The organism is Soonwooa sp., assembly GCF_030151385.1.
Lineage (GTDB): Bacteria > Bacteroidota > Bacteroidia > Flavobacteriales > Weeksellaceae > Soonwooa.
The window spans coordinates 54,342-169,684 of sequence record NZ_JASLDS010000072.1 but is presented as its reverse complement, the minus strand read 5'-3'; the positions used below and the strand labels follow the sequence as shown (position 1 = coordinate 169,684).

At 33.6% G+C, this 115,343-nt stretch carries 114 protein-coding genes, 2 pseudogenes and 1 riboswitch (2 of these 117 cut by a window edge); of the genes and pseudogenes, 53 read left to right on the top strand and 63 right to left on the bottom strand.

Going from position 1 to position 115,343, the window contains the following annotated elements:
• Window positions 1-1,296 (top strand): annotated as a pseudogene (locus tag Q1V95_RS14600) (DNA polymerase III subunit alpha) (its annotated part extends 99 nt beyond the left edge of the window); the annotation flags it as partial.
• Here Q1V95_RS14600 and Q1V95_RS14595 read toward each other — a convergent pair.
• From Q1V95_RS14595 to Q1V95_RS14575, 5 genes are all read right to left on the bottom strand, one after another.
• Entirely contained in the window at window positions 1,297-2,004 is a 708-nt protein-coding gene (locus Q1V95_RS14595; protein WP_300675430.1) for a LytTR family DNA-binding domain-containing protein, read from the bottom strand.
• Window positions 2,005-2,007: 3 nt separating this feature from the next.
• On the bottom strand, window positions 2,008-3,171 hold the full coding sequence (locus Q1V95_RS14590; protein ID WP_300675425.1) for a sensor histidine kinase: 1,164 nt from the start codon (window positions 3,169-3,171) through the stop codon (window positions 2,008-2,010).
• Window positions 3,172-3,234: 63 nt separating this feature from the next.
• Window positions 3,235-3,972 (bottom strand): CPBP family glutamic-type intramembrane protease, encoded by a 738-nt coding sequence (locus Q1V95_RS14585; RefSeq protein ID WP_300675423.1) that lies wholly within the window; start codon window positions 3,970-3,972, stop codon window positions 3,235-3,237.
• A gap of 167 nt (window positions 3,973-4,139) precedes the next feature.
• Window positions 4,140-4,553, bottom strand: a complete 414-nt coding sequence (locus Q1V95_RS14580) for an SRPBCC domain-containing protein (protein WP_300675421.1) — start codon at window positions 4,551-4,553, stop codon at window positions 4,140-4,142.
• 112 nt (window positions 4,554-4,665) lie between these two features.
• Window positions 4,666-5,601: a putative sulfate exporter family transporter gene (locus tag Q1V95_RS14575; protein ID WP_300675419.1), complete on the bottom strand. Its 936-nt coding sequence runs from the start codon at window positions 5,599-5,601 to the stop codon at window positions 4,666-4,668.
• A 329-nt stretch (window positions 5,602-5,930) separates the two neighbouring features.
• Here Q1V95_RS14575 and Q1V95_RS14570 point away from each other — a divergent pair, with 329 nt between their 5' ends.
• Window positions 5,931-6,665, top strand: a complete 735-nt coding sequence (locus tag Q1V95_RS14570) for a metallophosphoesterase family protein (protein WP_300675417.1) — start codon at window positions 5,931-5,933, stop codon at window positions 6,663-6,665.
• Here the strand turns inward: Q1V95_RS14570 and Q1V95_RS14565 are convergent.
• Window positions 6,662-7,987, bottom strand: coding sequence for an ATP-binding protein (locus Q1V95_RS14565; protein WP_300675415.1), 1,326 nt, complete (start codon window positions 7,985-7,987; stop codon window positions 6,662-6,664). The genes Q1V95_RS14570 and Q1V95_RS14565 overlap by 4 nt on opposite strands.
• Window positions 7,988-7,996: 9 nt before the next feature.
• On the bottom strand, window positions 7,997-9,334 hold the full coding sequence (locus Q1V95_RS14560; protein WP_300675413.1) for a sigma-54 dependent transcriptional regulator: 1,338 nt from the start codon (window positions 9,332-9,334) through the stop codon (window positions 7,997-7,999).
• A 590-nt stretch (window positions 9,335-9,924) separates the two neighbouring features.
• Here Q1V95_RS14560 and Q1V95_RS14555 point away from each other — a divergent pair.
• The 5 genes from Q1V95_RS14555 (at window position 9,925) to Q1V95_RS14535 (ending at window position 18,571) form a co-directional block, all read left to right on the top strand.
• Window positions 9,925-11,169, top strand: a complete 1,245-nt coding sequence (locus tag Q1V95_RS14555; protein ID WP_300675411.1) for an efflux RND transporter periplasmic adaptor subunit — start codon at window positions 9,925-9,927, stop codon at window positions 11,167-11,169.
• Between the two features lie 131 nt (window positions 11,170-11,300).
• Entirely contained in the window at window positions 11,301-12,020 is a 720-nt protein-coding gene (locus Q1V95_RS14550) for an ABC transporter ATP-binding protein (RefSeq protein ID WP_300675409.1), read from the top strand.
• A gap of 69 nt (window positions 12,021-12,089) precedes the next feature.
• The gene (locus tag Q1V95_RS14545; protein WP_300675407.1) at window positions 12,090-14,504 is read left to right on the top strand and encodes an FtsX-like permease family protein; all 2,415 of its coding nucleotides are present in this window, start codon (window positions 12,090-12,092) and stop codon (window positions 14,502-14,504) included.
• 96 nt (window positions 14,505-14,600) lie between these two features.
• On the top strand, window positions 14,601-17,045 hold the full coding sequence (locus Q1V95_RS14540) for an ABC transporter permease (protein ID WP_300675405.1): 2,445 nt from the start codon (window positions 14,601-14,603) through the stop codon (window positions 17,043-17,045).
• A gap of 233 nt (window positions 17,046-17,278) precedes the next feature.
• Window positions 17,279-18,571 carry a TolC family protein gene (locus Q1V95_RS14535; RefSeq protein ID WP_300675403.1) on the top strand — a complete coding sequence of 431 codons (1,293 nt, stop codon included), beginning with the start codon at window positions 17,279-17,281 and terminating at the stop codon, window positions 18,569-18,571.
• Between the two features lie 2 nt (window positions 18,572-18,573).
• Here Q1V95_RS14535 and Q1V95_RS14530 read toward each other — a convergent pair whose 3' ends face one another.
• Window positions 18,574-19,221: a helix-turn-helix transcriptional regulator gene (locus tag Q1V95_RS14530; RefSeq protein WP_300675401.1), complete on the bottom strand. Its 648-nt coding sequence runs from the start codon at window positions 19,219-19,221 to the stop codon at window positions 18,574-18,576.
• Between the two features lie 491 nt (window positions 19,222-19,712).
• Between Q1V95_RS14530 and Q1V95_RS14525 the strand changes: the two genes are divergently transcribed.
• The 7 genes from Q1V95_RS14525 to Q1V95_RS14495 all read left to right on the top strand — a co-directional run bounded on the left by Q1V95_RS14525 (window position 19,713) and on the right by Q1V95_RS14495 (window position 26,290).
• The gene (locus tag Q1V95_RS14525) at window positions 19,713-20,384 is read left to right on the top strand and encodes a hypothetical protein (RefSeq protein ID WP_300675399.1); all 672 of its coding nucleotides are present in this window, start codon (window positions 19,713-19,715) and stop codon (window positions 20,382-20,384) included.
• Between the two features lie 2 nt (window positions 20,385-20,386).
• Window positions 20,387-21,073: a hypothetical protein gene (locus Q1V95_RS14520; protein ID WP_300675396.1), complete on the top strand. Its 687-nt coding sequence runs from the start codon at window positions 20,387-20,389 to the stop codon at window positions 21,071-21,073.
• A gap of 49 nt (window positions 21,074-21,122) precedes the next feature.
• Window positions 21,123-21,731 carry a hypothetical protein gene (locus Q1V95_RS14515; RefSeq protein WP_300675394.1) on the top strand — a complete coding sequence of 203 codons (609 nt, stop codon included), beginning with the start codon at window positions 21,123-21,125 and terminating at the stop codon, window positions 21,729-21,731.
• A 414-nt stretch (window positions 21,732-22,145) separates the two neighbouring features.
• Window positions 22,146-22,526 (top strand): GreA/GreB family elongation factor, encoded by a 381-nt coding sequence (locus Q1V95_RS14510; RefSeq protein ID WP_300675392.1) that lies wholly within the window; start codon window positions 22,146-22,148, stop codon window positions 22,524-22,526.
• 243 nt (window positions 22,527-22,769) lie between these two features.
• Window positions 22,770-25,208 (top strand): thiamine pyrophosphate-dependent enzyme, encoded by a 2,439-nt coding sequence (locus Q1V95_RS14505; RefSeq protein WP_300675390.1) that lies wholly within the window; start codon window positions 22,770-22,772, stop codon window positions 25,206-25,208.
• Window positions 25,209-25,282: 74 nt separating this feature from the next.
• Window positions 25,283-25,579 (top strand): MGMT family protein, encoded by a 297-nt coding sequence (locus Q1V95_RS14500; protein WP_300675388.1) that lies wholly within the window; start codon window positions 25,283-25,285, stop codon window positions 25,577-25,579.
• 48 nt (window positions 25,580-25,627) lie between these two features.
• Window positions 25,628-26,290: a hypothetical protein gene (locus tag Q1V95_RS14495; RefSeq protein ID WP_300675386.1), complete on the top strand. Its 663-nt coding sequence runs from the start codon at window positions 25,628-25,630 to the stop codon at window positions 26,288-26,290.
• Between the two features lie 76 nt (window positions 26,291-26,366).
• Here the strand turns inward: Q1V95_RS14495 and Q1V95_RS14490 are convergent, their stop codons facing one another.
• The 3 genes from Q1V95_RS14490 to Q1V95_RS14480 all read right to left on the bottom strand — a co-directional run bounded on the left by Q1V95_RS14490 (window position 26,367) and on the right by Q1V95_RS14480 (window position 28,284).
• On the bottom strand, window positions 26,367-26,780 hold the full coding sequence (locus Q1V95_RS14490) for a hypothetical protein (RefSeq protein ID WP_300675384.1): 414 nt from the start codon (window positions 26,778-26,780) through the stop codon (window positions 26,367-26,369).
• Between the two features lie 196 nt (window positions 26,781-26,976).
• Window positions 26,977-27,741, bottom strand: a complete 765-nt coding sequence (locus Q1V95_RS14485) for an alpha/beta hydrolase (protein WP_300675382.1) — start codon at window positions 27,739-27,741, stop codon at window positions 26,977-26,979.
• A gap of 6 nt (window positions 27,742-27,747) precedes the next feature.
• On the bottom strand, window positions 27,748-28,284 hold the full coding sequence (locus Q1V95_RS14480; protein WP_300675380.1) for a GNAT family protein: 537 nt from the start codon (window positions 28,282-28,284) through the stop codon (window positions 27,748-27,750).
• Window positions 28,285-28,504: 220 nt separating this feature from the next.
• On the opposite strand from Q1V95_RS14480, the gene Q1V95_RS14475 reads away from it, so the two are divergent.
• The 7 genes from Q1V95_RS14475 to Q1V95_RS14445 all read left to right on the top strand — a co-directional run bounded on the left by Q1V95_RS14475 (window position 28,505) and on the right by Q1V95_RS14445 (window position 36,840).
• Window positions 28,505-29,974: an ATP-binding protein gene (locus Q1V95_RS14475; protein ID WP_300675378.1), complete on the top strand. Its 1,470-nt coding sequence runs from the start codon at window positions 28,505-28,507 to the stop codon at window positions 29,972-29,974.
• A 5-nt stretch (window positions 29,975-29,979) separates the two neighbouring features.
• On the top strand, window positions 29,980-33,591 hold the full coding sequence (locus Q1V95_RS14470; RefSeq protein ID WP_300675376.1) for a response regulator: 3,612 nt from the start codon (window positions 29,980-29,982) through the stop codon (window positions 33,589-33,591).
• Window positions 33,592-33,606: 15 nt separating this feature from the next.
• A complete protein-coding gene (locus tag Q1V95_RS14465) occupies window positions 33,607-33,972 on the top strand; it encodes a response regulator (RefSeq protein WP_300675374.1) in 366 nt (121 codons plus the stop codon).
• Window positions 33,972-34,802: a protein-glutamate O-methyltransferase CheR gene (locus Q1V95_RS14460; RefSeq protein WP_300675372.1), complete on the top strand. Its 831-nt coding sequence runs from the start codon at window positions 33,972-33,974 to the stop codon at window positions 34,800-34,802. Before Q1V95_RS14465 ends, Q1V95_RS14460 begins: the two co-directional genes overlap by 1 nt.
• 408 nt (window positions 34,803-35,210) lie before the next feature.
• Window positions 35,211-35,777: a chemotaxis protein CheB gene (locus Q1V95_RS14455; protein ID WP_300675370.1), complete on the top strand. Its 567-nt coding sequence runs from the start codon at window positions 35,211-35,213 to the stop codon at window positions 35,775-35,777.
• 192 nt (window positions 35,778-35,969) lie between these two features.
• Complete coding sequence (locus Q1V95_RS14450) at window positions 35,970-36,332, top strand: response regulator (protein WP_300675368.1); 363 nt, start codon at window positions 35,970-35,972, stop codon at window positions 36,330-36,332.
• Window positions 36,333-36,336: 4 nt separating this feature from the next.
• Complete coding sequence (locus Q1V95_RS14445; protein ID WP_300675366.1) at window positions 36,337-36,840, top strand: GNAT family N-acetyltransferase; 504 nt, start codon at window positions 36,337-36,339, stop codon at window positions 36,838-36,840.
• Window positions 36,841-36,944: 104 nt separating this feature from the next.
• Here the strand turns inward: Q1V95_RS14445 and Q1V95_RS14440 are convergent, their stop codons facing one another.
• The 8 genes from Q1V95_RS14440 to Q1V95_RS14405 all read right to left on the bottom strand — a co-directional run bounded on the left by Q1V95_RS14440 (window position 36,945) and on the right by Q1V95_RS14405 (window position 45,203).
• Window positions 36,945-37,961, bottom strand: a complete 1,017-nt coding sequence (locus Q1V95_RS14440) for a hypothetical protein (RefSeq protein ID WP_300675365.1) — start codon at window positions 37,959-37,961, stop codon at window positions 36,945-36,947.
• Window positions 37,962-38,205: 244 nt separating this feature from the next.
• Complete coding sequence (locus tag Q1V95_RS14435) at window positions 38,206-39,138, bottom strand: hypothetical protein (protein WP_300675363.1); 933 nt, start codon at window positions 39,136-39,138, stop codon at window positions 38,206-38,208.
• An 86-nt stretch (window positions 39,139-39,224) separates the two neighbouring features.
• Window positions 39,225-40,232: a hypothetical protein gene (locus Q1V95_RS14430; protein WP_300675361.1), complete on the bottom strand. Its 1,008-nt coding sequence runs from the start codon at window positions 40,230-40,232 to the stop codon at window positions 39,225-39,227.
• Between the two features lie 349 nt (window positions 40,233-40,581).
• Window positions 40,582-41,340, bottom strand: coding sequence for a hypothetical protein (locus Q1V95_RS14425; protein ID WP_300675359.1), 759 nt, complete (start codon window positions 41,338-41,340; stop codon window positions 40,582-40,584).
• Window positions 41,337-42,608, bottom strand: coding sequence for a hypothetical protein (locus Q1V95_RS14420; RefSeq protein ID WP_300675357.1), 1,272 nt, complete (start codon window positions 42,606-42,608; stop codon window positions 41,337-41,339). Before Q1V95_RS14420 ends, Q1V95_RS14425 begins: the two co-directional genes overlap by 4 nt.
• A 223-nt stretch (window positions 42,609-42,831) precedes the next feature.
• Window positions 42,832-43,452: a hypothetical protein gene (locus tag Q1V95_RS14415; protein WP_300675355.1), complete on the bottom strand. Its 621-nt coding sequence runs from the start codon at window positions 43,450-43,452 to the stop codon at window positions 42,832-42,834.
• Window positions 43,453-43,490: 38 nt separating this feature from the next.
• On the bottom strand, window positions 43,491-44,612 hold the full coding sequence (locus Q1V95_RS14410) for a lactonase family protein (protein ID WP_300675353.1): 1,122 nt from the start codon (window positions 44,610-44,612) through the stop codon (window positions 43,491-43,493).
• Window positions 44,613-44,636: 24 nt separating this feature from the next.
• On the bottom strand, window positions 44,637-45,203 hold the full coding sequence (locus Q1V95_RS14405; RefSeq protein ID WP_300675340.1) for a hypothetical protein: 567 nt from the start codon (window positions 45,201-45,203) through the stop codon (window positions 44,637-44,639).
• Window positions 45,204-45,522: 319 nt separating this feature from the next.
• Between Q1V95_RS14405 and Q1V95_RS14400 the strand changes: the two genes are divergently transcribed.
• From Q1V95_RS14400 to Q1V95_RS14390, 3 genes are all read left to right on the top strand, one after another.
• The gene (locus Q1V95_RS14400) at window positions 45,523-46,077 is read left to right on the top strand and encodes an SMI1/KNR4 family protein (RefSeq protein WP_300675339.1); all 555 of its coding nucleotides are present in this window, start codon (window positions 45,523-45,525) and stop codon (window positions 46,075-46,077) included.
• A 95-nt stretch (window positions 46,078-46,172) separates the two neighbouring features.
• Window positions 46,173-46,565: a hypothetical protein gene (locus tag Q1V95_RS14395; protein WP_300675337.1), complete on the top strand. Its 393-nt coding sequence runs from the start codon at window positions 46,173-46,175 to the stop codon at window positions 46,563-46,565.
• Window positions 46,566-46,673: 108 nt separating this feature from the next.
• Window positions 46,674-47,414 carry a hypothetical protein gene (locus Q1V95_RS14390; RefSeq protein ID WP_300675335.1) on the top strand — a complete coding sequence of 247 codons (741 nt, stop codon included), beginning with the start codon at window positions 46,674-46,676 and terminating at the stop codon, window positions 47,412-47,414.
• Window positions 47,415-47,575: 161 nt separating this feature from the next.
• On the opposite strand, the gene Q1V95_RS14385 is transcribed toward Q1V95_RS14390, so the two are convergent.
• The 6 genes and pseudogenes from Q1V95_RS14385 to Q1V95_RS14360 all read right to left on the bottom strand — a co-directional run bounded on the left by Q1V95_RS14385 (window position 47,576) and on the right by Q1V95_RS14360 (window position 52,767).
• Window positions 47,576-48,394, bottom strand: coding sequence for a tetratricopeptide repeat protein (locus Q1V95_RS14385; protein ID WP_300675333.1), 819 nt, complete (start codon window positions 48,392-48,394; stop codon window positions 47,576-47,578).
• 10 nt (window positions 48,395-48,404) lie between these two features.
• Window positions 48,405-49,430: pseudogene (locus tag Q1V95_RS14380) on the bottom strand (DNA topoisomerase); the annotation flags it as partial.
• Window positions 49,431-49,433: 3 nt separating this feature from the next.
• Window positions 49,434-50,900, bottom strand: coding sequence for a DUF3945 domain-containing protein (locus Q1V95_RS14375; protein ID WP_068944926.1), 1,467 nt, complete (start codon window positions 50,898-50,900; stop codon window positions 49,434-49,436).
• A gap of 97 nt (window positions 50,901-50,997) precedes the next feature.
• On the bottom strand, window positions 50,998-51,291 hold the full coding sequence (locus Q1V95_RS14370) for a helix-turn-helix domain-containing protein (protein ID WP_002978174.1): 294 nt from the start codon (window positions 51,289-51,291) through the stop codon (window positions 50,998-51,000).
• Window positions 51,292-51,315: 24 nt separating this feature from the next.
• On the bottom strand, window positions 51,316-51,669 hold the full coding sequence (locus Q1V95_RS14365; protein ID WP_068944927.1) for a helix-turn-helix domain-containing protein: 354 nt from the start codon (window positions 51,667-51,669) through the stop codon (window positions 51,316-51,318).
• Between the two features lie 252 nt (window positions 51,670-51,921).
• The gene (locus Q1V95_RS14360) at window positions 51,922-52,767 is read right to left on the bottom strand and encodes an RteC domain-containing protein (RefSeq protein ID WP_068944928.1); all 846 of its coding nucleotides are present in this window, start codon (window positions 52,765-52,767) and stop codon (window positions 51,922-51,924) included.
• 850 nt (window positions 52,768-53,617) lie between these two features.
• Between Q1V95_RS14360 and bioD the strand changes: the two genes are divergently transcribed.
• The 3 genes from bioD to bioA are packed head-to-tail and all read left to right on the top strand — an operon-like array spanning window position 53,618 to window position 56,486.
• The gene (gene bioD / locus Q1V95_RS14355) at window positions 53,618-54,235 is read left to right on the top strand and encodes a dethiobiotin synthase (protein WP_300675325.1); all 618 of its coding nucleotides are present in this window, start codon (window positions 53,618-53,620) and stop codon (window positions 54,233-54,235) included.
• A gap of 2 nt (window positions 54,236-54,237) precedes the next feature.
• Window positions 54,238-55,230, top strand: coding sequence for a biotin synthase BioB (gene bioB / locus Q1V95_RS14350; protein WP_300675323.1), 993 nt, complete (start codon window positions 54,238-54,240; stop codon window positions 55,228-55,230).
• Complete coding sequence (gene bioA, locus Q1V95_RS14345; protein ID WP_300675321.1) at window positions 55,218-56,486, top strand: adenosylmethionine--8-amino-7-oxononanoate transaminase; 1,269 nt, start codon at window positions 55,218-55,220, stop codon at window positions 56,484-56,486. The genes bioB and bioA overlap by 13 nt, the downstream gene beginning before the upstream one ends.
• Before the next feature lie 62 nt (window positions 56,487-56,548).
• Here bioA and Q1V95_RS14340 read toward each other — a convergent pair whose 3' ends face one another.
• Window positions 56,549-58,744, bottom strand: coding sequence for a radical SAM protein (locus tag Q1V95_RS14340; RefSeq protein WP_300675319.1), 2,196 nt, complete (start codon window positions 58,742-58,744; stop codon window positions 56,549-56,551).
• A gap of 121 nt (window positions 58,745-58,865) precedes the next feature.
• On the opposite strand from Q1V95_RS14340, the gene Q1V95_RS14335 reads away from it, so the two are divergent.
• Window positions 58,866-59,996, top strand: coding sequence for a hypothetical protein (locus tag Q1V95_RS14335; protein WP_300675317.1), 1,131 nt, complete (start codon window positions 58,866-58,868; stop codon window positions 59,994-59,996).
• Between the two features lie 4 nt (window positions 59,997-60,000).
• On the opposite strand, the gene Q1V95_RS14330 is transcribed toward Q1V95_RS14335, so the two are convergent.
• The gene (locus tag Q1V95_RS14330; protein ID WP_300675315.1) at window positions 60,001-60,411 is read right to left on the bottom strand and encodes a lysozyme inhibitor LprI family protein; all 411 of its coding nucleotides are present in this window, start codon (window positions 60,409-60,411) and stop codon (window positions 60,001-60,003) included.
• A 62-nt stretch (window positions 60,412-60,473) separates the two neighbouring features.
• The gene (locus Q1V95_RS14325) at window positions 60,474-61,388 is read right to left on the bottom strand and encodes an EamA family transporter (protein WP_300675313.1); all 915 of its coding nucleotides are present in this window, start codon (window positions 61,386-61,388) and stop codon (window positions 60,474-60,476) included.
• A 114-nt stretch (window positions 61,389-61,502) separates the two neighbouring features.
• On the opposite strand from Q1V95_RS14325, the gene Q1V95_RS14320 reads away from it, so the two are divergent.
• Window positions 61,503-61,976, top strand: a complete 474-nt coding sequence (locus Q1V95_RS14320; protein ID WP_300675311.1) for an Lrp/AsnC family transcriptional regulator — start codon at window positions 61,503-61,505, stop codon at window positions 61,974-61,976.
• A 39-nt stretch (window positions 61,977-62,015) separates the two neighbouring features.
• Here the strand turns inward: Q1V95_RS14320 and Q1V95_RS14315 are convergent, their stop codons facing one another.
• The 4 genes from Q1V95_RS14315 to Q1V95_RS14300 are packed head-to-tail and all read right to left on the bottom strand — an operon-like array spanning window position 62,016 to window position 64,479.
• A complete protein-coding gene (locus tag Q1V95_RS14315) occupies window positions 62,016-62,531 on the bottom strand; it encodes a hypothetical protein (RefSeq protein WP_300675309.1) in 516 nt (171 codons plus the stop codon).
• A gap of 15 nt (window positions 62,532-62,546) precedes the next feature.
• Window positions 62,547-63,152, bottom strand: a complete 606-nt coding sequence (locus Q1V95_RS14310) for a hypothetical protein (protein ID WP_300675307.1) — start codon at window positions 63,150-63,152, stop codon at window positions 62,547-62,549.
• 12 nt (window positions 63,153-63,164) lie between these two features.
• Window positions 63,165-63,809, bottom strand: a complete 645-nt coding sequence (locus Q1V95_RS14305; protein WP_300675305.1) for a hypothetical protein — start codon at window positions 63,807-63,809, stop codon at window positions 63,165-63,167.
• Window positions 63,769-64,479 carry an SH3 domain-containing protein gene (locus Q1V95_RS14300; RefSeq protein WP_300675303.1) on the bottom strand — a complete coding sequence of 237 codons (711 nt, stop codon included), beginning with the start codon at window positions 64,477-64,479 and terminating at the stop codon, window positions 63,769-63,771. Before Q1V95_RS14300 ends, Q1V95_RS14305 begins: the two co-directional genes overlap by 41 nt.
• Window positions 64,480-64,620: 141 nt before the next feature.
• Here Q1V95_RS14300 and Q1V95_RS14295 point away from each other — a divergent pair, with 141 nt between their 5' ends.
• The gene (locus Q1V95_RS14295) at window positions 64,621-65,448 is read left to right on the top strand and encodes a hypothetical protein (protein WP_300675301.1); all 828 of its coding nucleotides are present in this window, start codon (window positions 64,621-64,623) and stop codon (window positions 65,446-65,448) included.
• On the opposite strand, the gene Q1V95_RS14290 is transcribed toward Q1V95_RS14295, so the two are convergent.
• Both Q1V95_RS14290 and Q1V95_RS14285 read right to left on the bottom strand, forming a co-directional pair.
• Entirely contained in the window at window positions 65,438-66,292 is an 855-nt protein-coding gene (locus tag Q1V95_RS14290; protein WP_300675299.1) for a hypothetical protein, read from the bottom strand. The two genes, Q1V95_RS14295 and Q1V95_RS14290, sit on opposite strands and share 11 nt — an antisense overlap.
• 164 nt (window positions 66,293-66,456) lie before the next feature.
• The gene (locus Q1V95_RS14285; protein ID WP_300675297.1) at window positions 66,457-66,627 is read right to left on the bottom strand and encodes a lmo0937 family membrane protein; all 171 of its coding nucleotides are present in this window, start codon (window positions 66,625-66,627) and stop codon (window positions 66,457-66,459) included.
• A gap of 213 nt (window positions 66,628-66,840) precedes the next feature.
• On the opposite strand from Q1V95_RS14285, the gene Q1V95_RS14280 reads away from it, so the two are divergent.
• The 3 genes from Q1V95_RS14280 to Q1V95_RS14270 are packed head-to-tail and all read left to right on the top strand — an operon-like array spanning window position 66,841 to window position 69,404.
• Window positions 66,841-67,785, top strand: coding sequence for a M20/M25/M40 family metallo-hydrolase (locus tag Q1V95_RS14280; protein ID WP_300675295.1), 945 nt, complete (start codon window positions 66,841-66,843; stop codon window positions 67,783-67,785).
• Window positions 67,786-67,797: 12 nt separating this feature from the next.
• Window positions 67,798-68,511: a hypothetical protein gene (locus Q1V95_RS14275; RefSeq protein ID WP_300675294.1), complete on the top strand. Its 714-nt coding sequence runs from the start codon at window positions 67,798-67,800 to the stop codon at window positions 68,509-68,511.
• Window positions 68,511-69,404, top strand: a complete 894-nt coding sequence (locus Q1V95_RS14270) for a helix-turn-helix domain-containing protein (protein ID WP_300675292.1) — start codon at window positions 68,511-68,513, stop codon at window positions 69,402-69,404. Before Q1V95_RS14275 ends, Q1V95_RS14270 begins: the two co-directional genes overlap by 1 nt.
• Here the strand turns inward: Q1V95_RS14270 and ccoG are convergent, their stop codons facing one another.
• Both ccoG and Q1V95_RS14260 read right to left on the bottom strand, forming a co-directional pair.
• Window positions 69,405-70,841 (bottom strand): cytochrome c oxidase accessory protein CcoG, encoded by a 1,437-nt coding sequence (gene ccoG, locus Q1V95_RS14265; protein ID WP_300675290.1) that lies wholly within the window; start codon window positions 70,839-70,841, stop codon window positions 69,405-69,407.
• Between the two features lie 232 nt (window positions 70,842-71,073).
• Window positions 71,074-71,913 (bottom strand): aldo/keto reductase, encoded by an 840-nt coding sequence (locus Q1V95_RS14260; protein WP_300675288.1) that lies wholly within the window; start codon window positions 71,911-71,913, stop codon window positions 71,074-71,076.
• A 153-nt stretch (window positions 71,914-72,066) separates the two neighbouring features.
• Here Q1V95_RS14260 and Q1V95_RS14255 point away from each other — a divergent pair, with 153 nt between their 5' ends.
• Window positions 72,067-73,146, top strand: a complete 1,080-nt coding sequence (locus Q1V95_RS14255) for an agmatinase family protein (RefSeq protein ID WP_300675286.1) — start codon at window positions 72,067-72,069, stop codon at window positions 73,144-73,146.
• Between the two features lie 113 nt (window positions 73,147-73,259).
• Window positions 73,260-74,885, top strand: a complete 1,626-nt coding sequence (locus tag Q1V95_RS14250) for an AarF/UbiB family protein (RefSeq protein ID WP_300675284.1) — start codon at window positions 73,260-73,262, stop codon at window positions 74,883-74,885.
• Between the two features lie 142 nt (window positions 74,886-75,027).
• On the opposite strand, the gene Q1V95_RS14245 is transcribed toward Q1V95_RS14250, so the two are convergent.
• The 5 genes from Q1V95_RS14245 to Q1V95_RS14225 form a co-directional block, all read right to left on the bottom strand.
• Window positions 75,028-75,756, bottom strand: a complete 729-nt coding sequence (locus Q1V95_RS14245; protein ID WP_300675282.1) for a DsbA family oxidoreductase — start codon at window positions 75,754-75,756, stop codon at window positions 75,028-75,030.
• A 98-nt stretch (window positions 75,757-75,854) separates the two neighbouring features.
• Entirely contained in the window at window positions 75,855-76,463 is a 609-nt protein-coding gene (locus tag Q1V95_RS14240; RefSeq protein WP_300675280.1) for an HAD family phosphatase, read from the bottom strand.
• A gap of 61 nt (window positions 76,464-76,524) precedes the next feature.
• On the bottom strand, window positions 76,525-76,773 hold the full coding sequence (locus Q1V95_RS14235; RefSeq protein WP_300675278.1) for a hypothetical protein: 249 nt from the start codon (window positions 76,771-76,773) through the stop codon (window positions 76,525-76,527).
• Between the two features lie 37 nt (window positions 76,774-76,810).
• Window positions 76,811-77,122: a thioredoxin family protein gene (locus Q1V95_RS14230; RefSeq protein WP_300675276.1), complete on the bottom strand. Its 312-nt coding sequence runs from the start codon at window positions 77,120-77,122 to the stop codon at window positions 76,811-76,813.
• A 100-nt stretch (window positions 77,123-77,222) separates the two neighbouring features.
• Window positions 77,223-77,855, bottom strand: a complete 633-nt coding sequence (locus Q1V95_RS14225; protein WP_300675274.1) for a peroxiredoxin — start codon at window positions 77,853-77,855, stop codon at window positions 77,223-77,225.
• An 817-nt stretch (window positions 77,856-78,672) separates the two neighbouring features.
• On the opposite strand from Q1V95_RS14225, the gene Q1V95_RS14220 reads away from it, so the two are divergent.
• Genes Q1V95_RS14220 through Q1V95_RS16325 form a run of 3 tightly spaced genes read left to right on the top strand, consistent with a single transcriptional unit; the run spans window position 78,673 to window position 83,980 of the window.
• Window positions 78,673-81,690: a virulence factor SrfB gene (locus Q1V95_RS14220; protein ID WP_300675272.1), complete on the top strand. Its 3,018-nt coding sequence runs from the start codon at window positions 78,673-78,675 to the stop codon at window positions 81,688-81,690.
• Window positions 81,691-81,692: 2 nt separating this feature from the next.
• Complete coding sequence (locus Q1V95_RS14215) at window positions 81,693-83,813, top strand: virulence factor SrfC family protein (RefSeq protein ID WP_300675270.1); 2,121 nt, start codon at window positions 81,693-81,695, stop codon at window positions 83,811-83,813.
• Between the two features lie 5 nt (window positions 83,814-83,818).
• Window positions 83,819-83,980, top strand: coding sequence for a hypothetical protein (locus Q1V95_RS16325; RefSeq protein WP_366143300.1), 162 nt, complete (start codon window positions 83,819-83,821; stop codon window positions 83,978-83,980).
• 187 nt (window positions 83,981-84,167) lie between these two features.
• Here the strand turns inward: Q1V95_RS16325 and Q1V95_RS14210 are convergent, their stop codons facing one another.
• On the bottom strand, window positions 84,168-85,358 hold the full coding sequence (locus tag Q1V95_RS14210) for a pyridoxal phosphate-dependent aminotransferase (protein ID WP_300675268.1): 1,191 nt from the start codon (window positions 85,356-85,358) through the stop codon (window positions 84,168-84,170).
• Between the two features lie 119 nt (window positions 85,359-85,477).
• On the opposite strand from Q1V95_RS14210, the gene rsmG reads away from it, so the two are divergent.
• The 3 genes from rsmG to Q1V95_RS14195 are packed head-to-tail and all read left to right on the top strand — an operon-like array spanning window position 85,478 to window position 89,277.
• Window positions 85,478-86,107, top strand: a complete 630-nt coding sequence (gene rsmG, locus Q1V95_RS14205) for a 16S rRNA (guanine(527)-N(7))-methyltransferase RsmG (RefSeq protein WP_300675266.1) — start codon at window positions 85,478-85,480, stop codon at window positions 86,105-86,107.
• Between the two features lie 15 nt (window positions 86,108-86,122).
• Window positions 86,123-86,533 carry a hypothetical protein gene (locus Q1V95_RS14200; protein ID WP_300675264.1) on the top strand — a complete coding sequence of 137 codons (411 nt, stop codon included), beginning with the start codon at window positions 86,123-86,125 and terminating at the stop codon, window positions 86,531-86,533.
• A gap of 53 nt (window positions 86,534-86,586) precedes the next feature.
• Window positions 86,587-89,277 carry a PD-(D/E)XK nuclease family protein gene (locus Q1V95_RS14195; protein WP_300675262.1) on the top strand — a complete coding sequence of 897 codons (2,691 nt, stop codon included), beginning with the start codon at window positions 86,587-86,589 and terminating at the stop codon, window positions 89,275-89,277.
• Between the two features lie 40 nt (window positions 89,278-89,317).
• Here Q1V95_RS14195 and Q1V95_RS14190 read toward each other — a convergent pair whose 3' ends face one another.
• Together Q1V95_RS14190 and Q1V95_RS14185 are read right to left on the bottom strand one after the other, a co-directional pair.
• Window positions 89,318-90,400, bottom strand: coding sequence for a T9SS type A sorting domain-containing protein (locus Q1V95_RS14190; RefSeq protein ID WP_300675260.1), 1,083 nt, complete (start codon window positions 90,398-90,400; stop codon window positions 89,318-89,320).
• 355 nt (window positions 90,401-90,755) lie between these two features.
• A complete protein-coding gene (locus tag Q1V95_RS14185) occupies window positions 90,756-91,934 on the bottom strand; it encodes an acyl-CoA dehydrogenase family protein (protein ID WP_300675258.1) in 1,179 nt (392 codons plus the stop codon).
• A 110-nt stretch (window positions 91,935-92,044) separates the two neighbouring features.
• On the opposite strand from Q1V95_RS14185, the gene Q1V95_RS14180 reads away from it, so the two are divergent.
• On the top strand, window positions 92,045-92,497 hold the full coding sequence (locus Q1V95_RS14180) for a hypothetical protein (protein ID WP_300675256.1): 453 nt from the start codon (window positions 92,045-92,047) through the stop codon (window positions 92,495-92,497).
• Window positions 92,498-92,655: 158 nt separating this feature from the next.
• On the opposite strand, the gene Q1V95_RS14175 is transcribed toward Q1V95_RS14180, so the two are convergent.
• From Q1V95_RS14175 to Q1V95_RS14165, 3 genes are all read right to left on the bottom strand, one after another.
• A complete protein-coding gene (locus Q1V95_RS14175) occupies window positions 92,656-92,931 on the bottom strand; it encodes a hypothetical protein (protein ID WP_300675254.1) in 276 nt (91 codons plus the stop codon).
• 170 nt (window positions 92,932-93,101) lie between these two features.
• Window positions 93,102-93,551 carry a hypothetical protein gene (locus Q1V95_RS14170; RefSeq protein ID WP_300675252.1) on the bottom strand — a complete coding sequence of 150 codons (450 nt, stop codon included), beginning with the start codon at window positions 93,549-93,551 and terminating at the stop codon, window positions 93,102-93,104.
• Window positions 93,552-93,602: 51 nt separating this feature from the next.
• Window positions 93,603-94,169, bottom strand: a complete 567-nt coding sequence (locus tag Q1V95_RS14165) for a Crp/Fnr family transcriptional regulator (RefSeq protein WP_300675250.1) — start codon at window positions 94,167-94,169, stop codon at window positions 93,603-93,605.
• A 127-nt stretch (window positions 94,170-94,296) separates the two neighbouring features.
• Here Q1V95_RS14165 and Q1V95_RS14160 point away from each other — a divergent pair, with 127 nt between their 5' ends.
• The 3 genes from Q1V95_RS14160 to Q1V95_RS14150 are packed head-to-tail and all read left to right on the top strand — an operon-like array spanning window position 94,297 to window position 95,803.
• Window positions 94,297-94,932, top strand: a complete 636-nt coding sequence (locus Q1V95_RS14160) for a hypothetical protein (RefSeq protein ID WP_300675248.1) — start codon at window positions 94,297-94,299, stop codon at window positions 94,930-94,932.
• Window positions 94,933-94,944: 12 nt separating this feature from the next.
• A complete protein-coding gene (locus Q1V95_RS14155; RefSeq protein WP_300675246.1) occupies window positions 94,945-95,418 on the top strand; it encodes a hypothetical protein in 474 nt (157 codons plus the stop codon).
• Window positions 95,419-95,440: 22 nt separating this feature from the next.
• Window positions 95,441-95,803 (top strand): hypothetical protein, encoded by a 363-nt coding sequence (locus tag Q1V95_RS14150; protein WP_300675244.1) that lies wholly within the window; start codon window positions 95,441-95,443, stop codon window positions 95,801-95,803.
• Window positions 95,804-95,873: 70 nt separating this feature from the next.
• Here Q1V95_RS14150 and Q1V95_RS14145 read toward each other — a convergent pair whose 3' ends face one another.
• Window positions 95,874-96,800: a Dyp-type peroxidase gene (locus Q1V95_RS14145; protein ID WP_300675242.1), complete on the bottom strand. Its 927-nt coding sequence runs from the start codon at window positions 96,798-96,800 to the stop codon at window positions 95,874-95,876.
• A 165-nt stretch (window positions 96,801-96,965) separates the two neighbouring features.
• Here Q1V95_RS14145 and Q1V95_RS14140 point away from each other — a divergent pair, with 165 nt between their 5' ends.
• On the top strand, window positions 96,966-97,340 hold the full coding sequence (locus tag Q1V95_RS14140; protein ID WP_300675241.1) for a VOC family protein: 375 nt from the start codon (window positions 96,966-96,968) through the stop codon (window positions 97,338-97,340).
• Window positions 97,341-97,411: 71 nt separating this feature from the next.
• On the opposite strand, the gene Q1V95_RS14135 is transcribed toward Q1V95_RS14140, so the two are convergent.
• Window positions 97,412-97,759 carry a GIY-YIG nuclease family protein gene (locus Q1V95_RS14135; protein WP_300675239.1) on the bottom strand — a complete coding sequence of 116 codons (348 nt, stop codon included), beginning with the start codon at window positions 97,757-97,759 and terminating at the stop codon, window positions 97,412-97,414.
• A gap of 11 nt (window positions 97,760-97,770) precedes the next feature.
• Complete coding sequence (locus Q1V95_RS14130) at window positions 97,771-98,190, bottom strand: MarR family transcriptional regulator (protein WP_300675237.1); 420 nt, start codon at window positions 98,188-98,190, stop codon at window positions 97,771-97,773.
• Window positions 98,191-98,331: 141 nt separating this feature from the next.
• Here Q1V95_RS14130 and Q1V95_RS14125 point away from each other — a divergent pair, with 141 nt between their 5' ends.
• From Q1V95_RS14125 to Q1V95_RS14110, 4 genes are all read left to right on the top strand, one after another.
• Window positions 98,332-98,664, top strand: coding sequence for a multidrug efflux SMR transporter (locus Q1V95_RS14125; protein ID WP_366143297.1), 333 nt, complete (start codon window positions 98,332-98,334; stop codon window positions 98,662-98,664).
• Window positions 98,665-98,787: 123 nt separating this feature from the next.
• On the top strand, window positions 98,788-99,375 hold the full coding sequence (locus tag Q1V95_RS14120) for a hypothetical protein (RefSeq protein ID WP_300675235.1): 588 nt from the start codon (window positions 98,788-98,790) through the stop codon (window positions 99,373-99,375).
• Between the two features lie 57 nt (window positions 99,376-99,432).
• Window positions 99,433-100,131, top strand: a complete 699-nt coding sequence (locus Q1V95_RS14115) for a hypothetical protein (RefSeq protein WP_300675233.1) — start codon at window positions 99,433-99,435, stop codon at window positions 100,129-100,131.
• 73 nt (window positions 100,132-100,204) lie between these two features.
• The gene (locus tag Q1V95_RS14110; protein WP_300675231.1) at window positions 100,205-100,834 is read left to right on the top strand and encodes a hypothetical protein; all 630 of its coding nucleotides are present in this window, start codon (window positions 100,205-100,207) and stop codon (window positions 100,832-100,834) included.
• A 71-nt stretch (window positions 100,835-100,905) separates the two neighbouring features.
• Here the strand turns inward: Q1V95_RS14110 and Q1V95_RS14105 are convergent, their stop codons facing one another.
• From Q1V95_RS14105 to Q1V95_RS14090, 4 genes are all read right to left on the bottom strand, one after another.
• Window positions 100,906-101,928: a hypothetical protein gene (locus Q1V95_RS14105; protein ID WP_300675229.1), complete on the bottom strand. Its 1,023-nt coding sequence runs from the start codon at window positions 101,926-101,928 to the stop codon at window positions 100,906-100,908.
• Window positions 101,921-102,511: a nicotinamide riboside transporter PnuC gene (gene pnuC / locus Q1V95_RS14100; protein ID WP_300675227.1), complete on the bottom strand. Its 591-nt coding sequence runs from the start codon at window positions 102,509-102,511 to the stop codon at window positions 101,921-101,923. Before pnuC ends, Q1V95_RS14105 begins: the two co-directional genes overlap by 8 nt.
• Before the next feature lie 23 nt (window positions 102,512-102,534).
• Window positions 102,535-102,640, bottom strand: a riboswitch (TPP riboswitch).
• A gap of 138 nt (window positions 102,641-102,778) precedes the next feature.
• Entirely contained in the window at window positions 102,779-103,423 is a 645-nt protein-coding gene (locus Q1V95_RS14095; protein WP_300675225.1) for an NAD-dependent epimerase/dehydratase family protein, read from the bottom strand.
• A gap of 48 nt (window positions 103,424-103,471) precedes the next feature.
• Window positions 103,472-105,070, bottom strand: coding sequence for a Na+/H+ antiporter (locus tag Q1V95_RS14090; RefSeq protein WP_300675223.1), 1,599 nt, complete (start codon window positions 105,068-105,070; stop codon window positions 103,472-103,474).
• Window positions 105,071-105,322: 252 nt separating this feature from the next.
• Here Q1V95_RS14090 and Q1V95_RS14085 point away from each other — a divergent pair, with 252 nt between their 5' ends.
• Window positions 105,323-105,751 carry a hypothetical protein gene (locus tag Q1V95_RS14085; protein ID WP_300675221.1) on the top strand — a complete coding sequence of 143 codons (429 nt, stop codon included), beginning with the start codon at window positions 105,323-105,325 and terminating at the stop codon, window positions 105,749-105,751.
• A 91-nt stretch (window positions 105,752-105,842) separates the two neighbouring features.
• Here Q1V95_RS14085 and Q1V95_RS14080 read toward each other — a convergent pair whose 3' ends face one another.
• The 5 genes from Q1V95_RS14080 to Q1V95_RS14060 form a co-directional block, all read right to left on the bottom strand.
• Complete coding sequence (locus Q1V95_RS14080) at window positions 105,843-106,505, bottom strand: hypothetical protein (RefSeq protein ID WP_300675219.1); 663 nt, start codon at window positions 106,503-106,505, stop codon at window positions 105,843-105,845.
• Window positions 106,506-106,524: 19 nt separating this feature from the next.
• Complete coding sequence (locus Q1V95_RS14075) at window positions 106,525-107,340, bottom strand: WG repeat-containing protein (RefSeq protein WP_300675217.1); 816 nt, start codon at window positions 107,338-107,340, stop codon at window positions 106,525-106,527.
• A 75-nt stretch (window positions 107,341-107,415) separates the two neighbouring features.
• Entirely contained in the window at window positions 107,416-108,045 is a 630-nt protein-coding gene (locus tag Q1V95_RS14070; RefSeq protein ID WP_300675216.1) for a chloramphenicol acetyltransferase, read from the bottom strand.
• 4 nt (window positions 108,046-108,049) lie between these two features.
• Window positions 108,050-108,736: an HAD family hydrolase gene (locus Q1V95_RS14065; RefSeq protein ID WP_300675214.1), complete on the bottom strand. Its 687-nt coding sequence runs from the start codon at window positions 108,734-108,736 to the stop codon at window positions 108,050-108,052.
• Between the two features lie 136 nt (window positions 108,737-108,872).
• The gene (locus tag Q1V95_RS14060) at window positions 108,873-111,428 is read right to left on the bottom strand and encodes a M1 family aminopeptidase (protein ID WP_300675212.1); all 2,556 of its coding nucleotides are present in this window, start codon (window positions 111,426-111,428) and stop codon (window positions 108,873-108,875) included.
• Between the two features lie 125 nt (window positions 111,429-111,553).
• Here Q1V95_RS14060 and Q1V95_RS14055 point away from each other — a divergent pair, with 125 nt between their 5' ends.
• Window positions 111,554-112,129, top strand: a complete 576-nt coding sequence (locus Q1V95_RS14055) for a Crp/Fnr family transcriptional regulator (RefSeq protein WP_300675210.1) — start codon at window positions 111,554-111,556, stop codon at window positions 112,127-112,129.
• Window positions 112,130-112,164: 35 nt separating this feature from the next.
• Here Q1V95_RS14055 and Q1V95_RS14050 read toward each other — a convergent pair whose 3' ends face one another.
• Genes Q1V95_RS14050 through Q1V95_RS14040 form a run of 3 tightly spaced genes read right to left on the bottom strand, consistent with a single transcriptional unit; the run spans window position 112,165 to window position 114,150 of the window.
• Window positions 112,165-113,109 (bottom strand): 2-dehydropantoate 2-reductase, encoded by a 945-nt coding sequence (locus tag Q1V95_RS14050; RefSeq protein ID WP_300675208.1) that lies wholly within the window; start codon window positions 113,107-113,109, stop codon window positions 112,165-112,167.
• A 6-nt stretch (window positions 113,110-113,115) separates the two neighbouring features.
• Window positions 113,116-113,532 carry a hotdog fold thioesterase gene (locus tag Q1V95_RS14045; protein WP_300675206.1) on the bottom strand — a complete coding sequence of 139 codons (417 nt, stop codon included), beginning with the start codon at window positions 113,530-113,532 and terminating at the stop codon, window positions 113,116-113,118.
• Between the two features lie 21 nt (window positions 113,533-113,553).
• Entirely contained in the window at window positions 113,554-114,150 is a 597-nt protein-coding gene (locus Q1V95_RS14040) for a LysE family transporter (RefSeq protein WP_300675204.1), read from the bottom strand.
• An 82-nt stretch (window positions 114,151-114,232) separates the two neighbouring features.
• Between Q1V95_RS14040 and Q1V95_RS14035 the strand changes: the two genes are divergently transcribed.
• Window positions 114,233-115,123: a LysR family transcriptional regulator gene (locus Q1V95_RS14035; protein ID WP_300675202.1), complete on the top strand. Its 891-nt coding sequence runs from the start codon at window positions 114,233-114,235 to the stop codon at window positions 115,121-115,123.
• A gap of 53 nt (window positions 115,124-115,176) precedes the next feature.
• Here the strand turns inward: Q1V95_RS14035 and Q1V95_RS14030 are convergent, their stop codons facing one another.
• Window positions 115,177-115,343, bottom strand: partial view of a Rid family detoxifying hydrolase gene (locus tag Q1V95_RS14030; protein WP_300675200.1) — the final stretch only. The gene runs 262 nt beyond the window's last position; only the last 167 of its 429 coding nucleotides appear in the window; its start codon lies beyond the right edge, outside the window; its stop codon occupies window positions 115,177-115,179.

Below are 115,343 nucleotides of genomic sequence, written 5' to 3'. Positions count from 1 at the left end.
CATCCCGAATTCGAAAAGCACCTAAAAGAAACCTACGGAATCATGGTCTATCAGGAAGATGTGATTAAAATTGCGCAGTATTTTGGAGGTTTAACTTTGGCGGATGGCGATATTTTGCGAAGAGCAATGAGTGGCAAAAGTCGTTCTATCCAAAAACTTCAGCAGGTTAAAGATAATTTCTTCAAATCTTGTAGAGAACAAGGACATTCCGAACAACTGACTGCAGAAGCTTATCGACAGATAGAATCTTTTGCGGGATATTCGTTTTGTAAGGCGCATTCCGCGTCGTATGCTGTGGAAAGTTACCAAAGTTTGTATCTCAAGGTTTATTATCCGCTGGAATTTATGGTTTCGGTGATTAACAATCAAGGTGGATTTTATAGAACTGAAGTTTATGTTCACGAAGCTAAAATGTCGGGCGGAATCATCAGGAATCCTTGTGTTAATACGAGTTGTTTTCAAACGGTTTTAAAGGAAAAAGAAATTTATTTGGGTTTTATGCTTTTGGACGGTTTGGAATCTAAAATTGCTCACGGAATTGCTGAAGAACGCAGTAAAAATGGAGATTTCAAATCCTTGCAAGATTTTATTCGCAGAATTCCTATTGGTTTGGAAACGATACAGATTCTCATTTTTATTGATGCTTTTAGGTTTACAGGAAAACAGAAAAATGAATTGCTCGTCGAGGCGAGATTACTTTTAGTCAATTTTAAACCAGAAAATAGAGGTTTGATGCTGATTGAAGAACCTATCCAAGAATATCGACTTCCACAACTGAAAAGAGAACCTTTTGAAGATGCTTTTGATGAGTTTGAATTGATTGGTTTTACGGTTTCTTGCACGCCTTTTGATTTGTTGCAAACCAAATTTCGAGGTGATATTTTTGTGAAAGACTTGCTTCAAAATCATAAAAAACAAGTGCGAATGTTGGCGTATCTTATTTCACGAAAACACGTTCCTACAAAGAAAGGAACGATGTATTTCGGAACTTGGATTGACGCAAATGGCGACTATTTCGATACTGCACATTTCCCTGATAGTTTAAAGGAATATCCGTTCCAAGGTGGCGGTTGCTACTTACTTTTGGGAACCGTAGAAGTGGATTTTCATTTTCCAACGATTACGATTCATAAAATGGCAAAAATGCCGATGATTCCCGACCCGCGCTATGCTTATGATAAAGAAAAACAATACGACGTCCACAAACAAATGAAAGAAGACGTTAGTATGACGCATCGAAAACCGTATCCACAAGAGCATGAAATTGGCTTGCCGAGGAGGAAGTTTGGATTTTAATTATTTTATCCCCAAAAGCTTTAGCAGTTCTTCTTTCTTATTTGGTGCTACAGTAATTGACGTTCCCGTGATAAGTTCCACCATGTTACCATGGATGCTTCGTACAGCTTCTAGATTAATAATGAAAGACCTTTGAACTCTAAAGAATGGATGTGTGATGAGCGTTTCCTCCAAAGATTTCAAAGTCGCTTGCGTGGAATAGGTTTGGTCTTTTAAAACAAATTTTAAATAATCTCCTTGTGCTTCGATATAGATAATTTCGCTAAATAGGATTTTTACCAATTTGCCTTCAGCTTTAATAAAAATACGATCATCATTAACTTGTTGAATTTCCGGTTGCATTTTCAAATCAATCAAATCTTTGGCTTTGTTTATCGCCTTTAGAAAACGATCCATTCTAACTGGTTTTACCAAATAATCCAATACACCAACATCAAAACTGTTAATAGCAAAATCTCTGTAGGCTGTAATCATGATAAAAACGGGCGGTTTTTCCAAGGTTTTAACAATGTCAAGACCATTAATTTGTGGCATTTCGATATCACAAAAGACTAAATCCACAGTGTTGTTTTGCAGAAACAAAACTGCGTCAATTGGATGTTGAAAGCTGGCTGTAATTTCCAGAAAAGGAATTTGTGATGCTAGATTTTCAATAACTTCTATTGCCAAAGGCTCGTCATCAATGATAATGCTTTTTATTTTGTTCATAATTTAGATTTCGATTTCTAGTTTGACTAAGAACTTATTTTCTTCGTTGGTAATTCTTAAATTGTGTTTCTCGGGATAGATAAGCTGTAGCCTCTTTTTCAGATTTTCCAAACCTATTCCACCAACTTTTTTAGATTCAAATTTATTGATATAATCATTTTCTATATTGAATGTAAAAGTATCATCCCGAATTTCAATTTTTAGGTTTACAAATGCCTTGTCTTTGTTCTTTAGTCCATATTTAAAAGCATTTTCAATAAGTGAAAATGTAAGCAAAGGAGCAATCATTTTTCCTAGACAATCCTCTTCGGTAGGAAATGTAACAGAAATGTTTTTTTGTGTACCATGACGCATTTTTTCGAGTTCAATATAATTCTTGATAAAGTCTATTTCCTTTGTTAACGGCACACGCTCCGCATTCGATTCGTAAAGTGTGTAGCTCATCGTATCTGATAAATTAAGGATAACATCGGGTATTTTATTGTCTTTTTTGAGGCTTAGGCTGTACAGATTATTTAAAGTATTAAAGAGGAAGTGCGGATTGAGCTGCGATTTTAAAAAATCTCTTTCGATATTGATGTTTTGAATTTGCAATTGAGAATTTTGCTTTGAAATTTTCAAAGATTTTGAATATAGTTTTGAAATTTCAAATAATATTTTAACAAAAAAGAACGGTGACAATAAGGACACGAAAATAATAGCTTGAGAAATTATTCGCGACGGCGAAACTGCTCCCCAAAATGTTTGCTCGGCACTGGCTGCAATCGCACCTTTTAATTCTCCAGATTCAATTTCGAAGTTTAGAGAATGATAAAACAAAGAAAAAATATAGGTTGTCCATAACCAAATGGCAATTAATATTGGAAATAGTAAAACAAGACCAATGATAATGGTACCTAGATTTTGCTTGAAAAGTCTAGGTGCAATTGCATAAAAAAAGAAGTAGAAAATCGTCATATTACTTACTGCCATTCGGATTGTAAGAATAATACTATTGAACGTCGTTAGATGATATGCGATTTTGTAACTCAAGAATAACATCAAAGCAAAACTTAACCACATTATACTGTGGAGATAGATTCGCTTTTTACAAGTCAGCTCCCTTTCGAAATCGAAGTCTTCGATTTTTTCTGATAGTTTGGTGGATAAAAATGATAAGTTTGACATATACTGTGATTAGAAAACTTCGATAAAGTGATTCTTCATCGAAGTTTCTTTTGGGTAAAAATATTATAAAATTCTAATAATTGCATTCATCAGATTAATACAATTGTGCCCGATAATTGGAAAAATAAGATTTCCACTGAATTTTCTCAACACGCCAACACTAAAAGACGATATCACAATAAGATATATAATGGTTATTAAATCAAATTTTACTTGATAATCTGTTGTTAGAACTACACCGTGTCCAACTCCAAATAGTATGGTAATAATGACAAAACCCCAACCAAATTCGATTCCTTTGTAATTCCATTTTGGAGGAAAAGCTTTGTCTAAAAGCCAAAAACCTATTCCACGAAATGCAATTTCTTCTGTTAATCCGGGCATTGAAGCTTGAAACAAAAAGGTTTCCAAATCGAAAGTTCCACCTTTGGGAAATAATATCATTTTGAAAATAAAATCAAAGGCAAGGAACCCAAGAAAAATAAGGACACCGAATTTTACCTGCGTATTAGAATTAGTTTTTAATGTAAATCCTATTGCTTGTTGCTCCTGCTTGCTAACGGATAGGATAATTGCTAATGATAGTAACAGACTTAAAATTTTGCCAGCCCAAGCAAAATGTAATCCTATTGCATCCAAGCTTATAAAATCTTTAGCTAATGCCTGTGTGAGACAATCAAGTAGAAAATACAAAATAAAGTAGAAAAGATACTTTAGGTTTGGTTTTTCGGTTTTAACAATTGCTGTAATAATGAAAGGTAGCATAATTGCAATCCAAAGTAGAGGAGTTAGTAATGACATAATGTTTGATTTTTAAGTTTAATTTTTGTCAAAACTAAAAGGATGGCTTACAATCTCAAATCTTTACCGATAGAACCACGTTTTTTACCGATGGAAATGTATATTTAAAATATTGTAAGTTTACAAAATATAAAAAAACGCTCCGAAATTTCGGAGCGTTTTCTATTTTAGTGATTCTCAACATATTTGTGAAAATTATTGAGGATGTTATAATATTCTTGTCGCTGACTCTCAAAAGAGTTTAGTTTGTCTGGTTCAATATTTTGCGAAACCTTTGTCGTTGTAGGATCTATAACCTCAAAATCCGTGATTACAGTACGACCATCTTTAGTTTTATAAATAATTTTTTGTCCCTGAACAATATTTTCAAAGGTTCCTGAATAATCAAAAGAATAACTGCCATCTTTTAGGCTCATCGTATTCTTGAATGTACCACCTTCACGGAAATCGATATTTGACGATCCGCATTTCCATCGGCTATCGACGACATTCCATTTTGCAATGTGCGTTGATTGTGTATACAAGTCCCAAACCTTGGAAGCAGGCGCCAAAATAGTGATGTCAATCTTTATCGTTTCCATTTTTTTTCTTTAAAGTTAATAATTTTTATTGAAAAATCGCAAAACTTAATTTATTATTGAAAATTATTCGATTTCAAATTAGCATTAATTCTAATCTATCTGGCAAAAAATATTAATTCAAAATGACGGCTAAACTTCCTATACTTATCACGACCCATAAGATTATCGCAAGTAACAAAGGCTTAAAACTGATGGATTTCAAAGCTTCTAATGATAATGTAGAACCAATTAGAAATAGGGTTAAATTTAATCCCAATTTTGAAATTTTGGTTATTGTTGGACTTACCGAATCGAAAATAGGGAAATAGGTACTCAATAAAATCGCTAAAATAAAATAACCAATAAAGTAAGGGATTTTTATTTTTGAACCTTTTGTTTTAAATAAGAACATTGTTATAATTGAAACTGGAATAATCCACAAAGCACGTGCTAACTTAACTGTTGTTGCGGTTTTCAAAGCTTCGTCGCCGAACTTGCTAGCTGCACCAACAACAGAACTAGTATCGTGAATTCCGATTGCGCACCAAAGTCCAAAATCATGTTGAGACATCATCAACCAATATCCGATACTTGGATAAACAAAAAGAGCGATGGAATTAAGAGAAAAAACAATGGCTAAAGCAAGGGAAATTTGTTTGGTATCAGCTTTTATAATTGGAGAAACTGCTGCAATCGCACTTCCACCACAAATTGCCGTTCCAGCAGAAATGAGGTAGGCGAGTGGTCTTTCAATTTTTAAGAGCTTTCCGAGAAAATAACCAAGAACAAATATGGTCGAAATACTTCCGATGGTTAACAAAAATCCAGATTTACCAACTGTTAAAGCTTCGTCGAGATGAAGTCCAAATCCCAATCCGACAATCGAAATTTGCAAAAGTTTGTGTATATAACTTGAGACTTTATGCTCAAATGGATTTCCAAAAAAGATGGCCATCAAAAGCCCACATAATAATGCAATTGGCGAACTTATTAATCCACTAAGACTTAGTAAAGCCAATGCGATAAATAAGAAGATTTGGATAGAGTGGTTAAGTTTAAAAACTTGCATGATTTTTTTTGACAAATTTCTAGATTAACCCATTACAAAACCAATTGTAAATATTTATAGTCTATAACTTTTAATTATAATTATTTGCGGAGATTTAATGATGTCAGGTTTTATAGATTAAACAAAAAGGTATTAATACAGCTTTTAGTTTTGAAGAGAATTCAAATATAATGATTATCACTTTTTTTTAACGATGCGAACATTATCCAAGTTTTAGTCCGAATTTTAAAAGGAAAACAGATGTTCATTTATGTAATTTTGATTTTTGAAAAACATCTTAAAGGCATTTGTAAAAATCGGCTTTTGAGATGATAAATTAATATTCAAGAATGATTAAAATTGCCATATTTAGTGACGTTCATGGGAATCTTCCAGCGTTGAAAACGGTTTTAAAAGATATAAAAGAAAAAGGAATTCAATATCAGTTTTGTCTTGGCGATTTGGTAGATTTTGCGCCTTGGTGCAATGAAGTTATTGAGATTATTCGCCAAGAAAATATTTTATGCTTACTCGGAAATCACGACGAGCGAATTGCTTTTGATCAAACATTAATTCCTTTAGAAAAACATTCGGAAGCAGAGACCAATGCACGTAATCAGGCAATAAATCACACAAGAAAAGCAATTTCAGAAGAGAACAAAAACTACCTTTCCCAACTTCCTTTTAATGCGAAATTAAATTATAAAGTCGGGAAAAAACATTGGAAAATCCAATTAGTTCATGCGAGTTTAAACTCAAATGACACTTACATTTACGAATCTGAAAACGACAACACTTTTCGAAAATTAGCCAACGAAGCTGACGCGGATATTGTAGTAATGGGACATACACATATTTCGTTCAAAAAGAAAATAGATGATTTATGGTTTGTTAATTGTGGTTCTGTTGGGCGCTCTAAAGAAGAAAATCGCCTTGCATCTTACCTCAGCATCAATCTTTTTGAAGATAAAATTATTCCAGAAATTGTACAAATTCCTTATCCTATCGAAGAGACAATTGAGGCTATCGAAAATAGTGAAATTCCTAATTTTTATTCTGAATTTTTAAGAAATAAAAAATCCTAAACAAACCACATTTCAAAAGCAGAACCTTTTTCCAATCTGCGATAAATAAGATAACCGTTATGGGCTTCCATAATGCCTTTGGAAAGTGTTAAACCAATTCCAGAGCCATTTTGGCGCGTTGTGAAAAAAGGTAAGAAAATTTTGGATTCGATTTGTGGGTCGATTCCTACACCGTTATCCTCTACAGAAAGTAAAATTCGGTTATTAACTTCAGAAACTTGAATGCTTATATTTTTGGAATCTTGAGTCTTCAAAGCCAATTGTGCATTCGTCAAAAGGTTGATTAACACACGTTCTATCATCGTTTCGTCTGCCAAAATAAAGTAATCCTGAGCAGAAATTTCCAAGTGAATGTTGTTTTGTTTAAATTCTGTTTCAAAAATTTTAATCGCTTTTTCGATGGTGTTTTTCAAATTGATTTTTTCTTTTTTGGGTTTCGGAAGTTCAGCAATTTGTCGGTAACTATCGATAAAATGAAGCAACTGCTGAGATTTCGAAGTGATAATTTTCAAAGAATCTTTGATTTCCTCTTGGTCTTCTTGCGTTAATTCTTCTTGAGCTGTCAAATATTCGAGATTATAAATCAAGCTGTTCACGGGCGTTAGCGTATTGAGAAGTTCATGAGAAATGACTTTCATTAAGTTATTCCAAGCTTGTTTTTCCTTTTTATCGATAATTCGCTGGATAGATTCCAAGGAAATCACACAAAAATCGTTGCCAAAATTTGAAATTCTGGATGTCCGAATCGAATAAGACTGTGACGTACTTTCCTGAATAGAAATATCAATAAACTCCTGCGAATCCGCGAAATTTGTATTTTCTATCAATTGAAAAAAATCGGGCGATTTATCTTTGTAAAAATTCCATTCATTGTATTTTGGAACTTTCAAAATATTGGTAAAACTAGGATTGCAGTAGAAAACTTTCCAGCTTTCTTCGTTTTGCGTTTTATTTAAAATCAAAAAACCAATTTCCATTTTGTTTAAAATAGATTCGTACAGATTTTTAAAAGAAAACAAATCCTTATGTTCATTTTTCGCCTGATAATAAAGCTTTACAGCGTTGGCCTTCAAATCATTTTTAGAATCGGTCTCTGGAAAAAGCGTAAAATCTTTGTTTTGTATGGAAGTAATGATTTTTTCGGCATCGTTCATTTTTTTTGAAAACTTAGACCAGCAAGCTATTTGCAAAGAAATCGCAATCAGAAAAAAGATAATACATCCAAAATATTTTTGTTGTGCATACGCATCAAAAGCGATGAAGCAAGCCACCAAACTCAAAATGCTTAATACAAACCAAATAAGATTGAAATTCTTAAACATAAACAGATTTTAAAGTCCAAATTTTTCCATTCGTCTGTACAACGCAGCCCTCGAAAGTCCCAATGCGTCAGCAGCCGCAGAAATATTGCCTTGGTATTTTTTGAGTGCGTTTTTGATGAGTTTCTCTTCCATTTCCTCCAAATTCAGAGACAACAAAGTTTCGTTTTCTGGTTTTGTAGAATCAAATTTAAGCTGAATTTTATTAGAATCTGATAAAATTATTTCGCGCTCGATGCTGTGCTCCAATTCTCGAATATTTCCCCTAAAAGCATAATTAAGGAGGGTTTCCATATTTTCGATTTCGAGATTTTCTTTGTTGTATTTCTTTTCAAATTTATTCAAAAAGAAAGCTGCCAAACTCGGAATATCTTCTTTTCGTTCACGAAGTGGCGGCAAATTAACCTCCACCGTATTAATCCTAAAATACAAATCCTCCCGAAAATTTCCCTCTTCTACAAGCTTTTTAAGCTCGGCATTGGTTGCGAAAATAAAACGAACATTCGGAAAACGTTCTTTGGTTTCGCCAATTCTCGATAGTTTTTTGGTCTGAATTAAAGTCAGTAATTTCTGTTGCAAAGGCAAAGACAGATTTCCAATTTCGTCCAAGAAAACCGTGCCTCCATCGGCATTTTCAATCTTTCCTGCTTTGTCGTTTTTTGCATCTGTAAATGCTCCTTTTGCATAACCAAACAATTCGGCTTCAAAAAGATTTTCGGAAATCGAACCCAAATCGATGTGCACAAAAGGTTCGTTTTTTCGCTCCGAGTGTTGATGAATATAATCTGCCATCACAAATTTACCCGTTCCATTTTCGCCTAACAGCAAAATATTAGCATCGGTTTTTGCGACTTTTTGCAAAGTATTCATCACAGAAATCATTTTGGGAGATTGACTTTCCAAACGATAATTCTGAGAACTTTCTTGCAGGTTTTCCCATTGCGAAAGTTTCTTATTTTTCCTTGAAATGTCAACCGCAAGATTTACCGAAGCATAGAGTTTTTCGTTGTTCCAAGGTTTGAGGATAAAATCGGCAGCGCCTTTTTTTAAAGCTTCTACAGCCAATTCTACTTCGCCGTAAGCAGTCATCAAAATCACGGGAATATTGGGATTAATTTCTTTAATTTCTGAAAGCCAATACAAACCCTCTTTTCCATCTTCAAAACCCCGACGGAAATTCATATCGAGCAAAATAGCATCGATTTCGTGCTCATTGATTGTCGATAAAATCTTTTGTGGCACACTAATCCCGATGACGTTGGTAAAGAATTTTTTAAGCCAAACCCTCGCCGAAAACAAAATATCTTCGTCATCATCTACAATCAAAATTCCGGCTTCTTTTTTTCTCATTTTTTTCTCTATTATTTATTCTTGATAAGTTCAGAATACGTTCTTTTTTTGTTTATTTTTTAACGCAAAGGAAGACAAAGATTCTTTTGCAATTCCTTTTTTCAAGTTAAACAATGCCGCTTCGCTCAGGTTTGAAATACAAATTTGTATTTCGTTTTTGAATGAAACGCCTTTGTTTTACTTTTATCCAAATTTCTTAAAATAAATCTTTGTTTAACCTTGTGTTTTTTTTCTAAAAGATTAAATTTTTAACACAAATGCAAACAAAGATTCTTTCACAATTCCTTTTTTTAAGGTAAACAATACCGCTTCGTTCAGGTTTGAAACACAAATTTGTATTTCGCTTTTAAGTGAAACGCCTTTGTTTTACTTTTATCCAAATTTCCTAAAATAAACCATTGTTTAACCTTGCGTTTTTTACTAAAAACTAAATTTCGTTTTTCAATGTTCGGAAATGGACAACAAGTGTTCGTTTTCGGACAGTTTTAAAAATACATATTTTCAATCAGTTTCTCATTATCAATCATTTACAAGTTTATAAATTTCGTGGCATTATCTTCGCGTAATAAACTGTGAATCAATTTGATATAATGGATACGAAAGTAGAAAAAAAACAATCAAAAATCAAAATCATTCTTTTAGGTCTTGCTGGACTTATCGGAATTGGACTTTTTGCTATGTACTTTATTCAACAAAAGAAAAGTTACAATGTAAAACTGGAAGATTTGCAGATTGGCGACGTTACGGAAGGTAAATTTGAAGATATGCTGATGATTACAGCACAAACGCAATCTTTGAATTCTAACTTGGTGAACGTTTTGGAAGGCGGAATGGTAAAAGAAATCTACACGGAAGATGGTAAAATGGTGAGCAAAGGCGAACCTTTGGCGCGCGTGTACAATCCAAATACAGAATTTAATTATCTAAATCAGGAAACTGGAATTATGCAGCAGATTAGCCAAATGCGTAGTTCACTTTTGGAACTGAAAAATCAGGAATTCAATCAAAATAAAGAATTGTTGCAAAGCCAAAATGATTATAATACCGCTTTGCAGACTTTTAATCTTCAAAAACGTTTGTATGACGCAGAAATTGGAAAAAAATCTGAATATGATTTGGCTCAACAAAACCTAAATTATCAAACGAAGCGCAAACAAATTACGGAACAAGGCATCGTCAACGAAAACCATTCGAGAGGTCAACAAATTTCCGCAATTAATTCATCGATTGGTCAAATGGAAAAAAGCTTGAATGTTTTAAAATCAAACAAAAATAATTTCCTCATTATGGCGCCTGTTTCTGGGAGATTGTCGTCTTTCAATCTATCTTTGGGACAGAATCTAACTTCTGGAGAAAGTATTGGTAAAATCGATTTGATGGACGGTTACAAACTGATTGCAAAAGTGGACGAATTCTACATCAACAAATTGCAAATCGGTATTAAAGGAACGTTGGACAATAATGGAAAAAACTACAACGTGATTGTGACAAAGGTTTTGCCAGAGGTTAAAGACGGACAGTTTTCTGTTGAACTAAACTTCTCGGATAATGAAAAACCAGACAATCTGAAAATCGGGATGACTTTCGGGGTAAAACTAAAATTGTCGGCAGACACGCAAAGTGTGATGATTCCGAAAGGAAATTTCTACAAAGACACCAACGGAAAATGGATTTTTGTACTGAATGGCGACAAAGCCGAAAAACGAAATATCAGTTTGGGACGCGAAAATCCAATTTCCTATGAAGTGACGTCTGGACTTAAAAAAGGGGAAAAAGTAATCGTTTCCGATTACAGTGATTATAAAAAATACGAAATTTTGGAGATTAAGAAATAAATTTAGAACGCAAAATTCGAACAAGAAAACTAGCGTCAGTTCGAGTAGATTTTGCAAAAATCGTATCGAGAACTTTTAAATTTTCATTTAACCTAAAACTAAAGCAATACATTTAAAAACAAAAAAATATTATGATTACAACTAACCAACTATCAAAAATATACAAGACCGAAGAAGTACAAACAACTGCATTAAACAAAGTAGATTTAACAATTGTTGCAGGCGAGTTTGTTGCGATTATGGGACCATCTGGTTGTGGAAAATCGACTTTACTAAATATCCTTGGACTTTTGGACGATGCTTCACAAGGTTCTTATAAATTCTTGGACCATGAAATTGTTGGAACCAACGAACGTGGCAGAGCGCAACTTCGCAAGAAAAATATTGGATTTATTTTCCAAAATTTTAACCTTATCGATGAGCTCAATGTTTACGAAAATATCGAACTACCGCTTATCTACAACGGCGTTTCTTCCAGCGAGCGCAAACAACGTGTGGAGGAAATTATGAAAGATATCAATATCTCGCATCGTGCAAAACATTATCCACAACAACTTTCTGGAGGTCAACAACAAAGAGTTGCGGTGGCGAGAGCTTTGGTAACCAAACCAAAATTAATTCTTGCCGATGAGCCAACAGGAAACCTCGATTCTTCCAATGGTAACGAAGTAATGAATCTTTTGGCAGAGCTTCACAGAGAAGGTTCTACCATTGTGATGGTAACGCACTCGTCTTATGACGCAGGTTTTGCCTCAAGAATTGTAAATATGAAAGACGGCGAAATCTTCAGCGAAGAACATGCATCACACAGAAAAGACCTTTTCCAAAAATCCGAAGTTATTGAGAATTAAAATTAGTTTTTACTAACAGCAAGTTGAGAAATTCAAATCTCAAATTTCGAATCTCAAATTAGAAGAATTATGTTTAAAAATTGGCTAAAAATAGCATTCATCAATTATAAAAAGAATTGGCTTTCGACCTGTATTAACTTGTTTGGTTTGACCATTGGTTTAACAGGATTTATGTTGATTCTAATGCATTGGAATGACGAGGAATCTTACGAAAAATGGAATCCCAAAAAAGATAATATTTACTTTTTCCAAGCCTACTACGATGCTAACAAAAATTATGGTAACAACATTTCGCTTCCTTTGGCTGAGAATGCCATAAAACGACTTCCTGAGATTGAAGATTATGCATTGTTGCAAGGTTCAGGATATTCTACCAAAATGATAGCCAATGGAAAATCAACGTATATTGATGAAGGTTATCGTGTTTCTCAGAATTTTTTCAACGTCTTTCCTTACAAATTAGTTGCTGGGAGTTATACCAATGCGCTAAACAACGAATCGTCGATTGCCATTTCGACTAAAGCTGCGATGAGTCTTTTTGGGCGTACCAATGTGGCGGGTTCTAATATTAATGTTGATAACAAAAACTATGTTGTGACAGCTGTTTTTGAACTTCCAAAAGAAAATTCTCAAATAAAGCCTAATTATGTTGCGTTGGCTTACGAACAATTAAAAAATGATGAAGGTCAGTGGGGGAATTTTAATTATGCTTGTTTTTTCTTGCTAAAACAAGGTTCCGATCCGCAAGTTGTACAAGAAAAATTTAAGAATCAGATTCTGAAACTTCGCAGCGACATCGGTTCTAAAGAAGATGGTATTTCACCAGAAGAATACCAAAAAAAATACGGACCAAACGATGTTTTGTTAACGCCACTTACGGATATAAAACTTCACGCCAAAGCCTCGTGGTTCGGTAATGGGGATTTTAAAAGCATTTTAATATTATTTGTTTTATCGGTTTTAATTGTGGTCTTGTCAGCCATTAATTTTATCAATCTCAAAACAGCGCAAGCTTCGCAAAGAGCCAAAGAAGTTGGCATAAGAAAAGCAATTGGTAGCACAAAATGGAGTTTGGTTTTGCAGTTTTTAACGGAGACTTTTATTGTTTGTTTAGCAGCTTTTATCCTTGCTTTAGGTTTAACCGAATTAATCTTGCCGTCTTTCAATAAGTTTCTTGGCAAAGAAATGAGCATGGCCGACCCAATGATTTATGTTTATTCTTTTGGGATGATGCTTGTGGTGAGTTTAATTTCAGGAATTATCCCAGCACTTTATTTATCGAATTTTAAAGCTATCGAAACTTTAAAAGGAAATTTTGCAAGAAGCAAACACGGCGCTTGGCTCAGAAACGGAATTTTGAGTTTACAATTAATTATTTCTTCATTCTTTATCATCGGTGGATTAATCGTTAACGAACAAGTCAAATATATGATGAATAAAGACTTGGGCTATAATGGCAAGCAAATAATGATGATTAATTTTAATGAAAGTTCACCAAAACCTTGGCTAAAATATGAACGTTTAAAAACCGAATTGGCAAAAATTAAAGGTGTAGACGCAGTTTCTTACGGAGAAGCAGTTCCCGGACTTTATCGTACATCGACTTCCAATATGGATTATCTGGACAAAAGTATTATGGGGCAGCATGGGTCTTTAGATTTTGATTATCTGCAATTTCTTGGGGTTAAACTTAAAAAAGGTCGTTGGCTAAGTCCAAATTTAGCATCCGACACCATTAACAATATTATCGTAAATGAGGCTTTTGTAAAGGAAATGGGTTGGACGGACGACCAAGCAATGAAATTATACGTTAGACCTGGTTATGATAGTATACAGTACAAAATTGTAGGAATTGTTAATGATTTTAATGTTCGAGGTTTAAAAAACAAAGTGAATCCGATTGTCTTTTTTCACTATAAAGAAACGGAGTGGAAGCGTTTTCAGGTTTATAATGTTCAGGTTAAAATCAATCCTAACGATATTGATGGCACGGTATCTCGAATTAAAAAATATTGGGATGCCAATGTAGAACCAGGTTATCCGATAGATTATTTTTTCTTGGATAAAAAATTCGCTGAAACTTACGAAAAGTATCAAAAACAACAAAGTCTATTTTCAGTGCTAAATGTTATGGTTTTAACGGTTGCTTTATTAGGATTATTTGCCTTGTCATCTTTAATGATTGAGCAAAAGCTAAAAACTGTAGTTATCAGAAAAACCCTTGGTGCAAGTGACTCTCAATTGGTGATGGGATTGACTAAACAATTTTTGATTATCACGTTTGTTGCCGTTTTAATAAGCGTTCCGATTTCGTATTATTTCATGAACGAATGGCTAAAAGATTTTGCCTACAGAATTGAAATGCCGTGGATTCCTTATGTATTGAGTTTGATTTTATTGCTGATTCTAACGTTTGGTGTAGTAAGTATTAAAGCTTATCAAGCGACAAAAGTCAACCTTGTGAAGTATCTTAAATACGAATAAGTGTAAGATATACGAATCCTGATTTTTGATTTACGATTGCTTTTTTCAAAGTTTTAAATCTCAAATTTCAAACCTCAAATTTCAAATTAAAAAACTATGTTTAAAAACTGGCTTAAAATAGCATTTACCAATTATAAAAAGAATTGGCTTTCCACGATTATCAATGTATTTGGATTAAGTCTTGGTTTGTGTATTTTTCTTTTAATATTCATCAATTGGCAAGACGAAAAATCTTACGAAGAATGGGTTCCCAATAAAGAAAATATTTATTTGGTGGAGAATACCAACCCAATATTTGGGGCAATGGTTACCTCCAGTTTTCCAGAATTGTCAGAATCTACAAAAAAATATCCCGAAATAGAAGACTTTACGATTGCAAATATGTGGTCCAGTATGAAAATAAAGCTTTCAGTCGGACAAAATTCTTCTTTCAGTAATAACGCAAGAGTTTCGGAGTCTTTTTTTAATTTTTTCCCTTTCGAAAAAGTTGCAGGAAGCTACCAAGATGCTTTAAAAGGTGGTGGTAAAATGGCGATTTCGGAAGAAACCGCAAAAAAACTTTTCGGCGATGAATACAAAAATTGCATCGGAAAAACGGTTAAAATGGATAGTAACGAAGTGGAATCCTATATTGTAACTGCTGTTTATAAATTACCGAAGGAAAACTCAGTATTCAAACCAGATTTCGTGATGCTTAATCCCAATTTTTTAAAAGAAAACAAATATGATAAAAATTGGACAAATTATAGTTATGTTGGTTATTTTAAGCTAAAACCTGGAGCAGACCCTAATATTCTTGCTCAAAAAATAACAAAAGACCTGAATGTTGAAGAAAAAATTACCGCCGAAAAATATGGTCAGCCATTCGAAGAGAAAGATAAATCGAGTGTACATTTAACAAGACTCGACAAGATGAAATTAGACGCATTAAGCGAAGGCGTTGAAAAGGGTGATAAAAAATCAATTTTAATTTTACTTGGACTTTCGATACTTATTCTGGTGCTTTCGGCCATTAATTTAATCAATCTTAAATCTGCACAATCCTCACAAAGAGCTAAAGAAGTCGGCGTAAGAAAAGCTTTAGGAAGCTCGCAATGGCGTTTAATTATACAATTTTGGTTAGAAAGTTTTATTATCTGCTTTGTCGCTTACATTATCGCTTTTGGAATGATAGAATTGATTTTGCCGTTTTACAACAAATTTCTTAACAAAGAAATTGTTACAAACAACCCAAAAATCCTCATTTACTCGGCAGTATTTCTTTTCATTTTCTCATTGTTTGCAGGTGTTTTACCAGCTGCTTATTTGTCGAATTTCAAACCTATAAATACTTTAAAAGGCAATTTTTCGAGAAGCAAAAATGGCGTCTGGTTGCGTAATTCTATTTTGACTTTTCAATTGATAATTTCTTCGTTTTTTATTATTTGTTCGGCGATTATCTATTCTCAGGTAAGCTATATGCTCAATAAAGATTTAGGTTTTAAAGGCGACCAAGTAATCCAAATTGATTTTAAAAAAATAAATTATGACGACGATTACGTTTTCAAAAAGAATAAAAGATTAAAGGCGGAATTACTAAAAATAGCTGGCGTAGAAGATATTACTTCATCTGTATTTAACATCGGAAATGGTATGATGAATATGTCTAATGTTAGCGATGCAAAAGATACTACCAAAATTGTGAATTTAGTTGGCTGTGGCGGTGTAGATTATAATTTTGTCGATTTTTATAAACTTAAAATTATCTCTGGGCGAAATCTGGATTTAAGAAAAGCTTCCGACACCATTTCTGGAACACTTGCCAACGAAGCTTTTATAAAAAAAATGGGTTGGAACAAAGATACCGCAATTGGGAAAGAAGTCTTGCCAGGTTGGGAAGATGGCGCCAAAAGAAAATATACAATTTTGGGAGTTGTTAAAGACTTTTACATCACCAGTGTTAGCAAAGAAGTCGACCCACTTTTACTTTTTAATTATGATAGAAACTGGATTAAGAATAATGTTTCTAATCTTCAAATTAAAATTTCTAAAAACGACATCGGTGGTACAATTGCAAGGATTAAAGATTTTTGGGAAAACAAAGCCGAACCTGGTTATCCTTTCGAATACAACTTTGTGGATAAAAAATTTGCTAAAACTTTTGAAAAATTCGAGCAACAAAAAACGCTCTTTAGTATTTTAAACACCGTTGTTTTAATCGTTGCTTTGTTAGGTTTATTCGCCTTATCATCACTTTTAATAGAACAAAAATTAAAAGATATTGCTATCAAAAAAACTTTGGGAGCGGACGAAAAAATCATCGTTTGGGACTTGACGAAAAAGTTTCTCATCATCACCATTATTGCGGTTTTACTGAGCTTCCCATTAGCATATTATGCGATGAATGAATGGTTAAAAGATTTCGCTTACCGAATCGAAATGCCGTGGATTCCTTATGTAATAAGTTTGATTTTATTGCTGATTCTAACCTTCGGAGTTGTAAGTATTAAAGCCTTCCAAGCAACAAAACTAAACCTTGTGAAATATCTAAAATATGAATAGAATTTCTCATAAGTGATGAGTGATAAGTGATAAGTGATAAATTACAAAATACATTTAATCATAGGTTGTAACTAAAATATCCCGTCAGTTCGAGTAGATTTCGCTGAAATCGTATTGAGAACTTTGTCATAATAAAAGACATAAAACCACATAAAAATTCTGTCAAAATTGAGCTCAAATTAATTTTGCTAAAAGCTAAAAGCCAAGTGCTATAAGCCAAAAAAAAATCTAAAATGAAAAAATATTCATTCCTACTAATATTAATTGTTAACCTGTTTTCTGCTCAAGAAAACTGGACCTTGAAGCAATGTTTGGATTATGTACAAAAACATAGTCCAGACGTGCAACAAGGGATTTTGGAAATCAACAAAAATATTAGAGAAAAAAATAAAGCAACGGGCAAACTTTTGCCGTCTGTTAACGCAAATGTTGGGCATAGCTACAGTTTTGGCTCCACGATTAATCCCAACAACAACGCCAGAGAAGCGATGAATGTACAATATGACCAATTCTCGGCACAAGCCAATGTAGATTTGTTTAATTGGAAAAACTACCTCAATATCGGACTTGCTAAACTCAATAAAGAAAGCTCTGAGTATCGTTCGCAAAGCATTTTAAATAACATCAAACTGAACGTTATCAACCTGTTTTTTCAATATCAAAAAAGCAAATCTTGGTTGGAAGTTCTCGAACCTCAAGTTGCTGGTATGCGCGAACAAATCATCAGAACGGAAAAAGAAGTCCAAATCGGGAATCGAGCGAAAAGCGATATTTATGATATTAAAGCCAATTTCGGAACCATTCAAGAGCAATGGATTTCTGCGCAAAATGACATGAATATTGCTAAAATCAATCTTCTTGCTGCTCTTAATATCAATCAGGATTCGATTAATTTTGTGATGAACGATTCCGAAGCGGTTTCTTTTCCTTTTGAATCTAAAGAATCTTTAATTGAAGATTTGGTCAAAAAAAATCCAATCTACGCCGAGACTCAAAAGAATCTTGAAATTGCTAACCAACGTTTAAAAATGACAAAATCAGATTATCTACCGACGATTTCCGGACAATATCAATGGTCAACATTTTATTCTAAAATTCTAAACTCAGGAGGAACAATTTCAAATTTCTCTGACCAGTTTGCTCAAAACAAAAATCAGCAAGTTTCTCTAGGTTTAAATATTCCAATTTTTCAGCAATTACAAGTCAAAAACAATGTTGAAATTTCAAAATTAGATAAACTCAACACGGAATACGAAAATCAAAAAAAACTAACCGAACTTTATAAAACCCTGAATATCATCGCAGAACAATACACCAACGCCACCGAAAAGAACCGACTTCTCAACGAAAATTTTGAAAATCAAAGGCTTTCCTTTGAGCGTTCCGAAGAAAAATACCGCGAAGGTTTAATTGATGCTTACAATTTTTTCGTAGTTCGAAACAATTGGTTACAAGCAAATTATAACCTTATCAATAGCAAATTTGAAGTAATGCAACAATCCGAATTGTTACGGGTTTTTGAATAGCTTCAAGATAACATAATTTCACTTTCGAAACTCATATTGGGAATATCTCTCGGGATTTTCCCAATTTCTAAATGTTGGATGTACAAAGATGGCGGAATGCCGACAATCTGTTTAAATATCGTTGCAAATTTACTATGCGACGAGTAGCCTGCTTCCTCCGCTAAAGAACTTATTTTATAGTGACGAAACTCTTTATTTTCGTTTAATTGTCTTAAGATAAAATCAATTCTCAGTTTATTGATATAGGCGTTAAAATCGCTGTTTTTATAATTTTTAATAATCTTAGAAAGATATTTCGTATTCGTTTCTAGATGCGCTGCCAGATAGGGTAGTGACAGATTTCGATTGGTAAAAAGACCACTTTCTTCAAACTTTTCCAAATTCTGAATAATTTTTACACGGGTCTCAACAGTCATTAATTCTTGATCTTCAGACTTAGGATTGAGGACTGACTGTTCTGTAGGTGTAGTCTCAATACTAACCAGTGGTTTTTGTGGTGTTTCGGAGCTTTGATGAGATTGTATTTTTGAGCCTACAAAAATTGCTTGATCTTTCCTTCTTAGTAAAAAAAAGTAGGTTGCAATGATTCCTGATAATATTCCTACTAAAATTGCAAGAACTAGGCAAGTTAAAAATAAAGTTGTTTGCATTGATTTTGTGTAAAAAATATTTAAAAAAGGAATTTTTACGACATTAAATAATATGTTTTATTTGTTTTTAAGTAAAACTGGTTTTATTTTAACTAAAATATAGTAAATAACATAAATTCAACTTAAAAACTATAATAATATTTAATTATTTAAGCGACAAATATAAAAAATAGTTTTTTAAAAAGCTTTCTTTTTTATGGAAAATTTAACATTTGTTAATTTACCGAAAATGAAAAGCTGTAAAGAAAGTTGATCTTTAATTAAAATTTGCAATAATACAAATAGTTAAAATATTGAAAATTAACCACTTAAAATTGTAGTCGTTTTGTAGTAGTCTTAATTTTATTATTTTTTGGATTGTGAGATTCCGTTTTTATGGAAACAAAATAGAAAGAAAAGCTTTCTTGGTTTTTTACTTTTGTACCAACACAATGACATAAAGAAAGTTTGTTTTTACACTTTTTTCAATAGAATAGAAAGAAAAGCAAATTATGAAGCAATTAAGTATTGTTATACTTCTTCTGACTGTAAATTGTCTTTTTGGACAAGTAGGGATAAATACCAAAACGCCAACAAGAACTTTACATGTAGAAGGTAACCTTAAAATTTCTGACATCCACAATGCATCTGAAGATGCTATATATAGTCGAATTTTGGTTGCTAACACTGGAGGAGATGTAGATTATGCATCCAAATCTAGTTTTTTGCCTGATGTTGGAGCAGGAGCCTCTGATAAGGAGAGTTACAGCGAAATCTATAACAACACCAATGGAGGAGGGATTCCTACACGAAAGTTAAAGTGCGGCAAATTCTTTTTTACTTTCGATGATAATGTTAATGATAGTAATATTATGTTTGGTCTTAATGACAAGCCTGCAGCCAATGTGGATGTTTATATGAATATGGAGCAGAATTGGAATGGCAATGGCTTCCAATTCTACCAAGGTACTAATTCTACAAATGGTCCTAATGCACCTTTCACTTTTACAACAACCAATTATATGAATGCTCAAATGTTCAAAAGTGCAAGATTAGATCCTTATGAGCAAAATGTGATGATTTTCCAATATCCTGGTGATGCAGATCTTTATCGATTGACAATCTATAAAGTAAAGCATGCGTCTAATAGTTTTGATTTTGTTTCAGCCTGCGAAAAGTTTTAAAAATGAAAAAGAAATTTCTAACAATAAGTTTTGCGGCTCTTTCAATCCTAAGTTTAGCGCAGAATGTTGGTATTAATACCAATACACCACAACGAAGATTAGATATTAATGGTAATTTGAAAGTAACGAGGCTTGCTGACAAGTCCAAAGATATGAACTCTGGATTTCTATTGGCAGCTGACAGAAATACTGGTAATGTTGATTTTATTGACATTAATGCACTTCAGCAAACAAGTAGAAATAATATGGAGGTAGGTCGTTCTATTTATAATGCCGCAGCACCAGATATTAACAAAGAATGCTCTTGTGGTGAGATTGTACTTCGTTTCAATGGAACTAATGCTGAGTTTAAGTTAAAATCTGAGGAGGTTTTTACGAGTAATAACAATGCTAGTGATTTTAAAATCTCTTATGGTATTAAACGCTTTACAGGAAGTGCATATACTTACGAAAATAAAACTGATGTTAGTTTTACGAGAAATAATCCAGCTTTAACATCGCATTATGATAAATTTCGTGCAATAGATGATACAAGTTTTAGCGCTGATAATTCGATAAGGATTTATACACTTGTGTTGCCTAAACAAGCTAATCTTTATAGAATTACGCTTAGTCGTTTTAATAATACGGCTACCCAAAAAACATATTCTTTAATCTGTGAAAAATTCTATTTACAAAATGCGCAATAAAACTATTTTAATGTTATGCTGTCTCTCAGTATTTTGTTTTAAAGCTCAAGTGGGGATCAATACAAAAACCCCAACAAGAACTTTAGATGTTAATGGGAATTTGCGTGTTAGATCACTCGAAAACAAATCGACTGACACAACTTACGATAAAGTACTTGTAACCAACGCTAATGGCGAAATAGACTATTGGACAAAGCAGGATGTTAAAGATAAAATTGAAGCACTTTATGTGGTCAATAAGAAATTTACAGCTTCCAAAACAGGACCAGATCCAACCACGATTGTGCCTTGCGGGAGGTTTGAGTTTAGATATAACTCCTCAACTATGCCGCAGATTCGTTTGGCAGTTAGGAGTACAAGTGCAACTAGAGTATATTATAATAGAATAAGAAAGAAAGACGCAGAAACTAGCTCATTCGATGCTGCAAATAGAAGCTTTTTTTCGAATCAATATGTGACAATCTCTAATGATACCAATAATAACAATAATTGGGCAAATATTGGATCTGCCACATCAGGGCCTGGTTTTGATAATAATACCCTGGATGAGTATTATATAACCTATCCAGGCGACGCCAATCTGTATCGGGTTTCTTTTGTTACACGTAATTCGGGTAGTGGTACTTACAATTATACCATGGTCTGTGAAAAATTTTAAGTTTATTTAAATAAAAAATATCATTTGTGTTTTTAATGAGGTCCCACGAAGCAATAGTTTCTGGGGCCTTGCTTTTTGTGTTGAAAATCAGATATTTGCTTTTGATAGAATATAGTTGTATCTTCGTAAAGTTCTCACGAATAAGATATGACGAATTATAGATTTCAATATGAAGTTATCCATTGCCAAAGACTTATTGCTTCTTTGTCCTATCTTCGTGATGACGTATTTCTACAAAGTTCTAAAGAGTTTATCAATTAGGCCCTGTCGTTAATCGGGACAGGGGTATTTGATGACCGTTTTTAATCAATTATTCATTTCAATGTATTTTACGTATGCAGATTCTTGTAAGAATTTCGCATACCCGATTTTGTTATGCATACATTGAGAATTTCAATTTTAAATTTAAAGAAAATGTTAGAACCTATCGTAGTTACAACCGGAATATATGACGCAATCAAAGATCATCTAAGAAGAAAAAGAACAACTATCCAAGAAGAAGTCTTGTTGTTAGACCAACTTAAAAATGCTAAGCAAGTTCTTAGAAGAGAACTTCCAGAAGATATTGTAACCGTTAATAGAATCGTAAAAATTAAGGAGCATAATGACAATTCCGAGACAGAATATATTTTTGTGCCGTCTACTAAAGCTAAAGAGAAAAAGAATAAGTATTCAATTTTATCAGAAATGGCTTTAGCAACTGTTGGTTACAAAGTAGGGGATGTTATTGATTATCCTTTTGCTTCTGGTGAAAGAAAAATCGAAATTCTTAGCGTTGAAAACTTTGAGGCTTAATTTAGATTAAAATAAAAAGAGCAAAAATCCTAGGTCTTGACTTGGGATTTTTTGTTTTTACAAATTGTTAATGAATTTGTAATGATTTTTAAATATTTGAGAATATTGTATTTTTTTGCTTTTTAAATTATCAATAAATATGCAAAATATTTGTTTTATGTTTTAATTCGTAAAAATTTAAGATGTAAAAATATTGTTTTCGCATTTAATTTAAAATGTTATATTTGTAGAAAATGTATAAAAATGCAAGAGACTTTCATAGATACAGAAGAACTTTCTTTCCAAGATTTTAAAAACGAAATCTTAGCAAATTACAAATTGGCGAGAATTTCTCGTGAAATGAGTTATTTGGGAAGAAGAGAAGTGTTAACAGGAAAAGCCAAATTTGGAATTTTCGGTGATGGAAAAGAATTACCTCAATTGGCAATGGCTCACGTTTTCCGTGATGGTGATTTCCGTTCGGGATATTACAGAGATCAGACCTTTGCTTTGGCGGTTAATGCACTAACTGTAGAAAGTTTTTTTGCGCAACTTTATGCAGATACCAATGTTGATAGAGAGCCAGCTTCTGGTGGTCGCCAGATGAATGGTCACTATGCAACAAGAACTATTAATGAAGACGGAAGCTGGAAAGATTTAACAAAGATTAAAAATATTTCTTCGGACATTTCGCCTACGGCAGGACAAATGCCGAGATTGTTAGGTTTGGCTCAAGCTTCTAATTTTTATAAAGAAATAAAATTCGATGGCGCTGAAAAATTCTCTAATTCTGGGAAGGAAGTTGCTTTCGGAACAATTGGTGATGCATCAACAGCTGAAGGTCATTTCTGGGAGACACTTAATGCAGCTTGTGCATTACAAGTTCCGATGATTGTTTCGATTTGGGATGATGGATACGGGATTTCTGTACCAACAAAAAACCAAAGAGCTAAAGCGAATATCACAGAAATGCTTTCTGGTTTCCAAAGACAAGAAGGCGAAAACCAAGGTTGCGAAATTATCCAAGTTAAAGCTTGGGATTATCCAGCTTTGATGGATGCTTACGCCAAAGCAGAGCATTTTGCAAGAGAAGAAAGTGTGCCTGTTGTTGTTCATGTTATCGAAGTGACGCAACCGCAAGGTCACTCAACTTCGGGTTCGCACGAGCGTTACAAAAACGAAGAGCGTCTTGCATTTGAAACGGAATTTGATTGTTTAAATAAATTCCGTGAGTGGATCGAGACTTATTCGTTCCAGTTTGAAGAAGGTGGCGATGTACAAATTATTGCAACCAAAGAAGAGCTTGATCAAATTGAAGCTGATGCTAAAAAAGCAGTAAAAGATGGTCAAAAACAAGCTTGGGAAAACTATCAAAATACAATTACAGAATTAAAAAATAAAGCTTTGCCTTTGGTTGAAGCGATGACTTCTCAAAACTCAGAAATTACAGACTTTGTAACTAAATTCAAAGCCTTGATTTCTGTTGGTAAAAAAGATATTTTCCACTTGATTCGTCAAACTTTACTTTCAACAAGAGGAACAAACTCTGCAGAAAGACAAGCTTTAAAGCAAGCTTATGAAAGCCTTTTCGCAGTTGAAAAAGATAATTATTCTTCGCATCTTTATTCTCAAAGCGAGTGGAAAGCGACCAATATTGCAGAAGTAAAACCAGTATATTCTGAAACTTCAGAAATGGTTGATGGTAGAATGGTGGTTAGAAATAACTTTGATAAAATTTTTGAAAAATATCCTCAAGCCATGATTTTTGGTGAAGATTCTGGAAATATTGGTGACGTTAACCAAGGTCTAGAAGGTCTTCAGGAAAAATATGGTGCATTGAGAATCGCTGATACTGGTATTCGTGAGGCAACAATTCTAGGTCAAGGAATTGGTCTTGCAATGCGTGGTCTTCGTCCAATCGCCGAAATCCAATATTTAGATTATATTTTATATTGTTTGCAAGGTATGAGCGACGATTTGGCGACGGTACAATATCGTACGAAAGGTGGTCAAAAAGCGCCAGTTATTATCAGAACGCGTGGTCACAGACTAGAAGGTATTTGGCATTCTGGTTCGCCAATGGCAGGTATTATCAACTTGGTGAAAGGTATCAATGTTTTGGTGCCAAGAGATTTGACAAAGGCTGCTGGATTCTATAATACAATGTTACAAGCGGATGAGCCTGCTCTTATTGTGGAATGTCTTAACGGATATCGTTTGAAGGAAAAACAACCTGATAACTTAGGTGAATTCACTGTTCCAGTTGGTAAAATTGAAGTGACAAAAGAGGGTAGCGATGTGACTTTGGTGACTTACGGATCGACTTGGAGAATTGTAATAGAAGCAGCCAAAGAACTTGAAAAGCTAGGCATCAATGCAGAGGTTATCGACATTCAATCTTTGATTCCTTTTGACTTGTCAAGTGAAATTGCAGAAAGTGTTAAGAAAACCAATCGTCTTGTTGTTATCGACGAAGATGTAGAAGGTGGAACATCAGCATTCATTCTGCAACAGATTGTTGAAAAACAAAACGCATTTAGATATTTAGATTCTGCACCTATTTGTATTTCGGCGGAGGATCACCGTCCAGCTTATGCTACGGATGGAGATTATTTCTCTAAGCCATCTACGGATGATATGGTAGAAAAAATCTACGCGATGTTCCATGAAGTAAATCCGGCAAAATATCCAGCGATTTATTAATATTTGAAACTGAAAATATATTGAAAGACCTAAGCAATTAGGTCTTTTTTATTTAAATTTAAACAAAAAAACAAGTGGACGAGCTTTTTAAAAATCAGGTTTACGAAATCACAAGACTCATCCCGAAAGGTCGGGTAACAACTTATGGTTCGATTGCGAAAGCGGTTGGTTTTCCCAATCATTCGCGTCATGTTGGTCGTGCGATGGGCGGTTGTCCAGCGGATGTTCCCGCACATCGCGTTGTAGGAAGTTGTGGTGTATTGTCAGTGCCAGAATTTAAAGTTAAACTTGAAAAGGAGGGTTTAGAATTTAATAACCAAAGAATCAAGGGTTTTAAAAATCTATTTTGGGATCCTTTAGCTGAATTGTAATATTTTCTTTTCTAAAAATTATTTCGAAATTAAATACTAAACATAAATATGAAATTACTATTAAATGCACTTGTATTGACAAGCATTGTTTCATGCAACGGAAAAGCAGAAAAAATAAAAGAAGAGCCTAAAACGGAAGTAGCAGCGCAAAAAAAAGTGGTGTCGTACAAAGGTTTTGATATTGCCAACATTAATTTTGATGAGACCTTAAAGCAGTTTTTTGATGCATCTGGTTTAAGTCTTAATGGGGATCAAAGCCAAACAACAAATCTCAATATGGACTATGAAGAATTTGTTGTTCCAGATGCGCAAGAAGTAGCTTTTTTTGGTGTTGATTTAAGTAAGAAGTTTAAAGAGTTTTCGATATTCTATCCAAAGAGTGATCAAAAAATATTTTGTTATGAATTGTCTATTACGGATCAAGAAGCGACAAAATCTGTTATTAAAAAATTTGAAGAACAATATGGAAAGCCATTGTTTTCAAAGCAGGAATCTAGCAAAACGGGAACAATTTTTCTAGACGAAAATGGAAATCCAAAGAAAGATGCTTTTCAAAATGTCTACCAATGGAGTGATACGAAGTCCCACGCCATGTATTTTTTAATTCATTCTGGGGCTGGTCTCAATGTCATTGCATTAAACAAGAATTCTCCAATGTATAAACAATGGATTGACCTGCGAAGTCTAAATATGGTATTTGATGTTAAATAAATTAACATTCGAAATATAGAGCAAAGAAAAACCTACTTCTTGGGGAAGTAGGTTTTCTTTTAAAAATTCGTTTAAATTATTGACCCATTGCAGATTTAGCAATTTTTTGTGACCAGTCTGTCCATTTTTGGATATCTTCTGGTGTCATTTTTTGAGTAAAACCTTGAGCTTTTTGTGCCCAATCCATAGTTTTCTTTTGCATCTCTTGGATCTTTGTTGCATCACCTGATTTAGCTGCCTCTGCTACTTCTTTGTAGAATGCTGCATAATCATCAGCAAATTTTTGAACCTCAGGACTGCTAAACTTAGGAACATCAGAAGCAACATCAGCAGATTTGTTTACGTTGTCCATAACATCACCAGCAGTTTCTGCTTTATCTGTTACTTTTTCCGTAGCATTTTCTGTTGAGTTTTCAACTTTGTTGTCTTTTTTACAAGCTGTCATAGATAATAATCCCATTGCAGCTGCCGCTAAAAATAGTTTTTTCATTTCGTAATTTTATGTAAGTGTTGAATCAAATCTAGTAATAAATTTTTAAATATTATCAAAAATCACTTAAAATTATTATGAATTCATTTTGTTAAAAACACAAATATTCTCAAATCTATTGTTTTCATAGGAGTTTACACGATTTTTAAATTTTGTTAATTTTTTCAGCAATGCCTAATTTTAGATAAATTAATACTTAATTTTTAATATAATCCAAGATTTTTTGCGTCATGTATTCTCGCTCTTTTGGACTTGCATCATCATCCATATTAGAATGATTGACATTCGTCCAATCTATGGTGATGTGGAATTTTTTCAATTCTTCATCTGTTGGTAGAACACCTGGATCTGCGGGATAATCATTGGATCGTAAACTGTAGATTTTCGGTTTTGACGTTCTTGGAAGTTCCATTCGACGATTGTCCATGGATATCAGCTTGTTAACCAAATCAGGATGTTCGTGAGCGAATAAAACGGACATGTCGCCACCATTAGAATGGCCAATGACAATCAATTTTATATAATCATAATTAGGATATTCTTTTTTAATTTGATTAAGAACATACAGGATATTGTCTGCGCCACGTTGCCAATTTGGAAGTCGAGTTTCGCGCAAGTTACCATCCATAGCCAACATTTCGTCTGTTGGCAACTCATGTTGAATACTGAAAACAGTATAATTCTTTGATGCTAAAAACTCTGTTAAATACGAATATACTTTATTGTCGCCACCTTTGTTTTCTCCCCAACCATGGCTGAAGATAATTGGCGTTTTGTTTGACTTTTCAATGTTTTTTGGATGATAAATAGCAAGCGGAATAATTCTGTTCCGTACCATATCGTGGTATTCTATTTCATCGATTTTAATATCGGACTTTGCGTTGTCATGTTGCGTTTTACAAGAAAGAAGGAGCGTCATTACAAAACATAACACGCTTATTTTTTCTAAATACTTTTGCATCTTATTCTATTTATCAGATTTTAACTTAGAGTAAATGTCGATATCTATATATTCAGCATTTTTAATTTCAGCTTGACGTGATCGACCTTCGTAGGTGAAGTTTAACTTTTCTAATAATCGTTTAGAGCCAGTATTTTCAACTTCGACAATACATTCAATTCTATTAATTTCAGGATTTTCAAAAACATAATTAAAGACTTCAGAGTAAGCTTCTGCCAAAATACCTTGTCCCCAATTTTCTGGAAGTAACCAATATCCGCCTTCGATTTTATGATGTTCTTGTTGATAACCGCTAAAACCACAAGCTCCCAAAAACTGATTCGTTTTTTTATCACAAATTGCCCACCAAAATCCTTTTCCAGTGCTGGCTAAGATTTGGTACCATTCCATTTGCACCTTTGTTGCTTCCAAAGTGTCATACCTTATTGTTAGAAATTCATACACTAAAGGATCAGACAAGCCTTTGAAAACATACTCAATATCAGAATCTTCTATTGGCCTTATTATTAAACGATCAGTGTATAATATTTTGGGTTCAATCATCTTTTTTTATTTCAAAAATATCAATTTTGTTTATGTTGATAACTATTATTTTAATAATATTTTAACATAAAATTTATTTATGCTAACTCTAAAAGTCTTTATGATAAATTATGTGCAATAAATAAAGTTTAAAAAGTTAAAATATTAAAATATTAAAAATTTGTGATTAATTTTGAGTCTTTAATGATAAGCCTTGTAATAATAGAGTACTTTTACATTTATGATTTTAATTGTTGACGACAATCAGTCCAATATTTTTTCGCTGAAAAGACTTTTGGAGTCTCAGGATTTTCCTGTTGATACGGCGAGTTCTGGTGAAGAAGCCCTTGCAAAGGGACTTCGCAATAATTATCAATTAATTATTCTGGATGTTCAGATGCCAGATATGGACGGCTTCGAGGTTGCCGAGACTTTTGCGGGTTATAGCAAAACCAAAGAAATTCCTATTATTTTTCTTTCGGCGGTTAATACCGACAAACGCTTTATCACAAAGGGTTACGCGTCTGGTGGAATCGATTATGTGACGAAGCCTATCGATCCAGACATTTTGATGCTCAAGGTGAAAGCGCATTACAATATGCAGGAGCAAAACCAAGAGCTCAAGAAAAATCAACAAAGCTTGGAACTCGAGGTGCAAGGTCGTCGCGAAACGCAGGTGGCGATGAAGTCGCAGTTGGATCATTTTCAGCAGATGTTGGAGGCTTTGCCACAGATTGCATTTACCTTAAATAAAGAAGGCGAAATCGAATTCGTCAACGGAAGATGGTTTTTGTATTCTAAGTCGGATAAGGAGTTTCCGCAGGTTCATCCAGACGATAAAGATTTGGTGAAGGACTTTAGTCAGCAACGGGAAAATTTGGAAGCCATTGCTTTGGAGGCTCGAATCAAAAATGTGGAAACAGGTGAGTACCGTTATCATCTTTTGAGAATGTCACCAATTATGTTGGATAACGAGGTCAAAAATTGGGTCGGAACTTTTACCGACATCAACGACCAAAAGCGTGTTGAAAAGGAGAAAGACGAATTCTTAAGTATCGCCAGTCATGAGCTGAAAACGCCTTTGACGAGCATTAAAGCTTATGTTCAACTTTTGGAACGCAAACTGAAATTGGAGAAAACAAGTCCCGAATCCAATTATTTGTCCAAAGTTCAGGATCAAATTGATAAACTAAATAATTTGATTACCGATTTATTGGACGTTTCCAAGATTGAAAATGGCAAACTCAAAATGAATCTTCAGCCGACCAATTTGGAGGAAGTGATTCAGAATGCGATTGATACGATTATTCAGACGCATGATGAAAACAGCGTTTCTATCGAAAGACATGGTCAACAACCCGATTTTTTAATGCCTTTTGATGCCATTCGTGTGGAGCAAGTTTTAATTAATTTCTTGACGAATGCAATTAAATATTCACCAAAAAATAACAAAGTCATCGTGACCACTTCGGTGGACGAGGACAATGTGAAAATCGCTGTAACAGACTTTGGAATCGGTATTCCCGAGTACAAACAAGAAGCGGTTTTCAATAAATTTTATCGTGTAGAAGAATCTTCCCTGCAGTTTCAAGGTATGGGAATCGGACTATATATTTGTGCAGAAATCATCAATCAACATGGCGGAAATATCGGTCTTTCCAGTATTATTGATGAAGGATCAACCTTTTATTTCACCTTACCAATAAAGTAATTTTTATGGCAAGAAAAATTATCAAGAATCTACAATTCGGCGTCGGAATGTCGCTTTTGATGCTTTTAGCAAGTTCTTTGGCTTCCTATTTCAGCATTAAAAAACAAATGGAAAACCGTGAAAGTTTGTCAGTTTCTCGACGTTCCATTACGGCGGTTAAAGATGTTTTAATTTCGCTTTTGGACGTGGAGACGGGGAATCGTGGTTATCAGTTGACTGGCGAAGAATCCTTTTTAGAGCCTTATAATCATGGAATTGCAGAATTTCCAAAGGCGATTAAACGTGCTAAAAGTTTAGATATAGCCGAGAAAGATCAGTTGGCTCGTTTGGATGAATTGGACAAACAAGTCAACATGAGGGTTTCTGTAATTCAGAAATTTGTCGAAAATAAGCGCAAGGGAATCACGGTGAGTGCGGCAGAAATGAATATGAGCAAAAAGTACATGGACGAATGCCGGATGATTGTTGCTGATTTTGTGAAGCACGAAGAAGAAATGGTTGCCATCAAAAACGCAGACCTTAAAGAATCTGCTGATATAACGATGATGTTTCTACTTTTTTCGGGCTTGGCAGCGATGGTTATTACGGGGTATTTATACTTTAAACTAAAAAATGACATCGTAAGACGCGACAAGTTAGAGAAAGATTTAATAGCAAAAGACGAGTTGATGGCTTCGCGTGTGACGGCGATTCAACTGGTTGCAAAGAATATTGCAGACGGCGATTATAGCCAAAAAGTATTGGACGATTCGTCGGACGATTTGGGCGTTTTGGTTGGATCTCTTAATCACATGACCGATTCTTTGAAAACCTCTTTTGATAGAATTAATAGAAGCGATTGGCGCCAAAAAGGATTGGCGGTTCTCAACGAATCTTTGGTTGGTAATAAAACCGTGAAAGAGCTTTCTGGAAAGGCTTTAACGCATTTGGTAGAATATGGCGGTTGCATCAGTGGTGCGATGTATTTGTTGGAAGATGATGTGTTAAAATTGGCGAGTTCTTACGGTTTAGAAAGCAGTATGAAACCCGTTTTTGCTCCTGGTGAAGGCATGGTTGGACAAGCATTTTTGCAAAAGAAATTCCGAGTTTACAATAATATTCAGGAGAAAGATGTGGTGGCGAGTTTTGCGAGTTCCAAGCTTCATATCAACGGGATTTTAATGATTCCGATTATGTTGGGAAGACAGCCAATCGGTGTTGTAGAGCTTAATTCTGGAAATAATTTTGATGAAGAACATACTGATTTTTACATCGAAAGTTGCCGAATTTTTGCCATTGCATTAAGTGCTTCGAGAAGTCGTGAAAAAGAGCAACGTTTGTTGGAGGAAACTCAAGCGCAGTCGGAAGAATTGCAAGTTCAGCATTCCGAATTGGAAAACATGAACACCGAGTTGGAAGCGCAAACGCAAAAACTGCAAGCTTCGGAAGAGGAATTGCGCGTTCAGCAGGAGGAATTAATGCAAACAAATGCCGAGTTAGAGGAACGTTCGAAGTTATTAGAGGAGAAAAATCATTTGATTGCAGAACGAAATATCGAAATTCAGAAAAAGGCAGAAGAACTGGCTTTAAGCACGAAATACAAGTCAGAATTCTTGGCAAATATGTCGCATGAATTGCGCACACCATTGAATTCAATTTTGCTACTTTCTCGTTTAATGGCGGAAGATCCAGACGATAATTTAACCGAAGATCAAATCGAATCGGCAAAAGTTATTCAAAGTTCGGGAAGCAGTTTGTTGACTTTGATTGATGAGATTTTAGATTTAGCAAAAATCGAATCTGGTAAAATGAATCTCGAATACCAATCGGTTGCAATCGACGATGTAGTGAAGGATTTACGCAATTTGTTCAATCCTTTGATGCAAGAAAAAGGTGTTGAATTTATTGTAAATGTCGATTCGGAATTGCAGAAAAACTTCGAAACCGATAGATTGAGACTCGACCAAGTCTTGAGAAATCTAATGTCTAACGCTTTGAAATTCACTTCTAAAGGCAGCATTAGTTTAAATATTAAGAAAGATCCAAGGCAAAATAATTTCGTTATTTTCTCGGTAAAAGATACAGGAATTGGGATTCCAGAGGACAAACAACGTATTATTTTCGAAGCTTTCCAGCAAGCAGATGGTTCTACAAGAAGGAAATTTGGTGGTACTGGTCTTGGACTTTCGATTAGTAGGGAAATTGCCAAACTTTTGGGAGGCGAATTAAGCTTAAAATCTAAGGTTGATGAAGGTTCTGAGTTTAGTTTAATTATTCCTTTAAATTCAAAATCGAAAACCGAATACGTTAATAAAGAACAAGATTTAATTGAAACAATTCAGGAAGATGTTCAAGAAATCAAAGATATCATCGAGTACGACGAGCAAGATTCGGCGGCGCCTGTTGAGATTTTAAGAATTCCAGAAGATGTTCCCGACGATCGCGATAATATCGGAAAAGACGATAAAGTTATTTTAATTGTAGAAGACGATGTTAATTTCGCAAAAGCTTTGGTAAAATATGCCCATACCCAAAACTACAAAGCTGTGGTGATGGTTCGTGGCGATTACGCTTTGCCAGGCGCTTTGGAGTATCATCCTGCGGCAATTTTGTTGGATGTTCAGCTTCCGATGAAGGACGGTTGGCAAGTGATGGACGATTTAAAAGGAAATCTCCTAACCAAGCATATTCCGGTGCACATGATGTCGTCTTTGCACGTTAAACAGGAAAGTTTGATGAAAGGCGCGATTGATTTCATCAACAAACCGATGGCTTTGGAGCAGATGGCGGATGTTTTCAAAAAGATTGAAGAAGCGCTTAGCAAATCATTGCAGAAGGTTTTAATTATTGAAGAAAATGCCAAACACGCTCGCGCTTTGTCGTATTTCTTGAGTAATTTTAATATTTCGTCTTCTGTTGAAGAAACTGCCGAAAGTACTGTAACTGCTTTCACAACACAAAATGTAGATTGTGTAATTCTGAATATCGAAGCTTCTCGCGGCGGCGAATACACGATTATCGAAAATATTAAAGCCCAAGAAGGTTTAGAAAATCTTCCGATTATTATTTTCATCGACCGAAATTTATCCAAATCTGAAGAGTTGAAAATTAAGCAATATGCAGACTCTATCGTGGTTAAAACCGCACATTCTTACCAAAGAATTTTAGATGAAGTAGGATTGTTTTTACATTTAGTAGAAGAAAAGAAAAATACGGAGGAAAGTCGTAAAAACTCTACTTTAGGCTCGCTGACAGAGGTTTTGAGTGGTAAAAAAATCTTGATTACTGATGATGATGTTCGCAATATTTTCTCCTTGACCAAAGTTTTGGAAAAATATAAAGTGGAAGTTGTGTTGGCGATGGACGGAAAACAAGCTTTGGAACAAATGGCTGCAAATCCTGATATAGACGTAGTTTTGATGGATATGATGATGCCAGAATTGGACGGTTACGAAACCATTCGCGAAATCCGAAAACAACCCAAATATATGCGACTTCCGATAATTGCTATCACTGCAAAATCCATGATTGGCGAGCGCGAAAAGTGTATTGAAGCTGGTGCTTCCGACTATATTTCGAAACCTGTGGATACCGACCAATTGCTGTCGTTGTTGCGCGTTTGGATGTACGAAAGTTAATTTGCCTGTAATTTTATGAAGAAGAAAGTTCTTATCGTGGACGACGATCCACGCAATATATTTGCCCTAAAACTCACTTTGAAATCTCGCGGTTTTCAGCTGGAAAGTTCGACCTCGGCGCGCGAAGCCATCGACCTTTTGAGGGAGCACGACGATTTTGATGTGGTGTTAATGGACATGATGATGCCCGAAATGGACGGTTACGAGGCAACAAAAATCATTAGAAATTCGGAAGATATCAAGCAAATTCCTATTATTGCAGTAACGGCACAAGCGATGCCGGAAGACAAGCAAAAATGTTTGGACGCTGGCGCGCAAGATTACGTGTCGAAGCCGATAAACGTTGATGTTTTGATAAACGCAATGGAAAAATTATTTTGATGTTAGAACCCAGTATTGTTAAAGATGAAGAGGTAGAATTTCTGATTAAAGACGTCCACGAGTTGTATGGCTACGACTTTTCGCAGTACAGCCGTGCATCGTTCAAACGGCGTATTAATCGGATCTGTGTGATTGATAAATTCACCAGTTACGCCGAGTTGCGTTACACGGTGCTCAACGACCCCGAATATTTGAAACGTTTTGTTGAAGAAATTACGGTAAACGTTACAGAAATGTTTCGCGATCCATCATTTTTCAAGGCTTTGCGTGAGAAGATTTTGCCGCAATTAGGCACTTATCCGCTGATTCGTGTTTGGGTAGCAGGTTGCTCGACAGGCGAGGAAGCATACTCGATCGCAATATTGTTGAAGGAAGCCAATTTGTATCACAAATCTTTGATTTATGGAACTGATATCAATCCATCGGTTTTAGAAAAGGCGAGGGCTGGGGTTTTCCCGCTTCAACAAATGAAATCTTATACCGAAAACTATATTCTTTCGGGTGGAAAAAATGATTTTTCAGATTATTACACTGCGAATTACGACAGCGTAAAATTTGACAGAAGTCTGCAGGAAAAGCTGATTTTATCGACGCATAATTTGGTTTCGGATTCGTCTTTTAATAGTTTTCAGTTGATTATTTGTCGCAATGTTTTAATTTATTTTGACAAAGGATTACAAGAGCGAGTTTTCCATTTGTTTGATGAAAGTTTGGAGAATTTGGGCTATTTGGCTTTAGGTTCGAAAGAATCTTTGCGCTTTACAGGAATCGATGAAAACTACCACCAATTCGAAGATCAAAAAATTTGGAAAAAAGTGGAACATCATTAAGTTTTTTTTAACACGAAGTCGCAAGTGTCTTTAAAATAATACGTTTTTAAGACGCAAGAATATTTCGACTTCGCTCAATACAAACGTTAAAGAATTACGATTTGGCTTAATTAAACTTAATTAAAATCAGTTTACAGATTTCTTAATTTTGAGGATGAATTTTACTTAAAATCTTAATGTTTAAATTTAGAATTGTTTTTAAAACTTGGAAGGTTTGCATATTGGTTTAAAGAAAATTGTATTTCGAAAGTAAGTGAAACGCCTTTGCTTATCTTTTAAAAAACGAATTGTTAAAGTAACTTTGTTTTGCCTTGCGTTTAGAAATTTGATAACGCACAAAGGTTTACACAAAAAAGTTTAAAGCTAAAATAGAAATAACGCCATTGCGTTAAGAATACAAACACATAAATGAACAAAAACAAAACGGAAATCGTGGTTATTGGTGGCTCTGCGGGAAGTTTGCAGGTCATCATGGACATGATTAAAAATCTGGACACAGATTTGGATTTTCCTATCGTTTTGGTTGTTCATAGAAAGGCGCAATCGATGAGCGTTTTGCCATATTTGTTACAGCAATTCACTGATAAAGAAGTATTGGAAATCGAGGATAAAACCGAAATCGAAGATGATAAAATTTATATCGTTCCAGGCGATTATCATTTGCTTTTTGAATCGAAAAACAAAGTATCTTTGGATGCTTCGGAAAAAGTGAATTATTCGCGACCGTCGATAGATGTAACTTTCAAATCAACAGCAGAAATTTTCGGTGATAAAGCCGTTGCAGTTTTGCTTTCTGGTGCCAATGCTGATGGCGTCGAAGGTTTGGAATATGTAAAGAAAAACAATGGACAAGTATGGATTCAGAATCCCGAAAGTGCCGAGGTAGATTATATGCCCAAACATGCGATGGACCAAGTGCCTTATGATTGCATTTTTGAACCTAAAGATTTGGCAAAGAAAATTAAGGAATTGTAGATTTAAGTCAATATCTTTTGTCATTCAGAATGAAGCGAAGCGGAACGAAGAATCTCCTTGTTAGTAGAGATTCCTCCTACGTCGGAATGACAAAAAGTGTGTTGAAATTTTGAGTTATGACTAAGAACGGAAATTCAAATTAAACTTAATTGACAAACTGTTTAAAAAGAATTATTTTTGAGAAAATAAACTATGAGCAAGAAAAGAATATTAATATTTGATGATGACGCCATTATTTTGGAAGTGGTGAGCATTATTTTTGAGGATGCTGGTTACGAAGTGAAAATCTCCGAAACTTCGCATGATATCATCGAAAAAGTGGCAGATTTCCAACCAGATGTTATTTTGATGGACAATTGGATTCCGAATATCGGTGGAGTAGAAGCAACAAAATTGTTAAAGTCGAATGCAGATTTTAAGGCAATTCCTGTTATTTATGTGACTGCTAATAATGATATTTCGGCTTTGGCAAAAGAAGCTCAGGCAGATGCTTTCATTGCGAAACCTTTTAATTTAGAAGATTTAGAAAACAAAGTTGCAAGTTATTTAAAATAAAAATATGGATTTTAGAAAAGCCAAAAACGAAGAAGTTGACGAGATTTGGGAAATTTTGCAATTTGCGATTCAGAGTCGTAAAAATGATGGAAGTAGACAATGGCAGGACGGTTACCCAAACCGAAATTCCATTTTAGAAGATATTGAAAACGGTGCCGCTTATATTTTGGCAGACGATAAAGGTATTTTGGCTTATGGCGCTGCAATTTTTGATGTGGAGCCAGCGTATAATGATATTCAGAAAGGAGAATGGCTAACGAATGGCGATTACGTTGTTGTCCATCGTGTTGCTGCCGCCGAACGTTCCAAAGGAATGAGTATTGCAACGAAGTTTTTCGACGCCGTGGAAAATCTTGCTAAATCCAAAAATGTTTTCAGTGTAAAAGTCGACACCAATTTTGACAATCTTGCCATGCTTCGTATTATGGACAAATTAGGCTATCAATATTGCGGCGAAGTCTTCGTTGCAGGTGGTGTTAGAAAGGCTTTTGAGAAGGTGTTGAGTTAGAATTATTCTTTTTTAATATAAAATCCGTTTACCAAAGTGACACGAACTACTATTTCAAGAATCTGTATTAGTCAACACTTAATCTCGCAATGCTTTTGTTTTTATTAGTTTGTGGTATTTTTTCTTTTTAACAATATCGCATTAAAATCCTTTATAAATTTTTCTTCTCCGTAAATATTTTTTTCATAAGTATTTAGGTCAATCAAGATATTTCCGTTTGTATCATCGATTAAGAGCATCACAGGTTCATATTCTTTAACACCACGTGGGTCGATTCTTGTTTGTATAAGCCATGTTCTGCCTGCATATTTTTTTATATTAATCGCTGTTTCATTAATATCGTTTTTTCTTAAAATTTCTGCAATCTGGTTTTCATTAAAAACAAACCCATCATTTTTAGGATATAGAATAAAGTATTTTACTTCACCATACTTTGTTGTCATTTCGTTAGTTGCATCTTTTGGCGTCATATCATAACTTTTAGCTACAACTTTACCTGTAGCATCTGAAATAAGTATTGAAATAAATGGTTGCACACCTTCAAACATTAACTGATACTCCCAAAAACGTCCAGCTGGCGTAATATGTTTATTAATAAATATTTTGCCTTCACTTCCTGTTCTCATTTTTGTAGTTCTTGGTGTGATATTATTTTGCTCAAGTATTTTCACAAAATCTTCAATTTTCATTTTAAATAAAACATCGCCCATTCCTTCGCTTCGAATCGCTTTTTTTTGTTTATTAAATGTGTAAGTCTCTCCTGATCTGACGCTATGATAAAAGACAGATGCTCTATTTACTAAGTTTCCTTTTTTTGTATAATATTCAACTGTGTGCCAATCATTGTAAATATAATCAACACACTGATTTATTCGTTTGATGTAACTATTAGAAGATCGTATAATTAAATAATTATCCTTACTAAATTGTTTTGCAATACCCTCATAATAACCATATAGTGTATCTTCTGGTTTAATTGTTATTTTTTCAAATTTTTTAGATAATACAAGTTTTTTTTCAAAGAAAGGAGCGTTTAAGGAATCTGTAAAACGTTTGCATTTATCTTCCTGAGAAAAGCAGAAAATACCTATATGTACCAAAATAAATAAAATTACTTTCATTTTCAAAAATTTTTGTAAGAGTTTTGCCTCGCTATTGTCAATTGAAAGTCGTTTTTCGCGCAGTATTATAATCCATTAAAATGTTTGTAGGTTGTAACTATAAGTATACAAAATTTCTTGAGATTTCTTATCTCCTCGCTTGCGAAAACGTTCACGCTTGTGCGTGTAATCAATACGAGCAAGATGCTCACACTAACTGGTGAATTTAATGTTTTAGCTTGCTTTTGCTATGTTTCTTGATATTCTAATCTCTAAGAACTACATACTTAATAAATAGCACTTTGTTCGTAACCGCATCAATATTTATCCTCCAATTTTGAAACCTCAAAACATATATTGGTTTATTTTCTTGATTATAATCTCTGTCGATTATTATTTCTTTATAAAAATCATCTTTTATTTCTATCGCTGTTTTTAATTCTTTTTGTACCTCTTTAATTTTTTCTTTTATCCGTTCTTCTATTTCAGTATTTTGAGGCTCCTCCAAAGTCTTGACTCCTAAACTTTGCATATATTTCAGTTTTTGTTCTTGCAATATATTTTTTACAGCTTCATTATAAAAATTCTCTGACATTTTTTTTAACATGTGCTCTTTGCTTATCTTAAAATCTTTTTTGTAGTTTCTTTCTTCGATAAGTTTATTGTTCAAGTATTTTTGCTTCAACACTATTTCTCGTTCCTTATCTTTATTGATTTCAAAATTATATATAAGTGTGCTAGTATCATTATTGTAATTAACATAAGTGTTATCAACAAAATCGTCAATAAAACCCATAGTATGGTCTATAAATGATAGAAGTGTTTTTTCAATTAATTTCCCATCTTTGTATGCATACATATATAGATAATTATACCCAGTATTACTAAAAAAAATGTCTGTATTTCCCTGTTTTAGAAATAACCTTGATTTTGATGTTTGAGGATTATTCTTTTTGTCTTTTTCATATATAGAATTTTTGTAATAGCCTTTCTCACTATATACTATACGTCCATCATCACTCCTATCTGTGTAAATAAGACTATCTCTATACTTTTCTACTAAAGAATCATATTTGGTTTTTATATCACTGTATTTTTGGAAGATAGCATCTCTATCCAAATATTTTTGGTTATTTATTCTTTTTTGGCCATTGCAGTTGATAAATAATAACAAGAGCAGAACAGTTAGATTTTTCATTAGTCATATTTTGTAAAAAGTGTAGCATTACGGCCTGTATTGTATGTTCTCTTCATCTGTCATTTCCAAATGAGTTTTCTTTGACCTTAGTTAGTCAATTGAAAATCCTGACGGATAAAAAACAAAGCTTTTTTTTCATTTTCTATTTTCGGAAATATTTCTTCATTTGTAGAATTCAAAAAAATAATTTTTATTTTCTTCGTTTCACCTTCTTCCCAATATTTTACAATTTCATCTGCATTTTCTAACTTTTCATTTGCCAAAATTTTTCCTGTTTTATCCTCTATGATGATAATATGATATATTAAATCATCTTTATTTGAGTTTTTCCATTCCGAAAATTCTATTTTCCATAAAGCTCCATAATTAGTTTTTAAATATCTATTAATAGCTGTTTTTATTTTAATATAAGTTGCTTCACCAGTTTGCATCTGATCATTATTGAAAGGCAAAACAATCTTATGTTTTTTTAATATTCTTAAGACATTTTCTATTTTTAAGCGATACTGATTATCTGCATTTATCATTTTCTTTACAGAACCATCTTCATTATAAAAGTACCAATTTCCAACTGGAAATTCTAAATATTTTCGCATTGTAACTCCTTTTGATTTTACAATTCCGTTTTTGTAATAGGACATTTCTAAAAGCGTATTATTTATATTATCTTTTTGTATTTCAACAATTCGATCTTTAAAGTCAGAAGCTTTATTGTAAATATAACTCTCCATCATTATTTCATTTCCATCATCACAGTTTACAATTAATCGATTAAATTTGTAGCCACTAGATTCTACATATGAATTCTCTTTAGAAAAAGAGGTACATTTATATTTTTGATAATTTAGTTCGTTGAAAAATTTTGAAAATACCGAATCCTCTTTCAACATAATGTCAATAGAGTTTCTTTCTGCTTTTATATTATCGGGAAGCGCTGTAATCGCGTAAAAGTTTGCTAAAAAGTTTTTATCCCTTTGATTTTCTTTTTTTAACAAAGGAATTTTTATTTCGTGGTCATATAAATTTATTGTTGATCTTTCTATGTTTTGAGCACAAAGATTAAATGATACTAGAATCAATATAATGATTTTCATATTTTAAATTTATTTTAGAATATCAGTCTCAGACCTCTTTAAAATAATTTTGCTATTTTTTCTAAAAAAAGTGCTTCCTTACAATCCAGAATTACTCTCCAAACAGGGATGTGATAGTTTATAATTAGGTAAATCCAATACAGTTGCGTTACTATTTGCATTTTTAACAAACTCTAAAAAATCATCTCCTCGCTCCCGCAACCACCGCACTTGTGCGTGTAATCAATACGAGCAAGATGCTCGCATTAGCTAGGGAAAAATAAATAAAAATGGAATGCAAAATTGTATTTTTTTATGCCAATTTCTCATACGATTCTTATTAAAATTGTTAAAATAATAAGTAAAAATGTTAAACTTCTTTTTTTAATTCAATCCATTCTTTATTAATGTATTGATATTTCTTTTGAATGCTTCTACGATAAAAGGATAGGCGACCTGTATTTCCATACTCAAACTCCACAATAACAATATTTCCCAATTCGTTTAAAAAAGAAAGTGTTAACTCATCATAATTTTCATCCCTTCCATTCAAAATCAGTTTTTCTTTTTTGTTATAGGGGAAGTAGTAAAATTTTCTATTATCCCAAGAATCTTTGTATACGCCTTCTTTTTGTCTTTTTATTTGCTTAATATAACTCTTATAGCCAATTATATTAGAAAATGTTCTTTCATCGTCAATGAAACTACTTATTACTCTTGGAATAACATTCTTTTTATATTTTTTTATTATAAAATTAATGTTATTTTTACTCCAAAATATTGTGTCATTATAATTAGGTTTATCTGTTTTATAATAAAAATCGCAAACTTGGCTTGGTTCATAATCCATTGGAGATGGAGCTGTCTGTGGTATAAATGTAAAAATTAAATTTGGCTTTTTTAAACTATCCCATTGTATATCATTAATAATCTTTTCGGTTAGTTTTTTGTAATTGACATGTCTTGCTTCTTTTCTAAATTTCAGGTACAAAATAGAATCTTTTTTATAAGCATCCTCACAAAAAGATGCATCATATTCTATTTTTTTTTGCCCAAAACCAAACAAGCATAAAAATAAAAACAGAAAGCTCAATTTGCTTTTTATTACTTTATGATGCCAGTTTCTCATTGTTTAGTATTTGTGTTTTTATTGTAGTAATATTCATATTTGTCGATAATACCTAATCCCAAACCCATCTCGTCAATTTTCATTTTTGGATATTTTTTTTCTTCTTGTTGTATTTTTTCAAATACTTTTAATCTGCTAACTCCTTGTTCATCCGCTTCATTAAATAATTTATTATAAATGCCTTCATTTGAATAAAAAATATTTTGGTAATTTTTGTCGATAAGTTGGTATGATTCTTTGCAAGTTGGAAGATTATTAGGCTCATCAATAACATAAAAGTCTGATTTTCTTGGAGGACGTATTTTTTTTCTTGGAAGATTTCGGTTGTATAAATATACTTTTGATGAATCTAGCTTAGCATTAAAAATTGAATTCTGCTGGTCTCTGTATCTAAAGTAATTCTTTGGACTTTTATTATTTTTTTCATCATACATTATTCCCTTAGAATAAATAATTAATGTAACATTCAAGTTAATATCCTTCTCTATTTCCGCAATGATGGGATCATTATATCTTTTGAATTTTTTTCCATCCTTTTTCCGAAAAAAGAAAACAATTGCCTCAGGCGGTGTTTTGTAGTCTCTACATCCTGCTATTTGATCATTACTACCATTAGTTGTTAATGGAAAAATATTTATTTTACCATCATCACGTTTATCATGACTTTCAATGCAACGATCGTTATATCTATTAATACACGGAGAATAAAGAATAGGATAAGGCTCCATATTTTCTAAAGTTTCACCATTATATGCAGGATTTATAGGTTCTATTTCAAGATTGTTATTTTTTATATATTGATAAATATAATTTCTAAAATCGTTGTAGGATATATTTATTTTTGGCCTTATCACAATTTTATAGGGATCTTCTACATAGTAACTATATCGTGGCTTATTAAGATTTATTGATTCAAAAAAAACAAAATCATAATAATTCTGCAGAGGTTCGTGCAGTTTGATCTTTAGCTCTTTAGGCAAAGCATTCCCATCCTGAAATCCCTTTTCATTATATTTTTTGTGATATACCATTACGGTGTTATAGTTTGCAGGAATCTCATTTACATAGTAATACTTTTCTTTTTTGTTATACTGCATTATAATGGCAGGAATTTCAAAACCTTCTAAACATACTTTTGCATTGGGAATATTTTTTCCTGTTTCAGCATCAGAAACGAAAATTTTTATCGCTTGCGCATTTAGTTTTATGACAAAAACCAAAATGCAAACAGTAACAAGTTTTATTATCTTATGACACAAGTTTCTCATTGTTTAGTATTTGTGTTTTTATTGTAGTAATATTCATATTTGTCGATAATACCTAATCCTAAACCCATCTCATCTATTTTCATTTCCGGATATTTCTTTTCTTGGTCTTTTTCTTTCAGTATCTCAAGCTGACTTACCCCTTTTTGAGTGATTTCAAAATTTTGGTACAAGTAGAAATGCTTCCGTAAGCCAGTGTTAGAAAGGCTTTTGAGAAGGTGTTGAGTTAATTCTTATTAGGGATTGTTAGTGTTAAATTAAAATCCTTAATTGATTTTAACTCATAATTTAGAATTTGCTTACCCGTTGTAATTTTTGCATTTTCTACTAAGATATTTTGATGTGGATCTAGCTCAGTAATAGATTCGAACGGATGTAATGCGATTGCACGAAAAGCGAAAAATAAATTACTATCGTAAGCTTTATCTTTAAAGGTGATTTTTTTGCTTATTTTTTTCCTGCTTTCATTGTTGTAAAAGCTTATTTGCGATGATTCAATTTCAAAAATTGGTTTTCTAAAGCTTTGATTTGATTTAGGGATAATACTTCGGTCGAATTTGAATTCATAATAATTGTCCGACCTTTCAGCGTTTTTTATCAAGTCAAAATCATGTCTAACATTATTTGGTGCGTCATATAGAAGAGCAAGTTTTTGATTTCCACTCCCAAAAATTCTTAAGTAATAGGAATGATCTTCTGAATTTATAAAAATAGATTCTTCGCTTACATTTTTTTTCTGATCACCTTTATAAAATGAATAGACAAGCTCTTTATCAAAATTGTACTTTTTTTGACTGAAACTAAAAATTGACACCAAGAAAAAAAGAATTTGTAAAGTTTTGTTCATAATTCTGTTTTTCTAAAGTTACTAAATTTTTAAAATCCTTATTGATAAGTTTTTATCTTGACACAAGACACATTTTTCAGACCTCTTAGCTTTGATAATTTACTCAAAAGTCCAGTTTCTTTATCTCTTTTAAAAACAATAGCATCGCTGGTTTGCACATTTGTTGCAATCAAGAAATCGCCAGATTCATCAAGTGCAAATATTCTTGGGTGTTTGCCCAAAGTCGATTGATAGCCGATATTTTTTAAGCTTCCATTTTCGTTAATAGAAAAAATCGCAATATTGTTTTCTTGTCCGCGGTTTGAAGCATACAAAAAACGTCCATCAGGTGAAACATGAATATCCGAACCCTCAAATTCGCCTTCTTGGTTTTCGGGATGTGTAAAGATTCTCTGTATACTTTTCAACTGCCCATTTTGATAATCGTAAACGCTTATGGCGCCACCCATTTCTTCGATGCAGTATGCATATTTTCCATTTGGATGAAATGTTAGATGCCTTGGACCACTTCCCAAAACAGATTGACTAAAACTTGGTTCCGCTTCTGAAAGCGGCTTTGGATTATTTTTATCAAACTTGTATGCTCTAATTTTATCAGCACCTAAATCGGGCATAAAAACATATTCGAAATCAGGTGAAAAAACCGTCGAATGAATATGCGCGCGGTCTTGTCGCTTTGGATTGATACTTCCTTCTGCAAATTGGAAATTCTGAGCAAATGGACTAATAAAACCTTTCTCGGAAATAGCATAAATCGACGCACTTCCTTCTGTGTAATTTCCATTTACAAGCCATTTTCCGCTTTGATCAACACTTAGATAAACAGGATTCTCGCCACCACTTTTTTGAGAATTAATGAAGCTTAATGACTTTTGTTCTGGATTAAAAGCGAAACTACTTATCGAACCATCCTTCTCCGTTTTTGTATCTGTGCAAGCAAAAACAAATTTTCCATCTTGAGACAAGGTGATATAAGACGGATTTTTAATGCCTTTTGCTGTGGTTACTTTTTTAAGTTTTCCTGTTATGGAATTGAGTTCATAGACATAGATTCCTGTTTTATTTTTGTCCCAGTTGAATGAACCAAAAAATACAAATGTCTGCTGTGCAAAAAGCGTTGAAGCAAAAAATAATGCGGCGAAAAGTGGAAGCTTTTTCAATGTTGCAAGGAGGTGTTTATTTTGTTAATCAATTTTATCAGAAGCCGTTTTTAGGATTTTAATTAAATCATTAAGTTCACTTTTCGAAAATTGAATAAGGTATTTCTGATTAAAATTTTGAGGAAAATCAATATAATTAATCCAAGCATTTAATTTATCGTTAAAAACCGCACCGAATTCTATTTTGCTTGCAGTTAAGAATTTATATTTTTTCTCAACAGAACTCGACTTTTCGCCTTCTTTTTGATAAATGTTTTGTAATGCGTCAATTAGTTTAGAAAGCTCTGCTTTGTCCATTGTCAAGGTCTTTTTCGAAATCCAATCGTAGGTTTCGAACTCCGAACAAATACCAATGAATTTTTCTGATTTTGCGGTCGTTAAATCTGTACTTGTAATTACCTGAAAAGTCAAATACTTGAATTTCGCAATGTCCGCAATTTGCTTTTCAACGAGGTTCGATTTGGGTGTATTGTTCTTTAATCCGCCTGTTGTAGTATCGATAGTTTTAAGTGGCGATGGCGGAAGTGTATTTTGCTGAGCGTTTGCAATCGCAGAAGTAATTAAAAGACCAAAGATGAAAGCTTTATTCATAGGTGTTGTTTTTAAAATGAAATTTCAATTCTACAAAACAACGCATTTCATTTTTTGAAATCAAATAAAATTTAAGATTTTCTTGACTATTTCTGAATTATTTAAAAACGTGGATGTAACTTGGTTTGTAGTTGATAGTAATCCCAATTAAACTTTGTTTTTTAAGCCTAATCTTTAAATTTATTTCAATATTAGGTTTATCTTAAAAATAGATTGGTACTAAAAAAGTTGTGTTATGAGATTAAAAGCAATAATATTGATAATCAGTATTTACACACAATATCATAAATTTTAAGCTTCGAAAATAAAAACGTAAAAAATGAAAGAAAAAATTCAAAGATTGGAAAAGTATTTATCAAAGCTACGACCAGAATATTATTCGCAGCTCAATGAACCTCTGGACGATGATCAACTCAATAAATTAGAAGAGTACTATAAAATAAAGATACCATTAGATTTGCGCACACTTTATAAATGGAAAAACGGGCAAAATTCTAACTGCTATGAGGCTTTCGTTAATAATTCCGGATTTGTGCCTTTGCACCAAGCGCTTCATGACGCGTCTGAACTTACATCGATGATCGGATTTGATTTTGAAATCGAAAATTGGTGGAATAAAAACTGGATTCCAATTTTCCAGAATGGCGGTGGTGATAGTATTTGCTATGATTTGGGAGGCGTTTTTACAGGTCAAGAAGGACAGTTAATTGAATTTTGGCATGCTGATAATGATAGAAATGTTATTTCGCCAACAATGGAAGCTTTTTTTGATAAAATAATTGAATTTTACGAGAATAAAGGAAGTAACGAATTCGATGAATATTTTAAGGTAGAAAAAATTGAAAACTATCCAAAGAAATTTATTTTGGAGTAAGCTAAGAAGATTTTACTTATAAATTTTAAATTTTAAACAAATACTTTTTCATTAACCGATTTTTTTAGGTTAGACATCAACAAAAAACACAAAAAATGAAAAACATTCACATCATCGAACATGAGAAGTATAAGGACAATTTGAAATTTGAAAAAGTTTCAAATGGCGTTTACAAATCTCTTTATGATTATAACGAAGGTCTTGTACAAAAAGGACATTATGTTACAACACTTTCCTTCACACTAGAACCAGAATTAAATGAAGTTCAGGACAAGCAATATCCGTTAGAGGATATCTTGGATAAATACTTTGCTCATGTTTCGGATTTTGTTTTATATGATGACACTTCAACAGAAATGATTTTGGAGTTGTGTACACAGGATTGGCTAAACAAAATGGAAGACCTTTTGACAATAGTCGGAAAAAGAGTTTACAATAAAGAAGTGGAAGAAGATGGGAAAAATTTCATTAAATTAGAAATCGAATAAGAAAAAATTGCAGACTTTTGTGAACTTAATAATGAAGTAGATATAATTTTATATGATTTTAAATTGATTTAACATTTGATAGATGTTAACTTTGATAAAACTTATTTGATGAAAACATTTTATGCCATATTAATTTTTTTAGTTTCGTTAAAAGGTTTTGGACAAAATTCAAAGCAAGATTACGGCATAGGGATGTTGATTTGTAATACTACATATCCACTTGTTTTCTATAAAAAATCTTTTGATAAAGTACCCGTTGATACCTTGAAATTTGTTGATAATAAAAACGGTACAACGACATTTCTTCGAAAAATTAATCTTAAACCTTATGGTATGTCATTTGGCGAAACCGATGAAGAAGCGGCTAAACATGACGATCTTGGAAGGTTTTCGGCAAGCTTAACATTTCGTGTTTTAGAAAACAAAAAAAACTTCTTTTTGGTCGTTATTAATGAAAAAACTAATGAGAAATTATATCTTAAAAAAGAAAAAGACGCTACGTATTACAATGGTGTTCCCGAGGCAACAAAACACAATTGTGGTAATTGCAACGACCCAAAATTCAATGACAAGCGTTATATATACGAGAGCTGGGACGATTATCTAAGACGCGTAGAATATATTTCGAAAATTAATCCTGAAATTTTCGACGTACCCGGTGGTGATATTATTTATGAAACTAAGGATAATGAAGCACGTCGCTTTAAGGTTTTGGAGGCGAATGGAGAATGGATAAAAGTTAAGAAATCTGACAGAGACAGTGAAAATTCTTTTAATGGTGAAGGCTGGATGAAATGGCTAGAAGATGGAAAGAAAACAATAGAAATCATTGAAATTGTATTGATCTAAAAAGCTAGTAAAAGCATCTTGCTCGTGCTCATTAATCTTTGGAACAAGCTTGCTTGATTCCTACGCCAACAATAAAGCTGCGAGCCTCTGTTAATGCGAGTATCTTGCTCGATTCCTTTAATCTTTTACACAAGGCAAGATGATAATTTTTTATTGGTAGTTTATTTTTTGAAAATCTCTAATAGTAAATTCTCAACTTCTGGTGTATACGAGTAGCCTTCTTCTTTCAGCGCTTGCAAACCATTTTTTATATCTTTTAGCTTTGGGTTTACTTTCAGTGCTTTTTTCTTGTAATTCTCCAATTCCTTGCTGTCATTTTGCTTGAATTTGACGACGGATAAACCCAAAAGGGCATCGATTTCATCATGATATTCTAGGCATTGTTTGAAGTAATGTTCTGCATTGCTATATTCTCCCAAATCCAAGTAGCAGTATCCAATATTGGATAAAACATCGTAGTTTTCAGCAAAATCTGATTTCGAAAATTTACCAACTAACTCCAAATAATCGTCAATCGCATTTCTATACTGTTGCGTTAACATGCGAGAGTTGGCGCGGATTGATAAAGCTGTTGTCTTTGGTTTTCCAGGAACTAAATTAGCAATCGCTTTTGACGCAAAGTATTCCGCATCCTTGTAGTTTTTGTCTTTTGAAAAGAGTATTTCGGCTAGAATAAGATTGAGTTCAAAATCATTGGGATGATGTTCTATAGCTTGATAAAGCAATTTTTTCGCCTCTTGGTTTTTATCTTGAAGCATCAAAATCAAAGCATAATTACCCATTACACTACCGTGGTTGGGTTCCAATTTATTTGCTATAGCATATTGTTTTTCTGCTTCAGCATATTTTTTGGAATCTTTCAATAGATTTCCATAATTGTAATACAATTCAAATGATTTTTTGTCTAGATCAATCGCTTTTTTATAATAATATACTGCCGAATCCATCGTGAGCTTGTTATTGGAATAGATATTGGCCATGTTACTATAAAGTTTTGAAGAGGATTCTCCACCATTTTTCAATGCTTTTCGATACAACGCTATCCTCAGGAATATATTTGCTTCCGGTACGTGGATAAGTGATAAACTTCTTTTCGTAAAGGTTTTGGGCAATATTTAGGGTTTCGTCAGCAGAAAGGTTCAGTTTTTTGTTCGCTTCCTTTTGCAATCCTGTCAAGTCAAACAACAAAGGCGGTTGTTCCGTAACGCTTTTGGTTTCTACTGATGTAATTGTTGTAGTTCCGCTTCGTTGAATGGCTTTCAGCGTATCAACGGCAAGTTTTTGGTCTTCCCATTTTGTTTTGGAAATACTTTTAAAATCTATCAACTCTTTATTATGCGATAGCTGTATCTGCCAATAATTCTTAACCTTGAAATTCCTGTTTTCCAAATAACGTTTGCATATCAAAGCTAAGGTAGGCGTTTGAACTCTTCCGAGGGAATAGATACCATTTCCTGCGGCAATGCTCAATGCTTGTGTAGCATTGATACCTACCAGCCAATCGGCACGGCTTCTACCTTGTGCTGCTTGGTATAATCCGTCAAATTCTTTTCCTTGTTTTAGGTTTTCAAATCCTTGCTTGATGGCTTTTTCGGTCAACGAACTTATCCAAAGGCGTTCAAACGGTTTGTTGCATTTCAGGTATTCGTAGATGTAACGAAATATCAATTCGCCTTCACGGCCTGCATCGGTTGCCACAATTATGCTCTCGCTTTTATTGAAAAGCTGTTCAATAATTTTTAGTTGCTTTAACGCTCCTGTATCGGCTGTATAGCCTTTATCTTTTTTTACTTTCCGAACAGTTAATAAAAAAGGATTGGGTAAAATTGGTAACGCTGTTTTATCAAATCCTGAAATTCCATAATCTTCGGGCATTCCCAACCCTATTAAATGACCGAATGCCCAGGTAACAAAATAGCCGTTGCCTGTAAGGTAGCCATCCTTTTTATCAGATGCTCCCACAAGTCCTGCTATTTCCCTTGCTACGCTTGGTTTTTCTGCAATGATTGTTTTCATACTTTAAGATATTTTTTTGCCTCTGGTTTTTGCTGGAGCTTTGGGCTTTTCCTGTTGTTCCTGCTGTTGTTTGTTTTTCGGTGTTTGTTGACCAGACTTCAAAGGCTCTTTGATGTTCTTGGTGGCCTCATTGGTTTTGCCTTCAGAATTGACGGCAGTTTGCGTTTTATGGGCTTCGGTTGGTTTTACTCTTTCCTTGTATTGATTTGGAAATTCAAAATTGGTTTTTCCATTTTCTTTATTGAAAGTGATATAACCTTGATATGGTTGCCCTTTTTTATCTTTCAATCCATCAATGTAGATGGTTTGACCGGCTTTGAAATCCTTATGTTGATCATCGGTCAATTCTTTACCTCTGAATGTTTTTGGAACTTCCTGAGATTGGTTTTGCTTATTTTCTTGAGTTTGTCCGTTGCTGTGGGTTTGCCTGTTAGAATTGTTTCGGTCGAACAAAAACTCCACATATCGCTTATCTGCATTGAACTGTACCGTTGCCGAAAATTCAGTTCCTTTCGTAGAAACCATACCTTCTAAATAAAGTGGTTTGCCTTCCAGTAGAGTTTGCTTTTGCTCTTCATTCAGTTTTACACCTTTAATTTCATCGGGAATTTTTATAAAATCCGTCCTCAATGCAATTACATCATTCGTTAGTCTGTCTATACTTATAATGGACGGCATCAGTTCTCCAGTTTTGGAATTTTTCAAATCTACCACACGCCCCATATTACCAGTTTCGAGCAGGTTCTTTTTGTCTTCATCCGTAAACTTGTGCCCGAAAAATTCAAAATGCAAATTGGGTTCTTTTTTGATGCCGTGTATTCCTACCACAACTTTTCCGTCTTCGGCTTGTTGTAAAGACAAGCGGGCATCTGTACGAAGAATTGTACCACCGAGGTTGACACCAATCGGTAAGAGTTCATTTGTTTTGTAACCTTTCAATAAAGGTTCAAGTAGGTTTCTCTTTTCAAGGTATTCCTTGCTTAATCCGAGATTGGTCATAGTATCCCAATCAATCTGCTCCGGTTTGTAGCGGTATTCGCTTGCTTCCTGTGTTGTTTGTGTTGTTGCCATATTATTTTGATTTACTTGTTTCTTATCCTGTTGCTGTTCTATTTTTACTTCGTGCTCTTTCATTATTTTTTCGCCTTCAGGAGTTGGCTTGTCAACCTGCTTTTGCATTTCCTGTGCTTTTTCAACAGCGATAGGTGCAGGCACTTTGAAGAATGAAAAATTGGTAGGGTTCTTTAGCTGACTGAAAAAATTGGAGAAGAAATTGGAAAAGAAATCACCGCTTTTGTCCACACGCATAAACTGGTTTTGGTTTTTCTTCGTGGGGTCAACAGTTTCCATTTTCCCGTTTTCGTCTATACTCTTTACGGCTTGGATTTTCATTTTTTCTTTGTCCAGCACCAGCAATATGTCCGATAACTGTTCGGGCATTTCCTGTTTATTTATGGTTTCTTCACTCATAGTCTGAAAATTTTAAAATTCAATGCCGAATGTAAAGGAAGCCTTCACTGAATTGCATTACTTGGCATTCAGAGGAAGTCTTTGTCTTTCATTGGCGTTATCTGGTTGAAGGTGGGTTAAAGCTATCTCTGATGAATTGATGAACATCAGACAATTTGTAATAAAGTTTGCCACTAATAGTGTAATAGGGCAGTTTGCCGATGGAGCGATACCGTTGCAGGGAACGGTTGCTGATTTTCAGCATCTGAAGTAAATCCTGGTTATCGAGCAGTTCCTCGCCATCTATGCTATTACGTTTCTTCTGTAATTCATCTATATTATCGCCCAGCATATCAAGACGTCCCATTAAGCGTTCCATCCACGCCAAAAATTCCATTCTGTCAATATTCATAATGATATTTTTAAGGGTTCATATCTATTTTTTATCTGTCTTTAGCTTTCTGCCTTTTTCGATGTAGCTTTTACCTTTTGCTATAAGTTCCTCTACAAATTTCTCACTGCTCTGTATGGCATTTGCGTTGAGCATATCTTTGATAGCTCCAATCGTATAGAAATACTGACCGTAGATTTTTGAATATGCTATTTCGCCTTTAGTACGCATACGCCAAAGTGTTTTCTCACTGAGGTGCAGGTGTTGGCATACCTCGTGGTTATTGAGCCACAGGTCATCATAGCTTTTATCTTCCTGTTTTTTCAGATAATCAGCAATGGCATTAATACGGCTGTTGAGCTGTTGCCAGGCTTCTTCTTCAATGGTTATTATTTTCATTGCATAGCTTTTTTAAAGTTCACTATGCAAAATTGTGAAAGGTGGCAGTGTTTGTCTGCCAAGCCTTGCCAATTGGTTTGGCTGTTTTTTTAAAATTTTTACAATTATGGAAAACCCTTGTTTAATAAGGGTTTTATGGAATTTTGGGTATTTTGTAATGAAGTTTTGAGAGCATTTGCCAATTGGCAGATATGGGCAAAGAAAAAAGCAGTACGTTTTGGTACTGCTTTCAAATGGTTATTTTTGATATAGTTAAAGGTCTTTATCCATATATTCTTCAAGGGATATTTTGAGCTGGTCTAAAAATGCAGTTCTTGAACCAGCCCTTGTCTTCATTCGGTGGAATGAATGATGAATGTCGTTTAAAGGAGTTCGAAAAAGCACCTGAAAAATCAAAGCTAATTTTCTTATACCTATTTTTCCATATGCAATGGAATTTGAAGCATATAGAGCATATATCAGTTCGATAAGTGCATTTTGAGAATTGGTCCACGAAATATCCTTGTTTGCATCTAAATTTTGTAATATTGTATCGGGATTTTCTTCAGGATTTATTTTGGTAAGAGTGTAAGTATAAAGTAGTTCATTGGCAATAATATGTGCTATTTTGTTGTCGTAATATGTGGAGAAGCTAAGGTCAATTTCAAATACGCCACTCTTTAATCCATCGTGATAGTTAATCTTTCCGAGCCTGAAATAAGTGTGATCACGGTCGGTTCTGCCAGCACGGTAATATCTGTAGAAATCTTCATTGCAAATACTTTCTTTATATTCTAACTTGAGATTTTTTAAAACATTTTCATAATAACTTTGATGTATTTTACCATTACTCACGGGACAGGTAGTTTCTATCCGAAATACTTTATTGTAATAAATAAGTTTTCCAAGGATTTGCGGTTTAACATTCTTAAAGAAATCAACCTCTTGATCTTCATTTAAAAATCCAACTTGCAATATTTCAGTTTTAATAGCACACAACATTTCATTTAGAAACAAAATCATTTGATATGCTTCATCAGATGACCGTATCATTTGAGAAGAAATTTTGTCCTCCTTATGCCGAATTTCTGATAATATTTTACTCAATATAATTTCCATAGCATAGATGTTTTTAAAGTTTGCAGAATTTTATTCAGAACTCATCTAGTTCTTGGTATGTCAAAATTTGGAAATAATATTGAAACCAACACCACAGGTTTACCACAGTGGGGGAATTTTCTTAAAAGTTTTTCTGGTTTGATAACAAACAAAAAGGGCAAAGACACAATGCATTTTACCCTTTTATTTTTATATTTGCAGTAATGATTTACAAGGTAATTAAGTGAAAGCAAGTGCAGTAAGCACCATTACTAAATCGTTACCGATAAGGTTTTAACTCTTGTAAACTGCTCTTTATTAGCCACTTTTGGCTCTATTAATCTTTTTTTAGAAAAAAATAAAAATTTAAAACAAAATCTTCAAAATAATATTCAATTGCTTCGAAACTCCAATTTGCCATGGTTTTCCGAAGATAAAAGTCCGATTCAGATTTTAAAATTTAAAGATTGTCAACATTTGCAGAATGCTCATCAGATTTTGCTTGACAACGGGATTTTAAGTTCAGCAATTCGTTCTCCAACGGTTAAAGAAGGCGAAGAAAGAATGAGGATCTGTGTTCATGCATTTAATTCGAGACAAGAAATTGATTTTTTAAAAGACCTATTAACAACAAACTGATTATCCGCTTTGAATAATAATGAAAAAAGCCAACGCAAAGGCGCTAAATTTTTAAATACAAGAATGCAAATTAAGGCGCAAGAAAATCAAAGATTTTCAAGTCATGCACTGTCGATTTATCGAAGATAAATTTTGCGTCTTAAAAACGTCTTTATTGCAGATACAATTGCGCTTTCGCGTTAAAAATCACAACATTATTCACTGCGGCTCATCATTAACAACAAATTTTTAAATGAATAATCAAAAATTATTTATCACAGGAATCGGAACTGGAATTGGCAAAACGATAGTTTCAGCGATTTTCACGGATAACCTAAAAGCCGATTACTGGAAACCCGTTCAATCAGGAGATTTGGATGAAACTGACTCCATGAAAGTCAAGGAATTGGTTTCGCACGAAGTTGCAATTCATCCTGAAAAATACCAATTGCAATTGGCAGCATCGCCCGATAAATCTGCAAAAGCAGAAAATATTGAAATCAAATTAGAAGATTTTAAGCTTCCAAAAACAACTAAAAATCTCATCGTAGAAGGCGCAGGTGGACTTTTTGTTCCATTAAATAAAAATCAATACATCATCGACCTTATTCAGAAACTCAATTTTCCTATAGTATTGGTCACTTCCGATTATTTAGGTTGCATTAATCATACTTTACTAAGCCTCGAAGCCTTAAAAAACAGAAATATTGAACTAAAATATTTTGTCTTTAACGGAGATTTTGACAGCGATACCGAGAATTCAATACTTCAATATTTAGATGATTCGGTTGCAATAATTAGAATTCCGAGTATTAAAAATTTAGACAAATCCAGTATAAAATTAATTTCAAATAGCATTAAACTTTACTAAAAATGAAATCGAAAATAGAAATTCGCCACGATTGGACGAAGCAAGAAATTCAGGAAATTTATAACAAACCACTTTTGGACTTGGTTTACGAAGCCGCGAGTATTCATCGCGAGTTTCATCAATCGGATGAAGTTCAAGTCTGCACTTTGCTGTCTGTGAAAACAGGTGGCTGCCCAGAAGATTGTTCGTATTGCGGGCAAGCGGCGCGTTATCATACGGACGTAAAAGTTCATGCTTTACTTCCTACGGAAACGGTTTTGCAACATGCTCGAAACGCCAAAGAAACAGGTTCGACAAGGTTTTGCATGGCAGCGGCATGGCGCGAAGTACGTGATAATCGAGATTTTGACCGTGTTATCGACATGGTAAAAGGTGTCAACGAAATGGGATTGGAAGTTTGTTGTACCTTAGGGATGCTCACCGAAGAGCAAGCAAAAAGGTTACAGGAAGCAGGTTTGCACGCTTACAACCACAATTTGGATACCAGCGAAGATTATTATGATGAAATTATTTCTACCCGAAAATTCGACAATAGAATTAACACGATTAATAATGTCCGAAAAGCAGGAATTACCGTTTGTTCGGGTGGAATTATTGGTCTTGGCGAAACGCATACCGACAGAATTTCTATGCTTTTGACTTTAGCAACGATGCCAAAACATCCAGAATCCGTTCCCGTAAACGCTTTGGCTCGTGTTAAAGGAACACCGCTTGAAAACAATCCGAAAGTTGAAATTTGGGACATGGTAAGAATGATTGCAACTGCCCGAATTATTATGCCGCAATCGGTTGTCCGACTGAGTGCCGGACGCATCGAAATGACCGAAGTAGAGCAAGCTTGGTGCTTTATGGCGGGCGCAAATTCCATCTTTACAGGAGAAAGGGAAACGCTTTTGGTAACGCCGAATCCTGGAGTATCGGAGGATATGATGATGTTTCAAAATTTAGGTTTAAAACCAATGCCCAACAAAAAAGAATCAACATGCAGTCATTAAGAGAGCGGGATTCTGCGGTCAATTGGCATCCATACACGCAGATGAAAAATTGTGCGCCTATCGTCCCAATCGTGAAAGGCGAGGGAACTTATTTGTATGACGAAAACGGAAAAAGGTACATTGACGCGGTTTCTTCGTGGTGGGTGACTTTGCACGGACATGCCAATCCATATATTGCCAAAAAAGTTTCAGAACAACTACAAACTTTGGAACAGGTAATCTTTGCAGGATTTACTCATCCGCCAGCAATCGAACTTTCCGAAAGATTACTGGCATTATTACCCGAAAATCAAAGTAAAGTTTTCTATACCGACAACGGTTCTACAGCGATTGAAGTTGCCTTGAAAATGTGTATTCAGTATCATTTTAATTCAGGTTCAAAGCGAAAGAAAATTTTAGCTTTTAAAAATGCGTATCACGGCGACACTTTTGGAGCAATGTCTGTTAGCGGAAGAGGAATTTGGACAAATCCCTTTGCAGAACAGCTTTTCGAAGTGATTTTCATTGACGTTCCTACCGAAGAAAATTTACCAAATATAAAAAAGCAGATTTCGGAAATAGCTGATAACATCGTTTGTTTTGTGTACGAACCTTTAGTACAAGGCGCTGCAGGAATGTTAATGCACATGGCTGATGATTTGGATAAGCTTCTAAGTTTCTGTCGTCAAGAGAAAATCTTACTGATTCAGGACGAAATATTTGTTGGATTTGGAAGAACTGGAAAACTATTCGCCGCCAATCATTTATCCGAAAGTCCTGATATTATATGCTTTTCAAAAGGTTTAACAGGCGGAACTATGCCTTTGGGATTAACGACTTGCAGACAAGAAATCTACGATATGTTTTATTCTGATGATAAAGACAAGGCTCTTTTTCATGGACATTCTTTCACGGCGAGTCCGTTGGCGTGCACAGCAGCATTAGCAAGTTTGGACCTTTTGCTAAATCCTGAAACCACAGAGAATATTGCCCGAATTTGCAAACAACATCTTGATTTCAAAGCACAACTGTCTACACATCCAAAAGTAAAAACCGCTCGCATTTGTGGAACGATCTTCGCTATGGAATGGAAAACCAACGAAGAAACTTCCTATTTTAGCGATATGCACGAACGTCTGTATCCTTACTTTTTAGAAAAAGGAATCCTAATGCGTCCGCTTGGTAATATTATTTATTTGGTTCCTCCTTACTGCATTTCAGCAGAAGATTTGCAATATATTTATGATTGTATTTTGCTGGCTTTGGAGGAAGTTTGAGAAGATAGTGATTTGAATAAAAAGGGGCGACAGGTCCCTTTTATGACATTTAAAAATTTTATTTAAACCACCAACAATGCCACTTCTTTCAGCTTTTCAGCAGGTTTTGAATAAATGAAAATATCAAAATCCATTTCGAGTTTTTCTTCGAAATCAGATTTCATTTGTTGGAAGGTCAGCGTTTTCGGATTTTGTTTTAAATCTTTGATAAACTGAACAAACCATTCTCCGATTTCCTTTTCTACACGGACTTCTACCGCTTCATTTTTGGTATGAATCGAAAGTATCAAATTTTCGTAAGTAACACCTTTTTTGGTTTTGGTCGTCATTTTAAGGTTCGGAATTCCACCAAGCCAAACAATTTTTTGGTTGGGTTTATGCCCAGAAAACGTTTCATTATTCAGAACATCTTCGATATAAAATTTCCGAACAGTCGTTCTCGGAACTTTAAAATCAAACCATTCTTGAAGCGACAAATCAAAGCCGACGCCGTGCATATAATTGAACAAAGATTTCTTCAATCCATACGAAAACTGCTGATGATCCATTCCCGTTTTTTCCTCGTGAACCATATCATTATTCGCAAAAGCACCAACTTCTACACTGTGATTGATAACATTATATTTTTCAGGATTAATTCCAACTGGACTGTGCGCCGTCATCGCAAATTGATGCCAAAATCCAGATTGCAGAATTCCGATTTCAAAAAGTTGACGTACCATTTCTAAGCTGTCAATCGTCTCTTGCGTGGTTTGAGTAGGAAATCCGTACATCAAATACGCATGAATCATAATTCCAGCTTCCGTGAAGTTTCGGTTAACAATTGCCACTTGGTCCACGGTTACGCCTTTGTCAATCAATTTTAATAATCTGTCCGAAGCCACTTCCAAACCACCAGAAACTGCGATGCAACCAGAAGCCTTTAGTAATCGGCATAAATCGAAGGTGAAACTCTTTTCAAATCGGATATTCGTCCACCAAGTGACACTTAGTTTTCGTTTCAAAATTTCTAAAGCGACTTCACGCATCAATGCTGGTGGCGCTGCTTCATCTACAAAATGAAAGCCTGTATTTTGAGTCGATTCTATCAATTCTTCCATTCTATCCACGATTTGCTTCGCCGCTATTGGCTCGTAAACCTTGATGTAATCGAGAGAAATATCGCAAAAAGTACATTTACCCCAATAGCAACCGTGCGCCATTGTTAATTTATTCCAACGACCATCGCTCCAAAGTCTGTGCATTGGATTTACAACTTCGATTACAGAAATGTATTGATTTAATCTTAAATCCGAATAATCAGGCGTCCCAACTTCCGAAAATTTGTAATCTCGAATTTTTGGATTGTTGATGTAAACAACTTTATCGTTTTGAAGAACAAAAGTTCGTTTCAAATCCGAAACTTCAATTTCGTTAATAACGTACTTTAAAACTTGTTCAGTTGGTGCTTCTCCATCATCCAAAAGGATAAAATCGAAAAATTCAAACACGCGGACATCGCTTAAAGAACGTAATTCTGTATTTGGGAAACCGCCGCCCATACTGATTTTTATGTTCGGATAATTTTGTTTGATATATTGCGCAGATCTAAAAGCCGAATACAAATTCCCCGGAAAAGGCACAGAAAATCCGACCATTTTCGGATTGGTTTTCTGAATTAAATCTTCCAATTCCGACAGTGTAATCTGGTCAATGTAAGTTGGCTCTTTTTGAAGTTCGGCATACATTTCGTCGAACGAATTTGCAGAACGTCCCAATCTTTCGGCGTATCGACTAAAACCAAAGTTTTCGTCCACCGCTTCAATGATTAAATCCGACAAATCTTCCAAATACAATGTCGCCAAATGCTTGGCTTTATCCTGAAAAGACATTGCTCCAAAAGCCCATTCCAAGTCGTCCAATTGCGAAAAACGTGACGCTTCGGGCAAATAACCATCTTGAACAATAGAATCCGCCAAAGTCGAATTTTTGCCTTGTAGAAAACGAATGACAGCATCGATGCTCGAAATATAATCATCTCTCAACATCAACATTCGTTGTGCGTTTTCACTTAATTCGACCTCTTGAAATTCAACATAATTAAATAAATCTGTCAAACCTTTTTTGGAAAATAATTTTAGTATCACATCCAACCCCAAATCCGCCTGAAACACTTTGTAGGAACGCGTATTAAGGAAACCTTTTAGATAAACAGTCCCAGGATAAGGCGTGTTAAGTTGTGTAAAAGGCGGCGTGATTAAAAGTAAATCGGTTTGCAATGTGAAATATTTGCTGCAAAAATACGGAGGTTTTGGCAAAGTAAAAATTAATCACGAAAAGCTTTAACCTAAAATTCCAATTTGTCCAAAACTATGTTATCTTTAGTAGATGAAAAAGTTTATGATAATTCTAGGTATTTTGGTCGCCATTTTTATTATTGCATTGATTAATGCCAATATGATGAATATCGAAGTTTATTTTACTAATCTCACAAACAAGGATGTTTTACCAAAGGAATACGAGAATTTTTATGATGTTGATTCAAAAAAGGAGGCAACTTTCGGTGTTAATAAAAAGTATAAAATCAGTTTACTTTACGAAAGCTTTGATCCAATAAAGCATTTTATTTCGTCCAATTTTAATTTAATTGTGGTTACGAGCGCAATCCCGACAGATCATGATAAAAAAGAATTAGAGAATGACTTTCTCAGTGGAGGAGAGAGGCTTATCCAGAATTTCACCTATCATAAAATAGACAGCAACGGAAATGAAATCGACCAATTGGTTTTTAAACAAAATTTAAATAATCTTAGCGAGAAATTATTTGGTGATTACATTGTCAATATTTATCAAAAGTATTACAGGACTTGGATTATTGATGGTGATAAAACGCAAAAACCTATGATTTTGCAAAACGAAGATTATACATGGTCCGACGAGCAACAAATTAGTCTTTTCAAGAAAATAATAGAGGACGCCGACTTTCTGGATATTGATGGATATAATTACGGTTCCGAGGGGGATCGACCTAAGCAAAAATTCACTTATTTCATGGATGGCAAATGTTATCAATTCTACACCAATTGCATTTTACCTCGCAAAGGTTCTAGTGATGGTTTTGGCAATACCAATTATGCGAGTCTTTTTGGTCGTTACGAAGAAAATCTAGTTGGATCGGATCCCGATTGGACACCTTTTACAATTCTCTATTATCAGAGATTAAAGCAAGTCATTACAACACACAATACAGGCGGCGGAGCTGGTGGTTTTGAATCCAAAACTTGGGAAGGAGAGTTGTACTGCAAATTAAAAGTTGACGGTGAATATCTATATTTCAAAAAGCCTTTGTCCATTAATGAAGGTGGGAGCAATAGCATATATTTCGAAACAAAAGGAAGTGATTTTAGAAAACTACAACGCGATTTTCAAAATGCTTATTATCCGTATTTCTATTATTCCTATTCTCAATTCAATTTTAAACTTTTTACCACAAATCCTAAGCAACTTTATATTATAAAACCAGTGTTGTAATTGTCTAATATTCTAAAACTTCGTAATAAACTTGTAATTGTTTTGCCCGAGTTTTAACAACATTCACTTTTTCGCCAGCAGCCATAATTTGGAACATTGTGCCTTGTTTTACATTGTAATAATAATTATCAATTAATGTGAATTCGGCATCCCGAAATTTAAGCCAAGCTTTTTGCGCAGTTATCAACTCCGATTGTTGCGCTTTGGGAAGTTTTTTCAAAGTCATTTGATAATATTTGTTCATTTCAGCATCCCAAGCATCACGCGCCGAATCGCTGCAATTAACCTGTCCAGCGGTAGAATAATCCTTATCTAGACATTTTTTTAGTTGAGAATCAATATCATTTTTCTGAGCATTTATTTGCAATGAAAGCAAAATACTAATTCCGAAAATACTGCGAAAAGAAGTTTTCATTTGCATTTTTTTGATTTAAATTTAATCATTCTCAAACACAAATAATCGAATATCAATATTTTTTAAACAACTAACTTTTCTCGCTTCGACTTTTTCTCATAGCTCAAAAGAAAAATGGTCGAAATAATCATAATACTTCCAATCCAATCGATTGTACCAAAAGGAACGTTCAACCACAAAATAGCGATTATCGTTGCCGAAAGAGGTTCGGCAGATGCAAGAAGACTACTTTTTTGACCACCAATCATTTGGACAGCGGTAAGGTATAAATAGAACGGAATCAATGTGCCAAAAACCAAGATAAATGCAGTGTACAAATAGGTTTTCTGATCCCAAACACCATCAATTGACCAAGGCGCTTTCACAAACGAAAATGCGAGTCCACCGATAAGCATTCCCCAACCGATAACGACCGCCGAATCATATTTCTGCAATAATGGAACCGGTTGTAACGTATAAATCGCCAAAGCAACTGCTGAGCCCAAACCTAAGATTAATGCCGTTGCCGAGATATTAAGAGAATCTAATTTGCCGTGAGTCACCAAAAGAAAAGTCCCTAACACAGCGAATGAAATTGCGATAAAATCAACAAATCGAGGCATTTTTTTATTTTTAAATGCTAAATAAATGGCAATAATAACAGGTCCTGCATATTGCAAAACTGTTGCTGTTGCAGCATTGGAATGTTTTATCGCAGCAAAATAAGTGTATTGTACCATCAGCATTCCCGTTATTGAAAAAAGCAACAAGCGAACTGAATCCTTTTTGTGATGCCAGATTTCAAAGATTTTATTCTCTTTTTTCGTAGAAGCATAAATCAGCAAAATGAAACCCGAAAACAACATCCTCACGGTAATCATCCATTCGACATTGATGTTACGTTGTTGAAACAAAAACTGTCCAAACGTTCCCGAAACTCCCCATAATGATGCTGCAATAATGGCGAACAAAAATCCTTTTAATGCTGTACTTTTCATCGTTATAAAAACTGATTATCAAATTAAATTGCAAAAATAATTGAAATACCAAGGTGAAAATCCTTATTTTTATAGGCGGATTTGCAATTTTGTTTCATTTATACCTCATTTTTCATGGAATTAGATAGATTTGATATTGAAATACTCGATATTTTACAAAACGACAATATGACTTCACAGCGTGATATCGGTGATAAAATCGGACTTTCGGCGGCGGCAGTGCAACGTCGAATCAAAAAAATGCGTGAAGAAAAAGTGATTACTGCAGATATTTCCGTGGTGAATCCTGAAGAAGTTGCTTCGCAGATTTTACTCTTTGTAGAAATAGAATTGGATACGGATAAAATTGAATTTATAGACGAAGTAAAAACAACGTTTAGTAAAATTCCGCAAATCCAGCAATGTTATTACGTGACTGGCGAGGTTGATTTTGTGTTGGTAATGGTCGTTAACAGCATGCAAGAATATGAATCTCTCACTCGAAAACTGTTTTTTAGCAATTCGAATATTCGACGTTTCAAAACTTTTGTGAATATGCACACCGTGAAATCTGGACTTCAGATTCCGCTTCCGAAAAAGGAATTTTAGGTTTAAATATTAAGCCTACTTTTCATTTTTTTTAAACCTCTAGTCAAATTCTATCCACTTTTTTTCAAAATACACATCGTGCTTTTGATTCAAACTATCTGTTAAAACAGCTTGTACAAAATCTTTTGTTTTGTTCTTAAATTTCAAACTAAAGTTATTGTCATTTGTAATTTGATAATAAGAGCCAAATTTACAGTGAAAAGGATTTTTCTCCACTTCATTTGTGAAAATCGAAAACAATACCAACTTTTCTGAATTTAAATCTGGTTTAGCATAACCAAAAATTCTATGATCAGCACGCATATTTGCAGTCAACCACAAACTGCTGTCTTGTCTAGAAAGTGGAATCGTAATTCTGTTAAGATTCGTTTCATTTAGTTCTTCCAATTTGACAGGCGTTGCAGCAGCTTTTTGCTCAACATCAATCATAGTATCTTCAACTTTTTGAATCCTAATACTATCATTTTTAGTTTTACTTTCAGTTAAATTTTGTGTTTCTTTTTTACATGAAATTAAAACAGCAACACAGAAAATTGAAAGGTATTTACACTTCATTTTTAAAATTTAAAATTAAGGCAAAAACGTTTGATAATCGGAGGTATCCAACGACCAACTCGAAAATGGATAAACGGATTTGGGAGTATCTTCATTATAATTTTCAATCAAAGTTTTAAGATTCTTTTCTGTAATTTGATTTTTAGAAACATCGGTAAAATAAAATGCCGTAGAACCAAAATCTTTGTAATTTCTAAACAATATCAACGACTTTTTTAGTTTAGCAGAATGATACAAAACAAAATCTTTGCTTTCTTCAACCAAGACAAACGTATCTTTATATTGATTTTTCTTTTCGACACAACCATTTTCTTGCTCAGAAACTTCCAGCGTTTTTGGAAATTTAAAAGGATTTGTCAATTTCATTTTAAAACTAACATCATTCGAAAAACAATCTGGTGCGCCACAATCTGGACCATGCAAATTGAAAACAATGTTTCCAACAATTTCATTATTCTTGACATCGACCGCATTTCGGATGTACAATTCTTGCAGAAAACTTTCTTTAAGAATTTTGTTGGTTTTAGATTTTAAAATGACATTCCGCAACGAATCTTGATTAGCTTGAGCGCTAATATTTAGACTAAAAATTAAGACTAAAAAAGAAAGTAAGCTTTTCATGATATTAATATTTTAATCCTTAGCTTTTATAACGTCGTAATTATCAAAACTCTTATAAACCCTGGTTTCCTCTAACTTTCCATCGTCGTAGATTTCCACTTTTTGTTTATTCCCAGATTTTTTATCGAAGTAAATTATCTCATCAATTTTACCCTTTCGATCATAGATTTCAGTTTTGTAACTTCGTCCATCTCGTATTTCGTGCATTGATCTTACACGTCCATTATTACGATAAGAATAAGATTTAGAATTATAAAAATAGGGCGTAGGATAGATATAATTACCATTAGCATATCTCATTTCACGTTTGCCTTCCATATCCAATTGCCCATATTCATTATAAATATAATAGTAAGCATCTGTTTTTGGCGCAATCATCACATAATCTATCCGTTCTTTAGGCAATTGACCTGGGCCACCTGCAAGAACTGTATCTTTTTCGAAGACCTTCGGATCATTTTGCGAAACCCAAAGTGTGTCACATTCTTTATCATTGGTTTTTAGCTTTATTTTAGAAATAATTACTGTTTTTTTTGAAGAATTTCCATCGCAACTCACTGCTAAAAAAAACATACTCCCAAGAAAAAGATAACATATTTTTTTCATTTCTAAAGCTTTAACAACCTCTGGTGTAATTCCAAAGATTTGGTTGTCCATTGTCATCTAGTACCTTTATCCAACCTTCCATTTTGGATTCTATATTTTTAGTATCCTCCAATTCTGTTTGGCAAGGATGTTCTTTGTATTTTATGATTTTCACATAACACCAATTTCCGCTGGTTTTATTGGTCAATTTTATTTCGAATAATTCGCCACGAACCGAACCAACAATTTCTCCGTTGACATCGGGTGTTTTTCTAACTTTTAATCCAGGTTCGTTGGCATAATATCCAAGAACATCTTGGCTACTGCGAATCATAAAAGACATCCAATCAATAGTCATAAAATTGCCTTTCTTAATCTCGTCTTCACTCAGCCAATAATTGTTTTTACCTGATAATTTAACAAAGTTATTTTCGCGTTTAACGAACTTTAGAACAGAAATCTCATTACCGATTTCCTGATAATCTTCGAATTTAGTTTTTTTACTTGTCGTCGAAAAATACATCGAGTAGGTGTCTTTTCCTTTTTTTAGGTTGCCGATAACTGTTCCATTTGGATTGTCAAAAACCCGAAAACCAGTTGCTGGAGAAAGCACGCAACAATATTTTGAACTAAACATATCGTCTTTATTTTTAGGAACGATAAGTCCAGTATTGCCAGTTTGGGCATTTACTAAACTTACAGCAAAGCAAAGAACTAAAAGCTTAAAAAAGGATGTTGTCATTATTTGTGTTGTTTTTGTCTTTCTAAAAATAAGAAAATTCGGCTTTTGATGAAATTAAATATGACCTCAAAACTTATTTTCATTGAAATATTTTCTAAAAATTCAATAGATTGCAATAAATATGAAATTTCAGTTTTACAAATGCGAAAAAAGAAAGAAGAAAACGAGAACATAACCGCCGATTACACGATTAATGGAATCGACTATAAAACCGAAATCCGACTTGGATTAACACTAGGAATTATTTTGTTAACATTAATGGGGATTGCTTTTTTTCTGATGAGTCGCCAAGAGAGAATTCCTAACCTTAACATTGGGATATTTGTCGGATTAGTGATGGCGATAACTGTGATTTACCTAAAAATTTCGATGAAATTCATTAAATGCAAAGTTTGGGAAGTCCATGTCGCTGACGAGCATATCAGCTTTAATTATGGAAATAAAATAACAACATTTCCTCTGGCAGATATTACAATGATTAAGAATCTTGGAAATTCTACTGTTTTTCGGTATTTGAGTTTTATAACTAAAAATGAAAGTGTTAAAATGAGAGTAGGAGACGGCGATTTAACACCTTTTTCAGGAAAAGATGATGTTGCCAAAATTGACGAACTCATCCAAAAACTTATGCCTTACATTGATAAAAATTTTAACATCAAAGGAGAAAAAAAAATAATGCTGACTCAATTTAGCTTTAAAAATATGGGAGTCTATGTTAACAAAAACGAAAAAATACATTACAACCTTATTGAGAAAATGGGCTTTGCCTATTATGCTGTGGGAATGTTTATTTGTTTATTTTTGTTCGTAGCGGGAATGGCTTTTTCGCTTGAAATTTTCACCTATTATTCGGATCACGATAAATTCCCAGAGGAGCTGATTTTTGATAAGTTCTTCTATATATTGACAGCCTTGTTTTGTCTATATTGTTTTGCCGTTTATATCAAAGTCCGAAACTTTAAGGATTAAGAAGCTGCATTCGCTCATTTTTTTCGATGATAAAAGCTGTGTAGATCATTGGTGTTCGGCGGACATCTTTATTTTGCTTATTAATCAACCTTGAATATTCACGCTCTTGAATAAATTTTATCTTTAACGCATTTGGTAGATTTTTTAACGTGTAATAAAATACCGTTTCGCCTTCTTTACCTCGTTTTTCTCGATAAGTCTCGCTAATCTTAGTTTGATTTAATTTTTCAAAATCTGCAACAAATTCTTCTCTTGTTGGTGAATTATCCCACTGTGGATCTTTTGGACAACAAGTAGAACCATAACTTTCGCTATAGAAAATCTTTCTCTCATTTGAGGTCAATGTCTTGGGGACTGCATTTTTCATCTCTGGAAATTTCCCCATCAGTTCTAGACTGTCTTTTTGTAGCCTTCCATCTTGGCGGTTGAATTCATAAATAATTGAGCTTGCCATTGGTTCTGCACAAGCAATTTTTGGATCATGCGCTTTTGCAACATCATCATAGTATCCCCAATTGGGAGTTATCACAATTATTTGGGAAAATTTAGGATACAATTGTGGCAAAAGCGATGTCGGTAATTTTTGGTCGATAAATAGAACTGGCACTTTCTCCGAATTTGAAATGGCAACATCAATCAAATAATCGACGCCTGATTGGGTAATATTATTACTCGAAATCTGATAAACATTCGTGAAAATACTATCTCGAATCAAAGTCGAATGATAATTATTGGATGGCGCATTTTGTACAGTCGATTGTTGCGCTTGAGTTTTGTCATTCCCACAGCTCATCATACTTAAAAGTACAGCTATATTAAAAAACAAATTTAGTTTCGTCATCATGTTTTATTATTGAGAATAAGTTGAAAACTTTAAATTAGTTTTCAGAATAAAACTAAGCAAAAATTTATCAACATGTTAATAAAAAAGCTGCATCATTTTTGTGAAACAGCCTTTGAAATTGTTTTTGAATACTTTAGATGTCCTTTAATCTAAGTTAAAGGCTTTTAATCCAAAGGTTTCCTACCCGAAATAATGTTGAAAAGAATCACAATAACTGCGATTACCAAAAGGATGTGCACTAGATAACCTGTGCTTAATCCGGGTACAATACCCATCATTCCTAATAACCATATAATAATACAAATTACTGCTACGGTCCATAATATACTTCTCATAACAAAAGTTTTTAAGGGTTTATGTTTTCCCAAAAGCATAAATTGTGCCTTATTTTTAATTTGATTCAATAAATCACCGAAAATCATTAAATTTAATATTGAATTACTCGATTTTAATTCAAATCATTATAGATAACATAAAATTAAACAATCTCTAAAGTTTGAATTTTAAAAATTTTATTATTCCTATTTTTGTTTAAACCAAAACCCGATATGAGATTTTTATTGACGCTTGTTTTTTTAAGTTTAAGCTTACCCGTTTTTTCTCAAGAAATTGAAGTTAAAAATCTGGAAAAGCATGTTTATTACTTGGCTTCGGATAAGATGAAAGGTCGAGGTACAGGAAGTAAAGAAAATCAAAAAGCAGCGGATTATATTGTAAAACATTTCAAAAAATACAATCTGCAACCAATGGGAACGGATGGTTATTTTCAGAATTTTGAAGCGAAGGTAAAAAAAGTAAAAGTTCCTGATAGTATTCGAGCGGCACGAAATGTTATTGCTTTCTTGGATAATCAAGCTGAAAAAACAATCGTTATCGGTGCGCACTACGATCATTTGGGCGAAGGAAAACAAGGCAGTTCTTTAGCGAAAGATAGCTACGGAATTATTCACAATGGCGCAGATGATAACGCTTCTGGCGTTGCTGGACTTTTGGAATTGGCGCGATATTATTCTCAAAACAAAATAAAAGAACCTGTTAATTTTCTTTTTATTGCTTTTGGCGCCGAAGAATTGGGATTGGTTGGCTCACGTTATTTCGTAAAGAATCCAACTTACGATTTGTCAAAAGTACTTTGGATGCTGAATATGGACATGATTGGGAGATTAAATAAAGAAACTGGTGTTTCCATTATTGGTTACGGAACTTCGCCTGCTTTTGAAACTATTTTTAATGGAATTAATCGCGACAGTTTTGTAAAATTTTATACCAATTACGAAGGTAGAGGTGGTTCCGACCAAACCTCATTTTATGAAAAAGATATTCCTGTTTTGTTTTTTCATACCAATGGACATCCCGATTATCACACACCGACAGATGACGCCGAAAAAGTTGATTACGAATCTTTAAAAGGAATTTTGAACTTGGAAAAAGCAGTTATCGATGCGAGTTCTAATCTTAAAGACATGCCTTTTAACAATACAGACAAAAAATAAACACCTTATCATATGTCTAAAATTATTGCTTTATTTTTCACTATTCTTTTGTTAAATTCTTGTGATAAGCCACTGGATAAAGAAAAGGAATTTGCAGGTATTGGTACCAAAATGCAGATGACGAAGCTTGATGATGATTTTAGTTTTAGAAAAAAATGGGAATATCCGGAAGGCGTCTACCGCAACGAGTTTGGACAATTAAGTTGTGATGGAATTTGTCCTCCAGAAATTGATGATATGATGGATGAAAAAGGGAAAATATTTCCTGATTCTTTGTCAGCTTTTTATAAAGTTGTCGACACCACGCACCAGTTTTATAGTTTGGAATCCGAAGCTTGGACATACGAATGGGCAGGAAGTCATTATGCAACAGCGACGCAACCTGCAATTAATATGATTGTTTGCGAAACGGAACCAAATGTTGCGACACACAGTCGCCTGATTATGAAATTTATTTCGGGATATTGTATTCCTAAAATTGAAGTTCTAAGCATTTCTAAACCCGATGATAAGAAAACATACGATTATCAAAGTGGGAAAATCTATATCGATCAATCTCATTTCAAAAAAGGAATTTTGAAAGCCAAATTCGATTTTACATTTAAACATCCCGAAAATCCGAAACAAATAATGTATTGGAAAGGGAAAATTTTTGCGCCGATTGTTAAAGATTATATTAAAAATGGTCCTGAAGCTGAGTCTCCAAATCTTAAAACAGAAAATTAGTGAATAATTCCATCGCTGTCTTACATTTAGATTTGTTCAATCATTTGGATCCCGAAACGGAGTTCTATTGTAATACTTTACAGAATCACCTTAAAGAAAGTCACAAACATATTGAACGTCCACATCGTCACGACTTTTTTATGGCTCTTTTGGTGACGAAAGGTTCGGGGTTTCACGATATTGATTTTAATACTTACGAAGTCAGTGAGGGAAGTTTATTTTTTATGTCGCCAGGGCAAGTCCACAGTTGGCAGCTTTCTCAGGATATTGAAGGTTATATTTTCTTCTTTTCACAATCTTTTTTTGATTTATATTTTGCAGACCTCAAAGCCAAAGATTTTCCATTTTTTGGGTCAATTGGATTTTCAAGAAAATTGCAAATTTCGGACAAGGATTTTCCGTTGATGAAATCTTATTTTGTTTCAATTTGGCAGGAAAATTTGGAAGCAAAAATGCTTAAAAATCACATGATTCGAAGTTTGATTTCGAGTGTTTTAATTTCAGCTTCGCGCTTATTTTTAGAACAAGAAAATACAGAATCTGAACAAGTTTCGCCATCTTATCTTCATAGTTTTCAAGACTTTGAAAAATGTTTGGAAACTTACTTTTTAGAAAACAAATCGGTGAATTTCTACGCCGAAAAATTGAACATTTCGCCTAAGCACCTTAACAGAATTTCGCAATCGGTAGTCGGTGTAAAGGCTTCCGAAATTATTGCAAGAAGAACAATTTTGGAAGCCAAAAGGATGTTGGTATATCTCGATGAAAGTCTCGTAGATATTGCTTTTCGTTTAGGTTTTAATGAATATCCATACTTTGCAAGATTCTTCAAAAAGCAAACAGGCTATACACCATCGGAGTTTTTAAGTTTGCAACAAAAACATCAAATCTAGCTATAAACTCAATTTGAAAGGTCCCTCAAAAATGGTTTTGTAAGAGGTAATCATTTTTCCAGTTTCGTCAAAAACGCCGATTTCTATTTCTTGTTTACTAAGTTTCATTTCATTTTCCGGGAAACTTACTTGCAAATCACCTTTCTGAATCGCGTTTTTCTTCAAGACAATTGGTGTTTTTTTGTAAAGATTAAGTTGCGAATTTTTAGCATTTAAAACTTTAAAATTCACTTTTAAATCTTGCGTCGATTTATTGATGATCGTGTAGTTATAGATGTTTGTGATGTTTTTATCTTTTATCATAAAAGTCGTTCCAGGAACTTTTAAGAATTTAGCTTCCATCATACCTCGGTCGTTGAGAAGGTAAGTCATAAAACCGATTAGCAATAAAAGTGCAACTGCAGTGGCTTTCATTCTTGCTGTAAATTTGAAGCCTGATTGTGTTTCAATTTCTTGCTCTGTGGCATAACGTACAAGACCTTTTGGAAGCCCAACTTTTTCCATCACTTCGTCACAAGCATCAATACAAGCAGTACAGTTAATGCATTCTAACTGTTGCCCATTTCGGATGTCGATTCCCGTTGGACAAACCACAACACATTGTCCACAATCGATACAATCGCCTTTTCCTGCAGCTTTTCGATCTTCGCCATTTCTCCATTTTGCACGATTTTCACCACGCTTAAAATCGTAATTTACATTAATCGTTTGCTTGTCAATCAACACACCTTGCAATCTTCCGTATGGACAAATCAAGGTACAAACTTGCTCTCTCAACCAAGCGAAAACGAAATAGAAAATCGTTGTAAAGGCGATCATCACGATAAAATTAACTGGATATTCTAGTGGTCCAGCTTTCATAATTTCCCAAACGCGCGTAGGTCCAACAACATACATAAACATCGTGTGCGAAATAAGAAGCGATATCAAAACGAAGATCGACCACTTTAGAAGTCTCTTTCTAATTTTCTCAGCATTCCATTCTTGGTTGTTAAGTTTTATCTGTTTGTTACGATCGCCCTCAATCCAATATTCTACTTTTCGGAAAACCATTTCCATAAATAAAGTTTGAGGACACAGCCAACCACAGAAAATACGTCCAAATACAATGGTAAAAACCATCACAAAAACGACCGAAGTTACCGCTCCCAAACCAAAAATGAAGAAATCCTGTACATAAAATGCTTGTCCAAAAATGAAGAATTCTCGATCTAGAATATTGAATCTAAAAAATGGATTTCCATTTAGTTTTAAAAATGGAACAATAAAAAACAATGCTAAAATAAAGTAACTCGTGTAGTTTCTGTAGTTTGTAAATTTTCCTTTTGGCTTTCTAGGAAACACCCATTTTCGTTTTCCATCTTTGGCAACGGTTGCAACAGAATCGCGGAAATCTTGACTTTCTAGAACATTGATGTTTTTTGGATTTGTACTCATCTTCTAAAGTTGATAGGTTTTTAGAAGTGCAAAGTTCACAGATAAAGAGAAAATTTAATAATATAAAGAGCTTACGAATTTGGACAAATCGGACATTTCAATAAAAACAAGGTAATTTTAAGATGATATTAAACAGCTTTTTATTTGAATTAAAATTTAATCAAAAAACCAAACAAAAAAACAGCCTAATATTAAGCTGTTTTTAGTCAAGTTTAAAAGTACTTTTATTTTTCTAAAAAGGCACTGTATCTGGATTAAGTCCCGAAAAACCAGCTTCTGGCATCGAAGCAATTTTCTGCATATCTTCCTCAGAAATCACGAATGAATCAACATCCAAGTTGGCTTTTATATTGGCAGGTGTCACCGATTTTGGTAAAGCTAAAATATCATTTTGAAGACAGAATTTAATACACAATTGCGCAACGGAAACATTATAGTTTTTAGCAATTTTGATAAGTGTTTCGTCTTGCAAAATTCGTCCAGAACCAATAGGACTCCAAGCTTCAACCAAAATATTGTTGGCTTTGCAATAATCAACAACATCGGTTTGCAAATATCCAGGATGGTATTCGATTTGGTTAATCATCGGTTGGATTTTTGCCGTTTCTTTTAGCTCTTCCAAATGATGAACTAAAAAGTTACAAACGCCAATAGCTTTAACTTTTCCTTGCTTGTAAAGCTCTTCTAAAGCACGCCAAGTTTCTGCATTAAGCTCTTTGTTATCGCTAAATTGCTGTGCATTTGCTGGCCAATGGATGAGATACAAATCAAAATAATCGGTTTGTAACAACTCTGCAGATTTTTCAAATGCATCTAAAGTCGATTGGTAGCCACGACTCGTATTCCAAACTTTCGTGGTCAAGAAAATATCTTTTCTATCTATGTCACTTTCTTTTATCGCCTCACCAATTCCTTTTTCATTTTCATAGATTTTGGCAGTATCAATATGTCTGTATCCTTGCTCCAAAGCATAAGTAACAGCATTTTTCACTATTTCTCCGTCAGGTATTTGCCAAGTTCCAAAACCAATTTCAGGGATTTGTAATCCATTATTTAAAACAAAATTTTTCATTCTAATTTTAAAGTTTAATTTAACGCAAACAAATTTAGGTTAAACAAAAAAACTGTAGGAAATTTTAAGATAAATTAACTTGTAGAAAATGAGTAGTAGCCGATGTTTAAAAAAGAAAAATTATCTTTGCACCGAAAATTAAAACAACTAAAAATGTCAACAAAACAAGATAAAATAAACAATTTCGATCCATCGCAACCAGGCTTAGCAGATGGGACAATTTTCGGATTACCTTTTACTGCTGACGAGTCAGAGATTGTCGTTGTCGCTGTGCCTTGGGAAGTTACGGTAAGTTATGGCGCTGGTGCTTCGGAAGGTCCAGATGCTATTTTGGACGCTTCTTTTCAGGTAGATTTATTACATCAAGAATTTCCTGAGCTTTGGAAGCTAGGGATTTATTTTGATGCTGGAGCTGAACATTGGAAGTCGACAAGTGACGAACATAAAGCTTTGGCACAACCGATTATTGAAGCTTTAGAAAACGGCGAAATTATTGCTGAAAATGATGCTTTAAGTCAAAGTTTAAAAACGATAAATGATGCTTCAACACAACTAAATGCAGAATTGAAAGCGCGCGTTTTGGACTGGCACTCAAAAGGTAAGAAAGTAATTTTGCTAGGAGGTGACCATTCTACGCCTTATGGATATTATCAGGCTTTGGCTTCTCAATACGACAATTTTGGAATCTTGCATTTTGATGCACACATGGATTTGAGAATTGCTTATGAAGGATTTACTTTTTCTCATGCATCCATTATGTATAATACAATTCAGCTTCCGCAAGTGTCAAAATTGGTACAAGTTGGTATCCGTGATTTTAGTGAAGAAGAAGTTGGTGTGATAAAGTCTACGGATAAAGTAAAAGTCTTTACAGATACTGATCTTAAAAAAGCACAATTCGAAGGTAAAACTTGGAAACAACAAGTGGACGAAATCATCGATTTATTACCCAAAAATGTTGCTGTAAGTTTTGATATTGACGCGCTTTATCAGTGGTATTGCCCGAATACAGGAACGCCAGTTCCGGGAGGTTTGTCTTACGAGCAAGCAGTTTATGCATTAAGTCGTTTGGCAGAATCTGATAAAAACATCATCGGAATCGACCTTGTAGAAGTTGCTCCAAGCGAAAATGACGAATGGGACGGAAATGTTGGCGCAAGAATGTTGTTCCACATGTGTGGTGTTTTGGCGAAAAATAACAAACTTCATGTTGGTGAACCAGTTCGTTTTTAAAATTCATTAAATTCAAAAAAAATATAAAGCAGCTTATCGTTTGATAAGTTGCTTTTTCGTTTAAAATAAAAACGAGGAACAGTTTTTGAGGTTTAAAAAAGAGAATAAAATTTATGTTTGACAAACAGCAAAAAAAGATAAAACGTTCTGCGAAATTACTCCAAGTGATTAGCAAATATGGACTTCAAGACTTACTAAGTCGAATTTCTAATGGTTCAAATTCTGATTCCGAAAAATCGAAAGCAGGCTACGAAAGACTTCGATTAGCTTTGGAAGAGTTGGGACCAAGTTTTGTCAAGCTTGGACAAGCATTTAGCAATCGAGATGATCTGTTGCCAAGGGATTTGACTCTCGAACTTCAAAAACTACAAGATCGGGTAGAAGTTGTGGACTTGGACGTTAAGTCAATTCTAGAAAAGTCGTTGGATATTACTGTTGATGAGCATTTTAATCACATCAATCCTACACCGATTGCTGCTGCCTCAATTGCTCAAGTTTATAAAGCACAACTGAAAAATGGACAAGATGTTATCTTAAAAATAAAACGTCCCAACATCGAAAAAACGATACAGGCAGATCTTTTGCTCTTAAAGGATTTGGTCAATTTAATAGACACTTACTCTTACATTGGCGATCAAATGAATCTTAAAAATGCATTATTTGCTTTCGAAAAATCCTTGTTGGAAGAATTGTCTTTGAGCAATGAAAAGAATAATATTCTTAGATTTCAAAAGAATTTTAAAAACGATAAAGATACTTATGTTCCCAATGTTTTCGAGGATTATTGTGACAATCAAATTCTCACAATGGAATTTGTCGAAGGTACCAAAATTACAGATACCGATTCTTTAACGGCACAGAAAATTGATGTTAAAAAATTAGCCGAAAAAGGCTACCAGCTGTTTGTTTCACAAATTTTAGATTATGGATTTTTCCATGCAGATCCACATGCGGGCAATATTTTGGTCAACAAAGAAGGGCAAATTGTCTTCATCGATTTTGGTGCGGTTGGTGCAATTCCGGAAAGCGATCAAGCGATTCTTGAAAGTCTAATTCTCAATTTCGTTGCAAGAAAGCCAGAAAAGATTATTAGAAACCTTAAGAAACTCTCCTTGTATTATAGCATTCCGAATGATCGACAGTTTGAAAATGATGTTTTGGAAATTCTAAATACCATCCATACAAGCTCGTTAAAAGAAATTGATGTGGCAACGATTTTAGAAAAAATGAAAGATGTTCTTAAAGAGAATCGTCTTGTGATGCCCGATTATTTCTACTTATTGTTTAAAGGGATTTCTTTGATAGATGGCGTTGGACGAAGCATCAATCCTGATTTGGATGTTGTGAGCAGTCTAAAACCTTACAGTAAAAAAATATTTTTAAAGAAATTAAATCCTGAAACACTTGCCAAAAAAGGTTTTAACAAACTAACCGATTTGAGCGATCATTTTGAGGAAATCCCTGACGAACTTCGATCAGTTTTGCATAAATTGGACGAGAACCAGCTGAGTCTACAGACCGAGATTAAAAACATGGATCGACTAGAACTTGTTATTAAATCAAGCATTGTTAATTTGATTTTAGGAATTGTACTTGCAGCAAATATTATCGGAACCTCGGTTCTTTGGGCTTCAAAAGCAGGACCAGAAATTGGCGACTTTCAAGTCTTGCCAATTCTTGGATTTGTTGTTTCAATAATATTAATAGTAATTTTAACTTTAAGAATTTTACGAAGATAGATTTTGCTTTAGGTTAAATTTATAAACAATTAATTATTTGTTCTTTATGATTTTTATTTAAAGTAATTTTAAATAAAAAGTTTGAAATACCAAAAAAAATCCTCCAAATTTTGGAGGATTTTTCATTAATTTTAAAATTGTATTAATCACATTTTCCGTCGATATCACAACTTGCAGCATCGTTAGATTCTAAAGTTGTAAAACCTGATCTTTTGCTATAATCTGCATAAGATTGCTTAAGCGCATCTAGGAAATGATGAACAGGCTGCGCGCCTTTTACCGCATATTTTCTGTTAAATACAAAAAATGGAACTGAGTCAACACCCAAATCAGAAGCTTCTGCAATATCATCTTTTGCATACTTTAGGAATTCATCTTGTTGAAGTGCTTGGTTAACATCATCAACAGAAAGTCCAATAAGTTGTCCTAAATCGAGTAGAGTAGCATTATCAGCTAGGTCTTTACCATCAGTGAAATGCGCTTTAAAGAAAACTTCTTCAGCTTGATCGCCCAATCCCTTCTCTTTAGCAAACTGAATGATTCTATGAGCTTTGATGGAGTTCGCCAACAATTGCGTTTCAAAATCAAAATCCAATCCTGCATTTTTTGCCATTCCAGTTACGTTTTCGAACATCACCTTAACATCGTTAATGTTCATTCCTTTGCGATTGGCAATGTATTCTGCCATCGTCGTTCTGATTTTAACTTCTTCAGGAATTGTCGGATCTAGTTGGAAAGATTTCCATTCCACGTCAACTTGATCTTTGTGATCAAATTGCGCTAGAGCAGCCTCGAAATGTCTTTTGCCGATATAACAAAAAGGACACATGATGTCGCTCCAGATTTCTATTTTCATTTTATTTTGATTCATATTTTTTGTTTTATTTAACCACAAAAGCTTTGAGCTTAATTAAATTTCGAATTGATTTTAAAATTCTAAAAGCTTTACAAAGTTGCAACAATTAAAGTTTAAAACTCATATCCTAAGTTATGAAGTTCTTTTGCTAAATCAGTTTCTGGTGTCACATGAATTGTCGCAAAACCTAAAGATTCCGCTGTTTTGATGTTGTCAATGTTATCATCGATGAAAACTGATTCTTCAGCTTTTAGATCATAACGCTTCAACAAAACCTCGAATATCTTTGGATCTGGTTTTATTAATTTTTCGTCTCCCGAAACTACTATTTTACCTTCAAACAATTTGAAAAAATCATAATGTTCTAACGCATAAGGAAAGGTCTCGGCAGACCAATTCGTCAATCCATACAAAGGATATTTGCCTTCTAACTGGCGAAGTACAGCAACATTTTGTGGAATATCACCACGCAACATCGTCGTCCAATTATCGTAATAAGCGCGAATATCTTTTTCAAAAAGAGGATGCTCTTTAACCAACTTTTCGGTGCCACGTTCTATCGTTCTGCCACGATCTTGTTCGGCATTCCAAGCATTGGTCGCAATGTTCTTAAGGAAAAAATCCATGTCGGCTTCGTTGTCGAAATGCGTTCTAAAATAGTATCGCGGATCCCAATCCATTAATACACCACCAAAATCGAATATTATATTTTTAAGTTTCATGTATGCAAAATATAAAAAAGACCGCTAAAAAACGGTCTTTTGTACGATAAAAAATCGCTAATTATTTATCAATAGAACCCATCACTTTTTGTGCAAAAGCGTTAAGGGCATCTTTTTCGGATAATCCGTTGCTAACTTCGTTGTGTACTTCCAAAGCACCGCAGATATTGGTAATCATCTCACCAACAACATCCAATTCCTCTTCCTTTACACTACGGAATTCGCAGAAGCTTTCCAAAACTTCCAAAGCGGTGTTAAGTTGCTCAGGCGTTTGGTTTTGATAAAATTGTCTTATGATAGGTAATTTCATGTCTTTTTTATATTTTATTATAAAAATCGAAAAGCAATTAAGCTTTCAATTCGCTGAATAAAGTGTTCAAGCTTTCAGCTTGATTCGTTTGCACTTGGTTTTTCAAAGCGCCATTTTCGAAAGCTGCAAAAGTTGGAAGATTATCCACGTTTGCCATTTTTCTACTTTCAGGAAGTTTTTCCGCGTCTACATAATAGAAAGGAATATCTTCATTTTCAGAAGCCAATTTCTTGAATTTAGGCTTCATAATTCTACAATTTCCACACCAAGAAGCGCCGTATTGCACCATCACTTTTGGATTTTCACTTAGGATTTGTTGTAGGTTATCTTCTTTTAATTCTAAAAACATTTTCTTGGATTTTGGGTATTAAAAATGTGATAATTTGTAAATAATCATCTTCAGTTCCCCTCAGCATTACAAATTATCACATTAGATTATTTTAGGACAATTAGTGTTTTGCTAAGTATTCTGCAGTCGAAGTTCTGTCAGCTTTCATAGCGTCTTTACCTTCTTCCCAGTTAGCTGGACAAACTTCTCCGTGTTTTTGTACGTGCGTGTAAGCATCGATAAGTCTTAAGAACTCACCAACATTTCTACCAAGAGGCATATCGTTAACCGCTTCATGGAAGATTTTTCCAGTCTCGTCGATTAGGTAAGTCGCTCTGTAAGTCACGTTAGAACCTGTGTAGATTTCGTTTCCTTCATCATCAAAATCGATATCTTGGTCAACAATACCTAATAGGTTAGATAGGTGTCTGTGCGTATCCGCAAGGATAGGGTAAGTTACACCTTCGATACCACCATTATCTTTTGGCGTGTTCAACCAAGCGAAGTGTACCTCGTTAGTATCGCAAGACGCACCAATTACGATTGTATTTCTTTTTTTGAAATCCTCCAAAGCATCTTGGAAAGCGTGTAATTCTGTAGGACATACAAAAGTAAAATCTTTTGGATACCAGAATAATAATACTTTTTGTTGGTTGTTAACTGCTTCATCAAGAACGTTGATTCTTAAGTTATCACCCATTTCGCTAATTGCATCGATTGTTACATTTGGGAACTGTCTTCCTACTAATGACATAATTTTAATATTTTTAAAGTTAAACTCGTGTTTCTAATTTTGTAGTACAAAGGTAATAAGATTCTGTGAATTAAAAAATAAAAATCAATTTATAAAATCTATCAGACCGAATTTGAAATTATTCTAAATTATTTGGGCGCTTTTGCCGGCTTTCACTACTCGCTTTTTTGCAAGGTGGCTGAGCGGAGCCGAAGCTGCCTCGCAAAAAGAGCTCAAACATGCCGTTCAATCCGGAGCGCTTTGACTATCTTTTTGTTATATAAATTTACAACTTAACCAAAAGAAAACCAAACTTATACAGCTTGGTTTTCTATGATATTTGTTAGGTTATTTGCTTTTAATATGAAACATACCTAAACTAAATACCTAATCTTAAGAGTTGCAATTATGCTTGTAATATACTTAAAACTGATTACGCACAATAAAAACACAAAATTTTTTTTTAATGGCATTTATTTTTGTCCTAATCTTATTTTATGCAATATTTTATTTTCAAGTTATTTACCCTTTTCGAATAATCTAATAATAATTATTCTCAAACCTGTTTGCACTATTAGAAGGTTATTAATTGCTTATTTCTCGAATAGCAACTACACAAAACATTTTGAATAGGGAGGCAATATCATAACTACAATGTATTTACTAGTTTTATTGAAATAGTTTTTCATAAGATTTTTTTTTATAATTCATTCTTAGTTTGGGGGCAATTATGGTTTTCCGTAATTTTCTTCCAAGTACGCTTTGTACTTTTACTCGCGATTTTTCATTGAAGAAAAAATAACACACTGTGATTAATCAATAAAAACAATAATTATTAATGAAGAGAATCTCTTTAATTGCAAATTCAAGTTTGCAATATTATAAATTCGAATCTGAGATTGATCTTAATTTTGGAAAAGCTAACAAATTTTATTTTCATGAGCCATTTGATGTTTTGTCATTAGGATTTATATTGGATCCGCTAACAAAAATTGGAAATGAAGATATATTTTATAGAAATCAGGATTTAGTAGATAACGATCTGTTGGTCAACGGGAAAATAAAACATGGCGCTGACTTATCTAGTTTAAAAAATATTGATTCATATTTTGATGAAACTAATCTAAAACGCGCTTTTAAACGCTTCCAGAAGAAGTGGATTCCACTCCCTTACTTTAAGGATAATTCTATTAATAAGGATACACTTTTTCCAACGGATTGGGTGAGAATTTATTTTGAAGTTGATACTGATTTTAGGTTGGCTAAAATTGTTTTAGCCGTTGACACTTTATTAGCTAAAGATGAATTGGACAAAACCAGTCCCTTATTAAGTCTCAATCCGGACGAAAATATTTTTAAGCTGTATACGGATCATTTAAACCTGTCTAAATTTTTGTTTAGTAAAGAGTCATCAACAGCATGGATAAACTCTTATCTTGAAGATATTTTTTATCAAAATGATGAAGAAGAAAGGTATGAGAAGCCCATTAAACAATATGCATCGGCGTATTTTTTACTAATTGATTGGTTGGCCTCATTAGCAGAAGTTCCAGAGATACAATTGTTTACAAATGATGTTCGAAAAAAGGAAGTTGACTTAGTTGTGGATATTGGTAATTCAGCTACTTGTGCATTACTATTTGAAAATGAGAATGACAATAGTTTTGATTTTAATAGCGTCAAAAAGTTGAAAATTCAGGATTATACTAATCCTAATGATCAGTACGATAAACCATTCCCCATGAATCTCATATTCTCTGATTCGAAATTTGGCTCTTTAAATAATGAAGTATATCATAACAACAAATTTATAGTTCCTAGTTTTGTTAGAATTGGATATGAGGCTGAATATTTAATAAATAAGTCCGTAACAGATCTAAGTTTGGGTTATGAATTAAAAACTTATAATTCTAGCCCCAAAAGATATTTGTGGGACGATGTTATTGCTGACCGAGAATGGGAGTTTAATCCAATTAAATCTAACGAAGTAAAGAAAGTATATCTCAATGGTATCTCCGAACAGTTAAAATCTGATGGCTCATCTATTGAAAATGGTGGGTTGTTTGGCTCAAAGGCTCTGTTTTCTAGGAAGTCTTTAATGAAGTTCGTTTTTTTGGAAATGATTATGCATGCGTATGTGCAAATTAATTCATTTGAATTTCGGGAAGAACATGGTGATATGACGGTACCTCGAACTTTGAGACGTATCACAATATCATGTCCAACAGGTATGATACAGCATGAGCAAATTGCTCTCCGTCAGGCAGCAGAAGATGCATGTAAACTCCTGAATACTTATATTAAGTTTTATTTTGATGACGAAATCAATAATTTTTGGTTTGAGATGCCTGAGGTAATTCCTTCCATTAAGGATTTAGCACTAAAGCAATCTCGAATTGAGGAAAGGACAGATTGGCATTATGATGAAGCAACTAGTAGTCAGCTTGTTTTTATATATAGTTTACTTGCAAAAAAGTTGAAAAATAATTCTTATGTTTTAGACCATTACCTCTTCAAAAATAGAGACAGTATTGTTGTTGGGTCAATTGATATTGGAGCTGGAACAACAGATTTATCAATCAATAGATATACATTTAATTCTGATCAAGATTTAGAAAGTATAAAACCAATACCTGTTTTTTGGGATACATTTAGAAATGCAGGTGATGATCTTCTTAAAGCAATAATTCAGAAGATTATAATAGAGGGTAACGTAAAAAATGAAAACGACGAATCTTGTACAGGAGTTATTGAAAACATTCTTAAATCTAAAGAAATTACAAATGTTTCTGAAAAACTGAATGGTTTTTTCGGCGAAGATTCTAATTTGCTAGGGTATAGAGGGCAAGTTATTAGAAAAGCATTTATTCATCAAGTGGCTATACCAATTGCATTAGAATATTTAAACAATGCAAATACAAATGAAGCGCCTTTCAAAACTTTTGAAGAGATAATTGGCAACCCTTTTATTAATAAAGAGTTAGTAACCTATTTTGCGAGGCATTTTGGTTTTAGTTTCTTAGATATAAAATGGAAGCTATCCCCACAGAAAGTAAATGAAATTGTAGGAAGTATCTTTGATAGTTTGATTAGACAGCTTTCGGTTCTGCTCAACCATTACCAATGTGACTACGTTGTATTATCTGGTAAGCCTGCATCTTTGAAAAGTTTTGAAGATATATTCAGGAAATATCTGACAACATCACCAAATAATATTATAAATCTGAATAATTATTGGATCGGAAGGTGGTATCCTTTTACCGATAATAATGGCTTTATCGATGATCCAAAAACTATTGTTAGCGTTGGGTCAATAATCGCATTAATGTCTGGCAAACTAATAAAACTAAAGGATATTAAGATTGACACTAGCAGGCTAGCAAAAAACAATGTTTCGACAGCTGATTATTTGGTTAAAAATATCGAGAACACAAAAGAAGTATTATTAACGCCAACAAATAATGAAAATACTCTAATTATTAAAAATCTGCCTTATCAATTTGGATATTCAAAATTTGAAACCAAAAATTATCCTTACTCTGACCTATATACAATCAAGATTAATAGAAAGGAAATTGAAACAATTGTCAAGCAGAGATATGCTGGGCGAGATGCACAATATTTGAAAAATCAAGTTGATGTTGAAATCAATAGTATTAATCAGAATCTACCTTTGAAAATTGTTATTTCTCGTGATTATGAAGAAAGTAAAGAAATTGTAAAAATTGAGAGCGTAGAAGACTCTGACGGTAATACTAAATCGGTAAAATATTTCACATTAGGATATCAAACATTACCTAGTATTGGTGGTGATTATTGGTTGGATACTTGTGAGTTTACTTTAAATGTTAATTAGAAATGGATGTGAAAAATTATACTCCTGAACAGGTAAACCAAATAAAAAGTTATATCTCCGAAAAGTCTTTGTTAATAGCTGATTCAATAAAGTGGGTTAACGGAAATCTAAAGCATGAAGATAGAAGTAAAACCTTATTATCGCTGAAGAGGGCACAAAACAAATTAAATAAGATTGCTTCGAATATTGAAGCCAAGCCTGTTATAGCTGTTTTTGGTGCGAGTCAAGTGGGGAAATCTTATCTGATCAAAAATTTGTTAAGCCAAAAAGGAGAATCTTTTAAAATTATCAATAACCAAGATAGCTACGATTTTTTGAAAGATATTAATCCTGCGGGAACGGGTAAAGAAAGTACAGGAGTTGTTACACGTTTTTCGGTTGATCAAGATATCAAATTTGTAGATTTTCCTATTAGAATCAAACTTTTATCAGCAAAAGATATTCTAACAATCATTCTAGATTCTTATTTTCTAGATTTAAAAAAGATTTCTAGTGCTACAATTAATAATCGTCGTGCAATAGAGTCTCATATTAAAAAATATGAACTTGCAAAAGATAGTGTAAAACAAAACTACTTGTCTGAAGAGGATGTTTTGGAGGTAAAAGAGTATTTTGGAAATCATTTATCTAAGCATACGTTACTTTTTGAAGGTTTGACAGAAACCCGTTACTTCGAAAGAATAGCTTCTATTATCGAATATTTTGATTATAAAGAATGGACATCGATTTTTGAAATACTTTGGAATAATAATGAGGATCTTTCCGTACTATTTAGTGATCTGCTGAATAAATTGAACAGTATCCATTTCACATCACAGGGCTATATTAAGTTTAATGATGTCCTTAGAGCAGGTGGTGAAATTCTCGATGTAAAGAGACTAAAGGAACTTAATGATAATGTAGATTCTACAACACTAAAGTTGGAGGAAGGAAGTGAGATACAAATTAATATTTCATATTTGTCAGCGCTTTTATCTGAACTTATTTTCTCAATACCGAAGGATTTAACTGATAATAAGCCTTTTCTGAAAAATTCCGATTTATTAGATTTTCCTGGTGCAAGATCTAGACTGGGTATTGAGGAAGATGGTATAAAAAGTAATTTATCTGATATGTTGCTACGCGGTAAGGTATCTTATTTGTTCAATAAATACAGTGATGATTATAGTATCAATAATTTACTTTTTTGTTCCAACGATAAGCAATTAGAGGTTAGTGAACTTTCATATCTCTTGTTTAATTGGATCTCTACAAATATTGGTTCAAACATTGATGATCGATCACATTCTTTGGGCAAGTCAGAAATCTATCCACTTTTTGTGATATTTACATTTTTTAATAATCAGCTTCGATATGACATTACCAATGACGAAGGTTATCTAATTAATGAAAACAAACTTAATGATAAATGGGATACGAGATTTGTACGTTTTTTCGAAAATGAAGTTGTTACAAAATCTCGTGATTGGCATACGCAATGGAGCCATCAATCTCAAGACTTTACAAATTTTTATCTGTTAAGAGATTACAAATATTCCACAGATACCTACGATGGGTACGAAACAGAAAATATCGAAACAGAAATTAGAGAAGAACGTGTTCCATTCATCAATGCAATGAAAAAGACGTTTCTTAGTTTTCCTTTTGTACAAAAGCATTTCAGAAAACCTGAAGAATCTTGGCATGAGGCAACAGATTTGAACAAAGATGGATCAGAGCTAATAATTAAAAATCTCGAAAAGGTTTCTACTAATTATACTAAAATTAACCATTATGTTAATTTACTGAATAATACAGTTGAAGAACTGCAACGTGATCTTAGCACCTATATTAAAACAGACGATATTACGGAGCAGAAAAATAAAAATATGTCTGCAATGTCCCAATTTCAGTTGCAATTTAATATGGCGCTAGCTAGGGATTTAGGAGTGTTCAATGAACTTATACATCAAATTTCTTTACAACCAATTGAAGTTTTTAATTTATTGAATGAAAACTTATACGTTGATACAAGCAAAATTGAAGAGGGAAGTACTGCGGTTATTCTTCAGGAGGAGGTTACGTTTATAACTACGCTTCAGGAGGTTATTCGAATTGGTTTTTACCAAGTGTTTCGGAATTAGAAAAAATTTATTATAATAAATATGCATTAGCATTGTCCTCAGTTAACTATTGGACGTCCTCAGAAGCAAGTACTACAACAGCATTTATGATCAATTTTAATAATGGTACAACAAGTAGTATTTCTAAAACAATCTACAATTATGTTTTACCAATCAGAAAATTTTAGCTATTAATAATTGATTAATTCGAAGATAATCCCATCAAGTAAACTTAGAGGTATTATCTTCGAATTACTTCTGTCAGTTTATTTGTCAAACTTAGATAATGATATGTAAGTTTCAAAAATCATTCTCAGTTTTCACGAAACTAAAATAAAACTTTATACGACATTTTTTTGTCGACGACATAAAAAACTAAAGCTCCTTCACAAACTCTTTTATTCTTCGTATCGCTTCGATAAGGTCAGCTTCGGAGGTTGCATACGAGAATCGAATACAATTAGGATTCCCGAATGATGTTCCGCCAATACAACCAACATGGGCGTTTTCTAAAAGACACATTGCAAAATCGTCGGCATCTTTTATCACTTTTCCTTCAATCGTTTTTCCAATGAAATAAGAAATATCTGGGAAGAAGTAGAACGCACTTTTTGGAAGATTACATTTGAAGCCGTTGATGTCTTTCATTAGGTCGTACACCAAATCACGACGTTTGTGGAAGGCTTCAATCATATAGTTAAGTTCAGATTTTGGCATTTCTAGAGCAGTAATAGATGCACGTTGAGCAACGGTATTAGGTCCACTCGTCATTTGACCTTGGATTTTATCACAAGCTTTCGCCAACCATTCTGGACACGCCGAATAACCAATTCTCCAACCAGTCATCGCAAAAGCCTTACTCATCCCATTGATGACCGCCGTTTGCTCATAGACTTCAGGGAATTCTGCAATCGAAGTGTGCTTTCCTGTATAATTAATGTATTCGTAGATTTCGTCAGAGATTATCGTGATTTGCGGATATTTAGCAACAACCGCTGCAATTGCTTTTAACTCATCATAAGTGTAAAAACTTCCCGACGGATTACATGGCGAACTATAAAGAATAGCTTTTGTTTTTGGTGTAATCGCTTGCTCCAATTGCTGCGCTGTCATTTTAAACTCTGTATCGATGCTGGTTTCGATAAAGACAGATTTTCCGCCCATCATTTTTACCATTTCGTCATAACTCACCCAATATGGCGCTGGCAAAATCACTTCGTCGCCATCATTAATAATAGAAGCCAAAACATTTATGATAGATTGTTTAGCACCATTTGAAACACAAATTTGTGTTGGTTTGTAGTCGAGATTATTATCTCTTTTTAGTTTGTTGGCAACGGCTTGTCTCAATTCCAAGAATCCTGGAACAGGCGAGTAGTGGCTATAGTTTTCATTAATGGCATCAAAAGCCGCTTGTTTTATTTTTTCGGGAACATCAAAATCGGGTTCTCCAAGTGTAAGACTGATAACATCTATACCATTAGCTTTCATTTCTCGCACTTTATTACTCATTACAAAAGTTTGAGAATAGCTTAATCTATTAAGACGGTCAGAATATTTTTCCATGATAAAATTAATTGTCGGGCAAAGATAGTATTTAAAAGAAATAGAAATTAGAATAATGTTTTTCAAAAAGCTTTAAAACTTGGCCTAAAACTATTATTTCTTTTTCATAATTTCGCAGCATGTCTTTAGAACTTATTTTAAAATACTTTCCGGATATCACGGACACGCAAAAAGAGCAGTTTTCAAAACTTGAAAATTTGTACAACGAATGGAATGAGAAAATAAATGTTATCTCACGAAAAGATATGGAAAGTCTTTATGAGAAACATATTTTGCATTCTTTAGGAATTGCAAAAGTGATGGCTTTTGCGCCAGGCACCAAAGTTTTGGATATTGGTACAGGTGGTGGTTTCCCTGGAATTCCGCTAGCTATTTTATTTCCAGAAAGTCAGTTTACTTTAATCGATAGCATTGGTAAAAAGATTACAGTAGTGCAAGCCGTTGCCGAAGGTATTGGTCTTAGCAATGTTACGGCAATCCATGGTCGTGCTGAGAAGTTAAAAGACAAATTCCATTTTGTGGTAAGTCGCGCTGTGACGCAAATGCCAGTTTTTCTACGTTGGTTGCATGGTAAGTTCGAAAAAGATCAATTCAACCCAAAACATAATGGAATTTTATATTTAAAAGGCGGCGATTTAGGTGAAGAGCTAGCAGGCATAAAATGTGAGATTTTTCAACTCAGTAATTTTTTCGAAGAAGACTTTTACGAAACCAAGAAAGTTGTGTATATTTCTAAAGGAAATGTTTAACCTAAATTTTTCGGTATGAAAAGCTTTATTAAATTAGGATTTGCTGCTATTATTGCTCTATTGGTGCAATCATGTAACAATGACTCTTACGAAGTTAAAAGTTATGAACCTCGCAAAATAGACAGCGTGAAGATTGAGCACGATACGATGTATGCATTTAATATGCAACCGATAAAGGTTTTTTCGACTTACAATAAGGAATGCGAAGGCTTTTATGGTATGGATTATATTCCAAAAGATTCTACAAGAACGGTTATCAACTATGCTTATAAAAACAACCAAACTTGTGCGACTGGAACTTACAAAGCATTTAATTTAATTAGGTTCGAGCCACAACATACTGGAACTTACTATTTTAAATTCTGGCAAGGGAAAGATGCGAGTGGTAACAATATTTGGCTAGAAAAACATATTGTTGTAGAATAGCTTTTACATAAAATTTTAACTAAATTGAGACCTTATATTTAAGGTCTTTTTTTATGAAGTTTCTTGAGAAAATTGTTGACGACTTATTGTCAAAATATTCTGATTTATCCAACATTAGCGTCGTATTACCAGGTAAGCGCCCTTTAGTTTTTATTAGTAAAATCTTAAAGGAAAAGTCTTACTCTGGTATGTTGCCACAGTTTTTGACCATCGAAGATCTTATCCAAGATTTAGCAGATAAGCAGCATTTGCAAGGTGTTGCGTTACATTTATTCGCTTATCGTGTTTATCAAAAGATAGACAATTCTGAAGATTTTGGTGGTTTTCTAAAGTGGTTTCCAACTTTGCAGAAAGATTGGGACGATATGCTAAAATTCACAGATAACGATGAGAAAGTTCTGCAATGGATGTTGGATGAGGAACGAATCAAAAATTGGGGTGAAGATCTTGGTGATGACGACAATCCTCGAAAAAGAAATCTGAATTTTTGGCGCAAAATGAATGATTTTCTTCCTCTTTTAAAAGAAGAGTTAAATGCAAAAAACTGGGCAACTTCTGGAATGATTCATGTTGCTGCTCGCGACAAAATTGAAAACTGGGCAAAAGAAACCAAGGCGCAATTTGTGTTTTGTGGCTTTAATGCCTTTACGCCGATTGAAGAAAATTTGGTCAAAAACCTTTTGCATTGGGACAAAGCGATTTGTTACTTCCAAGCTGATCAGTATTATATTGACGATACAAGACAGGAAGCTGGTAAGTTTTTGCGCGAACATCTCAAGTGGAAAGAATTCAATGATCATCGAAATTTTAACTGGATTGAAGACGACTTCCGACAAGAAAAAAACATCAATGTTTATGAAGTTTCGGGGAATGTTGTACAAACAAAAGTGCTCCCAAAGATTTTTGATGCGATAGATCAGGAAGACATTTCTAAAACCGCAATTGTTTTATTAGACGAAAACCTTTTGCCAGCAAGTCTAGATGCTATGTCACAAGTGAAAAACTTGAACATAACAATGGGTTTTCCGCTGAAGAATATGTCGTTTAGCAACGCCATTAAAAAGCTATTTTACTTGCAAAAACAATTGGAGAAAAAGTCGAGTTCTTATTATTACGCCGATGTTTTTCCAATTTTACAAGAGCTGCCAAATTCAACAGAAGATGATAAAATTATTTCTGATTTTGTAAAATATGTGGAAGAACGCAACATCGTATATATTTCTTCAAAACTCTTGTCAGAGCAGCTTAGCAATCTTAGCTACTATGACTTGTTACGAGTTCCAGAGAATGTGCAATTGTTTTTGGATAAGTTGATTGCATTCTGTTTGGAAGTCAAATTTAGAATTGATGATGATATTCTTTACGAAAATATTAGCCATTTTGAAAAGACTTTTAAAGTACTGAAAAACCAGCTTTTGCCTTATAAAGTAGACCTGAAAATGGAAACTTTGGAAGTTCTCATCAATCAATTGGTTAATACAGAAAGTATCGATTTCCAAGGAGAACCTTTGGCGGGTCTGCAAGTTATGGGTCTTTTGGAAAGCCGACTTCTTAATTTCGAAAACATAATTTTATTATCGGTTAACGAAGGAAAATTGCCCTTGGGAAACACACAAAATACTTATTTGCCATTCGATGTTCGTAAGAATTTTGGTTTGAATACTTTTCTAGAAAATGATAGTATTTATGCGTACCATTTTTATCGTTTAATTCAGGATTCTAAGAATGTACATTTGTTGTTTAATGCTTTAAGTTCGGGTGTTAATACTGGCGAAAAAAGTCGTTTCATCACACAAATCGAAATGGAAAGTTCGCACAACATTAATCATATTGTTGTTGATAATGCGTCGGAACCCATCATTCAGGAATTGATGAAAATTGAAAAAACAGAATCAGTTCTCGCGAAATTACAAGAATGGAAAAAGTCTGTTTCGCCAACACATTTGACCGCTTTCCTTTACAATCCAATCGATTTTTATCTAAAATATATTCTTAAAGCCCGAGATTCTAACGAAATTGAGGAAGAATTGTCGGTGCGTAACTACGGAAATCTTGTCCATTATGCTGTTCAGTTTTTGTATGAAGATTTTAGAAATAAAATTTTGACTTTAGAAGATTACAAAATCTTAAATAGTAGAGTAGATGCCTCGATTTCACATGCTATTGAAAAGTTGAATCACCAAAACGAATTCTATGATCGCGGGATGAATTATATCCACAAACAAATTGCGGAACGTGTTATCAAAGGCATTCTTCAATATGATGAAAATTTGGTTAAAAATGGTTCGGCTTTAGAAATTGTAGATATTGAAAAAAATGTAAAAGCTGAATTTTTCTTAAATGAAGACAGAACGGATTCAATTTTGTTAAATGGTAATATCGACCGAATTGACCGACTGGACGGCGTTATCCGAATTATTGACTACAAAACTGCGAAAACTAAAAAGCTTAAAATTAGTCTTAAAAATAAAGAAGAACAATTGGAAACTTTATTCTTTAGCGAAGATTATAAACAGGCTTTGCAGTTGGCCATTTACAAATATATGTTGCAACAAGACGAGCAGCTTAACTCTTATGTTTTAGAACCTGGAATATGGTCTTTTGCAGAAGTTGGTAAAGGTGTTGTTAGCTTAGAAACGATTGATTTGGAAGATTCGGAAGTCGAATTTGCAATTGCTTCATTAGTCAATCACATCCTTGATCCAGAAATTCCTTTTGAGGAAAAAGAACATATTAGTTGGTAGAAAAACTGCCTTTCCAGTCAATCTGGAAAGGCAGTTTTTTTTATTCTTTAATGACTTTCTGAGTTAGATTTTGGGTTGCAGTTTTAACAACAACAGTATAATTACCTTTATTTAAGCCAGTTAAATTAAGAGAAGTCGAAACAAGTTGTCCATTTTGATTATAAACTTCGATGCTTTTTATATCACTTTTAGGAATCGTGGTTTTAAAATCACCTTTTGACGGATTAGGATATATAAAGCTTGTTTGCTTAGAATTTGATATCGTTGACAAGGTACCTGAACTTTTTAGGTAACGTATTTCGGTAGGCACTATAGTTCCATTTGTTGTTATTGTGCTGACGTCCAAAACTGGGAATTTGTAATCTTTGCTAAACCATTGATAATTGGTTGTAATAATCGTTCTGTCTTGACTGACGCCATTAATAACTGTTGTTAAGACCTGCTCCGAAACCGTTTTTACACGTAGGACATTGTAAAAAGATTGATCACTAATTTTGAGATCGCCATAACCGTCAACAATGTTTGTTCTTTGTCCAATACTACTAGCTTTGAAATTAAATCCGACAGGAGACAAATCACCATGATAAGAAAAGGCTTCCGTGTACGAATCATTATAATTCATGGGGAATTTGTACATAAGATCGGGCTGCTGATAGTCTAATGTCATTGATAAATCTGTATTAAAAGAGGTAATTTTCACTCCTAACATTTTAATAGATAAATCACTATTTGACTTTTGATAATGCGCGTAGACATTTTCTAAAGTTGTATGGTCATCCGCTTGCACAGGCGCATCGGTTAACTTTTTAGCCATATTAAAATTACTTGCAAATTGGCTATCGCAGTTGGTAGAATAACCTGAAAATTGACACCAAATATTTTTGTAACCCGTTGTTGTAGGATCTCCATAACTCGCTTGGACATTTCCTTGTGGTTGAATACTAGAAAAGTCCCATTGATAGTTAGCACCAGTTGATACAAAATTAGTCGTTGTGTTGGTATTTCCAGAGAGATAGCTTACTTGGTCATTTGCAACCGCATAATCGGCAGATGTGTAAGAAATCTGCGCTTCTATTAATGGCATAGCCATTGCCATCAATAAAATTGAGTAGAATTTTTTCATGATTAGGTTTGTTTTTAGTTTTAATAAAGGTAAGAAATCCTTTCATCTTTTTATCAAACACTAACATAGAAGCTGTATTTCAATGAGTTAGAATTAATTGCATTGAAATTAATTCTAAATTAAAAATTCATTTTTTTGCGGTATTACATCAAAATATTTATACATTTAACTGATATTTAATTGATATAGTGAATGCAAAATAGAAATGCGTATTGAAAAAATATATTTTAATAGAAATGTTTAATAAGAAAATAGTAAAAAATCACTGTTTTCAAGTACTAAAAAACCCGCATAATCGATATTGATAATACGGGTTTTTGTGAATATTTTTAATAGAGTAGTTCCCTATAAAATCTTAGAAAGCATTAATTCCTGTAATGTCTAGTCCTGTTATTAATAAATGAATATCGTGTGTACCTTCATAAGTAATAACAGATTCTAGATTGGCAGCATGACGCATCATCGGGAACTCTCCCATGATACCCATTCCTCCAAGGATTTGTCGAGATTCTCTAGCAATATCAATCGCCATTCTCACGTTGTTACGTTTTGCCATAGAAATCTGAGCAGGAGATGCTTTATGTGCATTCTTCAAGTTCCCAAGTTGTAGACAAAGTAATTGTGCTTTTGTAATTTCTGTTAAATATTCTGCTAATTTCTTTTGTTGTAATTGAAAAGAAGCAATTGGTTTTCCGAATTGTTTTCTTTCTTTTGCATACTGAACAGCCGTACAATAACAATCAATTGCAGCACCAATAACGCCCCAAGAAATTCCGTAACGCGCAGAGTTAAGACAAGATAAAGGACCTTTAAGACCTTCAACACCTGGAAGAAGATTCTCTTTTGGTACTTTAACATTATCAAATACCAACTCGCCAGTTTTGGATGCGCGAAGTGACCATTTATCAGTCGTTTCTGGCGTTGTAAAACCTTCCATACCACGTTCTACAATAACACCGCGAACTTTGCCAGCTTCATTTTTAGCCCAAACAACAGCAATATCGCAAAGTGGTGCATTGGTAATCCACATTTTAGCACCGTTTAATAAGAAATGGTCGCCCATATCTTTGATGGTTGTTTCCATAGAACCAGGATCCGAACCATGGTTAGGCTCAGTCAATCCAAAGCTACCAATCATATCACCTGCGGCTAGTTTTGGAAGATATTTTCTTTTTTGTTCTTCAGAACCGAACTCGTTGATAGGGAACATTACCAAAGAAGATTGTACAGATGCCGCAGAACGTACCGCAGAATCGCCACGCTCTAGCTCTTGCATAATAATTCCGTAAGATATTTGATCCAATCCTGCGCCTCCGTATTCTTCTGGAATATAAGGTCCTAGTGCGCCAATATTTCCCAATTCTTTCATTAGATTGGGGATATCACGATGTTCTTGGGCAGCTTTATCAATTTGAGGCATGACAAAACTTTCTACCCAATCTCTAACAGATTGTCTAATAAGTTTGTGTTCGTCGCTTAAAAGCTCGTCCATCATGTAATAATCAGGAATGCTTGAAAGTGGATAATATGACATATTTTGTAGTTTTGGTTAATTAAAAAAATGTTTCCCGAAAATAGGCTTTTCTTGGCAATCCAAAAAATAATTTGTCATTTTTAAGTCAATATTCATAAAGAATTGAATCTTTGGAACAATATTTATTTCATTTAACAAAAATCAGCATGATGAATAGATTGATTCCCCTTTTAATAGTTGGCTTAAATGGGATAGTGTATGGCCAAAACAATGGTGGTGCAGCCAAACTTAGTGAACTTCCGAAAAATGTTATGCGTCAATTTTTCAATAATTCTATAGCATCGCAAACGACTTATAAAAATACGGCCAAAGATGTTAGAAATCAACAATTTGAATTTATGACTTGCTTAGCAAAAACTTATGATTTTGATTTTTCAATGGATTCTAATTTTAGTTCAGAAAAAGCAATTGAGAAATATTACAGTTGGAAAAGTGACTCTGAGAAAAAATCTGAAACCGATCCAATCAAAGCAATGGACTTTTTGTATCAATTCCAAAATAAAAGTTCGGGCGATAAACGTGAATTTGCCGAACAACATCCAAAATGTTATTCAACAAGATAAAAGCTGATATAGAAAATATATGCTAATAGATATTCTAGGATGCAGATTTTGTTGAATTATTCGATGTTCTGAAACACACACAATTTAACATAATATAAATTATAGGCTATTTTTTTACAAATGTAAAAGTAGGGCTTATCAAGCTCTTTTAATATGTCTTACTTTTGATTTACACGAGTTCTATCAAAAGCATTTTGAAAATAAAGTCGATTGGTAAAATTATCTCGGTAGATAACTTCCTTTTCTTTACCCAAATTGAAATTAAAACTATTCTTCTTTATAGGCTTATAATTTTCAAAAGATATGTTTTTGGAATTACTTAAACTTGTCATTACAGATTTTTGACAATCCAAAGAATCAATCTTTTTGCTTAAGGTCTGCGCATTGCTTCTAAAAGAAATCAATACAATTATTATAAAAAAAATACTTTTCATAAATAAAACTTAAGATTATTATTATCAGCTACGAATTTTGTTTTAAATCTCAATTTTAAAATTTCCAAAAAATTCGTACTTTTTATTGCATTCTCAAATTTAATTATTTTGAACAACTAATAAAGTTTTTAATTTCATTCGATTCTCAGCGATTAGCTTTTTTGAGAAATTTATCGAATTACAAAATAATATGTCCAACTAATTAGCAATATTTGAAACGGAATTCTAAACCACAAATATGATAAACCTTTACCATCGAAAGTTCCGGTTTCATAATTCAAATGATTAACAGCTGCGTTAATATTGCTGGGCAAAATCAAAATAAAAAATACAATCAACAAGATTCCAGTTAGCGCACTAATATCTGGAAACCAAATTCCGATTGCTGCTGCAACTTCTAAGATTCCTGTGATATAAATAATTTCGGTTTTGTAAGGTATAAAACCTGGCAACATCATCGTCATGCCTTTGGTGTACAAAAAATGACCGAGTGCTGTAAATACTAGCATTACAGACAATGCCAACTTTCCAGAAAATTCGAATTTAAAATTAGAACTTATTATTTTGCTAGCAATTAAAGCGATGCTAAAAACAATTAGTAAAACAAATAATGGTTTCATCTTTTTTTGACAAATTTATTAAGTCTGAAAAGTGAAATCAATGAACAATTGTTAACAAATCTCTTTTCGGATGCGACTCAAAGATTGTGGCCGAATACCAATATATGATGCCAAATATTTTAGTGGAATCTTTTGAACAAGCTCTGGCTGCTCCTTTAACAAATCTAAATAACGTTTCTTAGCAGTATCTTCTAACAAAGAAATCTCCCGTTTTACCTTTTTTAGATAAATTGCTTCGGCTATCTTTCGACCAATCCTTTCGCCAATACGTGTATGTTCGTAGATTTCGCTTAGGTCTTTGTAAGAAATTTGCCACAATGTACAATCGGATATCGCTTGAATATTGTACGTAGATGGCGTTTGTGTGATAAATGAATCGTAAGCGCTAACAAAGGAATTCTCAAATGCAAATCCAAAAGTAAAATCATAATCTAACTTTGGAATATTGAATCTAACAATGCCTTTTTCAATAAAAGATAAATACTTTTCGACTTTCCCTTTTTCTAAGATTAGAGACTTTTTGGGAAATTTTGCTTCAGTTAATTTGGAGCAAAACAAGTCTAATTCGTCATTAGTGATATCGACAATCGTTTCAAAAAAAGCTTTTATTTTTTCCATATAATTAATGTCAGCACTTCCCTATTTTAATTCGATTTGAAATTACTCAAAAAACATATAATATCGACAGTTATTGTCTACAATCGTTAAAAAATATATATTAGGATTTTAATACAAATCACTTTAGATGAAACTTACCTATTCCAATAAAAACTTTAACTGGATTTTAACTGTCGTTACTTTAATGTTTGTCCTATTCCATTTGGATTCATTATTCTTTTCGTATGATATTATAGCCGAATTATTTGAGTCCATTTTTTATCTTTTGTTAGCTCTATTAGCCTTTTTATCATTGTTGCCAAACAAACTGAATGGAGAAAAATTTGTATTATTTTATGTAACCTGTTTTTTATTGGTTGTGCCACTTAGCAGTTATGCTGAATATTTGATGCGAGTTTTAAAATATGGCTATTCATCAGCTCCTTTTGCTTTTCCAGTAATTAATTTATGCTTTCTTTTGGGGATACTTCTGACTTTTTTTTGTAACAAGTTCTCCATGAAAAACAAAGATGAAATAAAAAGATATTATGGATTCTTTTTTATTATTTATGGCTCATATTTATTTTTAAAAATTATCCTTGACGATTTTAATTTTATGAAGTTTTTTGATGTTTATTTTATTATCCAAGTGTGCATTTGCTTTTTGGTTGCTTTTATTGGTAATAGAATTGCAACAAGTAAAACTAAATTTCTATCGGGAATATTGTTAATTGCTTTAATGCTGTTAATTCTTAATTATATTTCGTTAAGTAATGTAGCCTAATAAAACACATTTATGTCTAAAGAAAACGAACAAAAAAACTTAATTTTAACAAGGTTCTGCGGCGAAGAAATTTATCCAATTGAAACTGCAACTTGGCATTTGTACGAAAACAAAGATGGACTAAATGAGCTTTGGTTGGAGATTGAATCTGATTTCGGTATTCAATTAAGTGATGACACAAAAGATTTGGGAGGCCAGCCTCATTGGGAATTAACTTTTCGGATAAAAGATTTAAAAAAAAGTGAACTAAAAGTTGGATTTAGAGCTACAATAAAAAACGGATATGATGAAGAATTAGAGGATTCATTAACTAATTTTTATTATTGTGAACACCAACCAACTGATAATAATGAAATAGAAATAATAGACATTAATGAGACTAAAATTCTATTTAGAATTATTGGAGAAGTTACTGATGTTAATTATTACGATGGCTCTAAACCAAAGAATAAAATCTATGTAGAAACTTGGTTTGATGAAGATTAATGCCATTTAAATTTTTGTAATTATGAAAACTAACAAAATGGAAAAATGGAAAATCTTATTCTATGTTTTTGCTTTTCCACCAATAGCATTTATATTTTTTTTATTCCTATTTTATTTCCATGCGACTTTTAAATTAGGATTTTTTCCAACTTATGATAATCCAGATCCCAAACAACTCGATTTCTACCAAATATACTACCCTATTATTTTAGCCTTTGGAGGAGTTTGGTTAATGTCCTTAATTATTTGGATTCCTTTAATCTTATTTTATTTAATTATCTACAAAAAAAGAACAGACTGGAAACCAATCATTATTTGTGTCGCTTTTAATTTAATGGGTTTTTTAACACTTTTCATCAATGTGATAGAATGGTTTGCCGATTAAAAATTAAGTTTAGAAATCCATCATTTTTAAAACTTATAAAACAAATATTTAGAAAAAGTACACAACTCCCCTAACCTGCAAAATCATTTAGCATATCGATCGTTGGCACAAAAAATAAGCTGCCTGTTTTGGCCGTGCTAAAGTCTAATATTCTATCATAATTTCCTTTAGGTTTACCCACAAACATCCTTGTCAGCATTTCTTTAACAGTACTAAACTTGCCGGCGTAGGCGATAAAATAAGTACCCATTTCGTTATTTGCAGTATTACCAAAAGGCATATTATCACGGACAACTTTTTTGTCATCTCCAACATTAGCCAAGGCAGAATGCGAGTTTTTGGGTTTTACTTCATCTGTCATTTCGATGTCTTGATCTTTGGATCTACCGATGACTTTTTCCTGCTCCGCGACTGGTAAAGCGCGCCAAGCTTCCATATTATGGATATATTTTTGAACAAAAAGATAACTACAATTTTTGTATTTAGGATCTTCACTACCTATCAAACCAAAATGAGCACGCGCATCGCCGTGAGGATTTTCGGTACCATCTACAAATCCCAAGATACTACGACCATCCCAATATCGGAATCCGTGGACTTCCTCAATACACGTTGCAACTGGATTCAGAAAATCCGACAAAGTGGTAGCAACATCAATACAATAACTAAAAATCTCACCTCTGATATGAAAATGCAGGTCAGCTTCTGTTGCTACAGCCGTATGTTTGGCGCCCGCAATTTCCTCAAATTCCACTAATTCTTTCGGTAAGGGTTTTGTAAGTTTAAGTAAATCCCAAGCTTTTTTCCCAATGCCCATTACAACACTCGCTTTCATAGTAGCAAAACGCGTCATTGCACTATTATTAAGATTGACCATCAATGCACAAACACGCTGAAAAACCTCTATGTTTTCTTTCTTACTTCCATTGAACTTCCAAACCATAAAGATTGTATTGTTATTGGGATAATCTAAGACGTTTTGATATTGTGCGCTCATGTTTTTTGATTTTACTCAAATATAAAAAAAGCAGTTGCAAGCACCAATTTTTAGATAGAATATATCTTAATTTTTTTTGATTTTAAATAAGTTATATTTTGATTTTTCTAGCCAGAAATTCTTACTTTTAATTCTCACAAGCAATCAAAATCAAATATTAAAACTATGAAAAGAGTTACTGGTATCGGCGGTGTATTTTTTAAGTCACAAGATCCTGATCGATTAAAAGAATGGTACAAGAAGCATTTGGGCTTGCCTGTCAACCAATGGGGATGCAGTTTCGAATATGATCCAAGCGCCGAAGATGCTAAAAAATCTTCTGTACAATGGAGTCCCTTCAAAGCTGATACGCAATATTTTGCACCTTCTGAACAGCCATTTATGATTAACTATACTGTTGAAGATTTAGAAGTTTTAGTCGCTGAACTTAAAAAAGAAGGCGTGGAGGTTTTGGGAGAGGTTTCTGTTTACGATTATGGTAAATTTGCCCACATTATGGATTGTGATGGTAATAAAATAGAACTTTGGGAACCAGCCTAAGAATCAAACACTAAATAAAAAAGACAAGCATCAAATTATGAAACTTGTCTTTTTTTTTTGTGCTGTGAAGTTTAATACATTTCAATTTTTTGCTCTGTCAAATTGGCAAGAACTTCGGCTTCCAATTTTGTCAATTCTTTTTTGTAATCATGAAAAGGAGAATCGTTTTCTTCTAATTTGTCTAACATTATAAATGCAAAATTATCTTCGCCCGAATTCTTCCAATCTGTTTGCAAATCTGCATTTTCGAATTGTCCCATTTTAAGAACAAACTTAGATTTGTTAATCCAAGCATCAGCATTTAAGCTAGCTTTTACAAAGATTTTCCCTGTCGTAATATTCTTAATTCCCAGAATACCCATACTCAACTTTTTGTTTTCAAAAGCCTCGCGGTATTTTTTTTTAAGTTCTTTATCCATTGTGTTTTGTTTTAAATAATTTTAATATTTAGATCCATCAAAGCATCCAATAATCCTGTTTTGTTTTTCTTTTTAACAGACAAAAACAATTCGTTAGCAATCTCTTCTGCAGTGATTTTAGCCTCTTGATAGACGCGCTCTCCTACTTCTGTGATGACAACAAAACTAACACGCGCATCCCTTTCATTCGCTTGTCTAGCGACAAGACCAATTTTCTCCATTGGCGCTAACAATCTAGTAATTCCAGATGCCGTTATGCCCAATTGTTCGGCTAGGTCAATCCGGCGACATTGCTTATTTGGCGTACTGCTGAGGATATACAATAGCATAAAATCGCTAAGTCCAAGTCCATGGATGTGCAATTTATCAAACTTCTTAGATAAGATATACTGTGCTTTTACAATGCTTAAAGCTAATTTTAGATCTTCCATTCTATTGATAAAATACTTAATTAGTCAAATACTTTGCAAATATATAAATTTTAAATTAATTAAAAATTGACCGAGCTCTACTCTAGCTTTAGCTGTTTTTTTATTGAAAAAACTTAATGCCTTTTTTGTATTTTTGCTTGTATGAAAGGGACTTTGTATCTATTAATCGCCATCGCATTCGAAATTCTTGCGACCACTTACCTCAAAAAATCTGAGGAGTTTAGCAAGCTTGTTCCCTCTATTATTACTGTTGTTGGTTATTTGGTTGCCTTTTATTTTCTAAGTTTATCACTTCGCACCATACCGATGGGGATTGCTTACGCCATTTGGTCAGGCGTTGGGATTGTTTTTATCACCATTATTGGCATTTTGGTTTTTAAACAAACACCTGATTTACCTGCTATTATCGGTCTTTTATTTATAATAATCGGTGTTGCCATTATCAATATATTCTCAAAAATGGATGCGCACTAGACATTTTCATTTTACCGAGTCCTCACCTAGTGATATAATATTTTTGCAAGTACTCTTAAAATTGAGATATCATACAGTCTTTTTATTTACTTTTAAAGAAGCTTTCAAAATGAATAAAAAACTATGATAAATAAAACTGTAATTTTCGTTGTTACACTTTTTGTCTTTAACGCTTGTAGCAAGAAAAATGAAGTTTCGAAAACATCGAATTCGGAGCCTCAAGTATTACAAACGCCTAGTGATGTTAAAGATGATAAAACCAATGCAGACATTGATAATAAAGATGAAACGGCAGAATGGCTAAGTGATATTTTCAAATGTAAAGATGGTCAAAAGCATTGTTTTTACATAGAGAAAGAGAAACAACTTTGTACAAAGCGTTTTTATGACTTCATGACGGACTCGGAAGAGATTTTTGAAGCATCTAATTTAACCGAAGTAGAAAGACAAATCGCCGAGAAGAAATACAAAAAGAAATGGTCCAACATCTATGAGTTAAGAACGGATGAAACTGGTGCGCCGTGGCTTTTCGGAAGAGGAAACGATGATTCAGAAAGCATCAATGATCTCAAAATTGAGAAACTTGCAGATCTCAAATACCGCGTTTTTGTCAATTACGGAGACGAGATGAAAACGACTAGTGATGTTGTGCTTGTACTCGAAAACGGAGATTATAAAATAGATTACAGCAAAACCAAATATCTTGATTAAGTAAGAACTTCTACAAATATTGTCATAACTGAAAAATAGTTATATCTTTTACAACAAATGAAGAATTTAATTTTATTATTTGTTTTTTTACAATTGTTCCATTCCTGCCAAGATAAAAAACTTGATTGGGGACAAGTGCAATTGCCAATCGCGTTGGATTCTATTTCGAAGAATTACGAGGTTTTACCTTATTACGAATATCCGAATCAAAAAATGGATTTGTATAAATCTTACGATAAAGATCTACTTAACTTCGATGGTGTTGGGTTGGCAGAGAAAGATATTATTGATAACTCTGCCATTTTGTATGTTTCAAAATCAAGTAAAAAAGTTGTGGCTGTAAGTCTTTTTACAGAAGATGCAAAGAAAACGGATGCTTTGGTAAAGAAACTTGAAGAAAAGCTAGGACCAACAGATTATCATTATTATTACAAAAACGATGCGCTTCCATCTAGAGATCGAATATGGAAAAAAGCTAATAATTATTACACTTTGAGACTAAATGATGTCGCCTATATTTTTGATAAAAAAACTAAAACAGCTATTTTAACAATCTTTTATGCATCGCCAGATAATCCTTTCGTTAAATGGTGGTTTTATGAAGGTGGTGATTTTAGTGGTTTTTATGGACAATATTTAGACGAAAAAAGCAAACCCGAGCATAAAAATGACAACTATACTTACAAGGATTTTGTGGAACAAATGGATAGAGAAAACAAGAATTTTGGAACAACTTCGCGTGACTATGTCAAGTAGCATCTTTACAAAATTTTTAAAGAAACTTTCTTTAAAAGTAATACAGATAACTAACCACCAAAATTAGCATAAAATGAAACTACCTAAAATTAACTTTTATAAAACAATAGTATTAATGAGCTTTTTTCTAAGTTTATTTGGATGCAATAAGACCAATTCTTCTGAAGAGAATCTTCCAAACATAACTAATGTTGAAAATCCTGAGGAAGATTTTAAAGATATTGTTCTCAAAATCGTAGAGGTGAGCAAACAAGACAATAACTTCACTTACCTTGTCAAAGGAAAATACGAAAATAATATTGTTGGATTAAAACTATCAATAGTTAATAATATTGCGGCAGGCATTTCCAAAGACGCCAATATTAATAGCGGAAGCTTTGTTAAAAATGGAATAACTTTAGAATCTATCGGAACGGAAAGTGACAATTTTGTTGCTGCTTTAGCGAAGATTTATGAACTAAAATCAACTTCAAAGTTTTCGAAAAAACCTGTAAAAGTAACCGTTTTTCCATTAAATGAAAATACAAGTGATCTTTCGAAACCGAACTATTACAAATTCAAAGCATTTTTTAATGACGAAGCCGATGAAAACGATTATGCAGAACTTTTCATCAACCTTAACCTTGGAAATAACACCGTCGAGTTCAACGAAAAAGATAGCGAATACAGAACAAATGTGCTAAAATCATTATGTGAAAACTAAGCTTATTTTTCGGTTAGATTTTCTTTAACGCAACAAAGAACATTTTCAAAAATGCTTCTTGAATTTATTAGCTAAAATGAAAAATCTACTTCTGCTGCGGCTTTACGAAAATTAGCATGCATTGCAGCAGTAAAATAATCACAAAATATCTTGTAGACTTCCGACTTGGTATCGGTTGCTGAAATTCCTAATTGACGATAAATGCTGATAATTTGACTTGATAGATTTTGAACCAGATCCACGCCATACTGATGAATCTGCTTTTGTTTTTCTTCAGACACAACATCATGATGACTTAGTATATTCTCAACATCACGTGCGTAATCAAAAACAATGCTCAAATGATATTCAATAGAAGTCTTAAAAGTCTTCAAATCTAATTGTGGACGCAGCTTTTCAGCCTCTTTCATAAAATGATCTGCAAGACCAAGATAATTTACCAACAAGGTTAAATCTGCAAAAACACGAAATGGAATTTTATCCATGACATCATCAGAAAAGAACTCATTATACACAAAACTGTAATCTGCCCCAACTTCTACATTCTCAACAGAAAACGAATAAGTTCCAGTAGATTTCATCCCCATCGATTTCCAATCTGGAATAACTGCAATTTTGTCCTTTGGAATTACAAAAGAACGAACAACTTCATTATTATCATTGTCCTTTATTGGAATGCCATTCTCTGTGATAATAGCATTTAACGTGAAATGCGTAAGATGAGGTGCTCCTGTTGCGTAGCGCCAAAGTCCATTGATGAGGTAAGTTTTATCATCAAGGATTTCTGCTGTCCCACCAATCATTCCACTTCCTCCAAAACAAGTTTTTTTATTGTTAAAAATAAGCATTGCCACTTCTGGCTTTAGATTTCGAGAGAAATAATTAGCACCAGAACAAAGTGTTATCATCCAGCCGAGACTTCCATCCTTTTTTGCCCAATCATAAAGAATTTGTAAACCTTGCGCAAAATTACATCCTAATCCACCATAGATTTTTGGAACCCATATCCAGAGACTTTCCTTATCGTAAATCTCCTGCATCTGTGCTTCCGATATGACAAATTTTTCTTCCGTTAAATTGAAATCTTCAAACATTCTTCTGAGAATTAATAATTTTTTTCCATTCGAAGTAACCAAAGACAGCAACAGTAAATAAGAAACTCGTCAAAACTGCGTAGAGATACAAGTGTTTATGTATCATCAACGGTATCGAGATTATATTGCTGATATTTAGCAAAATCCAATTTTCTACTTTACGTCTAGCCATCAGCCACATTCCAGCCCAAGCGAAAGCACTAACCAACGAATCCCAAATCGGCACATCCGAGTTTGTGAAGTGCGTGAGGAAAAACCAAAACAAGACAAATGTGCCAACGACAATACCAAGGGTGATTGCCTTTTCTGTATTGTTAGTTGAGGAAATTTTAGTTTCAGCTTGTTGCTTCCCAAACTTCCAATACAACCAACCGTAGATGCTCATCACCAGATAATAAAGATTAAGCGTAAACTCCGCGTACAAAAGTGATTTAATCATCACATAAAGCGTCAACGAAATAGCTGCAATACCAAAAAGATAGTTGTTAGAATTGTTTTTGCGTGCTAACAAAACCTGTACAACCGAAAAGAAAACGCCTAGCCATTCCTGCCAAGTCGTGTGTTGAAAAAATTCCTGCATCATTAACTTTTATAAATTAAATGATGAGATGATAAATACATAATCCCTACGCTGGCATTATCCAGACCAGGTGCGGAACATTGTTCCTGGGTATCATCTCAGCCACACTTTGTGGCACCCCATTAATAAAGCAAAGGTGATGTTTTTTTTTCAAAAATAAAAATGAAAAATATATTGATATTTTTAGACACATTATCTTTAAAAAAGGCACTGAAAAAAAGCGTTCAAAACCATAAATGATTAGAAACGCTGTATAAATTCTTTATCAGATTATTTTGCTAATGCTTTAATATCTTTTATTTCAAGAATGCTTTTGACGTTGTCGCGTTCAACAGAATGAATCATCGCTTGCCCTAACTGGCTCAAAGTAATGATTTTAGAAGGCATTAGAAAGTTTAAACCTTTTGCAATGACAATATAGATTTTATTTGCAAATTGTTGTCCAGGATACGCTATCATCCCGCCAGGTCGAAAGTTGACCACACGACGAAAAGGAAGTTTCATAAGGTCATTTTCCGTTTTGCCTTTTACCCGAGCCCACATCACGCCACCTTTTTCGGTACTATCCGTGTGAGAACCACTAACATAAGTAAAAACCATATTAGGATTAACCTCTACGAGACATTTTGCAACGGCCATAGTTGTATCATAGGTTATTTGTCTATACTTTTCCTCCTTCATACCAACAGAAGAAATTCCAGCGCAAAAAAAGCAAGCATCATAACCAGAAAGTTGACTTTTATGCTCTTCAATTTTTGTAAAATCTGGAATCAAAAGTTCTGTTAACTTATCATTTTTAATACCACAAGATTTTCTTGAAATACTTAAAACTTCTGTAATTTTAGGATCATTAAGGCATTCTAATAAAACGCCCTCACCTACCATGCCTGTGGTTCCTGTTATAATTATTTTCATTGTTTAATTTCTGTTATATATTAAAGACGTTTGAAATCTGAAAATACTTTAAATATATCTAATTCTTTCTTCTTCGAGATCAATTTGATACACTTGCATTCTTATAATTTCTTCATCAATTTTTGGATCTTTATCCAACTCGTGAAGATAGGCGCGTTGCATCTCAAACATTTCCAAAAGCACTTGTTTTATATCTTCGTCAATCCATCTAATATCTTGTGTGTTAGCTTGTTCTTCCCAATGGCGCAATACACGTTCCATCCCCGAATGACCTTGCCATTTTTCTTCATTTTCATATTTGCTTTTGATGTGATCGTAGACATGTTGTTTTAGTCCTTTTTTTATTTGAAGACGTGTTTCGTGTTCATTTTTTTCAAGATTTGCTAGACCTTGGAACGGTTTAAACTTATTAATTATCCATGGTAATGTTAAACCTTGTACAACCAATGTCAACAAAATCGCTTCGAAAGTAATAAACAAAATAAGATTACGATGCGGGAAAGGCTCTCCCGTCTGATGAACCGTCAAGGGTATTGAAAGTGCTGCAGCCAACGACACTACGCCTCGCATACCAGTCCATCCCATTACCAATGGTGCCCACCAACTTCTACCCTGCCGTTGCATATTATGTGCAACACTCGGTCTGAAAACCATGGTTGCAAAAATGGCGATATAGGAGCTTATCATCCTTGCGCCAATTAAAACACCTGTTACAATAATTCCATATAGAATTGCACTTTCAAGGGGAATTCCGTTTGCTTTTAGTCCATCAACAATTTCGGGTAATTCCAATCCTATAATGAGAAAAACAATTCCATTTAATATAAAAACAAAACTTTGCCAAACGCTAAATCCTGTAATCCGACTACTGCTGCTCAGGAAGTTTAATCTTTGTGAAGATAGAAATAATCCACCACTAACAACTGCCAACACGCCAGAACAATTTGCCTGCTCAGCCAACCAATACATTAGATAAGGTGCAATAAGCGTTAAAGCTGTATCCGAAACACGATCAGTTGACCATTTTTTATGAATTCGCATAAAAATAAAAGCCACAATAAGACCAATTCCTATTCCTCCAACCAACATCCAAACAAAATCCAAGATAGCAGTTTGCCAGATAAATTGCCCAGTTCCTACAGCTACTAAAGCGAATCGAAAAACAATTAAAGAAGAAGCGTCATTTAACAAACTTTCGCCTTCCAAAATTGCAGAGGTAGACTTCGGAATTTTCACAAATTTGGTGATCGCTCCTGTACTGACAGCATCAGGTGGTGAAACAATACCTCCCAACACAAATCCTAAAGCAATACTAAATCCTGGAATAAAATAATTGGTCGTAATTGCTACCAAGAAAGCAGTGAAAAACACAACTAAAAAGGCGAAACTACCAATAATACGCCACCACTTTTTCATTTCTTTAAAAGAAACTGACCAAGATGCCTCATATAAAAGTGGAGGAAGAAAAATAAAGAAAATCATATCTGGATCGATATGTATTACAGGCAATTCTGGTATAAAACTAATTCCCAATCCTGCCAAAACCAATAAAATGGGATAAGCGATTTTGAGTTTTGTTGCCCAGATATTGAGCAACACAATGATAAAAACCATGATCAAGCCAAATGGCAAAAGCTCGTGTAGCATAAGTTTTGTCGTTGAAAAAATTAAAAAGAGAATAAAAATAAAATCTAAAATTTTGAATCTAAAATTCAAAAAAAACTAACAAAAATGCTGATGATGGATATCCAAAAGGATCTTCGAATTGTTAAAAATAGAAATCATTGGTTTGTGTTTTATAAAACAAAGATAATTGAAATTAAAAAACAATTATAATTAATTCATAAAAAGCGAGATTTATGCGAATGATTCTTATATTTATCCCATAAACATAAAGAAATGAAAATCAAATTTTTCAGCTTTTTAGCAATAGTTCTTTTTTTAATATCTTGTCGACACGATGGCTATGATTGCTTTACCAATCCTCAGCCGGTAATCCTTAATCTAGTTGATTCTAAAGGTCATAATCTTATTGAAACCAATGAGCTAAAAGTTTCTGACTTAAAAATTACATCTCAAAAAAGTGATTACAAGCCAACCGTTAATTTACAAGAAATTCAGAATCATTATATCGCTGTTGGTGGAACTGGTTGGTACAATGGTGCAGAAAAATTTGATATTTCAACACCATTCAAAAATTTCACCATTAAGGTCATTTCAAAAGAATTGACTGGAAAATGCAGTGGTTACGTTATTGAAAAAGTTGATTTTGAAGGCGTGGATGCTTCCAATACGCAAACAATCTATAATGTTGTTCTAAAAGATTGATCATATTTTTTTTGATAGGACTTTAAAAGACATTAACGATTATTAGAAAATTCGTCCATTTCAAAACAGCATTAGATTAAATCACTTCGAATCATTCCAGTTTTGAGTCATCAAAATATCGACTATCAAAATAAATCTTAAACTCGAAATTATTCTTTTCTTTATACATTTTCTGCGTTTTAGGATCCTTCATTTCAACATAATATGGATCACTTATAAACTGAACTAAGCCATAAATATGTTTTCGATCATTTTTTGATTTTGGTAGATTACTTAAAGTTAATTGACTTTCTTTGGTCGAAACTATAACTTCACTTTTTGCATATTCTTGATCCAGTGTTTTAAAATACGAAGGATAAGGCCAATACAATCGGAGTTTTACTTCTGATCGTTGATCGGGAAATACTTTTGCTATAAAACCATACATTTGGAAACGAGCGCCAAAACCACCACGAATAACTAATGTATCATTATCATAGTAATGATTACACATGAAGTTCTTTTTTTGATAAAGGTTATCCAAATTATCGAAAACAATAGTATCAGCAGCCATATTTTTTGCCATATACGTGCTTTCATAAATAGAATCCATCGAATAAATCGTGGGTTCATTCTTAGTGCTTATATTTTTAAGCGCTTCTTCTTTTATTCCTGAATCAATTTTGAGTACAGCCGAACCTTGCTTGCTTTTGCAGTTAAACATCAACAAAAGCATTGCGCTTCCAAGAAGATTTAGAAATAGTCTCTTTTTCATATTCATAAACTTTGAAAGATTAAGGTTGAAAATAAGATTTCCCAGTACTATCGATATAAAAACTAACTGGATGTTCACCAACAACCTGATCAACATTCATTAGACCAGAATCTTCGTAGTACTTATGAATTCTCGTAAATTTAGGATCAACAAGAATTAAACGATCTTCCAGCAAAACCCCATTATTAATAGTTTTTCCATCTTTTGCTACCCACACAATCATATGATTAGAATTTTCGCTAAATGAAGACAGAAAAATATCATCATAAATTTTCAATTTGTCCACGCGCACCATGACTTCTTTGTCGTCTTTTCTCGTAATCGCAAAAGTCGGTTTTCTTATAGTTTTAGATGCTTCATCATAATAGGAATCCCTAAAACTATGCAAATCAATCTCTGAATAAATTGCTTCCAAAATAATGTTTTTGTTTTCATCTTGGATTCCTTTCTTACCATCTTTTTCGAAAATTTCATAGGAAAATAGACGTAATTCTTCGACTTGAGGAGGTGGAAGATAAGGCGATTCATTTTTCTTCGAAAAGTCAGATTCTTTCATAAGATTAGCATTCTTATCAACCAAGAACATAGTTTTTCCTATCTGAACCAAAGCAAAACCAGGATATGTGGAATAATCATGTGAATAGCCAAATGGATAAGCATTATTGAACTTCGGTTGAATAATCATTTTGCCGCTGGCATCCACATACCCAAATTTCTTGCCTTTCAAAAAAGGGATCAGATCGGGTAATGTTTGTCCAAAAAAAGGATGAGAGATTAATGCTACGAAAACTAATGACAAAAATTGTTTTTTCACTTGTACTTTTATTTTTTTCAAAGTTAAGATTTTCGCTTTCTATAAAGTTGAATAACAAAATGACAATTTACGTGTTCTTAGCAAAAAGTCAAAAATTTACACTTCCTCATCCAACAACTTCTGAAAAGCATCCACAAACTGCGAAACGTGCAAACCATCCATCAAAGCATGATGAACATGAATGGAAACCGACATTTTCTTAGAATCACCCTCGTCATAAATTTTTCCAAACGAAATTTTTGGTGCGCTATCTGGAAAACTAAAACTTCTTGCATGCGAAAGTGAAGTGAAATTCAACCAAGGAAGTGACGAAAAGTGAATAATGTTTTCTCCCGAAACTGCTGGAATTAACGAAGTTTCGTTTTGAACTTTCTCAATTTCTTGTTTTGCTTTTTCAATGAAAACTTGTTCGTCTTCATCAAAATCAAAATAGGAGAATCCAAAGGTTCCGTTTTCTCTGTTAATCGTTGGTGACGCATTAATGACATCGAATAAAACAACTTGATTGTCAACAATTCTATATCTAAAATTTTCTACTTGATTTGCAGCTTTCAAAGCGCGATAAAGGTAATGCAAGAACAAAGATTTATTATTTTTTTTTGCATTTTCATAGGCTTTTGTAAAATCCATAGTTATGGTTACGCCAAAGAAAGGCTCTTCAAACTGTGTGAAAAATCGAAAATGGTCTTTTCGAATCCAAGTTTCAATATCTATAATTTGTTGCATTATTTTAGTTTAAATAATTTAGAATTTCATTAATTTTCGTCAGTTCCACAAAACGTTCGTGCTCCACTTTTTCAGATTGCTCGTGTGCCCAAGTAACATGAAAAGGAATGTAAGCCGAATATCCACCAATTTCTAAAACGGGTAAAATATCAGATTTAACGGAATTCCCCAGCATTAAAAAATCTTCCGAATTGGTATCTAACCTTGATAATAATTTCTGATAATCCGATTTTTTCTTGTCGCTCATAATTTCAACGTGATGAAAATAATCTTCCAATCCAGACTTTTTCAATTTCCTTTCTTGATCCAAAAGGTCGCCTTTCGTTGCCAAAATCAATTGATATTTTCCAGATAAATTCTCCAAAGTTTCCGAAACGCCATCCAACAATTCGATTGGTTTTTCCAAAAGCGAATGTCCCAATTGAATAATTTTATCAAGGTGAGCCGAATCCATTTTTTGTTGACTCAACTTGTTTGCTGTTTCAATCATGCAAAGCACAAAACCCTTAATTCCGTAGCCATAAAGCGGCAAATTCTTCATTTCTGTTTTAAACAATTCCGCAGAAATTTCTTCCTTCGTCGCATAATCTTTTAGAAAATCGCAAAACTCATTTTCAGCTTCGTGAAAGTAAGTTTCGTTTACCCAAAGTGTGTCATCAGCATCAAAAGCGATTGTTTTTATATTCTTCATGTTGTCTTTTTTCTAATAAAATCAAGTTTCAAAAAAATCTATTTTTGATAAATTTGAGCTGCAAAATTCCTTAATTTTAAAACACGAAAAAAGGACATTTGTCCCAGAACAGAAATCACTAATTTTCCAGAAAATACTATTTCGCTAAAGATTGAGCACGTCGCAAATTATCTGTCGCTTGTAAGATTTTATTCTTTAAAATTGAATTGTAATTGGGATTTGCTTTAAAAAAATCATTAACAATTTCCAAAGCTTTCGGGTTTTGATAATATCCAAAAATACCTTTCAGCCAATTATTTGGAAAAAAGATGTCTCCCGTTGTCTGAATTTCCTGCAACAGTTCCAAAGATTTAGGCAAATATGCAATTGATATTTTTTGGCGCAAAGGATGATGAAGATAATATAATGCGCTTCCAATCGCAGATTCGTTGCTGCGATTTTTCTTATCTGCAAGGCCATAAAAGAAATTATCGCGCGTCGTTTTATCCGACGAAACCGCTTGCATTACAATTTTAAAACGAGCTATTTTATCAGGGTTTTTAATTCGAGAAAGCTGCTTATTTAAGATGTCTGAATTATCATTACTTCGAAGCGCCAATGCATTTGCCAAATTTGTGTAATCATCATCATTTAACGTCATTCCAGCAGGTGGTTTTTGATTGTTCCAAACTTCAAATGCTTTATTGTAAGCGGGTTGCGTTAAAAATACATTTTGAAAGCAGTCCCAAAGAATCTTCTTTTGGTTTTTCTCTGCTTTTCCTTCCATAGCCTTCAAAATTGTGGTTTCCAAACCTGATGATAAAGCATTCCTTTTTTCTTCTTTTAAAAATTCCCAAAAAATAGTTGAAGAATACCCCGAAATTAAACTTAAATTCAATTCATTATCTTCTTTTGAAAAACGATTTACAAAAAATTGCAAAGCTTTTTCTGGCGTCATTCCTGAAGAATTCAACATGTTTTCAAAAGTCGAAATATAAGCACTTGCTCTACTAACAGGATTTTTTATTTTGTCAAAATTGCTAATCAATTGATCATCCGTTTTGAAAATTCCATAACCAATTCCTGAAGCGTTGAGCTGGATGTACAAAGGCTTTTCTTTGCCTTTTAATTCAACAAATTTTTGCTCTTTCTTCTGTAAATTTATCTGAATATTTTCCTCGCGATCAGCATAATATAAAGTCACAGGAAACGTCTGAACCCAAAGTTTTTTCGAATCGTTAAATTCAGGTCTTTGCGAAATCGAAAACGATTTAATGGAATTTCCTTTTAATTTAACCTTATAATCGATGAAAGGCCGCCCAGATTCGTTTACCCAGATTTTGTTCCAACTTTGTAAATCCTGAGTTGTGTATTTATCCAAAATACCGATTAAATCTGGCCAAGTCGCATTTTTATACGAAAACGTTCGCAAATATTCTTGGATGCCTTTTTGGAAATTTTCACTTCCCATCAGTAATTCCAATTGTTGCATCATAATCGGCGCTTTATCGTAAATAATCGGTCCGTACATCATCCCTGCATTCTTCAAATTGTCCAATTGTTGTCGAATCGGATTTGCGCCCAAGCTTCTATCTACCGAATATGCCGCAGGGAAATGCGAAGTCAAAAATTTCAAAGCTTTCACCTCTGGATCGATATTAGCGCCCGTACTTTTGTCCGCCATAAAGTTGGCAAAAACCTCCTTCGTCCAAACATCATTAAACCACTCCATCGTCACCAAGTCGCCAAACCACATGTGCGCAACCTCGTGTCCAATAAGATTTGACCTATTATTTAGTTGATTTTGAGTAGCATCTTTATCCAAAAACAATGTTGAATTTTGAAACAAAATAGCACCTGGATGTTCCATTCCACCAAATTGAAAATCCGGAATAGAAATCAGTCCATTTGCTTGAAAAGGATATTTAATCCCAGTCCATTTTTCATAATAATTCAATGTGCTGTTATAAATGCTATAGATGGAATCCATGCTATTTTTGATCTTTCCTTCGTCAGTTTCTCGATACAAAATTTCCGCATTTTCGGAACCAATTTTAGCAGAATGAGATTTGAAATTTCCTGCTGCAAACGAAAATAGATAGGTTGGTAAAATATCAGATTCTGCAAAATGACAGGTTTTATCACTCAAAGAAATTGTTGAATCCTTCAATTTTGCATTCGCCAAAGCCTTCCAATCTTTGGGAATAGTCAACGAAAGTTGAAAAATAGCTTTTAGATTTGGTTGATCAAAACATGGAAAAACCGTACGAGCACGATCTGGAACGAACAACGTATAAAGAAAATCTTCACGTCGATTTAATGCTGAATTTCCAGCAACAAACTCAATATTAATTTGATTGGAGCCTTGTGTTAAATTGATGGGATCAATCAGGATGTGTTCATTTTCAAGTTTTGGCGTAACAGAAATTCCATTTACCGAAACAGATTTTATGTTTGTAGACTTTTCTTTAAAATCGATTTGTAAAGGAGCATCAACTACTTTTTGGTAAACAAAAGTGATGCTTTCATTTCCTAAAATATCTTCTGATTTATTTTCAGGAATTTTGAAACTCAGATTATACTTAACTGCACTAATTTTTTCTTTTCGCTTCTGGGCTAAATCCCAAGAAACGCCGTCTTCCACCTTTTGCAATTGCGCTTGCATCATCAAAAAACTTCCGAACATAAAAAGAATTAGTGAAGATTTAATCATAATTTTAATTTGAGTAAAGATATGCTAATCAGATTTACGACGAAAATACTCAAAACGTGATACAAAACTCTATGAAAATTCCTTAATTTTAAAACACGAAAAAAGGACATTTGTCCCAAAAGTTTATGCTGAGAATCAACCAATCATTTTTAGATTTTGCTGAAGCTTTGTACGATGGACAAGGCAACAAAGAAGATATTGTGCTGAAAAAATATGCTAAAGGCGACTTACTTTTGGTGCAAGACACAGTTCCCAATAAGGTTTTGATTATAAAATCTGGAATTACAAAATGTTATTTTTCCGAGAACAACGAAAAAGAATATATTTTTGAATTTTTAGGAAAAGGTGAAATTGTCGGTGAAATCGAAATCTTCCGCAAAAAGAAATGCATGTGCAGTATCGAAGCTATGACCGAGGTTTGGGCTTTTGCTTTCTCCATCGACATTTTCAAGAACCTATTGGAAAAGAATTCTCAACTCAAAGATTTATTATTAGATTCCTTTGCCGAACGCATTTATTTAACAGGAAGACGCGCTTCTTACCAACAATTGTATGCCGCAGATTACAGTCTTAGCAGACTTTTGGAATTGTTAAAACAAGAACAAATTCAGTTGACAAAAGAAGAAATGGCGTCTTATCTTGGGATTTCCGTTCGCAGTCTTAATCGAAGTTTGAAGTCGATTAAAAGTTTGGAAGAATAAGATATGACGCCATTGTATTATTTACATAATAGCCACTAATTTAGTTTTTTAACAGCAGTTAGTTGGGTTAAATGTTTGTAAAGCTCGGTTGTTTTTTCCATTTCAAAACCGAGTGAATAAGCTTTAGAAATCGGTCTTTCGTACAGATATTCCAATTCTAATGGATTGCCTCTATCGTAATCCACTTTCATACTTGGAGCGTAACTGTCCATTTTTTCGGTAAAAAGAATCATTCCATCAATAAAATCCTCTGGAATGTCTACACCATCTAACTTGGCTGCTTGTCGCACTTCTTGCATAATTTCTTTGGCTTGTGGCAAATGGTATTTTAGCAAATCATCCGTTTTAGAATCCGTTACTACCGATAATCCATTGAAAGTTGTATTCCACAGCAGTTTTTTCCAACGTAATTCTTTCAGATTTTGAACTGTTGATGGAATATTTACTGAATTAAAATCATTCGCCAATTGTTGTAAAACAGCATCATTTTTAAGATTGAAATTTCCAAAATCGATAGCGCCATAAGTTTCATGAATGATGATTCCATTTTTCTCTTTTCGTGAACCAATTAACGCAACAGCGCCTGCCACGTGCAAATTCGGGAACATCGCAACTGCTTCTTCCTCCATTCCCAAACCATTTTGAATGAAAATAACACTCGAGTTTTCATCCGTAATTTCTGGCAAAACTTCGGGTAAAACATTTTTGTTCTGTGTTGTTTTCAAAGCCACCAAAACAATATCCGAAACGGGCATATCCTTCGCGTTTTTGTATGCGTTTACCTTTGGTAATTTTATTTCGCCAAAAACCTTGGACGCCAAAGTCAATCCATTTTCTTTCACATAATCATAATCGCTGTGAAGCAAAAAATGAACATTGTAACCCAATTGAGCAAGCATAATTCCATAAAACCCGCCAATCGCACCAGTTCCCACAACGGAAACATTAATCTCTTTTCTATTTATTGTATTATTATTCATAATCTATTATTTTTCAATTATTGCAACAGTTAATCTGCTGATGCAAACCAGTTTTTCGTTTTCGTCTTTTATTTTAATATTCCAAACATGCGTTTTCCTACCGATATGGAAAGGTTCACAAATTCCGGTCACCTTTCCTCCCGTTGCTGGTCGTAGATGATTGGCATTAACCTCTAAACCAACTGCTACATATTTGTCATTATCAATTAAAAAAGTGCTCGCGTAACTGCCAATCGTTTCCGCAAGAACCACCGAAGCACCGCCGTGTAAAATACCCCAAGGCTGCTTGGTTACGTTATTTACAGGCATCGTCGCAGAAAGCGAATTATCGTCCCAATCCGTAAACTGAATACCTAAATGTGTTCCAATATATTCGGGACCGCTATTTAATTCCTCAAGGGAAATTGGATTTTTCCAAATCATAATTCAAAAATTTTAAATTAATTAAAAGAATAAACTGACAGCGCAATACACCAGTAAAAGCGCCATTATTTTGTTCACAACTAAAGCATATCGGTTGAGAAAATTGGTTAGTTTTTGTCCTGCCAAAGCCCAAATCCATGTTGCAGAGCTTCCTACAAAAGAAAGAAACACTGCAAAAGCAATTGTAATTTTAATATCATTGAAGTGTGGAAACACAAAACTACTGAACGCCGTAATGCCATAAATAATAATTTTAACATTCACTAATTGCAACAAAAAACCTTTCCAAAATGCGGATTTTTCATTTTTTTCTTCGTCAATTTCATTTAAATCATCAGTATCAATCGGCTTACTTTTTGCCACCGACCACGCTAAATACAAAAGGTAAACAACGCCCAAATATTTGAGATATTCCAACAAGGGTTTGTAGGATTTGATAATAACTTCACTAAAACCTGCCGACAAAAACATCACCAAAGTAAAGCCTCCAAAAATTCCCAAAAGCAAAAGTTTTGAATTCTTGTAACCAACCTGCATCACGCTATTTAGAGCTAAAATATTATTTGGTCCTGGAAGTAGCGCGGTGAGAACCGAGTAAATAAAAAACGAAATCCACATCTTTTTTTTTGCAAATTTATGGCAATCAATACTTCAAGTCAATCGGAATTATTCGTACATTTACTTCGAAAAAATTGAAGTAATGGACATCAACCAATTGAAAAGCTATCGAACTATCGTTGAAAAAGGCAATTTCCAGGATGCAGCCAACGAACTCAACTACTCGTTGTCGGCGATTAGTTACCAAATTCAGCAATTAGAGCATGAAGTGAAATTTCCATTATTCGAAAAAGTTGGACGACGAATGCTTCCCACAGAACGTTCATTAAAACTGATTCCGCATATCCGAAAAATCGAAGAAGAAATCGAGCAAATCCGATTGTTAAGTGCAGATAAATCTGAACTGAAAGGTACTTTGACGATTTCCGTTTCAGATAGCCTTTTGACCTATATTATTCAGCCTGTTTTAAAGGAATTTCTGGAAACGGCACCTGATGTAAATTTAAAATTAAAGGTCAGAAACTGTTACGATATTCAAAAAGAAGTCATCAAAAATGAAATCGATTTGGGTGTTCATTTTCATGTTTATGGTTACGATTCGCAGATTGCCATTAATGAGCTGGTAGATTTTGAAATCGGCATTATTGGATCCCCAAATTTGCCAAAAGCCGAAATGGATTTTGATAAAAAAGGACAACGAAAAAAGGTAAATGTCATCTACAACGACCCAAACGGTGTTTACCAAGGCTATATGCAGGAATATCTGAAAAAGCGCAACATCCAAACCCGACAAAACATCGAATTATGGAGCATCGAAGCCATTAAAAAAAGCGTAATGAACCATTTGGGAATCGCTTGTCTGCCGACATTTGTCTTCGAAGAAGAGCTAAAAACTGGCGAGATCGTAAAAATCCCAATTAAAGATTTTAATCCTAAAATCACAATGATTGCTGCACATCACCAACAAAAATGGGTAAGCCCAGCGATGCAATTATTCTTGGATATTTTGGAACGAAAAATGAAAGAATTGTAGAATTAATTCTTCTGCAATTCAAAAGTTTCAAACATTACAATTTATTCCAAACCTTATTTCTTCTTACTTTTCAACTCCGCAATTCCAGAAATTTCTACTGAAGCATTTGCAGGAAGTGCCAAAACCGCAATACATGTTCGCGTTGGAAACCTTTTATCGAAGTAAGTACGGTAGATTTCGTTCAGCTGATCGTAATTTTTCATGTCGGTCAAATAGATTG

Excerpts from the sequence above, each read along its gene's own strand:
- Q1V95_RS14035 (WP_300675202.1), top strand. The coding sequence starts at position 114,233 with ATGGACATCAACCAATTGAAAAGCTATCGAACTATCGTTGAAAAAGGC.
- Q1V95_RS14525 (WP_300675399.1), top strand. The coding sequence starts at position 19,713 with ATGAAGCAATTAAGTATTGTTATACTTCTTCTGACTGTAAATTGTCTT.
- Q1V95_RS14300 (WP_300675303.1), bottom strand. The coding sequence starts at position 64,479 with ATGACAACATCCTTTTTTAAGCTTTTAGTTCTTTGCTTTGCTGTAAGT.
- Q1V95_RS14480 (WP_300675380.1), bottom strand. The coding sequence starts at position 28,284 with ATGATTGAACCCAAAATATTATACACTGATCGTTTAATAATAAGGCCA.
- Q1V95_RS14055 (WP_300675210.1), top strand. The coding sequence starts at position 111,554 with ATGCTGAGAATCAACCAATCATTTTTAGATTTTGCTGAAGCTTTGTAC.
- bioB (WP_300675323.1), top strand. The coding sequence starts at position 54,238 with ATGAAATCGAAAATAGAAATTCGCCACGATTGGACGAAGCAAGAAATT.
- Q1V95_RS14435 (WP_300675363.1), bottom strand. The coding sequence starts at position 39,138 with ATGAAAAATCTAACTGTTCTGCTCTTGTTATTATTTATCAACTGCAAT.
- pnuC (WP_300675227.1), bottom strand. The coding sequence starts at position 102,511 with ATGATGCAGGAATTTTTTCAACACACGACTTGGCAGGAATGGCTAGGC.
- Q1V95_RS14490 (WP_300675384.1), bottom strand. The coding sequence starts at position 26,780 with ATGAAAAAACTATTTTTAGCGGCAGCTGCAATGGGATTATTATCTATG.
- Q1V95_RS14445 (WP_300675366.1), top strand. The coding sequence starts at position 36,337 with ATGGATTTTAGAAAAGCCAAAAACGAAGAAGTTGACGAGATTTGGGAA.
- Q1V95_RS14505 (WP_300675390.1), top strand. The coding sequence starts at position 22,770 with ATGCAAGAGACTTTCATAGATACAGAAGAACTTTCTTTCCAAGATTTT.
- Q1V95_RS14255 (WP_300675286.1), top strand. The coding sequence starts at position 72,067 with ATGTCAACAAAACAAGATAAAATAAACAATTTCGATCCATCGCAACCA.
- Q1V95_RS14590 (WP_300675425.1), bottom strand. The coding sequence starts at position 3,171 with ATGTCAAACTTATCATTTTTATCCACCAAACTATCAGAAAAAATCGAA.
- Q1V95_RS14105 (WP_300675229.1), bottom strand. The coding sequence starts at position 101,928 with ATGTTTGAAGATTTCAATTTAACGGAAGAAAAATTTGTCATATCGGAA.
- Q1V95_RS14125 (WP_366143297.1), top strand. The coding sequence starts at position 98,332 with ATGAAAGGGACTTTGTATCTATTAATCGCCATCGCATTCGAAATTCTT.
- Q1V95_RS14290 (WP_300675299.1), bottom strand. The coding sequence starts at position 66,292 with ATGATGACGAAACTAAATTTGTTTTTTAATATAGCTGTACTTTTAAGT.
- Q1V95_RS14485 (WP_300675382.1), bottom strand. The coding sequence starts at position 27,741 with ATGCAAAAGTATTTAGAAAAAATAAGCGTGTTATGTTTTGTAATGACG.
- Q1V95_RS14195 (WP_300675262.1), top strand. The coding sequence starts at position 86,587 with ATGAAGTTTCTTGAGAAAATTGTTGACGACTTATTGTCAAAATATTCT.
- Q1V95_RS14365 (WP_068944927.1), bottom strand. The coding sequence starts at position 51,669 with ATGAAAATAATAACCATTGAAGAAGAAGCCTGGCAACAGCTCAACAGC.
- Q1V95_RS14430 (WP_300675361.1), bottom strand. The coding sequence starts at position 40,232 with ATGAAAATCATTATATTGATTCTAGTATCATTTAATCTTTGTGCTCAA.
- Q1V95_RS14315 (WP_300675309.1), bottom strand. The coding sequence starts at position 62,531 with ATGAAGTGTAAATACCTTTCAATTTTCTGTGTTGCTGTTTTAATTTCA.
- Q1V95_RS14540 (WP_300675405.1), top strand. The coding sequence starts at position 14,601 with ATGTTTAAAAACTGGCTTAAAATAGCATTTACCAATTATAAAAAGAAT.
- Q1V95_RS14120 (WP_300675235.1), top strand. The coding sequence starts at position 98,788 with ATGATAAATAAAACTGTAATTTTCGTTGTTACACTTTTTGTCTTTAAC.
- ccoG (WP_300675290.1), bottom strand. The coding sequence starts at position 70,841 with ATGAGTACAAATCCAAAAAACATCAATGTTCTAGAAAGTCAAGATTTC.
- Q1V95_RS14375 (WP_068944926.1), bottom strand. The coding sequence starts at position 50,900 with ATGAGTGAAGAAACCATAAATAAACAGGAAATGCCCGAACAGTTATCG.
- Q1V95_RS14230 (WP_300675276.1), bottom strand. The coding sequence starts at position 77,122 with ATGTTTTTAGAATTAAAAGAAGATAACCTACAACAAATCCTAAGTGAA.
- Q1V95_RS14185 (WP_300675258.1), bottom strand. The coding sequence starts at position 91,934 with ATGTCATATTATCCACTTTCAAGCATTCCTGATTATTACATGATGGAC.
- Q1V95_RS14455 (WP_300675370.1), top strand. The coding sequence starts at position 35,211 with ATGAACAAAAACAAAACGGAAATCGTGGTTATTGGTGGCTCTGCGGGA.
- Q1V95_RS14085 (WP_300675221.1), top strand. The coding sequence starts at position 105,323 with ATGAAAATCAAATTTTTCAGCTTTTTAGCAATAGTTCTTTTTTTAATA.
- Q1V95_RS14130 (WP_300675237.1), bottom strand. The coding sequence starts at position 98,190 with ATGGAAGATCTAAAATTAGCTTTAAGCATTGTAAAAGCACAGTATATC.
- Q1V95_RS14245 (WP_300675282.1), bottom strand. The coding sequence starts at position 75,756 with ATGAATCAAAATAAAATGAAAATAGAAATCTGGAGCGACATCATGTGT.
- Q1V95_RS14200 (WP_300675264.1), top strand. The coding sequence starts at position 86,123 with ATGAAAAGCTTTATTAAATTAGGATTTGCTGCTATTATTGCTCTATTG.
- rsmG (WP_300675266.1), top strand. The coding sequence starts at position 85,478 with ATGTCTTTAGAACTTATTTTAAAATACTTTCCGGATATCACGGACACG.
- Q1V95_RS14070 (WP_300675216.1), bottom strand. The coding sequence starts at position 108,045 with ATGCAACAAATTATAGATATTGAAACTTGGATTCGAAAAGACCATTTT.
- Q1V95_RS14460 (WP_300675372.1), top strand. The coding sequence starts at position 33,972 with ATGTTAGAACCCAGTATTGTTAAAGATGAAGAGGTAGAATTTCTGATT.
- Q1V95_RS14385 (WP_300675333.1), bottom strand. The coding sequence starts at position 48,394 with ATGGCCAATATCTATTCCAATAACAAGCTCACGATGGATTCGGCAGTA.
- Q1V95_RS14150 (WP_300675244.1), top strand. The coding sequence starts at position 95,441 with ATGAAAACTAACAAAATGGAAAAATGGAAAATCTTATTCTATGTTTTT.
- Q1V95_RS14090 (WP_300675223.1), bottom strand. The coding sequence starts at position 105,070 with ATGCTACACGAGCTTTTGCCATTTGGCTTGATCATGGTTTTTATCATT.
- Q1V95_RS14585 (WP_300675423.1), bottom strand. The coding sequence starts at position 3,972 with ATGTCATTACTAACTCCTCTACTTTGGATTGCAATTATGCTACCTTTC.
- Q1V95_RS14555 (WP_300675411.1), top strand. The coding sequence starts at position 9,925 with ATGGATACGAAAGTAGAAAAAAAACAATCAAAAATCAAAATCATTCTT.
- Q1V95_RS14565 (WP_300675415.1), bottom strand. The coding sequence starts at position 7,987 with ATGTTTAAGAATTTCAATCTTATTTGGTTTGTATTAAGCATTTTGAGT.
- Q1V95_RS14110 (WP_300675231.1), top strand. The coding sequence starts at position 100,205 with ATGAAACTACCTAAAATTAACTTTTATAAAACAATAGTATTAATGAGC.
- Q1V95_RS14520 (WP_300675396.1), top strand. The coding sequence starts at position 20,387 with ATGAAAAAGAAATTTCTAACAATAAGTTTTGCGGCTCTTTCAATCCTA.
- Q1V95_RS14240 (WP_300675280.1), bottom strand. The coding sequence starts at position 76,463 with ATGAAACTTAAAAATATAATATTCGATTTTGGTGGTGTATTAATGGAT.
- Q1V95_RS14420 (WP_300675357.1), bottom strand. The coding sequence starts at position 42,608 with ATGAGAAACTTGTGTCATAAGATAATAAAACTTGTTACTGTTTGCATT.
- Q1V95_RS14115 (WP_300675233.1), top strand. The coding sequence starts at position 99,433 with ATGAAGAATTTAATTTTATTATTTGTTTTTTTACAATTGTTCCATTCC.
- Q1V95_RS14360 (WP_068944928.1), bottom strand. The coding sequence starts at position 52,767 with ATGGAAATTATATTGAGTAAAATATTATCAGAAATTCGGCATAAGGAG.
- Q1V95_RS14330 (WP_300675315.1), bottom strand. The coding sequence starts at position 60,411 with ATGAAAACTTCTTTTCGCAGTATTTTCGGAATTAGTATTTTGCTTTCA.
- Q1V95_RS14140 (WP_300675241.1), top strand. The coding sequence starts at position 96,966 with ATGAAAAGAGTTACTGGTATCGGCGGTGTATTTTTTAAGTCACAAGAT.
- Q1V95_RS14135 (WP_300675239.1), bottom strand. The coding sequence starts at position 97,759 with ATGGATAAAGAACTTAAAAAAAAATACCGCGAGGCTTTTGAAAACAAA.
- Q1V95_RS14095 (WP_300675225.1), bottom strand. The coding sequence starts at position 103,423 with ATGAAAATAATTATAACAGGAACCACAGGCATGGTAGGTGAGGGCGTT.
- Q1V95_RS14425 (WP_300675359.1), bottom strand. The coding sequence starts at position 41,340 with ATGAGAAACTGGCATCATAAAGTAATAAAAAGCAAATTGAGCTTTCTG.
- Q1V95_RS14235 (WP_300675278.1), bottom strand. The coding sequence starts at position 76,773 with ATGAAATTACCTATCATAAGACAATTTTATCAAAACCAAACGCCTGAG.
- Q1V95_RS14250 (WP_300675284.1), top strand. The coding sequence starts at position 73,260 with ATGTTTGACAAACAGCAAAAAAAGATAAAACGTTCTGCGAAATTACTC.
- Q1V95_RS14465 (WP_300675374.1), top strand. The coding sequence starts at position 33,607 with ATGAAGAAGAAAGTTCTTATCGTGGACGACGATCCACGCAATATATTT.
- Q1V95_RS14175 (WP_300675254.1), bottom strand. The coding sequence starts at position 92,931 with ATGAAAAGTATTTTTTTTATAATAATTGTATTGATTTCTTTTAGAAGC.
- Q1V95_RS14065 (WP_300675214.1), bottom strand. The coding sequence starts at position 108,736 with ATGAAGAATATAAAAACAATCGCTTTTGATGCTGATGACACACTTTGG.
- bioA (WP_300675321.1), top strand. The coding sequence starts at position 55,218 with ATGCAGTCATTAAGAGAGCGGGATTCTGCGGTCAATTGGCATCCATAC.
- Q1V95_RS14210 (WP_300675268.1), bottom strand. The coding sequence starts at position 85,358 with ATGGAAAAATATTCTGACCGTCTTAATAGATTAAGCTATTCTCAAACT.
- Q1V95_RS14325 (WP_300675313.1), bottom strand. The coding sequence starts at position 61,388 with ATGAAAAGTACAGCATTAAAAGGATTTTTGTTCGCCATTATTGCAGCA.
- Q1V95_RS14060 (WP_300675212.1), bottom strand. The coding sequence starts at position 111,428 with ATGATTAAATCTTCACTAATTCTTTTTATGTTCGGAAGTTTTTTGATG.
- Q1V95_RS14050 (WP_300675208.1), bottom strand. The coding sequence starts at position 113,109 with ATGAATAATAATACAATAAATAGAAAAGAGATTAATGTTTCCGTTGTG.
- Q1V95_RS14295 (WP_300675301.1), top strand. The coding sequence starts at position 64,621 with ATGCGAAAAAAGAAAGAAGAAAACGAGAACATAACCGCCGATTACACG.
- Q1V95_RS14215 (WP_300675270.1), top strand. The coding sequence starts at position 81,693 with ATGGATGTGAAAAATTATACTCCTGAACAGGTAAACCAAATAAAAAGT.
- Q1V95_RS14545 (WP_300675407.1), top strand. The coding sequence starts at position 12,090 with ATGTTTAAAAATTGGCTAAAAATAGCATTCATCAATTATAAAAAGAAT.
- Q1V95_RS14220 (WP_300675272.1), top strand. The coding sequence starts at position 78,673 with ATGAAGAGAATCTCTTTAATTGCAAATTCAAGTTTGCAATATTATAAA.
- Q1V95_RS14040 (WP_300675204.1), bottom strand. The coding sequence starts at position 114,150 with ATGTGGATTTCGTTTTTTATTTACTCGGTTCTCACCGCGCTACTTCCA.
- Q1V95_RS14575 (WP_300675419.1), bottom strand. The coding sequence starts at position 5,601 with ATGCAAGTTTTTAAACTTAACCACTCTATCCAAATCTTCTTATTTATC.
- Q1V95_RS14045 (WP_300675206.1), bottom strand. The coding sequence starts at position 113,532 with ATGATTTGGAAAAATCCAATTTCCCTTGAGGAATTAAATAGCGGTCCC.
- bioD (WP_300675325.1), top strand. The coding sequence starts at position 53,618 with ATGAATAATCAAAAATTATTTATCACAGGAATCGGAACTGGAATTGGC.
- Q1V95_RS14080 (WP_300675219.1), bottom strand. The coding sequence starts at position 106,505 with ATGAAAAAGAGACTATTTCTAAATCTTCTTGGAAGCGCAATGCTTTTG.
- Q1V95_RS14440 (WP_300675365.1), bottom strand. The coding sequence starts at position 37,961 with ATGAAAGTAATTTTATTTATTTTGGTACATATAGGTATTTTCTGCTTT.
- Q1V95_RS14320 (WP_300675311.1), top strand. The coding sequence starts at position 61,503 with ATGGAATTAGATAGATTTGATATTGAAATACTCGATATTTTACAAAAC.
- Q1V95_RS14170 (WP_300675252.1), bottom strand. The coding sequence starts at position 93,551 with ATGAAACCATTATTTGTTTTACTAATTGTTTTTAGCATCGCTTTAATT.
- Q1V95_RS14415 (WP_300675355.1), bottom strand. The coding sequence starts at position 43,452 with ATGAACAAAACTTTACAAATTCTTTTTTTCTTGGTGTCAATTTTTAGT.
- Q1V95_RS14260 (WP_300675288.1), bottom strand. The coding sequence starts at position 71,913 with ATGAAAAATTTTGTTTTAAATAATGGATTACAAATCCCTGAAATTGGT.
- Q1V95_RS14475 (WP_300675378.1), top strand. The coding sequence starts at position 28,505 with ATGATTTTAATTGTTGACGACAATCAGTCCAATATTTTTTCGCTGAAA.
- Q1V95_RS14595 (WP_300675430.1), bottom strand. The coding sequence starts at position 2,004 with ATGAACAAAATAAAAAGCATTATCATTGATGACGAGCCTTTGGCAATA.
- Q1V95_RS14450 (WP_300675368.1), top strand. The coding sequence starts at position 35,970 with ATGAGCAAGAAAAGAATATTAATATTTGATGATGACGCCATTATTTTG.
- Q1V95_RS14280 (WP_300675295.1), top strand. The coding sequence starts at position 66,841 with ATGAGATTTTTATTGACGCTTGTTTTTTTAAGTTTAAGCTTACCCGTT.
- Q1V95_RS14530 (WP_300675401.1), bottom strand. The coding sequence starts at position 19,221 with ATGCAAACAACTTTATTTTTAACTTGCCTAGTTCTTGCAATTTTAGTA.
- Q1V95_RS14470 (WP_300675376.1), top strand. The coding sequence starts at position 29,980 with ATGGCAAGAAAAATTATCAAGAATCTACAATTCGGCGTCGGAATGTCG.
- Q1V95_RS14535 (WP_300675403.1), top strand. The coding sequence starts at position 17,279 with ATGAAAAAATATTCATTCCTACTAATATTAATTGTTAACCTGTTTTCT.
- Q1V95_RS14155 (WP_300675246.1), top strand. The coding sequence starts at position 94,945 with ATGTCTAAAGAAAACGAACAAAAAAACTTAATTTTAACAAGGTTCTGC.
- Q1V95_RS14510 (WP_300675392.1), top strand. The coding sequence starts at position 22,146 with ATGTTAGAACCTATCGTAGTTACAACCGGAATATATGACGCAATCAAA.
- Q1V95_RS14225 (WP_300675274.1), bottom strand. The coding sequence starts at position 77,855 with ATGTCATTAGTAGGAAGACAGTTCCCAAATGTAACAATCGATGCAATT.
- Q1V95_RS14580 (WP_300675421.1), bottom strand. The coding sequence starts at position 4,553 with ATGGAAACGATAAAGATTGACATCACTATTTTGGCGCCTGCTTCCAAG.
- Q1V95_RS14275 (WP_300675294.1), top strand. The coding sequence starts at position 67,798 with ATGTCTAAAATTATTGCTTTATTTTTCACTATTCTTTTGTTAAATTCT.
- Q1V95_RS14145 (WP_300675242.1), bottom strand. The coding sequence starts at position 96,800 with ATGAGCGCACAATATCAAAACGTCTTAGATTATCCCAATAACAATACA.
- Q1V95_RS14395 (WP_300675337.1), top strand. The coding sequence starts at position 46,173 with ATGAAAAACATTCACATCATCGAACATGAGAAGTATAAGGACAATTTG.
- Q1V95_RS14310 (WP_300675307.1), bottom strand. The coding sequence starts at position 63,152 with ATGAAAAGCTTACTTTCTTTTTTAGTCTTAATTTTTAGTCTAAATATT.
- Q1V95_RS14370 (WP_002978174.1), bottom strand. The coding sequence starts at position 51,291 with ATGAATATTGACAGAATGGAATTTTTGGCGTGGATGGAACGCTTAATG.
- Q1V95_RS14305 (WP_300675305.1), bottom strand. The coding sequence starts at position 63,809 with ATGGACAACCAAATCTTTGGAATTACACCAGAGGTTGTTAAAGCTTTA.
- Q1V95_RS14390 (WP_300675335.1), top strand. The coding sequence starts at position 46,674 with ATGAAAACATTTTATGCCATATTAATTTTTTTAGTTTCGTTAAAAGGT.
- Q1V95_RS14400 (WP_300675339.1), top strand. The coding sequence starts at position 45,523 with ATGAAAGAAAAAATTCAAAGATTGGAAAAGTATTTATCAAAGCTACGA.
- Q1V95_RS14160 (WP_300675248.1), top strand. The coding sequence starts at position 94,297 with ATGAAACTTACCTATTCCAATAAAAACTTTAACTGGATTTTAACTGTC.
- Q1V95_RS14285 (WP_300675297.1), bottom strand. The coding sequence starts at position 66,627 with ATGAGAAGTATATTATGGACCGTAGCAGTAATTTGTATTATTATATGG.
- Q1V95_RS14165 (WP_300675250.1), bottom strand. The coding sequence starts at position 94,169 with ATGGAAAAAATAAAAGCTTTTTTTGAAACGATTGTCGATATCACTAAT.
- Q1V95_RS14405 (WP_300675340.1), bottom strand. The coding sequence starts at position 45,203 with ATGAATAAAGCTTTCATCTTTGGTCTTTTAATTACTTCTGCGATTGCA.
- Q1V95_RS14560 (WP_300675413.1), bottom strand. The coding sequence starts at position 9,334 with ATGAGAAAAAAAGAAGCCGGAATTTTGATTGTAGATGATGACGAAGAT.
- Q1V95_RS14550 (WP_300675409.1), top strand. The coding sequence starts at position 11,301 with ATGATTACAACTAACCAACTATCAAAAATATACAAGACCGAAGAAGTA.
- Q1V95_RS14495 (WP_300675386.1), top strand. The coding sequence starts at position 25,628 with ATGAAATTACTATTAAATGCACTTGTATTGACAAGCATTGTTTCATGC.
- Q1V95_RS14335 (WP_300675317.1), top strand. The coding sequence starts at position 58,866 with ATGATAATTCTAGGTATTTTGGTCGCCATTTTTATTATTGCATTGATT.
- Q1V95_RS14190 (WP_300675260.1), bottom strand. The coding sequence starts at position 90,400 with ATGAAAAAATTCTACTCAATTTTATTGATGGCAATGGCTATGCCATTA.
- Q1V95_RS14570 (WP_300675417.1), top strand. The coding sequence starts at position 5,931 with ATGATTAAAATTGCCATATTTAGTGACGTTCATGGGAATCTTCCAGCG.